Genomic DNA, 112,357 nt, shown 5'->3' with positions numbered 1-112,357 from the left:
AAGCGACACGGTAGTGATCTGCTCAAGATCTGCACGGTCCGAACCGGGAGCGCGATACTGCGCCAATCGGACCGCGAGTTGACGGCCCCGCCCGGCGCGATGATTCTCTACGACGTCGAGCATTCGTACGCGCTGCGTTTCGACGGTCACTGGTCGTGCACCGTCATGACCCTACCGCGCAGTGCGGTGAGTCTGACCGAGCGAGAACTGAATTGCGCGCTCGAGCGCACCCACGACGGTCGGCGTGGGTCCGGTGCATTGCTGGAAAATTTCATCTCGGGCGCTGTTGCATCCCAGGTCGACGGCAGCGCAGCCGGGCTTCTCGGAGATGCTGGAGTCAATCTCGCTTCGGCAGTTCTGATGCAAGGATCTGCGCCCGCGACATCCGGACGTTCGACGCGAGAGGAGATCTTGCGATATGCGCTTCGGAATCTCGACTCACCAGACCTCTCGGTCGCGTCGATCGCCGGTGCGTTGCACCTGTCGCCGCGAACCGTTCAGCGTCACTTCGGTGACGGGGATCTGACCCTCAGTGCGCTGATTCGCCGCGAACGGTTGATCCGCGTACGCCGCGATCTCACCGACGTCTCACTGCGGGGTCATTCGATCTCCATCCTGGCCGCACGATGGTGTTTCCATGACGCACCAGCGTTTTCGCGTGCGTTCAAAGCGGAATTCGGTGCGGCGCCGTCGGAAGTACGTAACTCGCCTGATCCGAACGCCCGCGAACGTCACTGATCTGTCGCATCCGAACAACAAACGTGTCCGATCACGACAACTGGGAGCCCGAATGCCGGGGCAGAGTGTGTTCCAGATCGCTTTTCAGGCTCGCGAAGAGCTCAGGTCCACGAACAGCGAGGACCGCAGCGAAAGCTACGAATCGAGGAACGCATGACGAATCTGCTCGCTCATCAGCAATGGCACGGAAAGATTTTCGACGGCCAATGGATCGACGGAGGCGGTGACACCGTCGAGTCGCTCGAACCGGCTACCGGCGAGGTGCTCGGGGTGATCGGCACGGCGACTGCTGCGGATATCGATCGAGCGGCACACATCGCGTCGGCCGCGCAGCCGGCGTGGGCGGCGACGATCGGGCAGGCTCGCGCTTCGGTGATCCGTAAGGCAGCGCAGATTTTGGAAGCCGAGCGAGCCGAGGTGGAGCGCTGGTTGATCCGTGAAGGTGGTTCCGTACCAGGGAAAGCCGCATTCGAAGTTGATCTTGTCATCTCCGAACTGTGGGAAGCCTCGGCACTGCCGACACAGCCGTTCGGGCACCTTCTGCCCGCCAGCCAGGAGGGGCGCACGAGCATCGGTCGCCGGGTGCCCCTGGGTGTGGTCGGCGTGATCAGCCCGTGGAATTTCCCGCTTCTCCTCGCCATGCGCGCTGTCGCCCCCGCCTTGGCGCTCGGAAATGGCGTCGTTCTCAAGCCGGATGTTCAAACCGCGATCAGCGGGGGTGCGGTCATCGCGGAATTGTTCACGTCCGCAGGTCTTCCCGAAGGCCTCCTGCATGTGCTCGCCGGTGACGCGGAACCTGGTCAGGCATTGTGCGAGAGCCCGAGCATCGCGATGGTGTCCTTCACGGGTTCGACCGCCGTCGGCCGTCAGGTCGGGGCAACTGCCGGTCGCACGCTCAAGCGTGTCTCGCTGGAACTGGGTGGGAACAATGCGCTGATTGTCCTCGACGACGCAGACCTGGATGCCGCGAGCTCGGCGGGCGCGTGGGGTTCGTTCCTGCATCAGGGGCAGGTCTGCATGACCGCAGGCCGCCACATCGTGTTGGAATCGGTCGCCGATCAGTACCTGGACCTGCTGGCCAAGCGCGCAGCGGTCCTGCCGGTCGGGGATCCCAATACAGGCGACGTCGCTCTCGGACCGCTCATCAACGCGCGGCAGATTGCGAACGTCGATCGAATCGTCCAGGGCACCAAGGCGGCCGGCGCCGAAATCCGCGCCGGTGGAACATACGAAGGGCTCTTCTATCAGCCGACCGTCCTGGCCGGAGTCACCTCGGACATGCCCGCGTTCCGTGAAGAAATCTTCGGGCCCGTGGCGCCCGTCGTGATCGTCAAGGACGAAGACGAGGCAGTCAGGTCGGCCAATGACAGCGAATACGGTCTGGTTGCTGCCATTCAAACAGGATCGGTTGAACGCGGCGAGCGGATCGCGGACCGACTGCGTACCGGCATCGTGCACATCAACGATCAGACTTTGAACAACGATGCCTATGCACCATTCGGTGGCACGGGTGCCTCCGGAAACGGCGCGAGATTCGGAACTCAAAGCAGTTGGGACGAATTCACCACCTGGCAGTGGCGAACCAGCCGGCCAGCGGCGCAGACCTTCCCCTTCTGAAGTCGAAAGGTACTCCTATGCGCACCATCTCGGCTCACGATCTTCCCATCGTGTTGCAGGACGGCGAATTCGAATTGCGGATGCGAGAAGAAGGCGACATGATCGTCAACTTCGTCAAAATTCCTGCTGGTGCAGACTTCGCCGAACCGTTCGCACAATTGGAAGGCGGGCGCTGTCAATGTCCGCACTACGGATACGTCTTGAAAGGAAGGATCTACACAGATTCCGAAGCAGGTCGGCAAACCTACGATGCCGGCGACGTGTTCTACTGGGCACCCGGTCACGTTCCCGGAGCGATCGACGACTCGGAGTATGTCGACTTTGCTCCCAAGGCTGAATTCCTCGAACTGATCGACGGAGTGCGTAAGGCGATGGGCGGCTGAGCTGTTCGGCTGCCACCGAGGTCAGCGTATTCCGTCGCGACGTAGTGCGACGGACACTGCGGCAGAGCGGTTATCGACACCGAGTTTGGCGTAGATGTGCCCGAGGTGTGTTTTCACCGTCGCTTCGCTGATGAAGAGCGCTTTACCCAGCTCGCGGTTGGTCATCCCCTCGGCGAGCAGGCTGAGCAGTTCGGACTCACGGGCGGTGAGCGCTTCCTGCGGGCGCTGCATCTGCTGGACGAGACGAGAGGCCACGGCGGGGGAGAGGACGCTGCGCCCGGCGAGCGCGCCGCGCACCGCGCCGAAGATCTCGTCAGGAGTCGAGTCCTTGAGTAGGTAACCGATGGCACCGGCGTCCACGGCCCGCACGACGTCGGCGTCGGTGTCATACGTCGTGAAAACCAGTACGGGAACATCGACACCGTCGCTTCGCAGGCGTTTGATCGCTTCTGCACCGTGCATGCCGGTGCCCATGTCCAGATCCATCATCACCAGATCCGGTGAGGCCGACGGTATCGCCGTGGCCGCCTCCTCGCCGGACGATGCTTCGCCTACTACTTCGACGTCCGGCTGAGTGTTCAGCAGCGCTCTCAGCCCGGCTCGCACGACCAGATGATCGTCGACGAGGAACACGCGAATGATGGTGGTCACCGGATCCTCCGTTCGAGAGGGAACTGGGCCGCGACGACGGTGCCGTCTCCCGGTGCACTTTCCACGGTGAACGATCCGCCGAGCTGTGCGACGCGGCTTCGCATCGCACGCAGGCCGTATCCACCGTACCGAGAATGGTCGGCGAGCTTTCCCGGATCGAAGCCGACGCCGTCGTCGAAGATGTCTACGGAGACGGAGTGGTCGAGATACGTGATCGTCACGCCCGCCGTTTCGGCGCGAGCGTGGCGGGCGATGTTGGAGGACGCGCTCGAGACCACTCGCACGACGGCATGAGCTACGTCCGAGGGCAAGATGACGGCTTCACCGACGGTGCGGATCCGAACGGCCGGGACGAACTGGCGGGCGGCGGCCACGACCAAGGCGTCGAAGTCGCCCGTACCGCCCTTGGTCGGCGCCAGATCGTGGACGAGGTCGCGACTCTGCATCAAGCTCGTTCGGATGTTCTCTGCTGCGGCATCGACATCGGCTCGAGACGGCGAACCCGTTGTATTCCACGTTTGTTCGGCTGCCTCGAGCCGTAGAAGGGCGCTCGCCAGTCCCTGGGTAACTGTGTCGTGGATTTCGCGCGCGAGGCGCTCTCGCTCAGCGGCAACGCCGGCAGCGCGTTCGGTATCTGCCAATGCAGATTGCGCTTCTGCTACCTGACGCAGAAGCCGAAGGCGTTCTCGGGCATCGCGTTCCATCTGCCCGTACGCGGCCGCGACCAGTGCCGCGGTGCACAGCGGCCCGAGAAGTGTCACCAATTCGGCACGACCGGTGACCCGGTAGAACGCGATACCGGCGAGGACGCCCAGGATCCCGACGAGGGGGTAGGCGATCTTGCTCGGATACAGACGAATGCAGAGGAAGAGAACGGGAAACGCACACCACGCGAAACTCGGGGCAAGCCAGACCAGCGCTGCCCATGCGCTCAGTACCGGCCACATCCACAGCCGTTGGCGAACGACATCTCGCGAGGACTCCGTGGCCATGACGGCGTAGAGCAGGGCGAGGACCACGGCCAGGACGAGTACAACCCCGAACCGACCGCTGGTCCCGTGGACTGTGACGTACCGAACTCCCGATGTAGACAGCAGTACGAAGAACGACGCGTGGATCGCATACGCCAACGGGCCGCGTAGGCCGCGTTCGGCGTCGGCGTTCATGGCTCCGTTACTCATCCCTCGAATGTTACGGAGGGCACCAGGCCGTCGTATCAACCATTCGGATGATATCCGGGTAGCCGTAGGGGGCACGGTTCGTCACCCGAGCGCCCGATGTGCGCACCCGCCCCCGGACGCGACGCTGTAGTGGACGGTTTCGAACCATTCGATTGAAAGTGTGCCCGACATGAACCACCGCATTTACACACGACTTCCCCGTACGCTCGCTGTCGCCGTTCCGGTTGTCGCAATCCTTGCCAGCGCCGCATGCTCGACCACCGACACACCGGTGGCGAACGCATCGAGCACGACGTCGATTACTGCCACGCAGCAGCCTGCCGCGACCGGTGATTCGGCGATTGTCACTCAGAATCGACTCAGTGCCGACGCAGCAGTGAAGGCTGCTGGTGCGGCCCTGGCGAAATGCCGCGCCGACGGTCTCGGCTTCGTCACCGTCTCCGTCGTAGACCGCGCGGGAAATGTCATCGCCATGGTGCGCGGCGACAACGCAGCCCAGCACACGGTGGAAGCCTCACGCGAGAAGGCATACACCTCTGCAGCTTTCGGAGCCGACACCAGTGACCTCTCGCAGCGTACCAAAGGCGAAGGATCAACCATCGCCGACCTTCCCGGCACTCTCTTCCTTGCAGGTGGAGTCACATTGAAGGCTGGAGCCGGGTCGATCGCCGGTATCGGTGTCGGTGGCGCTCCAGACGGAATGCAGGACCAAGCGTGTGCTGCCGCAGGTCGTGATGCGATCGCTTCGTCACTCGGCTGAGTGAGCGCATTCAGCGTGCTTCGTGAATTGTGCTTTTCGCCACCTGGATTCGCTCGGCACGACAGTTGTCCGATTGTTGCGATGACCTCGACTTTGTAACACCGGAGCCCCCGGAAAGGGACAAACACGTCGACAGTGGAACCGACGATGCACTTACCGAAGCGAGTTTCTTGATGCGCAGTTTCGGGGAAAGACACAACCTTGCAGAGAATCAGATTCACGTTGCCCGAACGCAATACACGGCGGGTGCGGGTGCTCGTAGCGGCGTTGTTGTCGATATTCCTGCTCGGCGGTATGTTCGGTCCGACCGCCGCGAGTGCTACTCCGGCGCGCTCGGCGCCATGGGGTGGGTACGACGAGTTGTGGGTCCCGTCTTCGATGGGAAACATCAAGGTTCAGGTGCAGTGGGCCGCGCGCGGTGGCAACGCCGCGTTGTACCTGCTCGACGGTCTTCGCGCGCAAAACGACAGAAATGCTTGGAGTTTCGAAACGAACGCACTCGATCAGTACCGCAATGACAACATCACGTTGGTGATGCCGGTCGGCGGTGAGTCGAGTTTCTACACGGATTGGTACGCGCCGTCCAATTTCAACGCTCAGCCGATAACGTACAGGTGGGAAACGTTCCTCACCCGCGAGCTTCCGGACTTCCTTGCAGGGTATGGCGTTTCACCAACCAACAATGCGATCATCGGGTTGTCGATGGGCGGCAGTGCCGCGTTGAACCTGGCGGGGCATCATCGGGATCAGTTCAAGTTCGCCGGCTCGCTGTCCGGCTACATCAATATCTCGGGTCCGGGTATGCGTGAAGCGATCCGCGTAGCCATGTTCGACGCCGGCCGGTACAACGTCGATTCGATGTGGGGTCCGCCGTGGTCATCCGGATGGCTTCGCAACGACCCGTTCGTCAACGCGGAATCGCTTCGCGGACTGTCGATGTACATTTCGTCGTCCAACGGCATCCCGGGACCGTACGATCATCCCTCTGCGCCGATCGATTACTTCCACACGGCGACGGGTATGGGGCTCGAGGCGCTCTCGTGGGTGCACGCGCGTGCATTCGAAATTCGCCTGAAATCCTTGGGAATCCCAGCGACGTACAGCTTTCCGCCCGCCGGAATTCACTCGTGGCCGTATTGGTCTGCTGAATTGTGGATGGCCAGAGGACAAATCCTCGACACCATGAACGCCTGGTGAAGCTGTAGTGAGGATCTCTCCGGACTTGCTCTCGATCGAAAGTCCGGAGAGAACTCGCTCAGAAGGTGATGATGCCACGGAGGTTGCGACCGGCATGCATGTCGGCGAAACCGTCGTTGATCTGGTCGAGGGTGTATCGGTTGGTGATCAGTCCGTCGAGTTCGAGCTTGCCGCTGGTGTAGAGATCGATCATCCAGGGAATGTCGGCGGTGGGATTGGATGCACCGAACAGGGATCCCTGAATTCTCTTCTGGTACAGCGTGAGTTCCATCAGGCTCACGGGAATTCCGACGTCCGTCATCTTCCCGAGGCCGGTGACGACGCAGGTTCCTGCCTTGCGGATCGACGAGAATGCCTGCGCGACATGTTCTCCGGTGGTCACGCCGACGGTGACGATGGCCGAATCCGCGCCCTGGCCGTTGGTGAACGAGCGCGCTATGTCGGTGGCTTCCTCCATGGTGGCCACGGCATGGGTGGCGCCCAACTTCAATGCACTGTCGCGCTTGAACGCAACCGGATCCACCGCGATCACGTGGGCGGCGCCGGCATGCGAGGCGCCCTGCACCGCGTTGATTCCGATTCCGCCGACGCCCATGACGATGACCGTCTGCCCGGGATACACCTGAGCGGAGTTGACCGCGGCGCCCCAACCGGTTCCGACGCCGCAGCCGAGCAGACACAAAGCGTTGAGTGGCAGGTGCTTGTCGACTTTCACAGCCGAGAGAGTGCTGACCGTGGTGTATTCACTGAAGGTGGACAGGCCGCAGGTTTGTGCGACGGGCTGACCGTCGAGAGACATTCTGTAACTCGAGGTTTCGCCGGGTCTGCTGCCGGTCATGATGGCGGCGCCGTTGTCGCAGAGGTTCTGGATTCCGCTTGCACACCAACGGCAACGGCCGCAGGCGGCGAGGAACGAGAACACGACATGATCGCCCTCGGACCATCCTTCCGTGTTCGGCCCGACCTCGACGACGATTCCGGCGCCTTCGTGTCCGCCGCAGATGGGGTAGCGGCCGACTCCGTGGTCGCCGCTGGCGATGTGATCGTCCGAGTGGCACAGGCCTGAGGCGACCATTTTGACAGTGAGTTCGCCGCTGCGGGGTGGATCGAGTTCGAGATCGACCACCTCGTATGTGCCTGGTGCTTGGCGAATGACGGCTCCACGAGTGCGCAAGGTATCTCCTGAGGTAAGAGTTGTTCTTCGGCTTCCTCAGTTGTCTACTCGAGAGTTCAGGACGGGCTCGAGGCCTATCTCACTGATCGGACGTTTCGTATCTTTCAGACTCGTCCGGGGTGCGTCCCAAGATGGCGAGTTGCAGTTCGGTGAGCAGTCGCGTATCCGGCTCGTCCAACGAAATGCCCATGATCTGTTCAGCGCGCCGAATGCGGTAGCGCAGCGTGTTCGGATGTACTTTCAGAGACGAGGCGGCCTTCTTCACATCCCCGAAAGCTGTCAGGTAGGCCGTGAGCGTGAACTGCATGTCAGAGGTGTTCTTGTCGTCGTAGGAGACGAGTCTGTCGATACGAGGGTCCCGCAATCGCTCGTGATCAGCAACGAGGTCGAGTATCTCGCCCAGCAACACCGCGGTGCGTGACGCCGCGAGTGTGGTGACCTTCGAGGTTTCGTGATCATCGGTGGTATCGAGCACGCGGTCCACTTCTCGACGCGCCTCGGGTACGCCGTGCAATCGCGCGATCGGGACCGCGACGGCGGCGCGCACGCTGATGCCCGCACGGGCCTCGACTACTCGCACGGTGTCGTAAGCCCAGTCGCTGATCGCGACCTCGTGTTCGGCCTGAGGAAACAGCACGTAGATCCGGTTGTCGATGATCGTTGTGACCGCGTCGCTGCGGAATGCGCTGGCGCGCAGGCGCAAGGCGTTGGTGATTCGATCGAGATTCGATCCGGGCGCGAGTGATGTCGCAAATCCGATGACCGCAGACGGTCCGTCGGTGTTGATGCCGAAGGAGCCGGCCAGCGAGTGCATGTCGACTCCGCCGGAGCGAACGCCGAACAGCCTTTGTAATTGGGCATTCTCGCGGCTGGAGGCGTCCAAGGTTCGCATGAGAATGCGTGCGGCGACTGCCGCTGCACCCCGCAATACCGCTTGGGCGTCGTCGGAAAGAGGTTCAGAGGCGCGCTGCACCCAGATGCTGCCGAGATTGTGTTGGTGTGCAACAGAACCCGTCGGCGCTGACAGGTCCGGGCGGGTGATGCTCACAGCCAACCTGTGCGCGGCTCCGATGCTCGGCTCGGACGGCAGACTGATGACCTCGTCCGATCGCCTGAGATGCTCGAACACGCCTCTGCGCTCTATCCATTCGGTGTATTCGATCGGCCACTCCCGGCCCAGTATGGAGAGCTGACGGAGTTCGTCTTCACCTTCGTGAGCAGCTGAATATGCGATGACATGGAGTGCCGTGTCGTCGATCGTCACGAGTCCGCCGGTCAATTCGGCGATCGTCTCCGAGAGCGCGAACAGATCCGAATCGCCACCGGCCACAGCTCCTGAGACGGCCCGCGAACGGTACATGCTCTGTGTCAGAAGTCGTTGTACGAGTGAATAGACGTGTCCGGAACTAGCCTGCGGATGTACCGCGGCCACTGCGATTCCGATGTTGCGTGCGGCGGTCAGAAGCGTCGTCGCCTCGCGCGCATTCTTGACGAGCAAGAGCTTCGGACGACGCCTCGCCGGCCTGCCTTCGAACTTTCGCAACCACTGCGTCAACGTCGATTCGGGAACCCCCACGGGGAGGTAGATGTCGGAGATCGCACCACGGCTGTCGGTGCCGTCGATATCGGAGGACTCGACGAGGGCGATCGAACGGATTTCGACATCGAGTCCGTCGGGGCTTTCCAGAAGCTCGATCACGGACTTGTCCGTGGAATGCATGAGGGCGCCGAGGGTGGTGCCGACACTCGGCCCGTTATTCCTCGGACCTGTCGACGCTTGCGGGAGGGCTACAGAAAGTGGCTGCACATTTGCTCCTCGGCCAGTGGGTCATTACAGGCTAACCCCGACAGACGAAATGCAGAATAAGGAAATAGGGGACAAATTTATTCGTCAGGCATGGTGATGCCGAGTTCCTGCACCTTTTCGGCGACTGCCTCTGGAAAAACGTTCTTGAACAGATAAAGGTCTTGTCCGATCACCCAACCAGGTGCCAACGCCGTCGCATATCGCTCGAAGTATCCGAGTTGTTTACCGAAAAGAACCAATTCCTCGGGACTCGCAACACCCCACTGCTTGCCCAACTGAATCAGTGCCATGATCAATTCACTGAGCTTGAGTTCACCGAGGTCACGGCCGAGAATTGGGGCCAGAGCCGTTGCGACCTGCATACCGAGCTGATCGTCGTCGACTTCGTAGTCGGTTGCATATCCCAAGGATCGAATTCCGCGGGCGACACGGGCGAAATCACCGTCGATGAGGGTGGCTCGGAACATGTCGGAAAGAATGGATCTCCAGGTCTCGGGAAGGACGCCGACGATGCCGAAGTCGAGCATCGCTATCCGGCCGTCGTCGAGGACCCACAAATTTCCCGCGTGTACATCTCCGTGGAACGGACCGTGAACGATGACTGATTCGAGCCAGACCTTCACTCCGCGTCGGATCAGCATGCGGGCTTCGTCGATGCCGTCCGGACCGGCGACGAACCGATCCAGTGGAACGCCGCGCATGCGTTCCATACAGATGACGCGGGGACCACAGTAGTCCCAGTACACCTCCGGTGTCGTGACTCCTTTGTTGTCACCGAATGCACTGATGTTGTTCCGGAAAGTGGTTTGCCGGTCGGCCTCGACCGCGCTGTTCAACTCCGTCATCGTTGCGTTGTGTAGATCGCGAATGATGGCGGTGGCATTGGCAATTCGAAGGAACTCGACAAACTTCTCGAGGATGTTCGCGCCCCAGTACGCCGCCCTCAGGTCGATCAGCATCCGCGCATAGATGTCCGGACGCTGGATCTTGATGACGGCCTCGCGGCCATCGTGCAGAACGCACGCGTGTACCTGCGCTACCGACGCGGCCGCGAGAGGTACGTCGTCGAATTTCGCGAACAGGTCGTCCACGGAGTATCCGAGGTCTTCGTGCACGACGCTTCTGGCCTGCTCGGCAGGAAATGACGGAACGTCGTCGAGGCAACGTAGGCATGCATTGGCGACGGGGGCGGGGAACAGGCCTGACGACGACGCGACCAGTTGCCCGAGCTTGACGAAGGTGGGACCCAGCGCGATGAAGCCGTCGACCATCCCGTCGGAGGCAGCGTCAGCCCACGTGCGTCCACGCTTGCGGAAAGGCCACACGATCAGTGCCAGCATGATCGACGTCGACAACACGACGGCGATGATCGCGGAACGCCACAACTGGGCGAGGCCGAAGCGTTCGAGGTCCGGCATGTGGACTTCGAGGGCAGTGGCGGGCACTCCTGACGAGTACGGCCCGACAGGTCGCGTTGGATCCAGCACAGCTCTCCCTCGTTCAACGAGCGCATCCAGCATTTTGCCGTGAGATCACTTACGCGACCCCTTCCGTTAGTCAGTATGCCAAGTCACACATAACTGCCGGAACCGCCTACGCGTTCAGCCTACGATCGGTGAATGCGTGAGCACTTGATCCCGATCGGCGAGGTTGCAAAATCGTTCGGAATTGCGGCGTCGACCTTGCGTTATTACGAGGACGAAGGACTGCTGTCCGCGCGGTCGCGAACTGGCGGCAAACGCTGGTACGGGCAGCGTGAGCTGCGCCGGCTGGCATTGATCCGGATGTACACCGAGACGGGAATGTCCTTGGAACAGGTGCGGTCCTTCATCGAAACCGACACCACGTCCGACCAGTTCTCGACGGTTCTCGCAGATCAAGTGTCGACACTCGAGGCACAGATCGCCGCTGCTACGCGAGCGAAGCTGATCCTCGAGCATCACCTGACGTGTCGGCAAGAGCGTCCGATGCAGTGCCCGTGGTTGCTCGAGCAGCTCGACATTCGTGTCGAAGCGGCGCTTGACTTCAAGTTGACTTGAACCTTCATAGTTAGGGCGCACTTACCGCCCTATCTGGAGGTTGACCATGTCGGCACGACGATGGCTGCCGCTCATCGCCGCATGCATCGGAACTTTCCTGTTACTGACGTACGCCACGATCACAACGATCGCGGTGCCGGCCATCGCAGTCGGTTTGGACGGCAGTACGGGCGCGATGTCATGGGTCGTCGACGCCTACACGCTGGCTCTTGCCGCGCTTCTGGTGGGCATGGGCGCACTCGGCGATGCGTGGGGACGCAAACGCCTCTACATCTGTGGACTGGTCGTGTTCCTGGTTGCAACGGCCGTGTGCGCGATTGCTCCGGACATCACGGTTCTGGTCGTTGCTCGCGGCGCGCAAGGAATTGCCGGTGCGGCGATGTTCGCGACACTCCTGCCGCTGCTTGGCGACGCTTATTCGGGCCGCGATCGGCACGTGGCTTTTGCCGCGTGGGGTGCCGTCGCTGGATTGGCGGCGGGAATCGGCAACGTTGCAGGAGGGCTGCTGACGCAGTTCTTCGACTGGCGTGCGGTCTTCTATTTCGGAATCCCCGTGGCCGCAGTGGCGCTCGCAATGGCTGTGTTCTGTTTCGCCGACAGTGAGCGCGGCGACGACAACATCGACTGGGCCGGAATCGTTTTGTTCACCCTCGCTGCCGTTGCCGCGGTTCTCGGCGTGACGTGGGGCGGCGACATCGGGTGGGCTTCGTCGTCGACAGCTCTTGCCTTCCTGATCGCAATCGGTGCGCTGACGGCGTTTGTGTGCTGGCAGCGTCGAGGCAGCAGTCCGATGCTCGATCCGGCATTGTTCCGATCCCTGAAATTCGACGGCGTCCTCGTCGCTGCTTTCGGGTACTACCTCGCGGCCTACGGCCCGCTCGTAGTCCTTTCACTGTGGCTGCAGAACGGGCTGGAACTGTCGGCATCGGCGGCCGCACTCGTGCTCTCGATTCAACCGCTCGCTTTTGTCTTCGTATCGGCCTTGTGTGGATCACGGCTTCAGCGCGTCGACCTTCGACTGTCGCTCGGATTCGGGACGATCCTTTGCGGAATCGGTTGCGTGGCCATGCTGTACGTTCTCGCCGAGCCGGTCTGGCCCGCACTGATCGCCGGGCTGATTCTGACCGGTGTCGGTTCGGCGATGGTGTCGCCGGTGCTGCCGGGTGCCGCGATGTCGGACGCCCCGGCAGAGCGCGCCGGGACGGCTTCGGCAACAGCCAACTCGTCGCGTCAACTCGGGCTTGCCGTCGGAATTGCGTTGTGCGGCTCGCTCTTCGTCGGTCCGGACGAGTTCGCCTTGCTGTGGCCGTTGGTCTTCTGTGCCGGCGTCGGAATGCTCACGGGTTTGGTGTCGATCCTTCTCTTTTCTCGTTCGTCAACTCCTGCAACAGTTCAACCAATCGCCGAAAGGGCACACACATGACCACGCTGTTCACTCCACGACCGCACCGGCGTATCGAGATGGACTGGAATCGCCGCAGGTTCCTCGGCGCTGCAGCAGGATTGGCTGCTGCGCTGGCAGCGGCCGGTTGCTCGCGTTCGGACGCAGACGCCGGGGGCGAAGGCGATGCAGGCTGGTCCTTCACCGATGATCGCGGCAATCTGATCGAATTGGATTCACCACCAAGGAGATTTGTCACCTACACCGGTATCGCGGGTGCTCTGTGGGATTACGGACTGGTGCCTGTCGGAGTTTTCGGGGCACTGACACGATCGCCGGGATCAAGGGACACCAGCATCTCCGGCAATTTGGATTTCTCGAAAACCGACATGGTCGGGCAGCTCTGGGGACAAGTGGAACTCGAGAAGATCGCTGCGCTGGAGCCGGACGTCGTCATAGTCCCTCAGCTGCGTGGTTCGGCACTACTCGACGAAGCGAACTTGGATGCGGTGAAAGGCTTGTCGACAGTACTGTTCGTGGAAACGGCAGCAGGAACCATCGACCGAGCCGTGCAAGAGATCGTGGAACTGGCCGTGGAACTCGGGGCGGACCAGGATGTGGAGGCTCAGCGAAAAGACTACGACGCTGCGCGTGCACGGATCTCCGAAGTTGCTTCTTCGCTGAATAATTCACAGGTTTTGTTCGCGTCCGCAGATCCGGACACGATTCGTGTCAGTCGTTCGGGCTTCCCGATCCTTGCAGATCTGGCGGGATTGGGCCTTGCCGTCGTCGATCCGGCCGAGGGATCGTCGGTCTACGTCGAGAAACTGGCTTGGGAGATGGCGGACCACTATCCGGCCGACATGATCTTCCTCGACGATCGCCCGTCCAGTTTGCAACTGGATACGCTCGGCGCCAATCCTGCGTGGTCCAACTTGTCCGCGGTGAAGGAGGGGAAGATCGGCACCTGGAATCCGGAACCCGTGCTCAGTTATGCCGGGATCGCCCGTACGTACAACAATCTGGCTGACCAGCTGCTGGCATTCTCACATTCCTGACCGCCGCGTCGTCTACGACGTATGGACCTCTTCACCGATCTGTCTGCTCGAGTTGATTCCCTCGATTGGCCTGCGCTGATCGAGGGAATCGACTCCAGTGGGTGTGCCCAGACGGCGCCGATACTCGACGAGTCGGAGTGTCGCGAAATTGCTTCCTGGTACTCGGAGGTCGACCGGTTCCGGAGCACCGTCGACATGGCTCGATACCGCTTCGGTCAAGGGGAGTACCGGTACTTCGGTGATCCCGTACCGGAGCCGATCACGGCTATGCGATCCGCCTTCTACCGACACCTCCTGCCCGTGGCGCGGGAGTGGGCGTTCAAGCTGGGTGAGGGTGCACCGTGGCCGGATTCTTTCGAAGAATGGATCGATCAGTGTCACGACGCCGGTCAGAATCGCCCTACCCCGATCCTTCTGTCCTACGGACCTGGTGACTGGAATGCATTGCATCGGGACTTGTACGGAGAGTTGGTGTTTCCCTTGCAAGTCGTGATCGGGCTCGACAGACCTCGCATCGACCACGTCGGCGGCGAGTTCTTGCTCGTGGAACAGCGGCCGCGCGCCCAGTCGAAAGGGACGGTGACAGTTCTCGAGCAAGGTCACGCGTTGATCTTCACCACGCGGGATCGACCGGTGCAGAGTTCTCGTGGGTGGTCGAGAGCCCCTGTGCGACATGGTGTCAGCGTGGTGCACTCGGGTACGCGTCGAACATTGGGATTGGTGCTTCACGATGCCGAGTAAGACGTACATTCTCCGCGACGCTCGCAACAAACCCTACGAGAGTTCGACGCCCGGTGTGCTTGGCGGGCACCGGAAAACGAAGATCTACGGGCGACTCGACTGTCGAGGGGCCGCGCAGGCAATCGCGCGTGGCGGGTATGTCGCCAGTCGGGTGTTCTTCGCGGACGAGCCGACCGCGATTGCGGCCGGCTATCGCCCCTGTGCCGTCTGCATGCCCGAAGGTTACGCAGCCTGGAAGGCAGTTGCTACGCGCCGAAGCGGTCGCGGTACTCCTTCGGAATGAGCGGCTTGTCGCCGCGGACCTTCAGCTGCTGGACAGCCCAGGTATTACCGTCCGGGTCGGCGAATCCGAAGAAGGTGCCCCCGTCACGCTCGTCGAAGACGGTGACCTCACTGGCATCGACGCCGCGGTCGATGAGCTCCTGGCGAGCCGCTGCAGCGTCGGCCACGACCAACTGCAATCCCTTCAACGAACCAGGGGTCATCTCGGTCTGCGACGGCAGGTTCCCGATGACGATCGAGCAGCCCGAACCACGCGGAGTGAGCTGGGCGACCGTCATGTGTTCGTTGACGGTGTGGTGGTCGAGATCGAAACCGACCTTGTCACGGTAGAACTCGATGGAGCGGTCGAGGTCACTGACGGGAACGATGACTACTTCGAGGGTCCAGTCCATGAAACTGCCTTTCGCTGAGGAGGTTCGGGCAAACAGGCGGTCAGAGTTGCGCGACGATCTTGTCCAGGCGTTCGTAACCTTCGGTGACGCCGAGCTCCATATTGCTCTCGATCATTCCGTCTCGCGCTTCGAGGCTCGGATATACGGAATGGCCGGAGAGGCGGGTGCGTCCGTTGCCCAGATCCTCGAACGTGATTGATTCGATGCTGACGACGTCGGGAAATCCCTCGTATTCGAAGGTCTGGATGGCAAAGTCGTTCTCGCGAACGACGTGAAATACACCGTTGAACCGGAACTCTTCGCCCTCGGGGTTGCGATGGACGTACTTGTATCGACCGCCGCTCACGAACTCGTATTCGTCGATCTCCATCTCGTATCCGTTGGGGCCGAGCCACTGCTTGACCAGATCGGGATTCGAATGAGCTGCGAAGACGGCACTGACGGGTGCGTCGAATTCGCGGGTGATGTCGATGTACGGCACGCCCTCAGGAGCCGTGATGGTGACGGGATTGGTGGTAGCCATGGCTAAGTCTCCTTCTGTGTGGTGCTGAGTAGGTGATCGAGCTTGCGGAACTGTTGTTCGTGGATCAGTCGATAGCGGTCGATCCAGGCGGTCAAAGCCTCGAGAGTTGCGGCGTTGAGATGTACCGGCCGCCTCTGGGCTTCGCGGCTGCGAGTGACCAAACCCGCGGCTTCGAGTACCTGAATATGTTTGGAGATGGCCTGTTTCGTGATCTCGAACGGCTCGGCCAACTCGTTGACCGTTTGGGGGCCGGTGCTCAGGCGGGCGATGATCCGCCGTCGTACCGGGTCGGCAAGCGCCATGAACGCTTTGTCGAGACGCTCGTCTGCCCCTGGATCCACGATCACTTGTCAACCATCTCCTTTATCAACCAACCTGTTGATTACGATACGAGCCCATGCCGAGGGTGTCAATGCTTCGAAACCGATTAGCGTGGAAACCATGAACGCTCTGATTCCTCGGCCACGATTGGAAGTGGCGCCGGGGGCGATCCTCGTTCCGGATTGGCTCAGCGTCGAACAGCAACGCTTCTTGGTGGCCGAGTGCCGACGGTGGGCGACCGCACCCGTACCGATGCGCTCCGCTGTTGTCCCTGGTGGGCACAAGATGTCGGTGCAAACAGTCTGTCTCGGTTGGCATTGGCAGCCGTACAAGTACACGCGCACCGCCGACGACGTGAACGGTGCGCCTGTCGCAGCGGTGCCTGACTGGCTCGTCGACCTCGGCCGGGCCGCAGTTGCCGCTGCCTATGATGATCCGACTGCGGGGGAGCGGTACACGCCGGACACCGCGCTGATCAATTTCTACGACGAGGGCGCTCGGATGGGCATGCACCAGGACAAGGACGAGCGCTGCGACGCTCCCGTCGTCTCACTGAGTGTCGGGCAGAGTTGTGTCTTTCGATTCGGGAATTCCGAGAACCGGAACAAGCCGTACACCGATGTCGAACTCCATTCGGGTGATCTCTTCGTCTTCGGTGGAGAGTCTCGGTTCGCATATCACGGAGTGCCGAAAGTTATTGCGGGAAGTGCAAGTCCCGACATAGGTCTGCCGTCCGGGCGGCTGAACATCACCCTGCGGGATACCGGAATGTCGTGACTGTCTCACCCCTGCTGTGTCACTGGTGCAGCAGGGTCGAAGTCTGCGCTCGAAGGTCCGTCCCCGACCATCTCGATCAACTCGGTCGACGGTGGAGTTGGCAGCGTGCGCCAGCGCTCTCGTTCGAGGTTGTGGGGTTGTGTCTCGTTCATGCCCTCATTATCGACTTTCGGCTCCGATCCACCAGTCGGGGATGGGCCGGGTGCAATTCGGTAGGCCGTTGAGCGCCCCGCTGTCTCGTCGACATCCTCGGACCTCAGCACGTCGACGACAGTTCGGGTCGCGGCACGGGTCTGGCGAGGTTGGTGGGTGGATTCGAGGCGACCGTGGTTCGCTTATCCCAGTGTCTTGTTGCGGCCGGCGAGGGAGCCGAAGACGAGTTGCACGGCCAGCAGCACCAGCAACGCGATCAGAGGAGTCGTCCAGGAATCGACGGCGTCGTGCAGTGCACCGAAAACGAGGGGACCGGTGGCGGCCAGAAGGTATCCGACGGACTGTGCCATACCCGAGAGTGCCGCTGCTTGACCGTGATTGACAGTGCGTATTGCGAAGAAGGACAAGGCAATGACAATCGATCCGCCGATGCCGATGCCGAGGAATGCATTCCACAGCAGGGCCCAGGAGGGGAGGAGGAGTTGGCCGAGAACTGCCACTGCGGCGACCGACACCAGCCCGAGGACGGCTCCTCTCTGATCCTTGGGCAGTTTGTGCAGGAGCACTGCTGTGAGGAGGCTGCCGATGATCGAGAATATTTGCATGATGCCTTGATGCAGTCCGGCGGTAGCCGCGGTAGTGCCGTGTGATTCTTCAATGGTGGGCCACCATGTCAGAACGGTGTAGAAGAAGAGAGATTGGACGCCCATGAATATTGTGATCTGCCACCCGAGTGCTGAGAGCCATGGGGAGCGATGGCCGCCTGGATGGGGATCCAAAGCCGCAGCGTGATCGTGTTTCGGAAGCGTGCGTCGGCGAAGTTGGGGAAGGAACACCCCAAATCCTATGAGAGCCATAGCGGCCCAGATTCCGAATGCGATCCGCCAACCGTGATCGGTGAGACCGGCGATCGGCACGGCAAGTCCGGATGCGGTTGCGGCGACGGCTGCAGAGACCGCCGAGAAGATGCCGGTCAAACGGCCGGCTTCGGTCGGGAAGTCTCGTTTGAGGAGCGCCGGCAGTAGAACGTTCATTGTTGCGATGGACATGCCGAGCGATACGGTACCGATCCACAGCGCAGGCATCCACGGAACAGAGCGGATCACGATCGCTAAGGCGAGCATGCCGAGTGCTGCTGCGAGTGTCCGTTCCATTCCCCACCGAGCTGCGATGACCGGGGCAACGGGGGAGAACACTGCGAAGCACAGCAGTGGAAGGCTGATCAGCGCTGATGCTGTTGTCGACGAGATATCGAGATCGGTGCGTACTTCACCGAGTAGCGGGCCGACGACTGTGATTGAGGCTCGAAGATTGGCTGCGATGAGAAGAATGCCAGCGATAACGAGTCCTCGGCGCATTATCGGTATCGCGCTCGGGGCAGACGCCACGTTTTCGGTGTCGGAGATGACGTTAGCCATAGGTGTGCCCTTCTGAGATTGTCTGTGCGCTGAACCTCTTGTGTGTCAGCTACTTCGGCATGTTTTGCAGAAAGAGGGATCGGCTGTGGTCCATCAGTCGGACCACTGCGGCGGCTGCGCCGTCCGGATCGCGGTCACGGATGGCCGCAAGCAGCTGCCGGTGTGGGTCGTCGTCGGTCCAAGGCCCGATGAATAGCTGTCGAGTCTCCTTGTCGGACTTACCTTGTGGGATGCTCATGGTGTCAGAGCGATCGAGACTGCGGTAGATGTCCGCTATCAGTTGGTTCCCGCTCGCTGCGAACATCTCCAGGTGGAAGTCGAGGTCGTACTCGACGGATTTGGCGACGTCGGGCTCAGCGTCTCGGCGATCCAAAGCCCGAGTCATGCGGTCGATGTCTTCGGGCAGGGCTCGTTCGGCAGCGAGTCGGGCGGCGTAGAGCTCCAAAGCTTCACGGGCTTCGAAGATTTCGAGCACGTTCTCCGCCGCTGCACGTCTTTGAAGTGCAATTTCGAGTTCTGAGCTCGCGCAGACGTAGGTTCCGTCTCCCGGGCGTGCTTCGAGGAGGCCGGCATGGACGAGGCCGCGAATGGCCTCCCGGACTGTATTGCGGCTCGCGCCGGTCATTTCGACAAGTTGATGCTCGCCGGGGATCTTCTCCCCTAATTCCCAGTTGCCAGAAGTGATCTGGGACCGCAGTTGTTCCGCGATCTGCACTGAAAGTGGGATGTTGCGTGCGGTGGGTGCGATACGGGAATCCGGCATGAGTCAAATGTAGGACATTTGGCGATTTGTGGATAGGTTTACCTTTGTGATCTAGGGCACTCGGGTTCGGATCGGCCTGAGCGGGGTACCGCCCTTCCGCATGTCTGCGTGCACGTGAGTGCTCCTGCCGACCGCGCACGGGGTAGTTGACTCGACTCGGAGGGCAACTGCGATCGATTCCTCACGGAAGCTCATGCCTAGCAGACCCTCACGTGCGGGTCATTGCTGCGATTCCAGCGTCCATGCGGGCTGGTCGGTCACTTCCGGGCCGTCGTGCAGCACCCAAGCACACGGCTCGGAAATGTAGGTGGCAGCATCGGTGAACCAGTATGTTTCGTCGGGTGCCCAGCCCGCGATGACGCTCGCCGTCTCGGTATCGACCTCGATCGCGGTTCCTGCTGCCGCGAGGTATCCCGTCACGGTAAGGTGCACTCCCTCAAATCTTTCCGCGACCTGCACCCAGTCGGGGATGACCCACCTGCCTGATCGGCCGGTAGTCCGATACCAAACCTGCCGCGTTTCTGCGGTGACCTCGAGCGGGAACCGTCTGCACAGCTCCGACCAGGCTTGCGCGCTGTCGATCTCGTAGATGCGTGCGCCAGTCGGTGGCCGCAATGCTCGGACGACGACCCGTTCCCATCCCATGCTGTCTTCGACGAACCACAAGCCCGCCGGAGTCCCGTCGAACAGCGCCCTCGTCGAACCCTGAGTGGGTGGATTCGACCACCAATAACCTGACCAGTTCGCCGCGGGGTCCACCGGGCGGTCACGTTCAGCTCTCGCTTCCGATTCCAGGGTGCTCGTGCGCCACTCGCTGAGGAGTTGTTGCGCAGCAGGCACTTCGTCTGTGTCCGGAGATTCCTCACCTCTGCTCAGAATCGACCATTGGTCGGATGAGGCGAGCGAGGTTGACCACCACCGCGCGCATTCGGAGCCGCGATGTGCTCGGCGACGCGTCGAAGCTCATCTCGCATAACTTCGGTGGCGACGAGGACGTCTTCTCCGTCGGGATCCTGCCAGTAACGCGCCGCATCGACCGCTTCTGCGAGGGCGGAGCGTAGATCGACGGCGGTGACGTCGGGGAGCGATATTTCCGTGAGGCTGCGCGCCACGCCCTCCGCGGTGACTATGGTCTGCCGGGCCTCTTCGGCGCCCGGGCCGAACAACACTCGGGAGGTTCCTTGTCCGACGTCGAGGTGATACGCCGCCCGGTGAGCGTTGATGCGGAACATGTCGTCGCCTGGCTCGGGACGCAGGGCGCGTTCGGCGTCGATCGCATACGCGAGCAGCATCCGGCGTCCGCGCGGGCCCGACAGCAAAATATCCGCAGTGAGCATCTGTTCTCCCGTTTTCTGGTTCAGATGACGGTAGCCGAGGTCAGCGAGATGGAGAGCCTTCTCCCGTGATGTCAGAGCTCCTGGCCCTTTAGTCGCGCACGACTTAGATCGTCACAAACTGCATTCGGCGGCGAAGGCGGACGGAAGGGAGCCCCAGGCTGCTGCCAGTCGCGTGAACGCCGCTTCTTTGGTGTGCGCGATCACTGCCGTCTTTGTGCAGCCGTGGTTTTCGTCGATCAGAGCTCTCTGTTCGCCTGTGGTGACTGCGAAATAGGTCGTATTGATTGCTGAGGCTGAACAATAGGGAGGGCTGAAAATGTTGGGAGACAGGTGTTTTGGCGAGAGTGATCTGTGTGCCATCAGTACAGTCTCGACCGGAACCAGTGATCGAGGCTGATCATGTCGATCTGGTGCATGTCGAGACTCAGCTGGGCAGCAGCTTTCACCGCGTCGGCGCGGGGGATAGAGTTCTGGGGCAGAGTCCAGTTGGTCTCCCGCGCATGTTGCTCGAGAAGGTCGATGACTGTCCGCGGGACAGGCTCGTTGACGTGAAGTGTTGAGCCGTAGCGAAATTGCTGTTCTACCGACAACTCGGAGATGGATCGGGCGAGTAGGTCTACGTCGACTACCGACAGGACAGCGCTACCGCCGTCGATGATCGAGTCGAGGCGAGAGACAATTCGCGTCAGTGTCGGAAGAAACCATCTGTCGCCGGGTCCGTACACGAGATGCGGCCGGACGACCAGGCCTCCGGCGTCGCGCACGAACTTCTCGGCGAGAGCGCGCGTGCGACTGGCAGGTGAGAAGGGGCTGAGAGGTGCGCCGTTGACCGGCAAGTCTCGAAACGGTCCCGGCCCGTACACGGCCGCGGTACTGACGTAGAGCAAGCGTTCGACGCCGACGGTGGCGGCCATCGACGCAACGTTCTGTACGCCGTGTTGGTTGACGTGAACGCACTGTTGTTCGTCGTCGCCCACGTACGACACGCAACAGATGACGGTCGACGCCTGACTCATTGCAACTCGTAGAGAAGCACTTTCGTTGATGTCGCCGATCACGGTGGCGATTCCTTCACGGCCGAACTGTTTGGCTGCGGTGGCCGTGCGAACGAAACCGATTGCAGCGTTTCCGTGGCGGGAAACCAGCTGTTTCATCACTGCCGAGCCGATGAAACCAGTGGCCCCGAGTACCAGAGTCGTCACGGTGTGTCCGTGTCGAGAGCGTTGCTGCGGGCTCTTTCGACGTATCGTTGAGATTCATTCCGTCGGCAACGAGAGCTGGGTAGATCATGCAGGAGCGTGCTGTCCTGACGCGCCAGGCCGTCATTTTGGGTGCTGCGAAGAGCTTCGAGAAGTTCGGGTACTCCGCCAGTTTGGGCACGATCTTGCAGCACGGGGGTGTGTCGAAGGGGGCGATGTATTTTCATTTCGCGTCCAAGGAGGAGCTTGCGCACGCGGTCATCGCAGCGCAGCACGGTATGGCGATGGAGGGTACCCGGCGGGTTGCTGCGCACTCCGACATCGCGGTCGAAACCCTGGTGCTCGTTTCGCAGGAGATGGCTCGGCAGCTTGTGACCGAGCCCATCGCGCGAGGTGGCATGCGGTTGACGATGGAGATCGGCAGTATTCAAGGCCCCATCGAACAGCCGTACCTCGATTGGATCGAGGCTATCAAGCAGGTGGCAACCCAAGCGGCCGAAGCCGGCGATATCGTCCCGGGCACCGATATAGACGCGTTGGCTCGATTTGTGGTGGGGTCGTTCACCGGAGTGCAGATTCTCTCGGAAATGCTGACGGGCAGAACCGATCTGTACGAGCGGTTGAGTCAGATGTGGAACCTGGTGCTGCCAACGATCGTCCGCGAGGACAAGTTGGCGCACGTCATGCAACTGGCGGCGCTTGCACCGAGAGAGTGGGAAGCACCGAGCGCTTGACGTGGTAGACGCGACGAGAAGAACGTGTTCGTTCGCTCTCATGATTGGTCCGCAACTGTAATTTCGAGTTCCGCGGTGGTTTCCAGTTCTTGAGTGAACCGAACTCGGTGCACATGGCCCGACGCGTCAAGGGGGATCGTTGACACCTCGCACGGCGTTTCCCATTCAGTGAACCTCGGAAAGACCGCCGAGAGTGAGGCGATCTTTGTTGCTGGGTTGCCGATGCGAAATCGGAGCGCTTGTCGGGCGGCCTCGAAAAGTATCATTCCTGGGATGTGGTCGACGGGGTGGTCGAAAAGGGAGTGGTTGCGTGGATCGGGAGCGCAGAACATCGCGTGCCGAGCAGGATCAGTGCTGATGAGCACATCTCCATCGGTTAGGCGTCCGACTCGCTCCGATCCGACCACCGCGGCTCCGGAAGGAAGGATACGCCGGCTCGGGCGGTGGTCTTCTCGTCCTTGCCGGATTCGACGGTATCCCTCGGGGCTGACTCCTCGCGCAACAGCGTTGCATCTGGCGACGTGCCGGTTGCCCTCGCTGAGGATCCCCGACACTTCGACCCCCGAAACCGCTCCGTCGCGATGAGTGAGGTTGTCCACTGTCGTCGAGAAACTCAACGGCTCCGCGACTGATTGCACGTCGAGCGCGTCCAGCATCTCGAAGCTGAACGTTTCCATGAGGAACTTGTAGTGCAGTGGAATCTCGTATCGGGTGTGGCACAGAAGCACCACTGCCTGTCGAAATGCTTCTGCCACCCCGAGCGGATCGTGTTGCTCGCTCGATACGTCGAATATCCGGTGCGAGACCGGGAGTTGCACAGCAACCTGGTACGCCGAGTCCGATTCGATCCGGTAGTCCGTCAAGAAAACCTCGGCAACAGCATGTCTGTGGACGAGATGCCGCGGCACTGTGCGTGTGTATTCCATTGATTGAATGCACCTTTCGATGTTCACTCGTGTCTTCGGTGTCGTGTAGGACCTAATATTCGACGTCCGGGCGCGTCATCGAATCGTCAAAATTGACGATCTTTTCGAAGGTCGAGTTCGATCAGGGGCGGCACCCCATCTCGGCGAGTGTGTCTGGGGCACTTCCTGCTAGAAGCGTCCGATCCGAAGTTCCAGTGGGTGTCTGCGTGCGTCGTGACCAGAGCGGCGGAGCATCGCGCATGCCTCCAGCTGGGAATGCACCCCCAGTTTTTGCAGGATGCTTCGGATGTGGGCGCGAACCGTGGTCGGTGCGATGTGGGCGGTTCGAGCAATCGAGTCGACATTCGAGCCTCCGTAGAGAAGGCCCACGATCTCGAACTCGCGATCGGTGAGACTGCTGATTCGTGCGAATTCTTCGGTGCGCAACCGGATGCGTTGTACGAGCGAGGACTTGTCGTGTGCAGACCGAGCGGAGTTGGGGTTGATCGCGGCCTGCAGCTCATCGAGCAGGGATGTGAATGGCAGTTGAGAGTTGAGCACGGCGTGGGCGCCCGCTGCGAGCCCCCGAATCATGGAGTTGCCGCTACTGAGATCGCCGACCAGGACCGATCCCTCGAGCGCGGAGAGCTCCTTCACCTGCCAATCGACGCCCCCGAGTGGTAGGAGAACGAGCGCTCTACCGTGATCGCTGGTGTGATGCCTTAACAGGCTCATGTCTGCGGTTTGTGGCTCGGAATAAGCCCTGGCGCTGATTCCGGCAGCGATTGCATTGGCGAACCCTCGATTGCTATGAGTGGTGTACACGGTGACTGTGCTGGAGAGTGTCATAGCGACTACATCTCCGGTGGAGGTCCGCTCCGCCCGCTCTCTTCGCTGCGGAACCAAAACCGTTGCTTTCAGCGTGGTTTCGTCAGCAGGTTAGCTATCGCAGTGACCTTTCCGCTGATGCGCACGAAGGTTACGGCGATATCGCAGTTGCCCGTCCTCCCATGGAAACTCGCGCGTTCGACACCTGATCGTGGACCTTCGAATTATGCTAGGGCGCTGAATATTTGGGCGATGAGTATCCCGCGTAGACGAGCCATTAGGCGTTCCGTCGACGACGTGAACGACTCCCCAATGGCTCGAGGCATTCAGGCGTCTCGATCGAGTTTCCGCGAGGCCGGTGCGTCGCGCCTCAATGTTCCGTACGCGGCCGGGTCGAGATATTGACTGTTACCGTCAGTTGCACATACCCTGTTCATTGGCGCTGACCTTAGGGAACCCGGCCTGAACCGGCCGATCGTTCTCGGTCACTGCCGACGCCAGAAGTAGCTTCGCGACGACCGACGAAACGAGTTTCCTCATGACACAGCATGTCGACGTACTGATCATCGGCGCTGGCTTGTCCGGAATCGGCGCGGCTTGCCACCTCATTCGTGAGCAGACCGGAAGCACTTACGCGATCCTCGAACGCCGCGAGAACATCGGTGGCACCTGGGACCTGTTCAAGTATCCCGGCATCCGTTCGGATTCCGACATGCTCACCTTCGGATTCGGTTTCCGTCCGTGGATCGGAACCAAAGTGCTCGCAGACGGCGCCAGTATCCGTGACTACGTCGAGGAAACCGCCAAGGAATACGGCGTCACCGACCACATCAACTTCGGCCGCAAGGTCGTGGCAATGGACTTCGATCGTGCGACTGCTCAGTGGTCCGTGACCGTCCTGGTCGAGGCGACGGGGGAGACCGAGACGTGGACCGCGAACGTCCTCGTCGGCGCCTGTGGTTATTACAACTACGACAAGGGATACCGCCCCGCCTTCCCCGGTGAGGACGACTTCCGCGGTCAGATCGTGCACCCGCAGCACTGGCCGGAGGATCTCGATTACACCGGAAAGAAGGTAGTGGTCATCGGTTCCGGTGCCACCGCGATCACGCTGATCCCGTCGATGGCCCCCACTGCCGGTCACGTCACCATGCTGCAGCGCTCGCCCACGTGGATCCAGGCGCTACCGTCCGAGGACCCTGTGGCCAAGGGTCTCAAGCTTGCACGCGTTCCCGATCAGATCGCTTACAAGATCGGTCGAGCCCGCAATATCGCACTGCAACGCGCCAGCTTTCAGCTCTCACGCACCAATCCGAAGCTGGCGAAGAAGCTGTTCCTCACCCAGATCCGCTTGCAACTCGGCAAGAACGTGGACCTGCGTCACTTCACCCCCAACTACAACCCGTGGGATCAGCGCCTGTGCGTGGTTCCCAACGGGGACCTGTTCAAGGTGCTCAAGAGTGGCAAGGCCGACATCGTCACCGACCGTATCGCCACGTTCACCGAGAAGGGCATCGTGACCGAGTCGGGCCGCGAAATCGAGGCCGACGTCATCGTCACGGCGACCGGCTTGAACGTACAGATCCTGGGCGGGGCGACCATGAGCATCGACGGCGAGCCCGTCAAGCTCAACGAGACGGTCGCCTACAAGAGCGTGCTCTACTCCGACATCCCGAACTTCCTGATGATCCTCGGCTACACCAACGCATCCTGGACGCTCAAGGCCGACCTGGCCGCGTCCTATCTGTGTCGCGTACTCAAGATCATGCGTAAGCGCGACTACACGACTTTCGAGGTTCACGCCGAACCTGAGGACTTCGCCGAAGAATCTCTCATGGGCGGAGCCCTGACCTCGGGCTACATCCAGCGCGGCGACGGAGAGATGCCGCGTCAGGGTGCCCGCGGTGCGTGGAAAGTGGTCAACAATTACTACCGCGACCGCAAGCTGATGCACGACGCCGAGATCGAAGACGGTGTGCTGCAGTTCAGCAAGGTCGATATTGCTGTCGTGCCTGATAGCAAGGTCGCCAGCGCATAGTCGGCTCCACCGGGGGATGGACCGGTCGTACCAGTGGGGACGTCGGAGAATGTGCTGGAGATGTTGCGTCGACGTACCCGCGTCACGGGGTTTGCGATCGGTGAGTTCGCTTCCGTAATCGTCGGTTGTGCACCACCACGGGAAGAACATAGGTAGCGACCATGATCACGGCGAGCAGTCCGAGATAGAGATATGGCCAGGTCCATCCCGCTGCTCGTATGGCCAGCAACGATCCGCCCATGATCAAGGGCATCCCGGCCCCGGCGAGCAGGTCGACGTCACGGGGCGAGACGGGTGGGGTTCCGAGCAGAGGTACGCGGCTGCACGAGTTTTCTCTGATCGTGCGCATCACTGACATGCAGTAGAGGGCGGCGCCGGCGATCGCGATCGCCGCGCCAAGTGCAACTTCGACGACGCCGGTTCTCGCGGACATCAATGCGTAGGCAAACACACCCACCGTTCCCAAAGTGACCGGTGCCGACTTCCAGATCGGCGTCGACTTATGGGTGTCGGCGGGAACACTGACCGGGCGCATCGGTTCGAGAGGCTCCATCAGCTCAGCGTGCCATGCGCCGCTCGGGAAACAAACTGCCTGTGCCGTTTCTGGCAGACTCCGACTGCCTGGCCTGGATGTCGGGACCCCTCACTACGATTCTCATCGTGACCGATTACGACGATCTCGACATGTTCGGTGGCCTCGACGCCTCCTCCCTGCCGCTCCGCCAGCAGCAGATTCTGATGATCATCCGGGATCTCGTGGCTGCCAACGGGTGCACGCCGAGCACACGGCAGATCGGAGACGCGGTTGGTCTGCGCTCGACGTCGACGGTGTCCAAGCACCTCAAGAGTCTCGAAGAGAAGGGCTTCCTCCGCCGAGGAGCGGCCATGGCTCGGCAGTTGGACGTGCGGCCGTTCCTCGTAGGCGCGAAGGAACAGTCGTCGTCGAATACGGTGACGGTTCCGGTCGTCGGTGACATCGCGGCCGGCGCGCCGATCCTCGCGGAGGAGCACGCCGACGAGGTGCTTGCGCTTCCTCGCGAGCTTGTCGGCTCCGGCACGGTGTTCGGACTTCGGGTGCGTGGTGAGTCGATGGTCGACGCAGCGATCTGTGACGGTGACGTCGTCGTGGTGCGCCGCCAGGACGAAGCTCATTCCGGTGAGATCGTCGCCGCGATGATCGACGGCGAGGCCACGGTGAAGGTGCTCCGGCGTCGCGACGGTCACGTGTACCTCGAGCCTCGCAATCCCGCGTACAGCGTCATCGACGGCGATCGCGCGGTCATCCTGGGCAAAGTTGTTTCCGTGATGCGCCGTATCTGAGAGGTGTCCGGTCTCAACGACGTCTGGCGCGGGGACCGCCGTATTCCTCATCGGTGACTTTGTCGCCCCATGTAGTTTCGGTGCCTCCGTCGCCGGGTCCTTCCCACAGTGCGAGGTGGCTCATGAAACGGTCGGGTGCCGCGCCGTGCCAGTGTTCCTCTCCCGCTGGGGTGTAGACGGTCTCACCCGGGTGGACTTCGACGATCTCGCCGCCGCGAGCTTGAACCAGCGCGGTCCCGGAGACGATGTGGAGGGTCTGTCCGAGGGCGTGGGAATGCCAGTCGGTTCGCGCGCACGGTGCAAAGCGAACCATGTTGGCGCGCATCCTCGACGGCTCCTGGCCGGCGTAGATGACGTCCCACCAGACGTCGCCGGTGAACCAGTCGCTGGGTGCTTTGCTGGTGGGCTGGGGCTTCAAGATTTCCATGAGGTCTCCTCGGAATCGAAAGGGGCGGTTCAGTTCTGCGTCAGCGGAACAAGTCGAATGGTGTTGGGTGCGGCGGCGCGGCCGGTGACGGAGCCGACGATCTGCGGGCCGTAGCGGTCGTACTTGGTGTGATAGGCGGAGTCGATCGACGAGTGGGCATCCGGTGCGGCGGACTCGAACGCCACGTCCCGCTCGATTCCTCCTGCTCGGATTCGGCCCGTTCCACTTGCCGTTGCTCGGACGAACCACGGGTTGTCGGTTCCGTAGGCCGAGCGAACGTACAGTTGGTTGTCGGTACGGACAACCCAAATCGTGACGTACGGCCTTGCGGTTCCGTCTCGGCGGTACGAGGAGACCTGCAACTCCTCGGCGTCGCCGATCTTGGTCAGTTCAGCCTCGGTCCACGAGTGCGACATCTCGGCTTCCTTTCTCCTGGTCGAATTGCTTTGCGGTACTTCGCGTTCTCGTAGCCGGGACGATCAGTGCGAGGACGATGACGAGACAAGCGGCGAGCAGGGCGGTGCCTGCGGTGAGAGCCGTTGATACGTGATCGGTGAGTGCCGTTGTAGCGTCGTCGGCAGAGGATCCGGCGCCCGCGGAGACTGCGACGAGGATGCCGAGTCCGAGAGCACTGCCCAGTTGATGTGCAGTGTTGACCAATCCTGATGCGGCACCGGCATCTTCGGCCTGTACCCCGGAGATGCCGGCAGAAGTCAGTGGGGCGAAAGCCAATTCCTGTCCGGCGCCGATCAAGATCATCGGAAGTGCTATCGCAGTGAGGTACGTCCTGCCAGGATGGACCAGACTGAGCCACGCCATCCCGGCTAGGGTGACGGCAATGCCAACCGACAGAATTGCGGAACTTCCGAATCGCGGTGTCAGTCGCGGAATAAGCATCGCCACAGAAAAATTGACGATCGTCATCGGGAAGAAGGCGATGCCTGCTTGGAACGCGCTGAAGCCCATGACGCCTTGGAGTAGCTGAGTCGTGAAGTAGAAGAATCCGATCATGGCACCCAGATAGAGCATTCGGGCGGCGTACGCCCCGCATCGCTCCCGGCTACGGAACAACCTCAGTGGCATGATCGGCTGCTCCGCTCTCGCTTCGTTGAGGAAGAGCAAGGTCAGTAGTATCGCCCCGGCCGCCAGTGTCGCAACGGTGATCGGTGAGGTCCACCCCGCTTCGGCCGAGTTGACGGTGCCGAAGACGAGTGCGGTCATGCCGAGTGTGGCGAGAACAGCGCCCGCCACATCGAAACGTCCGGAGTGGGGCTCGGTTTCCGGAATGAACCGGGGAGCGAGAGCGATCATCGCGATACCGATCGGAACGTTGATGAAAAAGCCTGCGCGCCAAGATACCCAGTCGGCAAGGGCGCCGCCGATCACGAGTCCGAGGCTGGCGCCTATTCCCGCAGCAGCGCCGTACCAGGCAACAGCGCGCGTTCGCTCCGGGCCGGGCGGGAAACTGGCGGTCAGCAGTGACAGCGACGCCGGGGCGACCACTGCTGCTCCGACGCCTTGGAGAGCGCGCGCTGCGATGAGCCACCAACCGTTCGGCGCGACCCCGACGAGAAACGACGCAATCGCGAAAATCGCGAGACCGGCCACGAATACGCGACGACGGCCGAAGATGTCCCCGAGACGAGCACCCAGCAGGAGAAGCCCGCCGAACACCAGGGTGTAGGCGTCCTGGACCCAGGACAGCCCGGTTGCCGAGTAACCCATGCTGCTTTGGATGCTGGGTAGCCCGGTGAAGATGATCGAATTGTCGAGCAGGATCATGAAATAGCTGATCAGAATGATCGCCAGGATCGCGGTGGGATTGATGCGACCGGCAACAGGACGGGTGGCAATGTGGGTCACGCGCATCTTCTTCGCAAGTGGTGGACTTTCGCAAGTGGTGAACTACGGGCGGACGAGGACCTTCAACGATTCACGGGAGTCCATGGCTCGGTAGCCTTCCGCTACGTCGTCGAGTCCGACGGTGTGGTCGAAGACCTTGCCCGGCTCGATCTTTCCATCGAGCACATCCGGCATCAGCTCTTCGATGTACGCGCGCACCGGGGCCGGTCCACCGGTGAGTGTGATGTTGGGTCCGAAGAGTGTCCCGAATCCGATTGGAGCTTCTTCGTATTGGGGTACCCCGACTCGGCTGATGACGCCGCCCGGTCGGACAACTCCGAGCGACTGCTCGTAGGCAGGCATGTGACCTACCGCTTCGAGGACGACATGAGTGCCGTCGCCTCCGGTCAGTTCGCGGACTTTCTCGATGCCCTCATCTCCACGTTCGGCAACCACGTCGGTGGCTCCGAACTCGAGACCGAGATCCGTGCGGGTCTTGTGGCGCCCCATGAGGATGATGCGCTCGGCGCCGAGGCGTTTGGCGGAGAGCACTGCCATCAGCCCCACGGCTCCATCGCCGATGACCGTGACCGTCGTGCGTTGGTTGACGCCACCCTTGACCGCCGCGTGATAGCCGGTGCCGAAGACGTCGGAGAGTGTGAGCAGTGACGGTAGGAGTTCGGAATCCTCACCGACCGGCGCCTTGACCAGGGTGCCGTCTGACAACGGCACTCGGATGGCCTCTGCCTGACCGCCTCCGATCCCGTTTCCGGCCCAGAATCCACCGTGTCGGCAAGACGTCTGCAAGCCTTCGCGGCAGAAGTCGCACGTCCCGTCGGACCAGGCGAAGGGGGCGATGACGAAGTCGCCCTTCTTCAACGTGGACACCTCGCGACCGGTCTCTTCGACCACTCCGACAAATTCGTGGCCCATCGGGGAACCACCGGGCGTGGCCGGCATGTTGTGGTAAGGGTGCAGGTCAGAGCCGCAAACGCACGCCCTGACGACCCGCACGATCGCGTCCGCCGGCTGCTGCAGTGCCGGATCGGGCACGGTCTCGACTCGAACGTCTCCGGCGCCGTACATGATGGTTGCTCGCATGGTGTCCCCTCTTGCTTCTGGTGTCGCGTGCTTCGAAGTCGACGTTTCGGCGTGGACCGGTCGACTGCAATCAGTCAACGCCGCGCCTCGCGGGCGCGGGAGTGTCTGTTGTTCCAGGTAACGGCAGTACCTCCCTCGGTCTTCTCCGCTCGCCGGTGTGAGCATCGACTACTACGTGCGCATGGAACGCGGAAATCTGGCGGGAGCGTCGGACTCGGTGCTCGAAAGCCTTTCCCGAGCACTGCAACTCGACGAAGCCGAAACTGCCCATTTGTACGACCTCGCGAAGGCCGCCAGTGCAGGCGCACCGAGTAGAAAGCGGCCCGCCCCCAAGGGCGTGAGCCCGGCGATTCAGCAGATACTCGACGCCATCACCGACGCGCCGGCGTGGGTACGTAATGCCAGGCACGACATGCTGGCGGCCAATCGTATGGCGCGCGCGTTGTATTCGCCGGTGTTGGCCGATCCACGTAGGCCGGCGAACTACGCCCGGTTCGTGTACCTGGACCCGGCATCGCAGGACTTCTTCGTGGATTGGGAGCGCGCGGCAGACGACATCGCCGCGATGCTCCGCTCGGAAGCGGGGCGCAATCCCCATGACAGGGCGCTGACCGAGCTCATCGGTGAACTTGCCACTCGCAGTGAGGTATTCCGCACCCGGTGGGCGAAACACAATGTGCGCTTTCATCGGACGGGATTCAAGAAGGTTCGTCACCCCGTCGTCGGCGACCTGGAGCTGAACTTCGAGGCGATGGAACTGCCGTCCAATCCCGGGCTGACACTGCTGGTCTACACCGCGGCGCCGGGGACGCCCACGGCTGACGCACTCAAACTCTTGGCGAGTTGGGCGGCAACCCAGGATCAGCTGGATCCGGCGAACGACAGCGAAGCGGCGCTTTGAATTCGATCGACAGGTAATCGTGTCGATTCAGCTCAGATGCGTTACTGCCCAAGCTACCTGGTCTCCACCTCGTCGTTTCGCCCGATACATCGCGTTGTCGGCGTCGGCAAGAATCCGATCGATGGTTCCCGAAGCGTCCGGGATTGTCGAGGACAGCCACACGCTGGCTCCGACGCTCACGGAAATCGACTGCCGGCCGGCGGGCCGCGATATCGAATTGTGAATGTCCACCACGGTTTGTTCGATGCGACGTGGCTCCACGGGCATGAGAATCACGAACTCGTCGCCGCCAGTCCGCGCAACCAGCCCGACCTCTCCGACCACCGAGTTCAGGCGCCGGCCGACTGTCACCAGCATCCGATCGCCTTCCGCGTGACCCAGTTTGTCGTTGACGCTCTTGAACGAATCGACATCGATCACCACCGCAAGGACTACGTGTCCTTGGAGTTCGCCGACACCGAACAACTGTTGCCAGACATTGTGCAGCCCACGTCGATTCAGGGCAGCGGTGAGTGGATCACGCCAAGAGTGTCGTGCGTCGTCGGTCAAATACAGGACGAGGAAATGCACGGTCATCGAAGCTGAAGCGATAACACACCCGATGACGAATCCAGTGGACACCGACAGCGAAGAGTCGGTATCCGGATCGGTTACAGCTCGAATTGTCAGTAGCGCAACGACGAACAGCGCGCCGGTGATCTGTGCGGTGACTATTCGAGGGCTGTGGAATACCGACGAATAGTTCGCGACGACCACGAACAGGACGGTGCCGGTCAATGCCAGGAAGCTCGAATGGATTCCGGCGAGAAGTATCAAGGACAAGCAGATATTGGTGAGCGAAACGAAACGAACGGATTGATGGTGACTCGGCCAAGACCGTCCGAGTGACCAGCGAATCATGCAGTAGAGCGCGATCATGCATGCTGCGCCCGCCGCGAGCCGTTCAGGGAGCTCGGTTGCGCCACCCTTCACGAATTGAGCCAGTACGGCGAGTGCCACGAACACAGCACACCAAAAGGTGACGACCACCCTGGCTGTCCCCAACATCGATCGAGCAGCCAGGAACCTCGGGAACCATTCGCCGTCGTACGCAAGAGACCACCAGCGACTCAACAGTCCCGTTGTTTGACGAATGTTCTGCCCCAACCCCGCAGCGCCACTGACTCCCATGAAACCCCCTCCGAGATCTTGCGAAAATTCCCGGAAGATTCTTCGTCAAGATTTGATCCCCGAACAAGGTACCCGATAGTTGAACGATGGATTGCCGTCTCGTGGGGTGTGGGCTGCTCTAGGGTGTGATCGGTGTGTTCAGGATCTTTCTGAGTGCCGGAAGGTCCAGGGTTGCAGCAAGATCTGCAATAGTGACCCCCGACAGTGATGCGCGCCAGGCTTTTTCGGCGTCGGCCATGACCTTGGCGATTCCGCAGGCGGAACGGCACTGTTCCGGTGGGGCGGCGAGGATTCCTTGCTGTCGAATCTCCGTGCACCGGAACGCAGGTTCGGTGCCGTCAACGGCTTGTACGACGTCGAGAACGGTGATCTTCTCGGGAGCCCGGGTGAGAACGTACCCGCCGTCTCGGCCCTCGGTCGGATTGACCAGACCGGCGTGCGCGAGCGCTCGCAGATGCTTCGCCAGGTATGTCTTCGACACCCCGTGAAGTTCGGCGAGTCTGGCTGTGGGTACCGGCCCTTCGGACTGGCTCAGAACCACGCAGCAGTGGAGTGACCACTCCACGCCTCCGGAAAGCTTCATGATTGGACTCTATCGACGCCGCGGAAAGCGGTGCGGGCCGGACGTCGCTCGAGTTGTCGACGTCAGGCCTTCTCGGCAAGCCACGCGTCGTATGTTGTCGGCGCGATCCATGCATCTGCACCGGGTGTCGGGGTCAGTGCCGAGTTGTCGAGTTTCGCGCCGAAGTAGCCGGCTTCGGGATCGGAGATAACCGAACGCTTGTCGCCGGTGACGAGGAACAAGCGCCGGACCAGTTCGTCGATGCCCAGCGGTTCGGGTCCGGCAATCTCGACCGTGCCGTTTTGCGGCGCGCCGGTCACTACCTCGGCGACGTGGGACACGACGTCTCGAGACGCGATGGGTTGCAGATGTCCCGGCGTTGCGTGGACGGCGCCGTCGGTGGTTCCCGCGTCGGCGATTCCGGCGACGAACTCGAAGAATTGGGTCGATCGGACGATCGTGTAGGGGGTCGGGCCCGCTTTGACCAGGTCTTCCTGGGCGACCTTGGCTCGCATGTACCCGGAATCGGGCAGTCGATCGGCACCCACGATGGACAGGATGACGTGGTGCCCGACGCCTGCCTTCTCCTCCGCGGCGAGGATGTGGCCGGTTCCGTCGCGGAAGAAGGCCAAGACGTCGTCGTCCGACCATGACGGGGAATTGGTCAGATCCACGACGACGTCGGCACCCTCGACTGCCTCGGCGATACCTGCGCCGGTGGTGATGTCGATCCCGTCGCCGCGACCGAGCGCCTTCACGTCGTGCCCGGCGTCAGCGAGCTTGGCGGCGACCTGGCTTCCGATGAGTCCGCTTCCGAAAATGACGATCTTCATGTTTTTCTCCTTTACTCGGATAAGTAGTGTCCAAGTATACTCGGACACTACTTATCCAAGTCAAGGGTTGCCCGGTCAGTCGAAGAGTTCGGCGGCCAGTGCTTCGTAGGTCGCGATCGGATCACCTTCGGCGGGAAGTGCTTGGATCGCAACGTGATCGGCACCCGCCGCGACATGCTCCCGAAGTCGATCCGCGATGGACTTCGCGGTACCCCGCGCAACCAGGGCGTCGATGACGCGATCGTTCCCCTCGTTGGCCAACTCTTCGGGCGCAAAACCGAGGCGCTCGAGATTGCTCGTGTAGTTGCGCAGATACAGATACGGGTTGGCGACGGCGGGGCGACCGATTGCTCTGGCCTTCTCCGGATCGGTTTCCAGGACAACCTTGTGCTCGGGGGCCAGGATCTTCGAAGGGCCGAGGATTTCGCGAGCTTCGGCCGTGTGTTCGGGGGTGGTCAGGTACGGATGCGCGCCGGCGGCGCGAGCGGCGGACAGTTTCAACACCTTCGGCCCCAGTGCGGCGAGGACGCGCCGCGCTTCCGGGACCTGGGCCGCGTCGAGTTCGTCGAGGTACGACACGAGCGAGGCGTACGGCTTGGTGTAGTCGCCGGTAGCCTCCGGATGTCCGACGCCTACGCCGAGCAGGAATCGACCCGGGTGCGCGGCTTCGAGTCGGTGATAGGACTCCGCCACCTCAGCCGCAGGTGAGGACCAGATGTTGACGATTCCGGTTGCCACGGTGATGTGCTCGGTCGCGTCGAGAAGTTTCTCGGCGATCCGTAGATCGGCGCGTGGGGAGCCGCCGATCCAGATGGTGCCGAAACCGAGTTTCTCGATCGCAGTTCCCAGCTCGGGCGGCAAACCAGCCGCTCCTCGCCAGATTCCGTAGGTTCCCAGGTCAGGTGTTTTCGTAGTCTCCGTCACAGCGGGTGCAACTCGGCTGCTGCCGGGATCTATTCCTTCCGTCGTCATTTGCCCGGCGCGCGGTAGTCGGTCGGTCGCTTGACTGCCTCGTCGATCTGCTCCGGCGTGAGCAGTGTGATCGACTCCGAGCGTGCTGCACCTGCCGCAGCCGTGCGAATGCTCAATGCGGCTGCCGCGACGTCGTCCGGCAGGTTGCCGATCACGAACATGTCGTGACCGCCCAGTGCGAAGTGGCAGGATTCGACAGTGCCACCGATGCTTTCGACCATTCGCGTTATCGCGTCGCGCCGCGCAGTGCCTCCCTCCTGCTGCAGACCGGCGGCGCCGGAGGGTGAGTACGTCACTTGCCAGAGGTATTTCGGCATTTCCACTCCTAGCTCGGGATGGGTACTTCGATCGTGTACCCGTAGGGCGCTCGGTGGCAATGGGTAGGGGACAATCACGGCATGGTTGGAACTCCGGTGATCGTGACTATCGTGTCCGTGTGTGTAGGTTTTGTGATCTTCATGCTCGCTGCCAGTGGTGCACGCGGAAAGTGGGACCGTCGCCTCGTGATCGCGTTGTTCATCGGTGCGGTGGTGTGCCTGACCGTCGTACCGGTATCCGTCGCGCTCAGCGCCGGAGTTTGAAACACGGAGTGCCAAAACGCTCGAGTGCCGCTTAGTCTGAATCGATGGCAGATATTCGGGTAGGTATCTCCGGGTGGACGTATCCCGCGTGGCGCGGAGATTTCTATCCGAAAGGTCTTGCTCACCGCAAAGAATTGTCTTATGCCGCAGAGAGATTGACGTCGATTGAGATCAACGGCTCGTTCTACGCGCTGCAGAAGCCGGAAAGCTACACCAAATGGCGCAGCGAAACTCCCGAAGATTTTGTGTTCGCGATCAAGGGCGGCCGGTACATCACACACATGAAACGGCTGCTCGACGCCCGTGACGGACTCGCCAACTTCTTTGCCGCCGGAACGCTCGCCCTCGGCCCCAAGCTCGGGCCGATTCTGTGGCAACTACCTCCGACGCTGCAGTTCGAATCGCAGCGATTGGCCGACTTCTTCGACGGTCTTCCCCGTACCACGCAGGCTGCAGCCGATCTGGCAGCACAGCACGACGACAAACTCACCGAAGACCGAGTGTTCGCCCAGACCGAGAGGGACGTGCCGATTCGCTACGCGGTGGAAGCGCGGCACGCCAGCTTCGAGACCGACGAAGCCGTGGACCTGATGCGCGAGCACTCCATCGGTTTTGTCGTCGCAGACACAGCCGGCAGGTATCCCCGCATCACCACTCCTACTGCCGATTTTGTCTATGTGCGGATGCACGGGGACAAGGAACTGTATGCGAGTGGGTACACCGACGAAGCTCTGGACAAGTGGTCCAAGCGCTTTCGGGATTGGATGGACGAGGGCCTCGACGTGTACGTCTACTTCGACAACGACATGAAAGGCTTTGCGCCGCACAACGCAATGTCCTTGTTGGAGCGGCTGCGCTGACGGATCGCCTGGCCTGTCGGTGGGATGTGGAAGGCTTCCGCATGAACACGAGGACCGAGGAGATACCACGATGACGCCAGAACAGCGGACGCCAGAACAGAGCTGGCCGACGCATTGGCCGAAGGTCGCCCGTGACATCGCCGATGCCACGGCCGACGCACTCGCCGCGGTGCGGGCGGCAAATCGTGACGGACTACTCGTGGCTGTCGAGGAACTGCGCGGGCTCTCTTTCGAGCAGGTCAGCTCGGTTCACGCGGCGATCGTGCGCGAATTGCTCGAGGACACGCATCCGGACGGCTTGTCCAGCGAGGACGTGCAGGATGCGCTCACCGCCTGCGCCAAGTCCACGATTGTGTGGCTGCCGGATCTGGACGTGCAGGCGCTCGCTGCGGTCTACACCGGGGCGCTCGGGATCTCGGATCTGGAAGACGATTCGTTCCGTATCGGGCACGGCGCGTACCTGCGTTCGGCGGTTCTGGTCATCGGGAGTTTGTCGACCGGAGTGAAGAAAGCTCAGAGCGCGTACATCATTCGTGCAATCGGCGAAATCGCACGTGCTCAGACCATCGAGATGCCCTGAGCGTCAGTTCGTAAATCGAATTAGGCTGAGGTCATGTCCAAGATCGCCAGCGCAGATCGTGTGTCGTTTGCCGAGCTCCTCGAATTCGTCAGGCCGCGCCATCGGGCCACGTTCGTCACGGTGAAGAAATCCGGCGAGTTGCAGATCTCTCCGGTGACGTGCGGGGTCGACGACGAGGGTCGGATCGTCATCTCCACGTACCCGGAACGGGCCAAGGCCGCGAATGTCCGCCGCACCCCGGCGGTGTCTCTGTGTATCCACTCCGACGAGTGGAACGGCCCGTACGTCCAGGTGAACGGAACCGCGGAGTTGATCGACCTCCCGGACTCGGTGGAACCGTTGGTCGACTACTACCGATCCATCGCCGGTGATCATCCCGACTGGGACGAGTACCGCGAAGCCATGCGCAAGCAGGGTAAGAGCCTGATCCGCGTCACCGTCGACTCCTGGGGTCCGATCGCAACAGGCGGGTTTCCGCCCGGACGCTGACGCTATCGAGCAGGCGGCGAGAGTTCGACTACATGCGCGTCTTTGGCGGCCAGCGGCTCTTTGCAGTGCGCGCACACAACTTGGGCGTGCAGGATCTCACCGCAACGGTGTTCGACGACGGTTGGCGGTGGACCCGTCGTCGCAAAGGTGTCTCCCCATTCCATGAGTGCCATCAGGATCGGGTAGAGCGCCTTCCCTGATTCGGTGGCGATGTATTCGTAGCGCGGTGGATGGTCTTCGTAGCGTCGCTTCGTAAGGACGTCGGCGTCGACAAGGGTGCGTAGACGCGCGGCGAGGATGTCGCGGCTGGCTCCCGTGCCCGCGGCGATCTCGTCGAACCGTCGTTGCCCGAGGACGATTTCTCGGAGCACCAACAGTGACCACTTCTCGCCGACGACCTCCAAGGCGTTGGCGATGGAGCAGTTGCGTCCTTTTGTCGCCGTCATCTCTGGGCCCCTGTTAGTTGGAAATGTTAGTTGGGAATTCCAACTTAGCACTTGACGGCATGTATTCGAGGGCGGAAGGTAGGTCGAGAAATCCAACGGAGCAGATGAGGGGTCGTCATGACGGAATTGAATCTCGAGGCAGCAAGCGGATTCGTCAGCGCTGCCGGATTGCAACTGGACGAGGTGTCCGGCACGAAGGTTGTCGGGCACATCGATCTGTCCGAGGCACACCACACTCCGTGGGGCGTTGTCCACGGCGGCGTTTACACGACTGCCGTCGAGTCGGCCGCGAGCATCGGGGCGAGTACCGCAGTGGCGGACCGTGGCGAATTTGCCGTCGGAGTGCACAACGGAACGGATTTCCTGCGGGCGCGTACGGGTGGGCGCGTGGACGTCGTGGCTGCGCCGATACAGCAGGGACGCGTTCAGCAGTTGTGGTCGGTGGTCATCACCGATCCGGAATCGGGGAAAGAGGTGGCGCGCGGTCAGGTGCGCTTGCAGAACGTGCCGCTGCCGAAGTAGGTCAGTCCCAGATCCCCGAGTCGATGTTGAGTGAGATGCGTTTGAGCAGTGCCGTCAGTTGGGCACGTTCGTCCTCGTCGAGTCCGGTGAGTACTTGACGGTCGCGCTCGACGCGTCGGGGAAACTCTGCCTCGACCAATGCGCGACCGGCATCGGTGAGTTGAAGCAGAACCACTCGTCCGTCGTGTTCGAAGCGCTGACGCTCGACAAAGCCCAGCTTGGCCAGGCGGTCTGCGTGTTTTGTGGTGGCGGCGCCGCTGACCATCGTGACGGCGGTGACTTCGCTCGCCCGCAGGGGACGGTCACTGCGAGCGAGTGCACTCATCACGTCGAATTCGGCGCGAGAGACCCCGCTGGACGCCAGTGCGCGGTCGAGCTGGTGAAGAGACTGCGCGTTGATGCGGGCGATCCGGCCCATCACTTCGACGGGGGCGGTGTCGAACTCCGGGTAGGCGCGCTTCCATTCGCGACGGACTTTGTCGATGAAGTCGTCTTCGGATCTGTTCGCCGCGCCCATGGCCCCATCTTAGCGACAGATTTCACATTACTTCACAAGTAATTTACTAGTGAAATAAATGTATGCTGGGTGGGTGAGCCGAACCGAAACCGCAGCCAGGACGCCCAGCCGTCTCACTCATTCGAGTGAAGCCATTGCACATACCGTCTCCGGGGCGACGTGGCGAGCGGCTTTTCGCGTCGGATCTGCCGACGCGACCATCGCCCCCGCGATCAGGGTCGGGCTCGCCACCGCCGTAGTCCTCGTGGTCGGCGGACTGCTCGGGCATCGGGAATTGGCCGGCTTCGCGGCCTTGGGCGCGCTGTGCGCCGCGTTCGGCAGGTACGAGCCGTATCCACGGTTGGCCGGCAAGCTGGCAATGGTGGGTGCTGCACTGGTGGTTTCGATTGCCTTCGGCGGCGCCATGGGTGTCGCGGGCGTTCCGATGTGGTTGCAGATCGGCATCCTCTCTTTGCTTGCGGGTGCGTCGTACTGCTTCATGTCGGGCTTCCGGATCACCGGACCAGGGCCCGTCATCCTCGTCTTCGCGGCGACCGGTGCAGCCGGATATGCCTCCAGCGTTGATGATTTGGCGCGGTTGGTCACTGCCGGTGCGCTCGGAGTTCTGGTCGGTTGGGCGGCCGCGATGCTCCCAGCGCTCGTACTGCCGATGGGACCTGCCCGCCTGGCAGTTGCCCGTGCAGTCTCTGCGGTGGGGCGTCTCGAACAGTCCGGAGCAGGCGGAGTGGAACCGGCGCTCGGATCGATTGCCAACGCCCGCTTGGTTATTGCGTCGAGTGGCCGGATCAAGTCGACCGTCGATCACGGACGCGAACTGGTGGCGGTGCTCGACGAAGCGGAAGCGGCAGTTCAGGAGTGGCAGTTGCACGGCGACGCCACCCTGATTCGCAGCATTGCTCGGCACGAGAAGGAGCTTCGGAAGCTCAAGCGTTCCAGCATGATCGAACACGATCTCGCACTGGCAAAGAACCTGGCCGCGCCCGAAGGCTATTTTCTCGAAGGATTGAATCGGCTGTATTCGCGCCCGGTGCGGATGAATGCTCTCCGCATCGTGGCAGCGTCGGCTCTGGCCGGTTGGCTCGCGGCGGGAGCCGGGTTGGAGCATCCGCTCTGGGCGTCGATGGGTGCCATCGCCGCGATGCAGGGGCTGAACTACAAGCAGACCGTCCAGCGTGGGATTCAGCGGTTGGTGGGAAATGTCGGTGGCGCCGTCGTCGCTGCTGCTCTCATCGCATTGACGCTCGGCTACTGGCAAGCGGTTGCCGTGGTCGTGATTCTGCAGACTGCTGCTGAGCTGCTCGTGATCAAGAACTATGCACTGACATCACTGGCCGTCACCCCGATGGCACTGCTCCTCATCGGTTTCAGTGCTCCGATCGGGACCGAAGCGGCAGTGGCTCGCGTCGCGGACACTCTCATCGGCGTGGTGATCGGAGTTGTCGTCGCCGCTGTGACGATCAGTCGATCGGATCGCCACCACGTCACCGTGTAACCGGTTCTGCCGTGTTTCCGGTACTGCCGTGTTTCCGGTACTGCTGTGTTTCCGGTACTGCGTAGGCTCCTGCAGGTGGAGGACAGCACGCCGGTCGACGGCCGGAAACTGCGTTACCAGCATCGCCGTGCCGAATTGCTCGAGCAGGTAACCGCGTACGTCACGGCGAACGGCGTCGGTGAACTGTCCATGCGGCCATTGGCCAAGGATCTGGGGATCAGTCATGCGACACTCATCCATCATTTCGGTTCGAAGGAACAACTGCTCACTGAAGTAGTTGCCACCCTGCGAGACAGCTCTTCTCTCGACATCTCTTCCAGGACCGACATCGTCGAGATGTTGACGAGTTACTGGAATGGGCGCACATCAGCGGAATCGTTGCCGAACTTTCGCTTGATGTTCGAGATCTACGGACAGGCGTTGTTGCATCCGGAGCGGTATCGCGAGTTTCTCGACCATGTGGTGGGGGACTGGTTGGGTGGTTTGGCGGAAGCTGCGCTCGCGCACGGATGTCCACCCGATCGCGCTGATCGCTACGCGACGATCGTGTTGGCGCAGATTCGCGGGTTGACGCTCGATCTGGTGACCACCGGTGACCGCGTCAGAATCGACGCGGCGTTCGCCGAATTCGCGGCCGCGATGGGCGCTCTGGCCAGCTCCTGGAAGGCGATCTGACGCTCCGAATGCCGTGACGCTTCAGGCGATCTGCTCGAACAGGGACACGATGATCCCTTCAGGCCCCCGGACGTAGGCCATGCGCACGCTGTTCTCGTACTCGCCGATCCCGCCGATGAGTCCGTAACCGTCCGCAGCCACCGCGTCGACCGCAACCTGGAGATCGCCCACCTCGAAAGACACGTTGCGTATCCCGATCTCGTTGGCCATCGGAGCGGGCGATCCGGGTACGTGCTCGGGCGTGACGAAGGACGAGAGCTCGAGCCGTGATCCTTCGCCCGGCGGGCGCAGCATGGCGATTTCGCACTTGGCTCCAGGGATACCGCAGACGGTTTCCACGAACTCACCCTCCACGGATCCGGTGCCCTCCACCTCGAGACCCAGACCGACGAAGAATGCCGTCGCTGATTCGAGGTCCGCGACGGTGATGCCAATGTGGTCGAAACGCTGTACGTGTGCCATGGACACATCCTCCTACTGTTTTTTCGTGCGGTTCGATGCTAGGTCGGAGTTGGGGCCGGAATCTCGACATATACGTTTCACGAAGCTGCAAGATTTTGCTTGACCGATCGGTTAAACAAAATCTACGATAACGTCCAACGAGGTCGCCCACCGCACGAACCGGAGTCGTCAGACGTGAAATTCCAGTCGAAGTCGTTTGCCCGCATATCCATCGCAGGCCTCTGTGCTGCAACGATCGGCTCCGCCGTTGCTGCGCCCATCGCGTCCGCACAGGCACCGAGCGCGTCGCAAGCCACCGGCACTGTGGTGTCGAGTGAGCCGCTACCGAAAGATCTGTGGATTCCGGGTACCGCCGATGCCAAGCGATTCACGTACTGGACCATCGGTTCCAACGGCGGGCCTGCGCTGAGCAGTGGCGCGTACTACGTCCCGGCCGGCCCGGCACCGGAAGGTGGTTGGCCCGTCATCGCGTGGGCGCACGGCACCACGGGACTCGACGATTCCTGTGCCCCTTCGCTGGTCGGGCCTGGCCTGCCCGAGCGCGACTACCCCTACCTGGGGCGTTGGCTCTCCGAGGGCTACGTCGTAGTCGCCACCGACTACGTCGGTCTGGGAACACCGGGGCTGATGCCGTATCTCGACGGAAAGGTGGAGGCGCACAGCGTCGTCGACTCGGTCAAGGCTGCTCGGGTGATCGACCCCACCATCTCGAATCGGTGGGCAGTGGTCGGACAGTCGCAGGGCGGCGGAGCGGCCATCACGACGGCGCGCTACGCCACTGAATACGGTGGGGATTCTCTCGACTATCGCGGCGGGGTGGGTACCGGAGTGCCGGCCAACATCGAGTTGACCCTCCTGCCTGCCGGTCCGGGCTTCCCTCCCATCGCCCTCGGCGGCGGATTGACGTCGTACGCGCTCTACATCCTCGCGGGCTTGCGGGAAGCGCACCCCGAGATCGACTTGAATTCCTACCTGAACGACTTGGGAAGGGAAAAGGTCGACTCGGCCGAAAAGCTCTGCGCCGCAGACCTGGACGAGGCTTCCAGGGATCTGGTCCTCGGTGACATCTTTTCCCGCCCGCTCAGTCAGATCCCGAACTTCCAGGGTCTGCTGAACGATTACATGGGTGTACCGACCAGTGGATACGATCGCCCCATCTTCATCGGCCAGGGCTTGCTCGACGTGGATGTCCCTGCACCGTCTGCACTTTCGCTGGTTGCAGCGTTGGTCGCCAACGGTGAACCGGTCACGTTCAAGACCTACAACACCGATCACAGCGGCGCTTTGGTCGAATCACAGGCTGACACGATTCCGTTCGTCGCGAACCTGTTCCGTTAGACATATCGAGAATCCAACTCATCCGAGGGTTGCTGTCGCACAACTGCGACAGCGACCCTCGGTCATTTCTGTGACTCCTTGATTGCGTTCAGCCGCGCCTCGAGGCCGTCGAGGACGCGGTCGAGTGTGTAGCGATAGTGTTCTGCCCGTGTTGCTTCCGCAGCATCCGGTGGACCGGCGAACTTCCCGATCAGTGTCTCCATCGATGAACGAGGATCTGAGGGTCCGTCGTTACTCAGTCGTTCCAGCATCGCGCTGTGATCGGGTGAGGGCTGTCCGCTGGGAATGCGCCTGGCGTCGTTCATGGCGATCAGTGTGATTGTCGAGGTGAAGGCGACGGTGTAAGCCTGAGCGGCTTCTTCCCCGAACCCGGCGTCGATCAGCGATGCCAATCCTGCCTCCATGAGTTCCCGGCTGCGCTGGGTGGCAACTCCGTTCATCAGCAGCCACTGCGCCGCACCTGGACACTCGATCAATGCCTCTCGCATCTGCAAGAGCAGATGTGTCAGCCATTGACGCCAATCTTCTTGTGCGGATGGAACGTTCACGGACGACACCGCACTGTCGACCACCGCAGCCGAGAGTGCGTCCCGATCTCCGACGAGTCGATAGACGACGGAGAACGACGTATCGAGTTCGCCGAGCAGCTGCCGCAGCGACCAGCCCTCGACTCCGTGCTCGCGACTGAGCCCGAACGCCACGGTCACCACTGCGTCCGCAGTGATCCCGGTGTTGTAACTCCGGCGGCGCTCTGATGTCGCGGCGGACTTCTTGTCAGGTGATGGCGCAGTCATGGTCCGACCGAGCTTAGCGGCGTCGGATCGGTGTGCGTAGTCGACGCAAGCGATTGACGGATGAACTTAGGTGAGGTTTACTTGCCAAATCCGAGCAGTGCTCGGATTTATGCGAACCCCACGATTTTTCGAAGCTGAAGGACACCATGAAGTTGAAAACGCGACCCGGTTACCTATCGAGGCTGGGTGCTTCGCTGCTGGTCAGTGTCGTTGCCCTGACTGCGGCCGCCTGTAGCTCGAGTGAGGCGGGACCGACGACGGAACCTGCCGAGGGAACGCGTGTTGTGTCCCATGAATTCGGTGAGACGTCGGTTCCGGGCGACCTCGGGCGAATTGTTTCCCTCGACGAATACGCCGCACTCGGTCTCCTTGCCGTCGGCATCACCCCTGACGTGGTCTTCACGTCGTGGGGATCGGAGATCGGCCAGGACATCTTGGCGTCAGCTGGTACCGAGGTGGTCACGGTGCCGCCGCTCGGTGCACCCCCGATCGAGCAGGTACTCGCACAGGATCCCGGACTGGTCATCTTCACGTCGATGGGCGATCGGAGCTACTACGACTCCCTTGCGTCGACCGTCCCCACAGTGCCGGTCCCGGCAGTCACCACTCCGTGGCGTGAGAATCTTGCCTTCTTCGGACGCGCTTTTGATCGTCAGTCGGTTGCCGACAAGCTGACTGTCGCTTTGGAGGGCAAGATCGCTGACGTCTCTGCTCGGTCCGGTGGTGAAGCGAACACCGTGTCGGTGCTGATGAGCAGTTCTGGAATCCTTGCCACCACCACCGAGCAGGCGCCGCCGTCCTTGTTGTTGGCGGAGAGCGGCTTCGGGCGTCCGGAATCCCAGCGATCGAATGCCGCTGGAGGACTGCCGTATGCGCCCCTGTCCGACGAGGCGATCCCGGCGCAGGATGCTCGGATCGTGGCCGTGTTCGACGAGGGCGTGTACGAGTTCGGCAAGGTTGCCGGTGTTCCCGGGTTCTCGAGTCTTTCAGCGGTGCAGGAGAACCGAGTGGCCAAGGTCAACGGAGACATGTGGCTCGCCACTCATCCCTTCGCCACTTTCTGGATGATCGAGGACATGGATGCCATGGCTGCCGGCAATCTGACCGGCACCGGAACCGAAGCTGTTGCCGCGACGCGCTATCAGGAATTCACGGCGCTGACGGCATGAGTTCGAGTGCGTTGAGTCGGCGCCTGGCTCTGCGATGGGGAGCGGTGACGCTCGGCTCTGCGGCTGTGGGTTCTGCGGCTTTGGGTTCTGTGGCATTGAGTGCGTGCAGCCGTGGCTCGGCGAACGAATCCAGTTCTGAGATTTCACCGTTCGACGACGAAGTTCGTGCTGCCGAACAGGCGAGATTTCATAGCGGGCGCACAGTCGAACGGAATCTGACAGCTGCACCGGCTCGGGTGAGTCTAGGCGCCAGAGAGGTCGACACATGGTCGTACGGTGCGGAAGCAGTTGGCCCGGAGCTTCGAATCTCCAAGGGAGACCGGCTCAACGTTCTTTTGCAGAACGACCTTCCGACGGAGACCTCGGTGCACTGGCACGGCATTGCGATCCGCAACGACATGGACGGCGTCCCGCCGGTCACCCAGGAACGAATCCAACCAGGTGCCGAGTTCACCTACGACTTCGTGGCCCCGGATCACGGAACATATTGGTACCACTCCCATTCAGGATTGCAGGCCGATCGAGGGTTATTCGGTGCACTCGTGGTCGAGGACCCGAACGACCGGACCGGAGCCGACGAGGACGTCGTCATCGTGATCGACGACTGGCTCGACGGGCTGGGAACAACCCCGGATGCAGTGCTTCGCGCATTGTCACCGGACGTGCAGGGAGGACACCACGGGCACGGCGGAGCTCCACCGGAAGTCGATGATGCAGAGATTGATTCTGCCGCAGAACTTCTCGCCAGCGGTCACGGCAATTCCGAGGCGCTCGGTGGAATGGCAACGCACATCACGTATCCACTGCACCTGATCAACGGACGGCCTGTGGAAGATCCCTTCGTCGTCAGTGCGACGGCCGGAACTCGGCTTCGATTGCGGGTGATCAATGCCGGGGCGGAGACTCCGTACCGTTTCTCGGTCGCCGGGCACGAGATGACCGTTGTCAGTGCTGACGGGCAGGACGTTGCCTACACAGCCGGAGACGAGATTCTGATCGCACCCGCGCAGCGATACGACGTATTGGTGACGGTGCAGTCCGGCTCGTGGCTCATCGCCGCGAAGGTGGAAGGGAAGTCAGGTGGCGTCGCGTGCCTGCTTCGGACGCCGGATTCGGTAGCGGTCGTCGACCTGACTTCGCCTGCAGTGCTGTCAGGTTCCGGCGGTCGGCTCGTTCTGGAATCGGAGCTTCGCCCGTCAGGAGCGCTGGAGCAGAGGGCACCGGATCGTGCGTATTCGGTGGATCTCATTCAGGCCGGCGATCGATACCTCTGGGGAATGGCGGGCGCCGATGCCGGTCGGTTGAGAATGAAGCAGGGCGAGCGAATACGAATCGTCATGAACAACGACACCGACATGTGGCACCCGATGCACACCCATGGGCACACGTTCTCGGTTCCCTCCTACGGCCGGCTTCGCCGAGACACCGTGATCGTACTTCCGCGTACACAAATGGCGATCGACTTCGACGCCGACAATCCAGGACGGTGGATGTTTCACTGTCACAACGCGTACCACTTCGAGGCCGGGATGACTGCCGACCTCCACTACGTTCGATGAGGAGAGCAGAATGTCAGTTCGCACCGGATTGACCACATTGATCGCTGTTGCAGTGGTATTCACACTGACGTCGTGCGGCAACGATTCGACGGGATCTACCGAGCAAGCGCCGGTCGAGATCTCGGTGAAAAACCTTGCGTACACACCGAACTCCGTCACCGTGCACACAGGACAGACCGTCACGTGGATTTTCGAGGACCAGGGAATGCCGCACGATGTCGTGTTCGCCGAGTTGGGGATCAAGAGCGATCTCCAAGGAAGCGGAACCTACAGTCAGACCTTCGACAAAGCCGGAACGTTCACCTACACGTGCACACCACATCCGAACATGACCGGCACGATCATCGTCGAAGAGTGAGTGCGGCAATGAAAGTGAATGAGGCCGCAGCCCCGGAAGACTCGCCTGGACTCGTCGACCGAGACGCTTTGGGCAGGATGATCGCGCCGGTGAGAAATCAACTCCTCCTAGGGGCGGGTCTGTCGGCACTGTCGGTGCCGTTGCGATTCCTGCCCTACGTTGCGGTGGTCGAGATCGCGCGGGTGCTCCTGACCGACTCGTCGTTGAACCTGGTCTGGCTGTGGGCCGCAATCGGTGCAGCGGGCACAATTCTCGGTTTTGTCGTCTACAACGCAGCGCTGACCGTGTGCCACACCGCCGACGCGCATTTCAAATACTCGATCCGCTCGCGTATCGCTCGGCATCTGTCCCGAGTTCCTCTGGGGTGGTTTGCAAATGGTGGCACCGGTGAAGTGAAGCAGGCGATGACGGACGACGTGAAGCGGATGCATCTTCTCGTCGCTCACCTTCCCGCCGACGTGGTGCCCGCGATCTTGTCGCCGATAGTGGCCCTGATCTATCTGGTGGCGATGGACTGGAAGTTCAGCCTGGTCCTGGTCGGCTACATCGGAGTGTGTCTCGCTCTCGCCGCGCCGTCGATGCGCAGAGCCTATCGAACGAACGTCGACTCCTGGAATCTTGCAATGTCGACATTGACCTCTGCGACAGTAGAACTGGGCGACGGTATCGAGGTTGTCAAGACGTACGGGAGTGGGAGTCGCGCATTCGCGCGCTACTCGAGCGCTGTCGATTCGATGGTTGCGGTGTGCGTGCGATGGATGTCGGGGATGGGAAGGCCGGTGGTCGCGATGTCGATCCTCCTCTCACCGGCGGTACTCATCGTGGTCATCACGGCGACGGGAACTGCAATGTTGTCCGGGGGTTGGATTACCCCGGTAGCTCTTGTTGCCTTTCTGGTCGTCGGAATCGGTGTTCCGTCGTCGGTTCTGCACATGGGAACGATGGCCAACCTCTACCGCGAAGGCCAACTGGGAGCGACTCACGTCGAGAGCATCCTCGGCGAACCAGAGTTGGCCGAACCTCAAAATGCAGTGCCTGCTCGCAGCACTTTGGTCGAATTCGACAGCGTCGGCTTCGAATACACCACTGGGCAGCGCGTCCTCGAGAACATCTCCTTCGAGATGCAACCGGGCACCGTGACCGCGATCGTTGGCCCCTCCGGCTCCGGAAAGACCACTTTGGCACGTCTACTTCCGCGGTTCTGGGACGTCACGGACGGGTCTATTCGACTGGGCGGAAGCGATTTACAAGATCAGTCCAGTCGCGAAGTCTTGAGATCAATGGCCATCGTGTTCCAAGATGTTGTGCTCCTGCGGGACAGCGTGCGCGAGAATATTCGGCTCGGTCGACCGGATGCAACGGATCTGGAAGTGGAGACAGCGGCGAGGCGGGCGCAGATTCACGACGTGATCATGCGACTGCCGGACGGGTATGACACCGAGATCGGTGGTGGTTCGGGCGGTGAGCTGTCGGGTGGGGAGAAGCAACGCCTGACGATCGCCCGCGCCATCCTTCAGAACCCGCCGATCGTCATCCTGGACGAGGCGACTTCGCAGGCCGATCCCCACAGTGAATCGGCCGTTCAACGCGCACTGGGCGAGATCAGTGCAGACGGCGGCACCCTGATGGTGATCGCTCATCGACTGCACACCGTCCGATACGCAGATCAGATACTCGTTCTCGACGCCGGACGGATCGTGGAAAAAGGTACGCACGAACAGTTGTCGGCGCTCGGCGGAACCTACGCGCGGATGTGGGCGCTCCAGAACCCCCTCGTCGAAGACATCTCTCCGCGAAAGGCGCCGCAATGATTCGAGACCTGGACGAAATCCTCGGGCGCGACAATGGGATGCGAGGTCAGATAGCAGGTTTCACGCTCGCCGGGATACTCGAGGGTGTCGTCTTTGCACTGATGATTCCGATCCTGAAAGCGGTGGTTCGCGGCGATTACGACGCCGCAGTTCCGTGGGTTGTCACTGCTGCTCTCGTGGCGGTGGCCTGTGGCGCCGTACGGTGGATCGCCGAGAATCGGGCGTACCGCATCGGAATCGAGGGTTTTGCCGGTGGAATCATGCATCGCCTCGGTGAGCACTTGGTGCAGGTTCCGCTCGGGTGGTTCAGCAAGGCAAACCGTGGAGCGTTCACTCGCCTGGTCACCGAGGGCACGGCTATCTTGATGAGCATCCCGGGAATGATCATCGCGCAACTCGCCACCGTCACGGTGACTCCAGCGACAGTGGCGATCGCTGTCTTGTTTGTGGACTGGCGACTGTCTCTCGCGATGGTCGTCTTCGTTCCACTGGGGATTCGGGCTTACCGCAACGTGCAGCGGGCGGTTGTTCCCGAATACGAGGCGATCGGCAAGAGCGAATCCGAGCTGGCATCACGCGTCGTCGAATATGCACAGGCGCAGCAAGTTCTACGTTCGGCCGGTAAGAGCGGCGAAGGCTGGACTCGGTTGGACGAAGCTCTTGTGTCCAACCGGGACGCACACCTGCAGGAAATCGGATCGGTCGACAAGTATCTGCTGCGGTTCATGATCGTCGTTCAGGTTGCCTTTCTCACCGTCCTGGTACTGGCGGCACTGCTGGTCACCACCGGGTCCATCGACACAGCAAGCGTGATCGTTGTTCTCGTGTTGGCCGTGAGGTTCGTGGAGCCGATGCAGATGCTCGCAGGATTCGGTGAAGGTATCTCACTGGCCCGGGTGTCGCTCGGATCTGTCCGAGAGATGATCGATGTACCGGTGCTGGCGGAGCCTGAGGTGCCGAAAGAGCCTACTTCGTATGATATTCGGTTCGATTCGGTTTCCTTCGGCTACGGCCCGGATCGCGTGATTCGTAACGTGAGCCTCGAGTTCCCGGACTGCTCGGTCACCGCTCTGGTCGGTCCTTCCGGTTCCGGAAAGACAACTCTGGTTCGGCTGATCTCCAGATTCTGGGACGTAGACGAAGGTGCGGTAACCATCGGGGGAGCCGATGTTCGCGAGATCGGAACGAGAGCATTGATGTCTCGGATATCGACTGTCTCACAGCAGGTTTACCTGTTCGACGGAACCATCCTGGAGAACGTTCGGTTGGCGAGACCGGATGCCACCGAGTCGGAGGTCCGTCAAGCAGTGGTGGATTCCAGGCTAGGCGAAGTGATCGACCGTTTGCCGAGCGGTGAGGAGACCAGGGTAGGTGAAGGCGGATCACTGCTGTCCGGCGGTGAACGTCAGCGGGTCTCGATTGCGCGGGCATTCCTCAAGGACACTCCGATTGTTCTTCTCGACGAAGCGACTTCCGCCCTCGACGGAGAGAACGAAGTCGCCATTACCGAGGCAATTCACCGATTGGCCCGTGGTCGAACGGTGGTGATCATCGCTCATCGCCTGTCGACTATTCAGGGAGCAGATCGCATCGTCTACCTCGAAGACGGTGGGGTGGAGGAGGTCGGCTCCCACGAAGACCTGATCGCGCGAGGTGGGAAGTACTCGGATTTGTGGGCCGAGCGCAGTGGCGCGGAGGGATGGAGGATCGACCGAGCGCCTAAGCGGTGAAGAAACCGTGTGGTTTGATCGACGAATGGACGAAGCCGCTGCAGATCCAGTGAAACCGCCGCGCAAGCGCCGGTGGCCTCGTTGGGTCGCAGGCATTGCGGTGCTCGGAGCGGTTGTCTACGCAGGCTCGATCGTGTGGATTTCCGTGGCGTCGGCCGGCCACACGTCGGACGCCGCCGATGCTCCGGTCGTGATCGTGCTGGGCGCGCAGATCAAGGACGGCAAGCCGATGGCTTTCCTGAAAGGGCGGCTGGACGCAGCAGTAGAACTGGTGGAAGCGGGAAAGGCTAAAGCGGTCCTGGTCTCCGGCGACGCGAACGGCGGCTCGGGTGACGAGATCGCCGCGATGACGAACTACCTGGTGGAGCAGGGAATCGATGAGCGTCGCATCGTGGGGGATCCGTACGGCCTCGACACCTACGACACCTGCTTCCGGGCCATACATACGTATGGGGTGACCAAGGCGTTGATCGTCACTCAGGGGTATCACGTGCCCCGCGCTGTTGCGTTGTGCCGAGACGTCGGCATCGACGCAGACGGTGTGAACAGCGATTGCGGGTGCGCAACTCCGACGCTGATCAAGAACGCCGCGCGGGAGTGGGTTCTTGCCAAGCCCAAGGCAGCGCTGGACATGCTCTGGAGTCGGGACGCAAAGGTGACGTCGCCGTCGGAGGACTCGGTCCAGGTGGCGCTGTCGATTCCCTGACGCGGGGTGAGTGCGCACGGTTTCTGTCGAGTGAACACACGCTCCGGAGAGTCGGAGCGTGTGTTCACTCGAGGTGAAGGGTGCTAGCTCGACAGTCAGATCAGTGCTGCGGCGGCAAATGCACCCAGCGCGATCAATGCCGCGCCGGTGACGCTCTGCACGCGACGGTCCACGACGCACATGATCGAGAGGAATCCCGGCATCGAGCCACCGCGCTTGGTGTGCACGATTGCCGCGAGGCTGGGCATGCAGCGGCCAAGGGATACGACCGTGAACAGCGCCGCCCCGAGAGCCGGTGAACCCGAAGCCATGACGCCGAGTGCCAGGAGGTAGTACGCACTCGAGCGGATGAAGATCAGAAATCCCGGACCGATGATCGCGCCGAAGATCAGCGAGACCTTCCAGGGCGCCATCGTGCGGCGCAGATGGCGCGGAAGCTGTTGGCGCCGCATCGGAGTCGGCATGCTCACCGCATCCAACTCGTGCAGCCCGTATGCAACCGCGACGACGGCCCAGACGCCCAGCGCCCAGCCGACCGGCACGTACCCGGACATCGCCGCACCGAGAGCGCCGATCAATGCCCCGGTGACGGCTCCCGTCGTGACCGAGCCCAGAGCGTGCCAGCCGAGTCGGCGGACGGGAGTCGAGGATCCCTTCCGATCGACTTGCTTCGGCGCCGCAACAACTCCGGCGACGGACATTCCGCAGGTCGACCAGTTCGCGGCCAGCGACGTAACCAGCCCGGCGCCGATAACAGCTGTGGTCAAAGCTGTTGTCGCAGATGGCGTGGCCACGAGTGCGAGGCCGGCACCCGCAGCGGCGCCCGCCGCGACGAGGCTGACACGGGTCGCGGTGCCGACCGATCCTTGAAGGGTCGGCCGGATGTCAGGGACGTCGGTCTGCAGTGGGCCGTGTGAGAGAACAGTAGTCATCAGATCCTCCGAAGTGTTTGTGGTTCAGGAAAAGTGTCGAGCCGAAGTCGCAGCGAAAAGTGATGAGCCAGAGTTCACAGCACTGTGATGACTCCGATCATGTACGGGTGCACGGAGCACGAATATTCGTAGACTCCGACGCTCTCGAACGTGTGCCGGAACGTTCCGTCTCCGGTGATACCGCTGTCGAACAGGCCGGGTGATTCCACGTGATGCAGGAGTCCGCCGTCGTCGAAGCGCCACTCGACGGTGCCGCCGTGTTCCACGGTGACGTCCATCGGGCTGAACTGAACATTGCTGATCTCGACCACCACATCGGGGACGGGATCTTCTGTGCCGCAAGCTGGGACACACGTCGCCGCGACAGCCAGGCCGAAGCCGATGATCCACCTCCTCACTATTGAACGATCACGGTGCCCACCATCATCGGGTGGGGCGTGCAGTGGTAGGTGAAGGTTCCGACGTCGTCGAACGTGTACGAGAAGGTTCCCTCGGTGAGCAACTCGCTCTTCAGTTTCCCATCGAGATCACCGTTGCCGACCACGTCGTGGGGGAGTCCGCTGTCGTCGAACTTCCATTCGACGGTCTGTCCCTTCTCGATGGTGACCGATGCCGGTGTGTACGCCATGTTCTTCACCTCGATCACGACTGCAGGTTCGTCCGACGACGCACCGGCATCACTACTGCAGGCGGTGAGGCTCAGGGCAGCGCACGCGGCCAGGAAAGCGGGAACGAGTTTCTTCATGAGGTGTTCTCTCCATTCTTCGACTTGTCAGCGGACGTAACGCAGATTTGCCGTCATGCCGGCCTCGAAGTGGTAGGCGTTGTGGCAGTGGAACATCCACTCGCCGGGATTGTCGGCGTCGAACTCGATGGCAAGCTCGGTGCCGGGTAGGACGTTGACGGTGTCGCGGCGAAGTCCGCCGTAATCCGGTACCGCAAACGTGTGGCCGTGGGTGTGCATGGGGTGCCACATCGTGGACGTGTTCTTCATCGTGATCCGGACCCGTTCGCCCTGTTTCATGACGAGCTTGCCCGCATCGGCTCCCGCCATTCCCCAGACGTACCGATCGCCGGCCTGGATCAACTCGATGCGGTAGTCGCGATCAGGCGATTTCGTCTCGAGCCGTGCGGATTCCGCGGGCCGGAGTTCGCTTTCGGTGACCAGTCGGCCGGCCAGTTCCGAGAGGTTTCCGCCCACATCCGGGTTCGCCAGGGCCAACGCGTCGGTGCTGCGTAGGACGGTCGACGCATAACCATCTCGGCCCTCGACCTTCGCCACCACCGGCCATGTTCCCGACTTCACCGTCACCAGTACGTCGTAGCGTTGGGCCATTCCGACGATGATGGTGTCAGCGGGAGTTGGTTCCACGTCGTAGCCATCGGTAGCGACGATTGTCATCTCGTGACCGGCCACAGCAAACCGGTACGGAGTTTCGGCCGCTGCGTTGATGATTCGCAGTCGCAGGGTCGAACCGGGCGCTGCAGTGACGACAGCAGGATCGTTGGGTGGCCGCCCGTTGATCAAGTGCAGTGGATACGCGATGTGTTGAGTCATCCCGCCGAGTGGTTCGGAAGAACCGTGTCCGCCGCTCACCAACTGTTGCGCGACGGACATGTCGGCTTCCGAGTGTTCCGCCGGAGTTGTTGCCCCACCGCCGTGTCCGCCGTGCCCGCCCGAAATTGCCGGGTTCAGGGCCATCAGGACGGAATCCGGTGTGGTACCCAATCCGTCGAGCCAGTCGTCGAGCACCAGAACGGCATCGATGTCGGCCCCGGTGATGTCGTTCGGGTTCTCGACGATCAAGGCGCCGAACAGCCCCCGATCGGCTTGTAATCCGCTGTGCGAGTGGTACCAGTACGTTCCCGGATCCGGTGCGATGAAGTTGTACTCGAAACTCGAACCGGCGCCGATGGGAGCCTGCGTGGTGGGTGCCGCGCCATCCATGTCGTTGCGGATTCGAATTCCGTGCCAATGCAGTGTTGTTTCGGCGTCGAGGCCGTTCTGGACGCTGACGTTCACCCGGTCACCGGACTTCAGGCGAAGTTCCGGAGCCACCGCAGCGCCTCCGTACGTCCACGTGTCCACGAGGCGTCCGCCAAGATCTACCGTCGAGAATCCGGCGGCAAGGGCAAACGCAGCGGTGGTCCCGTTCCAGGCTCGCGCCGATTCTGCGGCGGCAACTTCCGGGTCGGTGGGCAGGATGTAGTCGAGATCGGTCGTCGGCGTCGGAGATGCTGCAGTGGAACTGCATCCGGCAATCGTCCCCATTGCGCCGAGCCCGAGTGCTCCGGCGCCGAGTGCTCCCAAACTCAGGAAGCGGCGCCGGCCCACCACCACACCGGATCCGGGACGACTCATCGGAGTACTTCTGGTGTGATCAACCCGCTGACATCCCCGACGTTGCCCGAGACATCGACGGAACTGACCTGCTCGCCGGTGCTCGCGTTGTAACCCACGATCTTCTGCGGAGCGGAGCCTTCGACCTCAGGTCCGGTACCGAGCACGTAGAACGTGGCGCCGTCGACGGAAAAGGTCATGCTCTTGATGTCTGTCAGGCCGAGGTCTGCAAGCGTCAAGCTCTTCACCGGGGCGAAGGTCGTTGCATCGGACAAGTCGATCTTGACCAGTGAGCCTCCCCGAGCAGAGTCCGGATGAATAGCCGTGTCCGTGTACGCGATTGCGAGCCGGGTTGCGTCGGCGTTGATGACGTTCTCCGAGAATCGACCGGAGTCCTGCCCGGCGTTTCCGATCGGCTTGACACCTTCCTGAGGTAGTCCGTTGGAGAAGTCGAAGACGTACACATCGCCGTTCTCACTGACCAGCAAGGCTTTATTCGCTTTCGATGCCCACGTGACCTTGCGGGTGGAGACAAAATCCTCGGGTAGGACCTTGCTTCGGGCGGTTTCCTTCGGAACACCGTCGTCACCGATCGTGACGTGCAGCAGTTCCCGGGTGTCCTCGCAGACGCTGTACAGCTCGTGATCGACCATCCACGTGAACGGACCGCAGCCGACTATCTGGAGTGCACCGGTCGCTTCCTTCTTCTCGAGGTCGACCACCCTGATGCCGTACAAACCGTCGTCCCACGTGACGAAGAACTTACCGTCGGAGGTCACGGCGTTCGAGCCGGGACGGGAATGTACGCGTGCGACGTCCGGAAGCATGACCTCGGCTGGTTCCAGCAGGTTTCCGGAGTAAGTGCTGACCGTGAAATCTGCTGCGCCGCGGGAACCTCGGGGGCGCCACACCTCGGCAGCGAGTACCGCAGGATCCTCGGCGGAATCCCCGACGAATCCGTGAATGACCGGATCCCAGATACCCGGGCCGACGGTGATCCGGCTCTCGGCCACACCGGTTTTCGGATCGATGACGTTGACGCTGAGCTCGAGTTGGCCGAATCCACCTTCGACGCCCAGCAAGCGGTCAGCTGCGATCGGGGTGATCGAACCGACGTGCAACGGCTCGGGAATGGTGTCGCCGATTTCCTGGTCGTCGTGACCGAGGGAGATTCCCTCGCCCGGTGCAGTGAACGGAACTGTCGGATAGGTGACATCACCTGCGCTGGAGGGTTCGTCGTTGTCGGACGAACTGCAACCGGCCAGCGCGAGTACGACGGTGAGTGGGATGACGGCAACGGCGGGTCGCGCCAGTTTTCGGGTTCGCGGACTGCTCATGATCCGGCACCGACCTTGGGGCGCTCGGCCGGTCGAGTCTGGCAGTCCTCACCGATGATGGGCGCCATCGTGCAGGTGTATGCCTGGGACTCGTCGGAGACACACCAGATGATTTCCTGGTCGTAGCTTCCGGAGACCGGGTTGTACATCACGGCCTGCATGTCCGGTTCGCCGCAGAATGCGTTGGAACACGAAGGCGCACCGCAGCAGTCGTAGTAGGCGATCAGATAGGTCTTGCCGGTATCAGGGTTGGTGCAGCATCCGACCCAGAACTCTGCGCCGGGCTTGCTGCCGGGGGCACAGGTGGTGACACCGCCGCCGTTGCATGCGGCACAGGACGTTCCGTCCATGTTGCACCAGCGCCAGTACTCGCACTCGGCCGGATCTTTACCGTCGTAGACAGGGACAAGAGGTTCGGGGCCAGGTGCCGGCGCAGGAACCTCGGGCTCTTGGGCGAAGGCACTACGTGTCACGGGAAGTGTGCTGATCAGTGCCACTCCTGACACACCCATGGTCCACTTGCCGATCCGACTGATCATGGATCGCCGCGAAACTCGTTCGGAGAGTTTACGTCCGGTTCGGCTGGTAAGCGAACCGCCCTGGCCCGCCATCCATTCGGCCTGGGCCTGAACTGTCGCCTCGTCGACGGGATATCGATTCTCCGTCATGTTGTGCTGCGGGAATTCATTGTCGTCCAACGATTTTCTCCTGATTTGTGAAGAGGATCGAACTGTGCAGGAAGATCAGGCCGCGCTGCCGGATTTCGCCTGGGCATGAAGGTGCTGGAGTGAGGGGGTGCCGGATTCGAGCGCATTGAGGAGGCTTTCCACCTGAGCCATGTTATTGCACAGGCCCTTTCCTCGGATCTTGCCGTGCTCGTCGAGAATCACGCCGTACGGAGTGGTGCCCACCTGGTATGCGATACCGACGTCTCGAGCGTCGATGTAACTGAGCTCGGAACCGATCCCGCTGCCGGCCAGGAACTCGCGATGCTCTTCGGGTGTTCCGTCGGAGATGATGATCACGTCGAGATCCGATTCGGCTCGGGCCATTGCCCTTACGCCGGGAAGAAGGCTCTTGCACGTCGAGCAACTCGGTGCTGTGAACAGCAGGAGTTGAGGTTTGTCGCGGTGACCACCGACTCCGACGGTCCGTCCTTCCTGATCGATGAGACCGGCAAACGACGGGCCGGCCTGTTCGACCTTGGGCCCGGTATCCATCATCCGGGCACCGAGAGGTCCGAGACGTACTTGTACGCGGCCGATTTCACGAGCCAGAGCAAGAACCATCAAGAACAGTACGGCTACGGCGATCACCAGGATCACTGTCGCGACAAGGAGGAAAGTGGTCATCGTGGTAGTCCTGCCTTCGAGTTTTCAGTGGTGGGGATGTGAGTTCACGAGCCGTACCGGGACGCGGTTTCGGCGGTTCGGAGGCGGATGGAGGCGCTCGACAGATAGTCGTCGACTGGGCGTCGCCCGAGGTGGACCACCGAACGAATCTGTGCGAGAGCAACTACAGCCAGGACAAAGAGGAATCCGGAGGTCGCCGCCACGGCCTGGACGCCGATCTCACCCTGTCCGGAGGTGACCGACAGTGCCACAGCGATCACCGCGAGTGTTCCGGCGCGAACGGCGTGGAACCATCCGATACGCGGAATCTCGCCGACTCCGAATGCAAAACATCCGCAGTCCAGATCGCGTCGCCCACGCAGGAGGTTGATCGTGAGGCCCGTGAAGAACGACGCGAACATGACGGCAGCAACCAAGGCGGCCAGGCGATGGGCCACGCCGAGAACCAGGAGGATGCCTACGACGGTTTCCGCGACGGGAAGGATGCGAGCGATCGGTACTTCGAGTCGCACCGGCAACACTTTGTATCCGCGCACCGAACGAAGGACCCCGTCGTGGTCGTTCAGCTTGGGAATGCCGGCGAGCAGGAGAACAAATCCGATGATCGCCGAAGTGGTGGCGCTGACCAAGTCCATGCTTCCTCCGTTCCTCTCGGGTAGTGCCGGTGGTGTGTGGGACACATCCTGTACGGGCGATGCTGCGAACCCGCGTCGACCGCGCTACGCCTGGACGATGTGCAACTGAGAGAGCAGTTGTCGTGTGAGAATTGGAGAACTCGCAGGTCAAGGTGCTGCCGGAGGGGCCGGATACCGTCGGCCGCCCTTGATCCGGCATGACGCTGGGTGGGAAACAGAGTCGGATTCTCACTTGAAAGTTCTGTGCGCGCCATCGTGGAAACTGCGCGGAAACATAAGCGGACTAACTTGACCGAATTCTGACAATTCGCTCGTAGGTTCGGGCCTGGACGCGACGGACGGTGACTCATGGCCGTGAGTGCGGCACTGCGTGCGGCGATCACGCGAGCGCAGAATGCGGATCAACACAGTGAGCCCGTGTTCTCCCCGCTCCGTGGTCTCGGACGAGGACGTCTGACCCCGATCGACCTGTTGGGGCAATCACTTTCCACGATCGCTCCGGCAACGGGAATGGTGTTCATCGCCCTGTGGATGATCACCTACAGTCCCGGCTACGTCGGGTTGGCTGCGATTGCTGCGACAACTTCGGCGGTGTTTCTCGTTGCGTTCTGCATCACTCAGTTCACGCGGAGACTGGCCGCAGCAGGATCGTTGTACAGCTTCGTCTTCCAAGGCTCCGGTATCCGGGCGACACTGACGGCGGGTGCCGCACTGGTACTCGGGTATCTCGGAATCTCGGTTTCGGTTTTCTCGCAGGCAGTTCCGAGTCTGCTCGATACCATCGCCATTGTCGGCCCCGACGTGCGAGGGCCTGCCGCGACGGTGATCACGACGGTGGCGATTGCCCTGGCCGTCGCGTGGATTGCAGTGCGAGGCGTCCGGTTCGCCACCCGAGCGATCCTGGTCGTCGAAGCGTGCTCGTTGATTCTCATCGTCGTGGTCATGCTGGCGACGCACAGTGACACGACAACTGCTGTTGCCCTGCCGAATCCGTCGCTGAGTGCAGTTCCGTTTCTCGCGATGCTGACGGTGCTCAGCATGGCGGGCTTCGAAAGCTCGGCCTTCTTCGGCCCGGAAGCGAAACGACCACTCATCAGCGTCACACGCACGGTTCTCATTTCGCCGATCATCTGCGGGGTCCTCTTCGTTTTTGCGGCCTGGGCGGCGATGACCGGCCACGGCGCAACGATCGTCGGAGCGTACTTCGAAGGAACGGCATCCGGAGCCAGCGCGGAAGTGGTTCTGGCAGTCAAGATCGGAATGACGTGTTCCTGGTTCGCATCCACTCTCGGTTGTGCGCAGGCGGGTTCGCGGTTGTTGTACTCGATGGGGATCGAACGGGTACTGCCTGCGCCGCTCGCTCGCGTACACAGACGGTTCCGCACCCCGTACGTTGCGGTACTTGCGTTCGTCGCGGTAAGTGCGGCGGGCGTATTCATCTATTCGGATACGGTTCGCGACGATTCGGGATCCTTCGACGGCGTGGTGGAGACCGCGTTGGTCTGCGCTTACACGCTGGTGGCCTTTGCTTCGTGGAAGTTCTTGCGCCGAATCGGGGAACATACTTCGCTGACCCGGATATGCACTGTGTCCGTGAGCGTCGCCGGTGCCGGTCTATTGGTCTACATCGTTCTCGACGGTGCGGTTCACGGGATGTGGGCACTGCCGATCGCTGCTCTTGCTGTTGCTGTGTCGGGGACAGTGTGGAGTTCATTGCTTCGAAGAGCCAGACCGGAAAGCCTTCTGATGGTGGGCGCTTTCGACAGCGTCGAGACGGCGGACCTGTTGCCCGGTGCGGGCACTCTGCTGATCGACGGTGACGGGCGAAGGCGACTCGTTCCGGATCGTGGGACCGCCGAGGGTGACTCGCCGGAGCATGGGCGGTGACCGCGGACCGTGCAACCGCTGGTCCACGATCAGGCAAACAGATCGGCGACGAGACCCACTTCAGTGGACAACAACCGCGTGCGGTCCAGAAGGCGCTGGGGATGCTCGAGGCGGTGGCTCATCTGGGACCGGGAACAACCGCGAAGGAGATCGCCACTTTTGCAGGCGTTCCGTCGGCCACGGCGTACCGGATGCTGAATCTGCTGGTGGCGGAAGGCTTTCTCGTGCGGGTGCCGGACCTGTCAGGGTTCGCGTTGGGGCGTCGGACTGCCGAGCTCTCGCATGCGGCGTCGTCGAGTGGTCCGGCGCCGACGCTGCACGAGCGCGTCGAGGACATGCGGACACACACGAGGTTCGGATTGCACGTCGCCTCATTCGCTGGTGGGCGCTTGAGGTTCGTCGACAAGGATCCGGATCACGAGATCATCGGAATAGCGGCACTGGCCAAGAACCTTCACGCGAATGCGCTGGGGAAGGTTCTGTTGGCGCACGACGAGCGGCTGCTTTCGGGTTTGGAACTTCGCCGGGTCACGGAGTTCACCCTCGGTGATTTCGATGCGTTGTATGAGCAGTTGAGGTCTGTTCGCCTGCAGGGTTTTGCATTCGAGAACCAGGAATGTCGCCTGGGTCGATCCGCGGTCGCAGTACCGGTTCGAGATCACGCAGACCAGGTGGCCGGCGGGTTGTGTGTTCAGGGAGCGAGCGGACGAGTGACGGACGAGGATCGAGAGTTGGTCGGTTTCCTACTCGATTGCGCGCGTCAGCTCACCGGATTGCTCTGACGTCACACGCGCAGGCTCAGGGGGAGCCCGGCGGTCATCAGGACCACGGACTCCGATTCACTGGCGATGCGGCTGTTCACCAGACCGAGTAGATCGCGGAACAGTCTCCCGGACTTCGTGTCCGGGACGACGCCGCTTCCCACTTCGTTCGTGACGGCGACAATCGGAACCGGACAGGCGGTCCAGGCGTCGGCCAACCGGTCGATATCTGCGTGGACGTCGCTGAGATCTTCTGTCGCCCACGCCTGATGTCGGTCCAGACGTGCGGTCAGCCACGTGCCGAGGCAGTCGATCAGGATCGGTGTTGTTGCGGCCACGAGAATTTCGGCGACCTCGGAGGTCTCTACCGTCGTCCACGTCGGCGGCCTCCGCGCGCGATGCGACGCAATTCGTTCGATCCAGTCGGGATCGTCGTCCTGCGGATCCCCGGTGGCGATGTACGTGACGTTCCGGTAGCCGGCAAGCAGGCCCTCCGCGTAAGTGGACTTGCCCGAGCGGGCGCCACCGGTGACCAGAGTTTGATGGCTCTGTCCTACCCCGATCTCGAGCACAGCTCCATCTGGAACCGCTCGCGCCCCGGACACGCGAAGTGCTTCCGCGAGTTCGTTTTCGACCGGGTTGTGGTGTCCGAGGTGTACGGCGACCACGTCGGTTCGATCGGTGATCGCGTCGCAGTTGCGTAGTCGGCTCACCGTCTCCGCGAAACTCGGCAGATCATGGTGCCCGGTGCCGTGGTCAGTTTTGTAGCCGAAGGTCTCTTCGAGAAAGACGGCGTCGAAACGCGCGTCGGCAAGGGCGTCGACAGTGGATTCGGGCAGAGGCCCGGTGTCGGTGGCCCAGAAAATTCGGGTTCCGGATGCGTCGGTGATGTCGTAGAGAAGGGTGGGTACTTCGTGCGCGGCCTCGAGTGCGCGAACACGATAGGTGCCCAACATGATCGACTGGCCGGTCTCGAGCGGCGTGAAGGTCACCGGATCGGCGGGGCCTACCCAGTCTCGGCAGAGATCGAGCGCGTCCGGTGGCCCGAGAACCTGTAGTGGTTCGGTGCGCGAGGCCCAGGACCGGAACAGCAATGCCATCGGGCCGAGGTGATCGGGATGAGAATGCGTCAACAGGATGTGTTCCACGTGTGCCAGCGTGCGACCGAATCGCGACGCGGCACGCGGTACTTCCGGACCACAATCCAACAGGATTCTGTTGTCCACCAGGGCGGCAGTGTGCCCGCGAATGGTTTCACTCGACAGGGCAGCCAGGCAGGAAGGGCAAGTGCAGAACGGGTTCGGCCAACCGTCGGCAGCACCGGTGCCGAGCATCACCAATTCCATCAGCGGGTGCCTTCCTGCCGAATCGGAACAACGATGGGACCGCTGGGCCGGTCCAGGATTTCGACCCGGGCGCCGTACACGCGGCCGAGGAGGTCTGCCTCCAGCACCGCTGAGGGTGTACCGTCGGCAACCACGCTGCCCTTGTCCAGCAGCACAATTCGTCGACCGTATTGACCCGCGAGAGTGAGATCGTGCATCGCGGCGATGACCGTGATGTTGTCGGCTTCACGCAGTTCCTCCACCAAGTCGAGAACCTGCTGCTGGTGGCCGATGTCGAGGGCACTGGTGGGTTCGTCCAGGAGCAGTACCTGCGGTTCTTGAGCCAATGCCCGAGCCAGGACCACGCGCTGCAATTCGCCACCGGAAAGTTCGGTGGCTCGTCGATCTGCGAACTCGGTGAGGTCGAGCCTCTCGATCACCGAAGAGATCACCGAACGATCTGTGGCGGTTTCGGTTCCGAAGCGTCGTAGATACGGTGTACGGCCGAGCGCAACCAGTTCGGCAACCGTCGCGCCCTCGGGTACCACCGGGCGCTGAGGCATCAGCGCGACGACGGCGGACATGGCCTTGCGGCTCGAACTGCGTGGGTTGAGTCCCCCGACGGTGAGTTCACCGGTAAACGGAATCAATCCAGCGAGGGCATGCATCAAGGTCGTCTTGCCGGCGCCGTTCGGCCCGACCACGGCAACCCAATCGCCGGGTGTCACATCGAGATCGATGCCGTCGACGACGTCTTTGCCGCCGAGGCTGATTCGGAGGTCGCGGCATCGCACTGCGGTGTCGGTCATGCGGAAACTCGACTGCGGCGCAGAACCAGAAGGAAGAACGGAGCGCCGATCATCGCGGTCACAACTCCGATGGGGAGTTCGGCCGGTGCCATGACCGTGCGGGCGGCAACGTCGGTGAGGACGAGAAACGCCGCTCCGAGCATGAGTGACAGGGGGAGAAGCAGCCGATGAGACGGGCCGACGACCAGTCGAACCGCATGGGGAACAACGATTCCGACAAAGCCGATGAGTCCACTTGCACTCACGACCGCGGCCGTTCCCAGAGTTGCGGCGAGCACCAGCACCAGGCGTGATCTGGCCGGGTCGACGCCGAGGCTGGCGGCTTCGACGTCACCGACGGCCATCACGTCGAGTACGCGCCGGTGTACCAGGATGACGGCTGAGGCCAGCGCAACGTACGGCAGGACAACGAGAACTTCCGACCAACCGTCGGTGGACAGTCCGCCGAGTAGCCAGGAATAGACCTCGCGCAGTGAATCGTCGAACCGCTGCTGAACAAAAGTCTGCGCTGCATTCGTGAACGCTGCGACTGCGACACCGGCGAGGATGATGACTACCGCGTTCTGCGGCCCGCCAATGCTTCGGCCGAGCGAATAAGTTGCGAACACTGCCAGCACACCACCGACGAAGGCGGCCATGGGAATTCCGAACATGCCCAGCGCTCCACCCGAAACGATGGCGAGGGTTGCGCCCAGTCCGGCTCCGCTGGAAACTCCGAGGAGATACGGATCTGCCAAGGGATTTCGAAACACGCCCTGGTAGGCGGCGCCGGCTACGGCCAACATTGCTCCGACCAACGCGCCCAGGACTATTCGCGGAAGCCGGATCTGCCAGAGAATCGCCTGCTGTGTTGCGGTGAGGCCGGAATCTATATGGATGCCGGGTATTCCGTCCAGAAGTTCGAGAATGGTCCGATCAGGCGTCAAACCGGCCGGCCCCACCAGAACACCGATCAGCAAGGCAGCGCACAGAATCAGCGCGGCGCCGAGCAGAACGGCGGTCCGATGTTGGGAGATACCGGCTTTGATCATCGAGTGCTCAGGCCGCGGGAACTTGGGCAACGATGGCCGCGACGGCCTTCACCTGATCGGCGACACGAGGTCCCCAGCGGCTGGAGAGGTCTTCGTCGAGCACATGGATCTGGTTGCCGGTAACCGCTTTCATGCCGCTCCACCCGGGTCGAGCGGCGACGGATTCTGCTGTCACTCCGCAGCATTGGGAGTCTGCGAGAAAGATGAGATCGGGATTGGCCTGTACCACGAATTCGGCGGACAACTGCGGATAGTCACCCTGCCCCGCGGCGTCGGCGATGCTCTTCATTCCGAACAGCGAGTAGATCTGCCCGACGAAGCTCGAACTCGTGACGGTGTAGAGCGAGGAGTCGAGTTCGTGGAAGTACGTCAGCGGCTGTTGGCGCGCAGGAACACTGGCGACAGCGGCGTCGATGTCCGAGCGCATGGTGTCGACAACTTCGGTGCCCTTGTCCTCGTGGCCGGTGGCCTTCGCGACGCGCTCGATCTGGGCGTAGACGTCGTCGATGCTCGTCGCTGCCGGTAGTAGGAGTGTCGGCACCTTCGCCTTTTGCAGTCCGGAGACAAGATCGTTCATGTCATCCGATGCGATCACCAGATCCGGTGCGTAGCCGAGGATGGCTTCGACGTTCGGTTGAAAGCCCGAGAGATCGGTGACCGGGATACCGGCCGGGTAGTCGGACTGATTGTCGACGGCCTTCACCTGATCGCCCGCGCCGACGGCCCACAGGGTCTCGGTGGCGCTGGGACTGAGTGACACGATCGACTGCGGACGTGACTCGATGGTGATGTCCGTGCCGGAATCCGTGGGACCGGAAACAACAGTCACCGGGAACGAGCCGTCCGAGGCCGCTGTGGTTGCGGGTGCATCGGACGTCGAGCTACTGCACGCACCGGCAAGCAGTGCGGTGCTCACCGTCAGTGCTGCGAGTACAGATCTGAATTTACGTGTCGGCCGAGTACTCACAGCCACCCCTCCGCTAGTGGTGAAGGGTCGCGAGCAGCGCGGCCGCGAGGCGAAGCGCCACGAGCGGTCCTTCGTCCGAGAACCATCGTGTCGCCACGAGGCCGGTGACCTGACTCGTTCGCCTCGAGTAGTGACGGGCGAATTCACAGTTGCGTCGACAGTGCCGGGGTTTCACCGAACTTCACACGAGCAGCGTGGCACCCCGGTGAACCGGGGCATCTGCACTTTACAGGGGTCGTCTGGCTTGACCCGGGAGGTCAAGGCAGGGTAAATATCTATTCCACTAATGAACTAGTGAAAGGGTTCGGATGATCGACTTCCGTATCGACCGCCGATCCGGCATTCCCACTTACGTGCAATTGGTCCTTCAGGTGAAGCAGGCGCTCAGGCTCGGTGATCTCCAAGTCGGGGATCGGCTGCCCACAGCCAAGGACGTCGTGGGAGCGCTCGCGATCAACCCGAACACAGTCCTGAAGGCCTACAAGGAACTCGAGCGCGACGGACTTGTTGCTCCGCGGCCCGGATTGGGCACGTTCGTCGTCAAGTCCCTGGCCAAGCCCGGTATGGCGGAAAGCTCTGCGCTACGGCGCGAGTTGGCCCGCTGGGTGGCAGATGCCGTGGCCGCCGGACTTGAGCGCACGGACATCGAAGCGTTGGTGAGTTTGGAGCTCGAGAAGACGTTCATCGAATCGGATCCGTCCGGAAAGCAGGGGGAGACATCATGACTGCGCAAGAATTGGCACTGACGATGCAGGACGTGGACAAGCGCTTCGGCAAGAAGAAGGTGCTCGACGCCTGCACCTTCGAGGTCGCAACAGGAAGCATCACTGCCCTGGTCGGGGTGAACGGAGCGGGCAAGTCCACACTGATGTCCTTGGCGGTCGGGTTGACGATGCCTGACCATGGTTCGATCTCCGTCCTGGGCAGCACGCCGGATCAGGACGGCATCTGTCCAGGCCTGTCGTACCTCGCTCAGCACAAGCCGCTGTATCCCAAATTCACTGTTGCAGAACTTCTTCGATTCGGCGCATATACCAACGACGAGTGGGATGCGAAGTACGCTCTGGATCTGGTGGAGCGCGCTGGAATTGCTCTAGATGCGAAGGCGAAAGCCCTGTCGCCAGGTCAACGAACCAGGGTTGCACTGGCTTTGGCACTCGGGCGCAGGCCGCAGTTGCTTCTACTCGACGAGCCTCTGGCAGATCTCGATCCCGTGGCGCGGCGGTCTGTGGCGACCACTCTGCTCGAAGACGTTGCCGAGTACGGCACCACAGTTCTGTTGTCGTCACACATCGTTTCCGAATTGGCAGACGTCTCGGATCGACTTCTTCTGCTGGGCGGCGGAAACGCGAGATTGTCCGGTCCGTTGGATGAATTGATCGCTGCCCATTACGTATTGATCGGGGACGGCGATCCTTCGGACGTGGTCGGCGCCGGTGCGGTCATTCATACCGAGAAGGGGGTGCGGTCGAATTCTCACGTGGTGGAGGGCGTGCGTCAGAGCCCTCGGGACGGCTGGGTGATCGACGACGCAACTCTCGACGACGTGGTGCTCGGGCACCTGAGCGCAGAAACGATGGTGGCGGCATGATCTGGGTTACGTGGCGGCACCACCGGACATCGCTCGTTGTGTCGCTTGGATTCATCGCAGCTTTGGCTATGGCAGCGATAGTCGGCGGGATCGGAACTCGAAGTAGCTTGGGTACAGAGGGCCGAGGAACGTACTTCGGGTGTGTCGGGGTCGGATGGGACTGCTGGGCGGATACCGCCGTTACCGGCGTGAACACGATCGCCGCCGCCTTACCGGTACTACTCGGGGCGCTGGTGGGCGCGACGGTATTCTCCCGCGACATCGATCAGCAAACACATGTTCTCGGTCTGACGCAGTCGGTGAGTCGAGCACGATGGTTCTGGATGCGAGTCGTTGTTGTCTTTCTTCCGCTCACTGCCGCAGCCGCGATCCTCGGTTTCATTCTCGAAGCCGCTCGGGTTGGATTCGAGAGTTGGAGTTATGTGGTCAACGTCGGACCCGTTCAGTCGTACGGAATGAGTTCGATGCTCTTCCCTCTGTTCAATTCCAGCGGAATCGTCTTGGGTGCATACACTTTCATGGCGTTGGTCGCCGGAGCTGCGGTATCACTGCTGGTGCGATCACCCATCGCCGCGGTGGCCGTCACCTTGGTCGCCGTCGCAGGTTTGATGGTGGGATTTCAGAATCTGGCACGGCCGCACTATGCCGAGCCGACTGTGCTGACGCAAGGTATCGACCACGACACCTTCTACGCAACTTACGTCATGGACTCCTCGATGGCGTGGGTGATGCGGAGTGGATACACCGATGCCAACGGGAAGCCGGTCGAGATCGACTATCAGGCGTGCACTACCGATACAGCCGGCAATGAATACGATCAGCGATCCGACGAGAGTGACGTGGATTTCTATGTTCGCCAGAAAGCCTTCTTGGCCCAACTCGACGCCGAATATCGTGCGTGTGTGCTCGCGCAGGGAGTGGACCACTACGAAACCTGGTACCACTCGGTCGACCAGGTCAGACGATTCCAATTCACGGAAGCTGCACTCGTCCTGTTCCTTTCGGGATTGTTCCTCCTGCCGGCGCTCTGGGGTCTACGACGCCTCAAGCCGTGACTCAGCGGGCGACCGGCGCGACCGTCAGCTGATTGATGTTCGCGCCGGTCATCGAGCAACCCTTTGTGGGATAGGCAAGGAAGACCGAGTCGTAGCTGTTGGGCGGGTAAACCCTCAGTCCCGCAACGTCGGTCACGCCGCACTGATCTGCCGGGTAGTTCTCGACGTTCGTAGCTCGCACCAAAGACGTTGCGGCAGAGCCAGGGGCAAGGGAGACGAGTGAACCGGATCCGGAGCGGCCGGCTGCAGCACCCACTTCGCTTCCGGACGCTCCCGTGACATACGAGACGCCGGGGAAACCGTCGAGTGTGCACGTGCGGCCGCCCGTGTTGGTGAAGACCACCGGAAGCTCCACAGAACCGGCGGCGCCACTCGACTCGCCGAGGGTGACGTTCAGTTCCCCGATCGTGCAACCCTCGGGATTGGGTGCCGTCGAGGTTGTCGTTTGGGTGTGGTCGGTATGGGTCGTCGAAGGTGAAGCGGTGCCGGTCTGGGTCGTCGGCGCAGAGGCGGTCGTTGTTGAGGCGGGTGCCGGTGAACTCTCGGCCGTTCCCGTTTCATCCGAGCCGCAACCGCTGAGAAGGGCGAGAGCAGCAAGTGGAGCCGCCAACAAGCCGACGTTGCGCATGCGGTTCGAATTCATCGCTCTGTACTCCTCAGGCTGGTCGACAACTGTTTCCGAACATCCGTGTCCGGTATATCCGAATCCGAGGCCGGATGTGCAGAAACGAATCAGGCTCGCCGGTGATCAGGACCTACTTCCCGGATGGATTGCCGCTGCGGATCTAGCATGAGAAATGACCTGTCCGGATCGCGACCACCGGGAGTAGCGCATGTTCACCTTCACCAGCGACGACGGAGTGGTCATTCATGTCCACGAATGGCCCACCGAGCAGGAACCTCGAGGGGTTGTTCAACTCGCGCACGGTATGGGTGAGCACGCAAAACGCTACGCACACGTTGCCGAAGCCCTGAATGCTCGCGGTTTCCACGTCTACGCGGCGGACCACCGCGGCCACGGTGAGAGCATGCACGCCGGCCCAGGCAACATCGGCGACGACGGCTGGAACCGCTTGGTGGCAGACATGGTGACCCTCACGGGCATCATCCGCGACAAACACCCCGGCCTGCCCGTCGTACTGCTCAGCCACAGCCTCGGTTCGTTCGCTTCGCAGCAGTACATCCTCGATCATTCGCACCTGATCGACGCCGTCGCACTGTCGGGGACCACCGCGGTCGATCAACTGATCGAGAGCCTCGTCAACGACGGCCCGGACGTCCTCGCCCAGTTCAATGCGGAATTCGAACCGGCCCGTACTCCGCACGACTGGCTCAGCCGTGACGAAGCGCAGGTGGATTTGTACATCAACGATCCGCTGTGCGGTTTCAGCCTGGACGACGCCGGCATGGGTGGACTTATCGCAGCGGGACCGAGGTTCGTCGACGTCGAGGGCGTGCGACAAGACCTTCCGATCCTGGTCTTCGTCGGCACCTCGGATCCTCTCAACGCCGCACTGAGCCGTACCGACGTCGCAGTCGAACGGTACAACTCGGCGGGGATCGAAGACGTCACCTACTACACCTATCCGGGTGCCAGACACGAGATCTTCAACGAGACCAACCGCGACGACGTCATCAACGATCTGACGACGTGGATGGACCGCGTACTCGAAGCGTGACCGCCTCACCGGAAAGGGGAACACGATGTCCACAGTTCCGGCCGCACGACCCGATCCAGACCCGCGAGATGTCAAGCGCTGGAGACGATACCTCGCCGACGAACAAGCCGAGGCCGCCGTCTACCGAGACCTCGCGAGTAGGCGCAGCGGCGAGGAGCGCGAAATCCTTCTCGCACTGGCCGACGCGGAGGGGCGACACGAGGCGCACTGGCGAGCGCTACTCGGCGATCACGTCGGCAAACCACTTCGCGGCGATATCCGCACTCGGATACTGGGCTTTCTGGCCAGGCGCTTCGGTTCCGTCTTCGTGCTCGCTCTTGCGCAGCGCGCGGAGACGCGATCCCCGTATCCCAACGACGCCGACGCGACTGCATCGATGGGCGCGGACGAGAAGATCCACGAAGAAGTGGTGCGGGCCTTGGCCACTCGGGGTCGGAACAGACTTTCGGGGACGTTTCGTGCCGCCGTCTTCGGAGCCAACGACGGCCTCGTCAGCAACCTCGCTCTCGTGCTCGGCATCAGCGGTAGCGGCGTCTCCAATCAGATCGTTCTGATCACCGGCATGGCCGGGCTTCTGGCCGGCGCCCTGTCGATGGGCGCCGGCGAGTACGTTTCAGTCCGCTCGCAGCGAGAGTTGTTGGAAGCGTCCAATCCTGGTCCGGCTGCCAGCGAAGCTGTCGGCCTGCTTGACGTCGACGCGAACGAATTGGCCCTGGTCTACCGGGCCCGCGGTATGTCCGCCGAGGAAGCGGACCAGCGCGCCGCCGAGGTCCTCGCGAACAGCACCTTCGGCGCCGCGGACGTTGTCGACGACCATGAAGCCGTCGGAACCGGGTTGGGCGCAGCGGCGGCAAGTTTCTGCTTCTTCGCCTCGGGCGCAATCATTCCGGTGCTGCCGTATCTGTTCGGCCTGGAAGGCATGACGGCTCTGATCGTCGCATCTGTTCTCGTGGGGATCGCGTTGCTGACGACGGGCGTTGTGGTCGGGTTGCTCTCGGGCGGGCCGCCATTCAAGCGGGCGCTACGCCAACTTGCGATCGGCTACGGCGCTGCCGGCGCGACGTATCTGCTCGGCATGTTGTTCGGGACTTCGCTCTGAGCGTCGGCTTACGCGCGTAGGGCGGGATCGCGGTGAGCCGGATCGATCCGAACCGGAATCAAGACCTCGCTCCGATACACCGTCGCTGCCGATAGACGACGGCACCGACCAGCTCGACCGAGCGAGGGCTGAGTGGGACCGCACCTCAATGCCTTTAACACACAACAGGGCGAACTACGCACAAACGGACCAGGGCCCCGGCAAAGTCATGAGTGATACCCGCTGGACTGGGACTTCAGGGCGAGATAGCAACCCCGATAAGACACGTCGATCGGGCGGGCACGGCCGTCTCGGTGATCATTCAAGTTCCTACACAACCGTCACAACCAGGAACGAGTCGTGCCCGCAGCCCCATCCATGCCCGAGTGCTCGACACCGGGATACTCGACGCACTCGCCGAGGAAAGTTACGAGGCGCCACCGGGGTAGCTCCCCGGCGGCGAATGGCCATGCCCGCTTGACAGATTTTCCACATGTCAGCTGAGGCGGCTCATTCGTAGCGCAGTTCGGCGACGGACGGCGTCGTATCGGCGTCCCACACATGTTCGAAGGATTGTTCGACCAGCGGCCACAGGTGCTGTTCTCCGTCGTACACGGAGTTCACGACGTCAGCCCCGTCACCAAAGACCACGAACTCGTGGGGGATGACTCGTCCCGCTGCGTCTCGTCGCCCCTCCGGGTCCGGGAATCGCACTGCGACCACTTGTCCGTTTCGGCGCCACGCCGCGGGTTCGTCCGCGAGTTCGGCGAATGCACGCTCGTATTCTGGAAGCGGATCGCCCAGGCCTGCATCGAGCAAGAATCGAAAACCCCAGCTCCGGCCCCGAGTCGCCCAGATGAGGTGTGACCGAGACACTCCACTCACAGTCACTTCTGCTTCCTGAGCACGTTCTCGGTCACCGCTTGGTCGAGGTCAATCTTGAACTGCGTGAGCATGGCCCGCAGGTACAGATGCTTCGCGCGCGCGTCCTCGTTCATCTCCTTGAGTTTCGGGCCGACGATCTTGATCGCAGCAGCGAATGCTGCAGGGAGACCTTTGGCCACGAACGCGGCCTGCGCATCGTTCTTGGTGACCATTCGCAGGAGCTTCTCGAATCCTGTGAACTTGACACCAGCCATGGCTGCTGCGATCACGTCCGCCCCGTCAGCGAGCGTGTCAGCCACCTTCCACGGGAGCTTCATCCTCTCCTCCCACAGGACACGGCGCTCCAGCGGCAGAAGTGACGCGATGGGGAGCACCAGGTCAAGGCCGATGCGCTGTTTCAGGTCGATCTCGACCGGCTCTGCGCTGTCCGCCTTGAGTTCGAACTTGGCAGAGGAGAGGAGCATGAAATCTTCGCCGATGGATAGCGCGTCCGGCGTGACGATCATGCCCGCGATTGTCGAGCGAAGCTGCTCGATATCGTCAGCAGCCTTCAGGATGACGAGATCACGGAACGTATTCACGTCCCAGTCGGGTAACAGATCGGCCTTGGACAGCGACAGGATCCAGATTCGGGGGAACTCGATCAGCGGCCCGTCATCGCTAAGGAGAGGGCCCTTGAGCCGGACCAAGGTCTGGCGGAAGTTGTGAAAGAGGGACTTGAGGTATCGCTCTTCCTCGCCGCGGTGGTCAAGGAGTTTCTGCCCGTCCACGAGGAGGAGGGCAACATCCGAACGGAGAAGGGTCCTGAAGGTGTCGATCCGGCGCTGGCACTCTTCCTCGCTGCTGGGATCGTCCTCGAACCACTCACCTGGGTAGTCGTGCCATGCCAGACGCAACTCGTCGAATGGACGCTTCTCTTCCTCATCGCCTTCCCCCGCCTTGAGCTTGACTGAGAAGTCGTATGTGGTGTTTGCAAAATGGGTTTGCATGGGTGTCTGTGCGCTGTCTCGCATGCCGAGATAGTTCTTGTACAGGCGATTTCCCTGCCCGGCCTTGTCAGCGACGAGATCCCAGAGGTCGTTCTTGTGGGAGCCCGCCTGGGTGGGGCCGTAGAACGATGACACCAACACGGTCTTGCCCGACCCTGACTCACCAAAGACTGCGATGTTCTGTTGCCGAATTCGCGGATGCTTCGCCATGGCTGAAAACCTATCCCAGCCGTCCGACGCTTTCGGTAGAGACGGGTGTAACTCGGCCTGATGCCCAGGGACCAGGGCCCAGACAACGTGCATAGCCGCACGTCAAGCTGCATGAAGCAGGTCTACCGGCCGGTGCGGGTTGCGGCTGTGATGCCGTAGCGCGGCAGCGATGTTGTCGTGGCCGGCCAAGCGGGGGACGCTGACGATGGTGTTGCGGATCATGGCCATCAACTGCGGACCGGTGCCGGTGTGGACCGGATTGGTCCTCGTCGAACGTGACATCCCGAACCCAGTGCAGTCGGTTCTCGATTGCCGAATGACCCCGAACCCAGGCCGCGACCTGCAGCGGAGCGGCCGACACCATCGGCATCGAGGTGACCAGGTAGACCACCTCCAGGCTTCGCCGGCCGCCGCGGATGACGGTGCGACGGACCTGTAACACCTGCACCGCACGCGGGAAGCCGAGGTCGCCGGCGACTTCGGTGGCCTTGATCGTGCACCGTTCCCGCCGCCCGTGATCACGCCCGCCGATCGAAGACGAGACGGGAATTTCGTTCCAGGGCAACGCCTTCAACACATTTCGGAGAGCTTGTTGATTGTTCTTCACGGTGAACACGTAGTGCCCACTACTGCTCCGCCGTGGGCCAAGGACGCCCTAAACCACCCAGCGAGGGCCGGGAGGGGCCGGGAGGTCGACTTCGTCGGCGGTCTGGTGGTTACGAATATCCTCGAATGCCGGGTGTCTGAGCCCACCGCCGGTGTACCCTGCCGGTTTTCTCCATAACTCCGAATTTGAGCTTGCCCTTGCAGGTGTAGGGCTTGCCGGCTTTGGTGTTTTGCCGTGATCTCAATGACCTCACCAGCGACCACTGTGCCTACTTCGGCGTCGGCCCTCGTGGGTCGCGGTGCTGACCACCGGCGTTGTGGTCGGTCTGCCGCTTGGCGTGTTGTTCGGGACCTCACTCTGAGTGTCGGCTCATGCGCGTAGGGCGGGATCGCGGTGAGTCGGATCGATCCGAACCGGAATCTGGCACACCACGGCCTCGGTGTGTTTGCGCAGTGCATGAGCGATCTCATCGGTCCGTTGGCTCGGGAGGAATCGGTGCCATCTGGTGGCCGGGTCGATGGTGGCGACGACAACAAAGGTCTCTCGGTGGGGGAAGTGTGTGCGGATGTATCGAGCGAGGGTATTCCCCACGGAATTCTCGGTGTCCTCGATGACGATCAAACGCGAATTCGGGTGTCGGGCTTGCCATCGGCGTGTGAAGTCCGTCGTCGATTCGTGGGCCAGGCAGACTCGAATTGCGATGGGCTGTGACGACATCGCCGTTGCCGCGGCCATCGCGCGGGTGGAGAGCGACGTAATTTCGGACACGGGTACTAGGACCGCTGGTTTGTATCCGATAGACAGAGAATCGTTCTCACCCTGAACGGTTAACCGAGTACCGATATGTGTGTACGCACCGCGGATGCGTTCCATGCCGAGGACGAGCGCAGGGAGCGCGAGAGCGATCAACCAGGCGCCCTCGGTGAACTTCATGGCGGTTGTCACCACTGCTGCGATCGAAGTCAACGCAGCCCCGAAACCGTTGAGCGCTAGGCGCCACTTCCAGCCCGGCGTCTGTTCGGCGAGCCAGTGGCGCACCATGCCGAACTGCGCGAGCGTGAATCCGATGAACACACCGATGGCGAACAGCGGCACCAAGGTGTTCATGTTTCCGCGGGATCCGATGAGCAGGAGAGCACCGACGCCACCGAGCGACAAGACGCCGTACGTGAAGACGTCGCGCGTCGACTTCCGGCTGAAGCGGTGCGGGAGCACGTTGTCGTCGGCGAGGATTCGCATCAGATTGGGGAGTCCGCCGTACGAGGTATTCGCGGCCAACGCCAACAGAATCACGGTGGAGAATTGGACGACGTAGTAGCCCGGACCATTTCCGAGGGCAGCGGAAGTGAGTTGCGACAGGACCGTTGTTCCAGGGACTGGGGCCAGTGAGAACTTCTCGATCAACACGGCAAGGCCGATCAACATGGTGCCCAAAAGGATTCCCAGAGCTACTTCGGCGCGCTGAGCGCTACGCACGCGAGGCTTCTTGAAACTGGGTACGGCATTGGCGATGGCTTCGACTCCGGTCAATGCGGCGCAACCACTCGAAAATGCCTTGAGCAGAAGGAGAATGCCGATCGTGTGTGCATTGTCGACGATAAAGGGAGCCGTTGCGGCAGCAGGGTTTTCCCGAAGCAGTCCGGCACCGATCACCGTGAAGATGCTGACGACAAAGATCACGGTGGGCAACATGAATACCCGCGCGGAATCTGCGATACCCCGCAGATTCAGTGCCGTGATGCCGCCGAGTATCGCCAGTGCGATCCAGACCGTGTGGGGGAGAAGTGCGGGGAAGGCGGAGGTCAGAGCCGCGACACCGGCTGCGATCGATACCGCGACGTTGAGGGTGTAGTCGACGATCAACGACGCGGCGGCGGTCAAACTTGCCCGCGGGCTCAGATGCTTCTTTGCGACGGCGTAGGCGCCACCGCCTTCGGGAAATGCGGCGATCACTTGGCGGTACGACGCCACCAGGACCACAAGCAGCACTGCGATGGCGATTGTCACCGGCACGGTGAACCCGATCCCTGCGCCGCCGGCGAGGGCCAACACCAACACGATGGCTTCTGGCCCGTACGACACCGAGGCCATCGCGTCGAGCGAAAGCCCTGCCAGTCCGGTTGCGACGGAGAGCTTCTGATTCTCTGGCCCACGGGCCGGGCGGGTCGTCGACGATATGACTCCACGGTGTCCGAGTATCACTGCATGTCTCACCGAGTCAGTATCGTCATTTCCCGTAGCTCTGAGACTGATCTTGACGATGCTTTGACGCGATGGCCCGCAAATCTGTACGGGTTCACAACGGGGGTTCGAGTCGCGGGAAGCCTTGTGACAGCTGATCAATCCAGCGAGCGCGTTTGGCGAGAATATCGCGGTTCCGAGACTCCGATTGGGCGGCGACGTGCGAAAGTAGGTCGCGAAGTCGGCCCAGAACGAGTGGCGAGTTCGATGCCGAGGCTATGACGTCGTCCAGTCCGGTTCTGACGAAGCTCGTGAAGTCGGGCAGTGGAATCACCACACGCAGATCACCACGCTCGTCGACGGCCCGGATCGAATCTGCGCGTACGGAGGCCACCAGAGAGAGGAGGTCCTCGATCTCGTCCAGAGCCTGCACGGCCGTCGCAGGATCGTTGATAGCGGGTGAGAGCGCTCTGAGCGCGATGTCAGCCAACAACCGAATCGCGAGTAGGGGGTCCTGGGTGAAGGTCCGCTCACTCCCACTGACCAAGGCGTCAAGGATCGTGTTGGCGGGCATGGGTCCGCCGTAGACGTCGGCGAGCGGCAATCCGTCTCGCAGCGTGCTACCCGGCGACACTCGGAGGACCACCATGGATCGGCAGTTCCGAGCGTTCTGCAGCAGATCTTCGACGAGGATCTGCTGCAGAACGGCCGGCGGTCGATGCCACTCGATTGTCGTGATCACCGGAAGTGTTGGTAGAGGAAGCAACTCCAGATCAGTGGTGGGGTACACGGCGGCGAAGACTGCTCGGCCACGACTCGAGATCGTGGTCAGTACAGGAGCCAACTGGATGGCCGAGAATGCGCGCAGCTGGAGCAGCCTGATCAGCGTCAGCGTCGCCAAGAGCGCCAGCACTGCGAGGCTGGGCACGATCACCGACACGTCCGTTTCGTTGCTGATGGCGAGCGCCGCCGTGATGTCGAAAACCGACTGGCCTATCGCGAAGGCAAACGTCCGCCACACGATGGGGTCGTCGCGGAACAACAACAAGCGAGGAGTGAAGGTGGTCGCGGCCCACTGGACGACGAGGAACAGCAGCGAGAAGATCACTGCCACTACACCCAGTAACCCCAGTCCGAGGGCAACGAGCATCTCGCTGACCTGACGGGCGGGAATCATCGGGCCGCTCCGGACATACGGCATCCCCAGTCCGGCAGCCAGTCCCACGACGACGCACAGGATCTGGGTCAGGCCTGCACGTACACGGCGCCGGGGGACGAGGAAGGCATGCCCGATCGGGGTGGGAGCGAAACGTCCGGGCTGATCCACACTTCAAGCCTCCACGCTGCGGCAATGGTGCGCCTTCACCCGAAACGGATGATGTCGACGTCGTCGTGATCCTGAAACGCTTGAAAGAGCCATGTGAGAGACAGAAGGCGAGACGTCATGACGGATCCGACAGACCAGAGCCGCGCCGTACTACCGATTCCGGATCGACAACATCTTGGTCTGGTGACGTACGACGCGAAGGATCCGGACACCGAGTTTCCGCCGATCACTCCGCTACTACCGCCGGCCGGCGCACCCAATGTTCTGGTGGTCCTGTTGGACGACGTGGGATATGGCGCGAGCAGTGCCTTCGGAGGACCAGCGGACACACCGACTGCTGAGCGATTGCAAAGTAATGGGCTCACGTACACGCGGTTTCACACGACGGCACTGTGTGCTCCGACCCGCGCCGCTCTTCTGAGCGGGCGCAACCATCATTCGGTCGGCATGGGATCGATCACCGAAACCGCTACCTCGGCTCCTGGTCTTTCCGGCCTGCGGCCGAATACCAAAGCCGCACTGCCGATGACGTTGAAACTCAACGGATACTCGACGGCGCAGTTCGGCAAGTGTCACGAGGTTCCGCCGTGGCAAACATCCCCGGTGGGACCGTTCACATCGTGGCCGACGGGAGAAGGCGGGTTCGAGCACTTCTACGGATTCATCGGCGGGGAGAACAACCAGTATTACCCGGCTCTGTACGAGGGCGTCGCGCCTGTCGAGCCGGACAAGACACCGGAGGAGGGTTATCACCTCACCGAAGACCTTGCCGATCACGCGATCGACTGGGTTCGCATGCAGAAGTCCTTGGCTCCGGACAAGCCGTTCTTCGTCTATTTCGCTCCCGGCGCTACCCATGCGCCGCACCATGTTCCGAAGGAGTGGGCCGACAAGTACGAGGGGCGGTTCGCAGGAGGTTGGGATGCTCAACGCGAGTCGATTCTCGAGCAGCAGAAGCAGCGGGGAGTCGTTCCCGCGGATGCGGTTCTCACCCCGCGCCCTGAGGCCATTCCGGCGTGGGAGGACATGAGTGAGGAATTGAAGCCTGTCCTCGAACGCCAAATGGAAGTCTATGCAGGATTTCTCGAACACACCGACTTTCATGTCGGCCGGCTTGTCGATGCGATCGAAGAATTCGGGGCTCTCGACAACACCCTCGTGTACTACATCATCGGCGACAACGGAGCATCCGCAGAGGGGACTATCAACGGGGCCTTCAACGAGATGGCCAACTTCAACGGACTCGCCGCCATCGAGACGCCGGAGTTCATGGCGGAAGTGAAAGACAAGTTCGGCACCAAGGACGCGTACAACCACTATTCCGTGGGGTGGGCGTGGGCAATGTGTACGCCGTATCAGTGGACGAAACAGGTTGCGTCACACTGGGGTGGCACCCGTAACGGGACGATCGTGCACTGGCCTGCAGGGATTCGGACCAAGGGGGAGACGCGGTCGCAGTTCACCCACGTCATCGACGTTGCACCGACGATCCTCGAAGCCGCGAAACTACCGGAACCGACTTTTGTCAACGGCGTCCAGCAATCGCCCGTCGAGGGGACCAGCATGGTCTACACCTTCGACGACGCCGAAGCCCCGGAACGCCACGATCTGCAGTACTTCGAGATGGCCGGCAATCGCGGTATCTATTACAAGGGTTGGAGTGCGGTCACCAGGCACAGCACTCCGTGGCTGTTCGCGGAGGTACTCCCCGCTCTCGACGACGACGTCTGGGAACTCTACGACGGGTCACAGGATTGGACGCAGTCCAAAGATTTGGCGGCCCAGATGCCGGAGAAACTCGCTGCACTGCAACGTTTGTGGTTGATCGAAGCGGTCAAGTACAACGTGCTCCCCATCGACGACCGAAGATTCGAGAGGTTCAACCCTCACATCGCGGGGCGCCCGCAGTTGGTGTCGGGGAACAGACAGGTTCTGTTTCCCGGAATGAAGCGACTGAGCGAGCACAGCGTGCTGAGCATCAAGAACCGATCGTTCAGTGTGACAGCAGCTGTCGACGTCGCGGATGGCATCACAGCAAACGGTGTGATGATCGCGCAGGGAGGCAGGTTCGGGGGCTGGGCACTCTACGCGCGGGAAGGTCGCGCCAAATTCGTCTACAACTTACTGGGCATGACCGAGTTCGTCATCGGCTCTGACGAAGACATTCCGGCAGGATCCCACCAGATCAGGGCTGAGTTCGCCTACGACGGAGGTGGTCTCGCGAGAGGTGGCGGGGTCACGATCTATCACGACGGTCGCGAAGTGGGCTCGGGTCGCGTCGAGCAGACTCAACCGATGGTGTTCTCCGCGGACGAGACCACCGATATCGGTGACGACTACGGCATGCCTGTCAGTGTTGATTACAGTGGCGCAACCACATTCAACTGCCGTATCGACGTCGTGCAGATCGATGTCGGTGACGACGACCATACCCACCTGATCGATCCGGAGGAGGTGGCGCGAGTGGCGGTGTCCAGACAGTGATTTCACCGACAACAGCAGTCGCCATCTCCTGAGGGAGGGTCGCAATGCCGACCGTCATCCGAACTGTTCACGATCTGGTCCGCCACGCGCGCGGGCCGACGCACCATCACCACCATCAATCCGTGCACGAGGCGCGGCGAATGCGTGCCCACCACATTCTGGTCACGCATTCGCTCGCCTGATTTCGGGGCTACAGGTCGCGCGCCAATGCTCGTCCGGCTGCGCGGCCCGAGAAGATGCAGCCGCCGAGGAAGGTCCCCTCGAGTGCGCTGTAACCGTGGACTCCGCCGCCGCCGAAGCCCGCGACTTCACCGGCTGCGTACAGGCCGTCGAAGACACTGCCGTCGGCCTTGATGACCTGCGAATCCAGGTTGGTTTCCAAGCCGCCGAGAGTCTTGCGTGTGAGCAGGTGCAACCGGACCGCGATCAGTGGGCCGTTCTTGGGGTCCAGGATCTTGTGCGGTGCAACGACGCGCACGATCTTGTCTGCCAACAGATTACGGGCACCGTGGATGGCGGTGACCTGGAAGTCTTTGCTGTACTTGTTGTCGACTTCGCGGTCGCGGGCGATCATCTCGCGCTCGATGTCCTCGTAGTCGAGGAGCGGTTCGTCAGTGAGGGCGTTCATGCCGTCGACCAGATCACGAAGGTTGTTGCGCACAACGAAGTCGGCGCCCTTCTGCTTGAACGCCTCGACCGGTCCCGGCGCGCCCTTCTTGATTCGTTCGAGGAGGAGCTTGAAGTCGCGGTTGGTGAAGTCCGGGTTCTGTTCCGATCCCGAGAGTGCGAACTCCTTCTCGATGATCTTCTGGTCGAGGATGAACCACGTGTACTCGTGGCCGCTGTCCAGGATGTACTTGAAGGTTCCCATCGTGTCGAAGCCCGGGAAGTTGGGGACCGGCAGACGCTTGCCGGTGGCGTCGAACCACATCGAGGACGGTCCGGGAATGATTCGGATTCCGTGGTTCGGCCAGATGGGATTCCAGTTCTGGATGCCTTCGGTGTAGTGCCACATGCGGTCGCGGTTCACGATGTTTCCGCCCGCGGATTCGGTGATTTCAAGCATGCGCCCGTCGACGTGCGCCGGTACTCCCGTCAGCATGTGCTTGGGTGCCTTGCCGAGTCGCTCGGGCCAGTTCTTCTTCACCAGTTCGTAGTTGCCGCCGATTCCACCGGAGGTGACCACGACGGCCTGTGCGGCGAACTCGAACTCGCCGACGGGAGTGCGTGAGCTCTTCACGCCGCGCAGATCACTGGAAGGTTCGAGGACGGTTCCTCGTACACCGGTGACCGCGCCGTCGGTGACCACCAACTGATCCACCTGGTGGCGGTGCTTGAACGTGACCAGTCCGCGCTTCTGGGCCGCAATCACCTTGGTCAGAAAGACATCGACCACGCCGGGGCCGGTTCCCCAGGTGAGGTGGAAGCGCGGCACCGAATTGCCGTGTCCAAGAGCCATTCCGCGGCCGCGTTCGGCCCAGCCGACATTCGGCATCAGGCGAAGCCCCAGATCGTGCAGGTACTGACGCTTGTCGCCGGCCGCGAACTCGACGTACGCCTTGGCCCACTGACGCGGCCAGTGATCTTCGCGGTCGCGGTCGAATCCCGCTGTGCCCATCCAGTCCTGCATCGCCAACTCGAGGGAGTCCTTGATGCCGAGTCGGCGTTGTTCGGGGCTGTTCACGAGGAAGAGTCCGCCGAGAGACCAAAATGCCTGCGCGCCGAGGTTGGCAGCGTTCTCCTGTTCCACGACAAGGACTTTGCGGCCCGCGCGCGTCAGTTCGTAGGTGGCGACCAGTCCCGCCAGCCCTGCCCCGACAACGATGACGTCAGCTTGTTCGCTCACGACAACTCCTCTTCCGATTGGTTGTTCTGGATTATTTCGCTGTAGGACAGCAGAATTCGAGTGAAGATATCGCGGCGCAGTGCAAAGGCGGCGTTGGTGTCGGTATCGACGAGGCACTGCACGCTGGTGCCGTCGTGCACTGCAACCAATGCCCGTCCCAACGCCGTCGGGTCGCCGACGATTGTTCGCCCGACATCGCTGAGTGCGGACTCCACGATGGGCAACAGGGTGCGAAGGATCGCGTCTTCACGGTCGGCAAGGGCTTTGCGAAGTGCCGGGTTACGGAGCGCGTGGGCTGTGAATTCCGCGTTGATCCGGTACCACTGGGGGTCGACCGGAACCACCGCCACGATCCGGGCGACAGCGGCATGGATGTCGACGGTGTTGCCGGCGGTGATCGACTCCGTCGCCAGCCGTAGATCGGCGAGCATTGATGCAGATCGCTGCTCCCACATCGCGAAGAACAATTCGTCGAGTGAATCGAAGTTGGAGTAGAACGCGCCTCGGGAGTATCCGGCGCGTTCGCAGATCTGCTCGACCGTGGCGTGCCCGAACCCGGATTCGGAGAAGACATCTGCAGCCGCGTCGAGCAGGCGCTGCCGGGTCTGACCACGGCGTTTGGTGACACGCTTGGCCGGAGAGTTGTCCGTTCCAGTCGTCATCGGCGCCTCCGTCAGGGTGGGACCCCAAACGATACACCGATGTATCCGATGCGCAGGCGTATCTCGATCTGTTCTTCTTCGCAGGTATTTCTATGCATATCTAGTAAATGTGCAAGAGAGGTGAATATTCAGATGTGATCGCTACAGATGCAGATCACGCTTCCTGATCGCCGCAGTGGCGACGACGCTGATCGCCGAGGTAGCCACCAGATATCCACAGGCCAGCCACGGTGAACCGCCGGTGGCGCCGATCAGTGCAGTAAGGATCAGAGGTGTGACGCCGGAGGCGTAGATACCAGAGAACTGGTAGACGACCGACAACCCGGTGTACCGGATTTCTGTGGGGTAGAGGCTCGCATACAGCGTTCCCTGGGCGCCGTAGAACAAGGCATGAATCACTCCGAAGACCACGACCATCGCGACTCCGAAGAGCAGGAGATTCTCGGTACCGAACAGTGCGAAGGCGGGGAAGATCGCGAGGCCGTACGCGGCGATGCCCACGATGTAGACCCGTTGCGGGCCGAACCGATCAGCGAGTGAACCGGAAAACGGCAGCAAGATCGCCATCACTACTGCGGCCACGGTGACCACAAGAAGTACCGGAACCTTTTCGAAATGCAGAGTCTTGGTTGCATACGTGATTGCAAAGACGCCCCAGGTGTTGAACGCGGCGCCCTCGCCCCAGCGAGACAGCATGCCCAGTACGGTGTTTCGCGCGACTCTTCCTTGAAAGACTTCCCTGAGCGGGGCGGATGAGCGCTGTTCGAGGTCGCGAACGGCCTGAAATGCCGGCGTCTCGTCGACCTTCAAACGGACCACCAACCCCACGATCACGAGTACCAAGCTCAGAACAAAGGCTATGCGCCAGCCGAAACGGAGAAACTGTTCGTCGTCGAAGACCGTTTGAAGTAGTGCGAACATTCCTGTGCCCAAAGCCAAGCCGAGAGCCAGTCCGATCTGCGGGATGCTGCCGAACAGCCCGCGCTTCTTCTCCGGACTGTGTTCGACCGCCAGAAGAACGGCTCCGGCCCACTCACCACCGAGAGCAAATCCCTGCAGGATACGAAGCAGCAGAAGCAGAATCGGTGCAACGACCCCGATTTGAGCTGCGGTCGGAAGGACACCCATGAGCGCCGTCGCGATACCCATGATGAACATCGTGAGGGCAAGCGTTTTCTTGCGCCCGATGCGATCGCCGATGTGACCGAACACCACTCCGCCGATGGGGCGAACGAGAAAGCCGACCGCGAAGGTCGCAAAAGAAAGCATGGTCCCGACAAAGGAACTCTGGTTGGGGAAGAACAGTTGGTTGAAGACGAGGCTCGCGGCCGTCGCGTAGAGGAAGAAGTCGTACCACTCGACCGTCGTGCCGAGCAGGCTCGCGGCGACGACGGTTCTCAGTCTGGATCGCCGCTCGTCGTCGGTCTCGTTCGAGAACGGTGAATTGTGCTCGACTTCGGCAAACGTGGTCATCGGAGCCCCCGGGTCGCGGTGCAAATTCACGAAGGTATCGCCGGAGCCGAAAGTGGGCACCCGTAGCGATCAGGGTGATTTCAACCCTGTTCTTCGAGGTGGACTGTGGTTGTAATGACAGAAGAGTTCTGCCTGTTCGTCGACGAAAGGAATCACCGTGTCACTGCGCTTCCACTGGTTCTTGCCTACTTACGGTGATTCCCGGAATCTGATGGCGGGTGGGCACGGCAGCTCGATGTCCGGTGATCGTCCGGCGACGCTGAAATACCTGAATCAGATCGGCGCGGCCGCCGAGACGAACGGCTTCGAGGCCGTCCTCACGCCGACCGGCGCGTGGTGCGAAGACGCATGGCTGACGACTGCGATGATGCTCGAGACCACCGAGACGCTCAAGTTTCTGGTTGCTCTGCGACCGGGATTGCTCAGCCCGACGCTGGCCGCCCAGATGGCCGCAACCTTCCAATGGCAGTCGGGCGGTCGTCTGCTGCTCAACGTCGTGACCGGCGGGGAGGACCACGAGCAGCGCACGTTCGGTGACTTCCTCGACAAGAACCAACGGTACGCACGATGCGGCGAGTTCCTCGACGTGATCCGCCAGTTGTGGTCCGGTAACGGTCCGGTTGATTTCTCCGGCGAGTACGTCAACGTGGAAAAGGCTACGCTGCAGCGTATTCCGGATCCGGTACCGCCCATCTTCTTCGGCGGATCGTCGCCGGCGGCCGGAACCGTCGCATCGCGTTACGCGGATACGTATCTCACGTGGGGTGAGACGCCGTCCGCTGTTGCCGCCAAGATCGCCTGGATCCGCGACCTCGCGGAAGTCCAAGGTCGTCACCTCGACTACGGAATCCGTCTGCATGTCATCAGCCGGGACACCTCGGAACAGGCATGGGCAGAAGCGGATCGGCTGCTCAGTGCGCTCGATCCGGCGACCGTCGAGCAGGCTCAGGCGAGTCTTGCGCGATCCGGCTCCGAAGGTCAGCGTCGAATGCTCGAATTGCACGGCGGCGGTTCGGCTTACAAGGAGGGCGTCGGAGCGAGGTCGCTGGAGATTGCGCCGAACCTGTGGACCGTCGTCGGATTGGTGCGAGGGGGTGCAGGCACCGCATTGGTCGGTTCGCACCAAGAAGTGGCTGATCGGATTGCCGAGTACGCGGCGATCGGTCTGGATCACTTCGTATTGTCGGGCTATCCCCATCTCGAAGAGGCGTATCAGTTCGGTGAGGGCGTGCGTCCGATCCTCGAAAAGCGTGGAATGGTAGCACCGCACGGTTCGGTCGGCGGACCGGTGCGAACGCCCTTCGTCTCCAGTGGGAACTGAGTCGAACAGCGAGCTCTTCGAGAAGGGGACGTTTGTCCCGATCTTTCGGGCACGGCCTCCCTCCGGGACTATTCACGCAATTCGGTCAGTAGATCCGTTCTAGGCTGCGCACTGTTGCCGAACTCAAGGCGCAGTACGAAAGGATCCTCGATGAAGCTGGGCACGAGTGGAGTACGTCGCGTCGTGGGAACCGTGGCAGTCGCCGCTGCAACCGCGGCAGGCGTCGCGATGGTCAATCCTGCAACTGCGTCGGCCGAGGTGGTCCCGCCGGTCGTCTCGTACAAGGTGACCGGAAACGATCTGGCACTGACGATCACGAACAACAACACGGGCATTGCCCCGTTGTGCCAGGCGTTTGTCGTCAACGCCGCGGATTCTGCTGCCGTGCTTGATGATCCGCTCAAGCTGCTCGATCCGAACCTTGTGGTGTACCCCAAGATCACCGACCCGTCCTCACTGTTCGCCGTCGGTAAGGGGCAGACGGTCACCAACACCGTGACCGATGTTCCGGACGGAACCTACGCCGTGCTCGGTGCCTGCTCCGATCTTCTCGATCTGGAGACGTTGGGTAAGCCTGTTCCTGGCGTGCCGAGCCTCGTTGTCATCGGTGGACCGTTCAGCGGCATCAATACCGGAAGCCTGAGCGACCTGTTTGGCAGCGGCAGCCTCGAAGGACTTTTCGGGTAGCTCACCGTCTGTCTCCCCAATTTTCCGACTGAGCGGTCTATTCTTCAGGCATCTGGTGATCTGACCGACTTGCCTGGAGGTTCGGAAATGCGAAGTCGTGGATTCAAACGCGCTCTCGGAAGCATTGTCGCGGCGTCGGCCGCCGTCGTGGGACTGGTTGTCATGACTCCGGCGACGGCGTCGGCAGCACCGGCGATTCTCCCGCCTCCGGTGTCGGTGAGCGCAGCGGACAATGCGATCACCTTCACCATCACCAATCCGAACCCGCGGTTCAGCTTCATCAACTGCACAGTGGCGATCCTCAACGCCAGGGATGTCCCCGACGTGATCCGCGATCCGGCAAAGCTGCTCCAGCCCGGCGTGTTGGTGTATCCGACCGTCAGCAACATCCTCGATCTGTTTGCCGTTTCGCCTGGGCAGACGATCACGCGGACCGTCGGGAATCTGCCGGCCGGGGTGTACGCCGTTGCGGGAGCGTGCGTTCGACTGCTCGATCCGACCAACCCCACTATCGCGATTCCGCAGGCCGTTGTGGTCGGCGGCTGGTTCGAGGGCGCCGGAACCGGAAGTCTCTCAGGTTCTTTGCAGGACCTGGGATACAACACGGTCCAGGACTTGATCGACGCGTGGAATCGAATCAGCTCGGGAAGCAGCGGCGGCAGCTTCCAGTTCGACTACCAAGGTGGCTCGGACTTCGAGGTAGTGGGTCCCACGTCGTAGTCGGTCCGGCTCACTTGCGCGCGCGGTGGCGTCGCACCGCGTCGCGATTTGCACACGTGGGGGAGCAGTACCGCTGATTGCCGTTGCGTGAGGTGTCCGCGTAGATGTTGGTGCACTCGTCCAGGGTGCACCGACCTAATCTGTGCATTCCGCGGCCGACGAGGTGCAGCGCCGTGCCTACCGAGAAGAGTGCCTTGAGGACCTCGGCGAGCGACTGTTGGGGATCGCGGTAGTGCAGATGCCACCCGTCGTTGGCGTGGTTGGTCATTCGCGGATACGCCGACGCTTGCTCGAGCATGACGTTCACCAACTCGGCGCGGGCAGCCTCCTCCGTGACGTCGACGATTTTCGACCACTCGATCAGAAGGTCGAGGGTCTCGTCGAGGTCCTTCTCGGCGATGGGGAAATCGAGAATGATGCCTGCGTCGACGCAGCGTTCGACGAGTTCGGCCAAGGTCTCGGGATTTCGATTGGCCAGGTCGGCGGCCAGCGTCACCGCATATTCGCCGTAAGGGTTGAGATGCACAATGCCATTACATCATGCTCGTCGTATGAAGAAAACAGATTTCGCGCCGATAAGTTGCATCCACCGCTGGGAGATCGAATCTCGGCATCGGACCAGCGAGGGGACGGTCACCTACCTGCGCTGCCATTGCGGGTCGTGGCAGACCTTGCTCGCCGAATGGGTGTCGGGCGGTGCGGGCTCGGCCGTCGCTGCGCCGATCAAGGTCAGGTCCAGGTAATGGTCAGCTAATCGCTCCGTTTTGCCTCGGGTGACATGGAACGTGTTCTAGATTCAGGGTTGTATGCCTCGGTATCGCGGCGCAGACTCTGAAAGGGAAGACGATGCAGTTCAACCTCGCTGATGTATTCGAAACCGTCGCCAGCTCGGTGCCTGATCGCGTCGCCTTGACTTACGAGGGAGAGAACTTCTCCTACGCTGAGCTGGACGCGGAAGCCAACCGAACGGCCAACCTGCTCGCGCAAGCCGGCATCTCGCGCGGCGATCATGTAGCCCTGTTCCTGAAGAACAGCGTCGAACATGTCACGTCGATCCTCGGGTTGATCAAGATCCGTGCGGTCCCGATCAACGTGAACTACCGGTACACGCCCGCCGAGCTCGAGTACATCTTCACCAACTCCGACTCGGTCGCAGTGGTCGTGGAACTCCTCGAGCATCAGCGTGTCCTTGCTTCCCTTTTCGGTGCATGCCCGAAGGTGAAGACGGTGATCGTGATCGGCGAGGTCGAGGCCGAACTGGTCGCTGCCGCGAAAGCGCATGAAGTGTCGGTGGTTTCCTTCGACGACGCTCGCGAGATGTCACCGGTAGGGGAGTTCGATTCTCGTTCGGGCGACGACGTGTACCTGCTCTACACCGGCGGGACGACCGGATACCCGAAGGGTGTCATGTGGCGTCACGACGACTTCTTCCGTAAGCCGCTCTCCGGCGGAAATCCGTACGGCGAGGAAGCTCGACAGGACCTCGCCGAGATAGCCAGCGCTGCAAAGGAATTTCCGGAACTCTCGTTCCTCATTGCCGCCCCCCTCATGCACGGCGCAGCGTTGTATTCGCTGTTCACCTTCCTCACCCTCGGTGCCCGCGTGGTTCTACGACGAGAATTCGTTGCGGAGAAGGTCGTCGAAGCGATCGAGAAGGATTCGGTACAGGTGATCCTGATCGTCGGTGACGGCATGGGACTGCCGTTGGTCGACGAGATGGAACGACGCAAAGACGAGGTCGATTTCAGCAGTCTCTTCTCGATCACGTCAGGTGGTGCGATCTGGTCCACCAGCGTTCGAGACCGCATGCTGGCGGTGAAGCCGGACCTGCTGTTGCGGGACAACTTCGGAGCCTCGGAGTCCGGTAATGACGGCGCCTTCTCCATCGATGAGGCGGGAAATCTGCGAATGCCACCCTCGCCGAACATGATCCTGGTCGACGAGCGGCTCGAAGAGATCCCCGCCGGCTCCGACGACGTGGGCTACATCGCGCGTATCGGAAACGTCCCGCTCGGGTACTACAAGGACGAAGAGAAGACCGCCCGCACGTTCCCGACCCGCGCTGACGGCACCCGTCTTTCGGTGCTCGGCGACATGGGCAAGGTCGAAGCGGACGGCACGATTGCCTTCCTGGGCCGCGGCTCACAGTGCATTAACACCGGCGGCGAGAAGGTTTTCGCCGAAGAGGTCGAGGCTGCCCTTCACGCGCATCCGGCGATCTCCGACGCGCTTGTCGTCCCCGCACCCGACGCGCGCATGGGGCAGCAGGTCGCAGCGGTGATCGCGACCTACCCCGGATCCGACGAGCTGACTCTCGAAGCGGTTCAGGAACATTGCCGTAAGACGTTGGCCGGTTACAAGGTGCCGCGCACGATCGTGCTGGTCGATGAAGTCAAGAGGACCCCGGCCGGTAAGGCGGACTACCGCTGGGCGACGACACTGGCGTCGTCCTAGCAGTGTGGAGTGGGTGGCGACAACCTTTCACACGGATTTCACCACGACATAAGAGACATACCGGAAAGATGGCGCAGAGTAAGTCGTTCGCGCCTTGCGTCGTCACTCCACGAAAGGGTCTCAGCTCATGCTCATCATCGGAATAATCCTGTTCGGGATCGTCATCGGAGCGGGAGCCCAGCTGATTCTGGGGAAAACGACCGCACGAGTGGACTGGACCTTCGCGTTCATCGCGGGAATCGGTGGTTCGCTGGTCGGCGGATTGCTCGTGAGTTTGATTGCAGGCGACGGATTATCATTGCGCCCGAGCGGCATCCTCGGGTCCCTTGCCGGCGCTGTCATCATCACCGCGGGGTGGCAGTGGTACCGCGGGAGGAACGCAACTACAACTACGCGTCCGTCTGATCGCTGATTTCCACAGTTCCGTCAGGGGACGGAGAGCGTCGACATATGACCGAACTACTCGATGAAGTCCTCACCGCACATGGCGGAGTCGAACGTTGGCAGTCTGTTTCAGCGATCACGGCACGGGGACGTTTGGGCGGTCTGCTGCCTCAGCGCTTCCCCGGCAACAAGCTGGCGAAGTTCACGGTCGAGGTTGAAGTCGCCGAGCAACGCACTGTCCTCCAAGACTTTCCGCGTGTCGGCGAGTGCGCTGTGTTCGACAAGGGCGTCGTGCGGATCGAAACTCGTGACGGCGAAGAACTCGGGAGGCGAACCGACCCACGTCCAGAGTTTTTCGGGTTGAGTGGAGTCCGGCGCAACCTCCACTGGGACGCGCTCGACTCCGCTTACTTTGCCGGCTACGCCTTTTGGAACTATCTGAACGCACCGCCGCTGCTCGCCCGCGACGACATCACTGTCACCGAAGCCGAACCTTGGCAGGAATCCGGGCAGCAATGGCGACGAGTACAAGCAACATTTGCGCCAGAAATCGACACCCATTGCCGGCAGCAGACCTTCTATGTCGACAACGGTGGCCTCATCCGCCGTCACGACTTCGTCGCCGAACCGGTAGGCAGCTGGGCGAAAGCTGCTCTCTACTGTGACCATCACCGTCAGTTCGACGGTCTCACCTTTCCCACTCGACGGCGCGTTCTCCCGCGGGGCCCAGGCAGTCGCGTTCTCTCGCGGCCGACCCTCCTGGCGCTCGACTTCGACGACATCGAGATCAAGCGATGAAAATCAGTTCTCGGTTACCTGTTGTCGAGTGTGAACAAACGGAACACGGTCCGCATGCACAGAACGACGCCGACGAAGCCCAGTACCGCACTCGCGAGTGCATAGCCCGACAGCTGAGGTGTGAGTTGTGGTCCGCCAGGTACGAACAGCAGGATCGCCGCGACGATCAGCGCGGTCACTCCCGCCGCCATACCCAGGGCGTTGTTCGCCGACCGTCGTAGCCATCGCCTGTCGTCGGGGTGTGCAACCGAGCGAGTGCGAAGTGTGAAGCTTCCCGACGCGATCGAGGTCGCGATCTGATCGAGCTGACCAGGCAGGCGCCGGACCACCGCGGTTGTGACCGCCGTCGTCGACAGGATTGCCTGCGCGGCTGCAGTCGGGCTGGCGACATGGGTCAACAGTCGGGGTACTTCGGCCCGAACAGCAGCGACGAGGTCGATCTGCGGATCCAGGAGCCGCAGGGCGCGCTCCAAGGACGCGAGCGAACGGAAAGCGGCGGCGACGTCTCCCGGCACTCCGATTCGGTGTTCGCGAAGCACAGTGAACATTCGCGCGAACGATGCCATGGAAACATTGGGTTGGACACTGAGCAGGGTGATCTCTCGGCCCACCTGGTGACGTAGTGCTCCGCGATCAACTTCGGGCGGCACGTCGAATGCCATCAGCATCGCGTCGACTGTCGCCACCGGATCACCTGCGAGGGCAGCGTTGAGGAGCACGGCGAACAAGATCCGTGTCTCGCCGTCCAGAACCCCTACTGCGCCGAAGTCGAGGAGCCCGACCCGGCCGTCATCGAGGATCATGATGTTGCCGGGGTGCAGGTCCGCGTGAAACACGCCGTGGACAAAGATCCCGTCGAGCAACGACGCAAGAAGTTCGTTGGCGATGCTGCTGCGGGTGTCGCGGTCGAGGCCGGTGAGCGCCGACTCACCGTCGGAGAGCGGTGTGCCGTGAAGACGTTCCATCACGAGCACCCGTCCGCTACTGAGGTTGGGGTAGATGTGCGGAACGACGATATCCGGGCGGTTCGACATGGTGGAAGCAATCGCGCCGGTATTCGCTGCTTCGGTGCGGTAGTCGAGTTCCTCGAGCAGTGACGTGACGAGGCCCCCGGCGAGTCGGTGAACGCCGATATCGCGTGCCCAGGGAAAACGGGTCTCCGCGCGGGATGACACGCGAAGGAAGATATCGCAATCCACGCTCACTTGTGCGCTCGCCTCGGGCCGTTGAACCTTCACCACAACGTCGACGCCTTCAACGGTGCGCGCGGAATGTACCTGTGCGACAGAGGCGGCGGCGAACGGCTCCACATCGAACCATGCGAACACCGACTCTGGTGCGTCGCCGAGTTCCGATGCCAGTAGCTCCGCAATGCGGACTGGATCAGCCGGTCGTGCCGAACTTTGCAGAGACGAGAGAGTGCGAGCCAACTCGGGTGGTATGAGGTCGTCTCGCGTGCCGAGGATCTGTCCCAGCTTGACGAAAGTGACACCGCACCGGTTGATTACTTCCACCAGCGCGTCCCCGAACTGAGGCGCTGATGGCCCAGCACGGAGAGCGGGCCCGCCTCCCGCTCGCACGACGATGCCCATGATCTGGACGTATCGCTTGGTTCGTCGCCACGATTTGCGGCTGCGCTGCAATGCTTCTGGCGGTCCGGGGATGGACCCTGTTGGAAGGACAACTTCGAGGAAAACCAATGCGGCCAGGCATGCTGCGAACACCCAGAGCGCGACAACTCCGAAGAATATGAGCGCTGTTCCTACGCTCACCAGAAGTTGATCGTCCTGGCTGGCAATTCCTGCAAGTGTTGCGACGTATCCCGACAGTGGAACCCCCACCGAGAGTGCTATCACCGCGACCGCAAGGGTTCGCGGCCATCCGACTCTCGTCCCCAGCGTTCGTCGCATCACGCCCGCCAGTGCTGCTGCAAGAAATGGCGTCGTGACGATCCAGACCATCAAGTCCATTGCGATAGCGTACGGGTTTGCAATCTGCGATTCATCCAGGAAAACCCTGAGCCCACCCCGACTGACGGGTAACAAAGTCCGACAGTGCCCAAGCGTCGAACGTGCTCGGGCACTTTGGAGTTCATTCGCTCCGATGTCGACCCGTCCTGATCGAACGTCCAAAAAGAAGATAGTGCACCGCAGCAAAGAAACAATCACAGCGCACGGTGCGCTCAACCCTCGATCGCAGTGGATTATCGTCGAGGAGTTGCGCGATCGGCAGCCCTGAAATCGAACCAGTCGGGCGACCGTTGCGGTACACGATGCGGTTTCGCTGGTACCGTCGATGTCATGACTCTGCAGAAAGGCGCATGAGCGCCCACCTCCGGCGTAGGTTCCTGCGCCCTCGATATGTCTTCTTCGCCGCTGCTCACCTGTGGGTGGTCGACGAGCGTCAACCCGTTGCGGCACTGATTGATCCGCACACAGAATCGTTGGCGGGGTTGGTGGCGTGGACCGATCTTCCTCCGACCCCTCCGGGATTCGGCCCAGCACAGATCTCTGCCGACGAGTCCGGTTTGTGGATACAGAATCACCGCGACGGCCCTTTGGTTCACGTCGGTACCGACGGCATCGACCGGTCCGAATACACCGAAGGGCACCATCTGATCGGCGCGGGACGCGCCGGCGCCTGGTGTATGACGACTACACGCAGGCACAACGACATCTCACCCTCGCCGGATATTCCGCCACGGACGCTGAGGCGCAAACCGGCGCTGCTGGTGACCAAGCCGGGTGGTGGGATGCGTCTGGTCGAAGTGGATGCCGCGGCGATCGTGTCGGCCGAGTTCGACGAATCCTCGCTCTATCTCGGTGTCGAGCACGATCCGTGGGAACGGGTGCCGCGCGTGGACGGCACGGGAGGAAAGCGGGCCGGGTTCGAGTTGCGTTACAGCTCATCGGTATTGCAGATACCTCTGCATGATCCGGCCCCGCTGCGCATCGACCGCAACACCTACCTGTGCGCGGAAAATCGGCAGGTCGGGTACGCCAGCGAGTATGCGGATGTGTCGTACAACGAAAACCATCGCCGCAAGCGCGCATTCGATGGCAACGTGCGCTGGTACTGGGGCAAAGACCCCATTGCGCGTGGCGCCACAACTGTACGGGCCTACCGTGGTGAGGTTCCGTCGCCGGTGACGACTTTGATGCTGCCCGGGATGGATGTCGCCCACGGGGTCGCAGGGGCCAGGAGGCTGTGGTTGGTCGCGAGGACCGCTACCCGTCCTGCCGGCGGTCGGTCGGTACTTTCCACCGGGGTCGATGGCGGCATCCATTCGCTGATCACCGGCGGCATCGACATCACCGATCGGTGCTGGCCTGTCGGGCCTGAGCCACTCGATCATCACGGGTACGTGCAGTACTGCCTGCGCGGTCTCGACCGAATGCGGTTCTCGGACAAAGTCGATCAGGTGAGCGCCACGTACGTCGGCCACTGGCCGAGCGGCCGGATCCATGTCCGATTCCGGCATCGTGACTACCCGGGACTGATGTTGACAGCTCGGCTGAATCTGTACGACGAGCTTGGTGTTCGTCTCGACAATCTCCTGTCCTACGCCTCGGCAGAGTTGAGGGAACAAGCCGACACCCGCGCCTACCCCGCGGCTTCCGAAGCGATCGCGGGAGTCCTGCATGTCTGAGCTGAGCGGCGCAGGCGATCGGGCCGGAAAGCTCACCGAAACCAGGGGGAGGCGCGTTGACCTCGGCCGCAGACGACCGATACCCGAATGCATAACGGAGGCAGTGATGACCGAATGGGTGCAGATGTTGGTGACCTTGGCCGACGGACCGCGGCAACCGGTCCACGGGGTCGTGGTCCCGTACCGCAATTCCGACGAACCGTTTCACTATTACTTCGGCAGCTACGGTGAAGAACCTGTGTTTCTTCCCGTTCGCCTCCCCGGCGTGCATCTGTATCGGTGGGGGCGCCGATCGAGGATCGAGTCACTCGACGGGCAGGTGATGTTCGTCAGCGACGGCACCACCGCTTGGGACTTCACCGCCGACCCAGACCAACCGCGCTGCACCGAACTCCATCACGTGCACTCGCCCGGCGCGGGCCGATACCTTGCGATCACCCCGCGCGTTGAGCATTGGGTCGGCAACGATCATTCACGCCCGACAGGGCCGGTGACAGACGTCGAGTTCCTCGGCCGTCGATGCTGGTCGGTGGATCTCGCCCCACGCGAGAGCCGGAATCTGCCGAAGCCGTCGCTGCGGCTTGTCGTCGACGCCGAAACCGGTGCGGTACTTGCCCAACACTCCGGCGACGGTATCGACGGCGCCGCATACACCGACCTCAGAGTGGGGGAGCACCTCGAACTCTCCCTGTTCACCTGGGACGGTCCGGTCACCACCGATGCAGAATCGAGGAGCCTCACCGGTCGCGGCGGGCCACCAGTAACGCCGGCGCAGGAGTCGATGAGCTGGTTTCATGAGGAGATCGCCGCCGAACCCATCAGGGTGCCCATGCTGACGGACCTGACCCCACGCTTCGTTCACTCGATCGAACCCGAAACCGGCGCATTCGCCGCAGAACTCGGTGATAAAGCGGGATGGATCGCCCGGAGGCCACGATCGAACCAGCCGTGGAAAACCAAGACTTACGGATATCAGATCGCCTGGTCTACAGAAGATTTCGACTGGGTCTGCCAGATTCACCACGGAACACTCGACACCGCCGGGATCGAGTCCCTACAGCAGCAACTACACCCCGGCCTATCGGTAGTGGGCACGCCTGAACTTGTATTCGGCGGTTCGAACGGCGACTGAGACTGAGGGCGATAGGCACTCTTCAAGGAGAACGGGCATCTGGCAGCGTCATCGAACATGGCCGGAAACTTGCTGCACTGCCCACCGCGGCGACGAACGCACCTCCGCCGGTCCCGGTGTTCGACAACGATTCGGTGTGGATCGGCCCTGATTCAGTGTGAATTGTGATGGTGCCGAACGGTATACCCTTGATCGCTGCGCGAACGATTGCCGATTCACCATTGGTGGTCAACTTGCAGCCAATCTGCGCGCACTGTTTGTCAGCGGTTGCCGCCAGTGACAGTTCGATTGCGGGTGCCGCATCGGAGCTTTGCAAAGTCTCGACTGCCGTCAAAAATGCCGGGGATAGCGACCCCAGCTTGCTCGAGCCGATCGCCGGGTGGGCGTAAACCCAGCCACTTTTCGACCACTGCGTGTGGCTCTGCCGCCGGTTTCCCTCTCGTTCCCCGATGTTGCCTGACTGGCGAGACAATGAGAGCCTATACGTACTTGGGGGAGTCGGATCCAGGAGTATCGTATGCAGATCCACGCTTTGCTTCCCGCCATGATCCCGCCGGACGATGGCCGTTTCGTCGAACTATCCGATGTCCACGTGCGCGCTTCTGCTGCAATGAGAGTCCTGCGTGATTCGATTCCATGGGACGGATACGCATTGACGGCATGGGATGCGGGTTCAGGAAGTCACAGGCACGTCACGTTGGCGAGCGAAGGCTACACGCGGGAGCTCGACGAACATATGAACGACGCGTTCGTCGACGGGAATCCGGGCTTTCATTTGTTGCATACCCAGGTTCCGCACGCCCTCCGTTGGCTGGACTTGCAGAGGGATTGGCACATCCCGTTCGCGCAGACTCAGTCCGCCGAGGGATTCTTGATTCCCGCTGGGTTCAAGGAGGGCGCGACCATGTGTCTGAGGTTGCCTGGTGGGCGATATACCGGTGCTCTGCACGTGAGTTGGGCGCGCCCCAAAGACGCCAGTAACGAGGCTCTTAGCGTGATCGAGAGGTTCCGTCCTGTACTCGCTGACGTCTGTGATCTCTTCCGGAGCGCTCATGGTGCCGTGCAACGGGCTGGGGTGGCAGCGCACGCCGTCATAGTCACCGATACAGGCGCAATTTCGGAGCTGCCAGGTCATACGGCGGGTCCGGTTCTTGGAGAGTCTGCGCGCAGGTGGTTGGCGTCAGCGATCCGGGATTGGGCTGGCCGACCGGCGCAGTACTTGTGGGCCGAGTCGGATGGTTCGTGCCATCGGATCGAGTTGTCGGCGGGTCCCGGAACGTCCCTCGTGGTCGTTGAACGTCGGATTCCGTGGCCGTTCGGGTTGAGCTGCCGGGAAGTGCAAATTCTTCATTGGGTCACCCGAGGCTGTTCCAATCCCCAGATCGCGAAGAAGCTGTTCATCAGTCCTAGAACCGTTTCGACCCACGTCGAGCATCTTCTCGTCAAACTCGGGAGCCAATCTCGTGTGCAGCTCGCCGCGCTTGCTGTGGAAGCAGGACTGTTGCTCGCGAGCGAGATGTGAGGACCCGGAGTGCGACCGTCGTCAGGGTGACCGCAACGACCAGCGAGTCGGGGGAGTCGGAACGGGCGTAAACCAAAGCCCTACGGTAGCGCCAAAGGCGCTGTGAGGGGAGATGAATCTCCGTTGATGATGCAGCAGCCGCGTCTTTAGTGGCGGATTCTCACCCGTTCAGTTCCGGTTATGAAATTCTCGATGCCCCAGTACATTTCGCCCGTTCGGTTTGTCGTGTCCGCATGCGATGTCCGACCGGAGGTATGCGGAAAATACGTCAACTGACCGATGGTCGAGGAATGTGATTGTTCATACGCTTTTCATCTGGCTATACGCCGCCCAGCCGGCCCTGTTGACGGCCTGCAGAGACGAAAAGAGTATCAATGAAACGCACTGGCTTATTCAGTCGTTCCCCAGCGAGGAACATCGCCTTCGGCGCACTATTCGCGCTGATCAATATGATCGCGCTCTGGCCACCTTTGTACATCGCAATGTCCCACCAGCACGGTCTGGTCATCGGCGTACCGATTTCGGTCTGGTACCTGATACTCGTGTCCGCAGCTGCGATCGCAGCAGTCACCGGTCTCTGGGTCACCGAGTGTCGTCAGGGAGCGGTGGACTGATGATCGTCACTTTTGGCGCCTTAGGCGTCTTCTTCGTCGTCATCGTTGTTGTCCTTCACATCTCCAAGAACCGGCAAAGCGTCGCGACGTTCAGCAACTACGCCGTCGGTGAGCGCTCGTTTTCGAGCTGGTTCGTGTCGATGGCGTACACGAATTCGTGGTGGCCCGGTTCGACTTTTACCGCGGTTTTCGGTCTGACCGTTGCTAGTGGCGTGATCGGGTTGTACTTTCTCGTCTACTCCGTCCTTGGTGTTCTCGCGATGTATTTCATCGCCCGGCCAGTATGGAAGTGGGGTAAGAAGTTCGACCTGCGGACCCAGGCGGATCTACTGGACCTGCGGTACAACAGCCGCGGCCTGAAGTTGATCGGAAGCGCCATCAGTGTCGTCGCCCTCGTGCCCTGGCTCGTTCTCGGGCTCATTGCAATGGGCGCGGTAGTTCAGTGGGCATCGCTGGGTAAACTCTCTGACGCCGACTCCATCCTGATCGGGATTGCAGTATTGGTCGTGCGTCAGTTCTGGACCGTCCAGATGGGTATGAGGGGTCTCATCCTCACCGATATGGTCCAGGGGATTGTTGCCTACATCGGATCGGCCATTTTGTGCCTGGGCCTGTTGTTCTTCTACTTCGGTGGCATCTCGAACATGAGCAAGCTTACCGACGCTCAACTGAGCCTGCCCGGCTTCGGATCCGATGAAGGCGGACTCTACTACTTCGGCATCGTTGCCGCCGGAATCATTGGGAGTCTTTGCTGGCCTATGATATTCACGCGAATCTACACTGCGGCCAGCGTGCGTGAAGTGAAAAAGGGCTCGCTGCAAACAATGGCGATCGGCTTCGTGTTCTGCGTTCTACTCATGTTTGTCGCGCTGTGCGCGGCGCCGATCCCTTTCGCCGCTGCCAATCCAGTATCGTCGTTCTTCGCGATCGCGCAGGACGCCGGTGGTACCTGGTTGTTGGCGATCGCGCTTGTCATAGTTTTCGCGGCGGGAATGGGCTTCGTCGACGGCGTCACCCAAGCGATCGGCACTCAAGTTGCGAACGACATCGTTGCTGTCGTTCACCCACTGCGGGACAAGCAGGAGCTCTACCTCGCCAAGGCTGCGATGGCAGTTACCGCAATAGTTGCCGCGATCATCGCGTACCGCATCTACGATTCACCCAACTTGGCCGGCGTCACGCAGTTGGCGTATCAAGCCATCATCCAACTTGCCGTACCGATCTTCGGCGGACTCATGTGGCGCAAAGGTAACAGGGACGGCGCAATCGCCGGGCTGCTCGTCGGTGCGGTAATCGCTCTGGCGCTGACGGTTCCGTACATGGACCAAGGCGGGGCAGTGCCGTGGCTTGAGGGGTTAGGTTCCGGACTGGTCGGCCTCGTAGCCAATCTTGTCGTCTTCGTCGCGGTCAGCCTCCTTCGAGCCAGTGACCGGGAAGAGTTGGAACGAGTTGATCAGCTCTTCGAGTCGGCCCGAGAGCCGTCCCGCAGCCCAGGCCAGACAACACCCATACCGAGTGCCGGCCAGATAGCGCCCGCACCTTTACCGTGACCCGATCTCGGGACTGCCCCACAAAGAAGAGGAATTGAGTTCATGAGCACGTTCGATCAAACCATCACCATCCCCCACCTCGGCGGCTCGGTCATAGGGGCCACGTTCGGGCGACCTTACAACCCCGAATTGCCGACCCTGGTCATGATCAACTCGTACACCACCTCTGCGGAGTTGTACCGCGACCAGTTCGCGGATACTGCGCTGACCGACAGGGCCAACCTACTGGCCCTCGAGCCGTACGGTCATGGCCGAACCCGTTCGACATACAAGCATTTCACCTACTGGGACAGCGCAGTTGCGAACCTGCAGGCTCTTGCGGCACTGGACATTCCGAACGCATTCGTCTTGGGGACTTCGCAAGGGGGGTGGATTGCCACCCGAATGGGCTTGCTGGCACCAGAGGTAGTCAAAGGCCTGATTCCGTTGGGTACCTCGCTGGACGTCGAGAGTCAACGCAGCCGCGACCTCGGGTGCTGGGACGGGCCGGGATTCTGCACCCCCTACATCGAGGCCTTCGGCGAGCCGGTCGACGACGACTGGGTTGTTCCCGATGATTTCGTCGATGCCACCTTCGACGCTGCGCTGGGAGGCTTGAGCCCGGAAGACCGAGTGAGGTGGCTCGAGATCTACCGCACGAACTACTCCGGCGACGCCGGCCGGCACCGACTGCGGCTCGCCACGATCAATCTCCGTGATCGCGACGGGTTGTTCGGGCGATTGGACGAAGTGACTCAGCCGGTTCTGTGGCTCCACGGCACGGCAGACCAGGTTTATTCAGTGGCCAACGCCGAGGACGAAATCAAACTGTTCACCCGTGCGGCCGAAGTGCGCCTCGAGACGATCCCGAACGGGCATCACTTCCTGAGTGCGTCCAAACCCGCTGAAGTCAATGCTGCTGTGATCGATTTCCTCGGTCGGTGGGCATGACCGACACACAGCTCGAGCAAAAGGAAGAAGCTATGCAAGACATATTGTCGGACAGGCGAATTCATGCAAATGCGGTCGCAGTGAATGCGATGCTGCAAGCGGACCCCGTCTTGATCGATGTCACCCCGGCACTCGATGCGCTGCCCGGCATGACCCGCCACACCATCCTCACCTCGGGAGCCCCGTTGCCCTGGCCTGCATACGAAGGAGGCCAGCGCCGAGCGATACTGGGAGCAGCACTTTTCGAGGGGCTTGCGAACTCGGTGGAAGAGGCCGACGCTCTACTGCATGCGGGAGACATCCTCGTCCGGCCGTGCCATGACTACGGGTGCGTAGGCTCGCTGACCGGGGTGACGACGGCGTCGATGCCTGTCCTCGTTGTCGAAGATTCGATGTCGGGTTCGCGCGGACACTGCGTTCTCTACGAGGGAAGTGCCCGCGAACGCCTCACCTACGGGGTATGGGACGAGGCTGTACATCAACAATTGACCTGGATCAAGGACGTGCTCGGCCCAGCCCTCTCAGCGGCACTACGACACAACGGCGGTCTACACACCAGTCCCATCATTCGGCGTGCCCTCGGTATGGGCGATGACTTGCACAGCCGTAATACAGCGGCAACAGCGGTGTTCTTTGAGCAGATCTACGAGTCTGTTCTCGAGGCCAACGGCTTCACCGCAGCAACCCGCGACGTTCTGAACTTTCTCAGTCGGAACGATCTGTTCTTTCTCCATGTCGCGATGGCGACGGGTAAGAGCATCGCGACAACCGCCAGCAATACACCGCATAGCAGCATCGTCACCGCTATGGCGTTGAGCGGGAAGGAGTTCGCGATTCGTACAGCTGGCACCGGCCAGCGATGGTTTCGCGCGCCGATTCCCACGTTGCAGGCGAAATATTTCGACGGGATCACCGCTGAGGATACTGCGTACATGGGCGGGGAGAGCCTGATCACCGAGACGGTGGGACTCGGCGGCCTTTCGGCGGCGGCTGCTTTTTCGCTCCAGGATTACAGCGGCGGATCGGCTCAGAACATGGTCGAAACGACGGAGGCAATGTACGGCATTACTCACACTGAGCACCCCCGGTGGAAGATTCCGTATCTAGGGTTTCGTGGCGTTCCGTTCGGAATCGACGCGGCACGTGTGGTTTCCACCGCGATCACTCCACGTATCCACATGGGTGCCGCCCTGCGTGAAGGCGGACACGCGGGCGCCGGTCTGCTCATCGCCCCGATCGAACCCTTCCGCGAGGCCATCGCGGCGCTCACCGTGTCGGCGGCATGACGGAGAATCCCCCTTCGGCCGTCCACGTATCCGCGACTGGCGGCTACTTCAGCCGAAGAACCATCACGGACCTGGCTGCGGACCTTCGGGCACGTCGGGTCACGTCAGCGGACTTGATCGGGATTGCCATCGAGGATGCCGAGAGCTCGCAATCGACAATCAACGCGTTCGTCACCATCGACGTGGCCGGAGCTCGTGCGGCCGCAGCCGCCGCCGATCGAGAATTGGCCGCAGGTGCTGACCGGGGTCCGCTGCACGGGGTGCCGATAGCGGTGAAGGACATGATCGATGTACGAGGTCTGCCGACGACCGCCAGTTCGCGTCATTTCGTGAATCGGATCGCCGCTCGCGATGCAGATTGCGTCGAGCGGCTCAGACGAGCAGGTGCGATAGTGATCGGGAAGACGACGACGCATGAATTCGCGAACGGTCCGACGGGGGATCGTGCTGCTACTGGACCCACTCGTAACCCACATGCATTAGGGCACATGTCCGGAGGGTCTAGTAGCGGTTCGGCGGCCGCCGTCGCTGCCGGTATCGTTCCAGTTGCACTCGGCACCGATACCGGTGGTTCCGTGCGTATCCCCGCAGCATGCTGCGGCGTCGTCGGTGTTCGCCCCACACAAGGGGCGATCAGCACGCACGGAGTACTTCCTCTGGCCAGTTCGATGGACACTGTGGGCGTTCTGGCTCGCTGTGCAGCTGATGCACACGTCGTACTGTCGGCGTTGATCGACGATTTCTCACCACCGGCCGAGGGCACTTCCGTCGCCGGTGTGCGCGTTCGCTGGATATCGCCGAGATCAATTCATGCCACTCAACCATCGATTGCCCGTTCTGCCCGCGATCTGGTCGCACCATTTCTCGCCGACGAAATAGATATCCACGGCGCGGAGGCACTTCGCTTCTCCTATCGTGTCATCCAAGGGCGTGAAGCTCACGCGGTCCACGCCGAAAGGCTCAGTCTCGCAACCGATCTCTACGACCCAGAGGTGCGTGAGCGTCTCGAGATGGGCGGCACGTACACCGATTCGCAGTTCTTGCAGGCGATCGCAATTCGTGAACAGTTCCGTGCAGGTGTTGCTCAGCTACTCAGTGCGGTCGATTTCATTGCGCTGCCTACGATTCCCTTTTCGGCACCGCCGCTGTTCAGCCGTCGGGTGAGTGTCGAGGATCAGCCGGTCGACGTTCCAAGTGGTCTGCTCTCACTCACCGCGCCGTGGAGTCTCATCGGACTGCCCGCAGTGTCCATTCCAGCAGCCGACGTCGACGGTCTACCTGTCGGTGTACAGCTCGTCGGACGCTCACACACCGAGGCTGGTCTTCTGTCGTTCGCGGCGAAGCTTGAGGCGCGGAAGCTGTTCGAGAGTTGAGCGGGCCAGATCACGCTGCTCGCGCACCGATCAGCTGACCTCGCTGATTCGTAGTCCCAGTCTGCCGCCGCATGCAGGTAACCGGTGTCACGCAAGGTGATCGAGGTTCTTCACGGACAATGTGATGAACAATGCTGACGCAATCAGCACGACTCCGAAAACCGAAAACACCGCCATGGCACCCCCGGCTCCGAACATCGCACCGCCTGCTGCGGCACCTGCAGCGATTCCGGACTGGACACCGACCACCACGATCCCGCCTGCACTTTCCGCCTTGTCGGGCACGGTCCTGGTCGCCCACGTCGACCACGCCACCGAAACTCCGCCGAATGCCAAGCCCCACAACACCACCAAGGCTGCGCTTACGCTCTGAGTTGCAGGCACCAGTGCCAGACCTAGAGCAGCTGTCCCGATCAGTAAGGGCATCAGCGCCAATGTCAGACGCAGGCTGAGTTGGAGGAGCCATCCGGCGACAAGTGTGCCTGCCAAGTTCGCCACTCCGAAGGCGAACAATAGAACAGTCAAGGTGGAGGCGCCGACATCGACCATGGTTTCGAGCGCCGGTCGAATGTAGGTGAACAGTGCATAGTGCCCGATATGGACGAGCAACATGCCGACGATGCCGATCCCGAAGCGTGGATGTACCAACACCGACCACAAAGTTCTCAACCGTGCCTCGTGCCGCGGTGCCATCGGGGGCAACGCGAACAGTTGGAAGGCAAGCGTCACGACCCCGAGGGCCGCGGTGACCCAAAAGGCACTGCGCCAACCGGACAGTTCACCGAGGTAACTACCGAGCGGCACGGCCACGATGGTTGCCACGGCGATACCGCTGAAAATGATGGATACAGCGCGAGGTACCGACGATTCCGGTACCAGGCGCATCGCCGTGGCAGCCGCCATGCTCCAGAAACCACCTAACGCAATACCGAGCAGGATCCGCATCGCCAACAGCACCAACATGTTCGGGGCCAGGGCCACGAGCGAGTTCGACGCGATCATCAGCACAGTGAAGCTGAGCAGAACAATCCGCCGGTCCATCCGTCGTGTCAGGCTTGCCGTCAGTAGTCCAGAGAGGATTGCTGCTCCAGCCGTGACGGTGACTGCTTGGCCCACCAGTGCTTCCGGCACGCCCAAATCATCGGCAATCGGAGTCAACAGACTAGCCGGAAGATACTCGGCCGTAAGCAGTCCGGATACGCCCAGAGCCAGTGACATCACCGCCATCCACTTCGGTGTTACCGGCAGCGGTGGCGGGTCGACAAATGCGGCTGCTCGGACGGGTCGGGTATCGGGCGCGGTGCTGCACACATCACTGGACAACGGCTGTACTTCTCCTGGATCGCATGAAAGGCTTTGAGTCAACACTAGATACGACTTTCAGGATGATCTATGACCGAGGATCCGGCCGTTTTGATCAAGAGTCCGGCCGAGTCGGCTGCCGGGACGTTCGCCTCGTCCTCCGACCTCATCAGCGAACTGTTGACGAGTATGCGGTTGCGTGGAGTGCAGTACCGTCGCGTCCATGCCGGTCCGCGATTCGGCATCGGCTTCGATGCGAAACCGGGCCGTGCCTATTTCCACTTCCTCGCAGTCGGTCACGCGTTTCTGCGTGCCGAGAACGGCACCGTCCACGAACTGTCAGCGGGCAACGCTGTGTTCATCCCGCACGGTCGACCCCATCAGTGGCTGTCCGGGCCGGGCGTAGTGGTTCAGGGCATCGACAGCTACGACTCCGAACCCCTCGGCGATGCGGTGGGGGACGTGAACGTCGGCCTCGCCGCCGACCTGTCTCCCAGCGCCGTATTGTTCACCGGTTACATGGAATTCGATCTCGGCGGGATGCAAGGCCTGAGTCGTATCATGCCCGAGATCATGATCGCCGACGCCCAGGGGGAGCGATATCCCGGACTTTTACCGATCCTTGCTGCGATGAGGCGTGAGACCTGTTCGGCGCGTGTCGGTTTTGCTGGTGTTTCAGCGCGTCTCGCCGAAGTCGTGGCTGCGATGATCGTGCGAGGGTGGGTTGAATGTGGCTGCGACAATGCCTCTGGACTGGTGGCGGCGCTGCGCGATCCGCGACTGGCGGGAGCCATCTTGGCTGTCCACCGGGATCCCGGACATCATTGGACGGTAGCGGAATTGGCATCGCAGTGCCATGTTTCCCGATCGGTGTTCGCGGAGCGCTTCCATGCGATGATCGGCGTACCGCCTCTGCGGTACGCGACGGAACTGAGAATGCTTCTTGCCAGCCAGTGGCTGGCCCAGGACACGATGTCGGTGGAAGCCATGGCTCGAAATCTTGGTTACACCTCTCAAGCTGCGTTCAGCCGCGCTTTCAAACGCGTTACCGGGCAACCTCCCAGCGCACGCAGAGCTACCTCGCCCATACAGTTCGTTGCGTGACGCTTCCGACGGCGATCGCCCCGAGAAGGTAAAGGGGAAGGCGTTCGAGTGCTTCTAGGCCCAACCCACGACGAGTCTCGCCGATTGTTCAGGAATCGTGGGGTCCAAACCGGTGAGTTTCGCAAATCGATGAAGACGATTGGAAACGGTGTTGCGGTGACAGAACAGCTCGTTGGCCGATTCCCCGATACTGCCTGTTTTCATATAGCTGCGCACGCATTCTTCGAGACGGACCCGCTCCGCGTCTCCGCAGGTCACCAAAGCATCGTCGACATCGGTGAGTAGCCCGCTACCTGATTCTTGTAGGCCTAGTTTGGCCAGTCTTGCCCACCCTCGGTCCCAGGTGAGAGCCGCGTGGTCTTCGCTGGTGATTGTTCGTGTGAGAGCTCGTGCGGTATTGGCCGCCGCGCGAAGGGCTGACAGACCGGTGTCGGCGTTGACAATTCCGACTCGAAGCTTGAGGAGGTTCCGGCCGACATCGGTAGCTTGCGGTCCGTCGAGGTCGAATCTGCGCGTGAAGGCAATCAGGACGTCGCCGAGGTAGTGGGTGTACACCGTTCGTCCGGAGCGCTCGGTTTCGGAGATGAACACTCGTAGCGCCGGGATGTCGTCACCGGCAGCTCCGATGACCAGAAGGGGGGCGCGTTGTGGGATTCGGAGTTCGGCTGCAATAGCATCCAGTTGATCTGTGTCTGTGGATCGGGGATCCTGGAACAGGTTTGCGATGCGTCCTTGCAGTGCAGACGATTCCTCTCTCAGCATGCGTTCTCGTTCGGCCATGTAGGCCCCTTGTGTCTGTGCGGCGTACTCGTCGACGGTGCGAAGCACGATCCACGTGTGTCGAACCAACAGTTCGGCATCCCTCGGTGACGACGCGGAGGTGAGGGCCTCCCACAGCACGTTGTAGTCCAATCGGATCGCGGTCATCAATGAGGTGATGGGGATCCCTGCCCGTGCACGAGAGATGCCGACATCGTTCGCGACGGGGACGAAATCGGGCAGACCTCCCGCGCGCAGACCTTGGAGCATGGCGGAGAAGGCCATCCGGCCTGTGCGTTCGATCTCGGACGTCGGTAGCGGCGACGAGTCGTAGCCCGCGATCGAGGCGACACGTTTGACGAAGGTGTCGGTCAGTTCGGCGACGTCGAGGCTGTCGAGCAGCTCTTGCCATCTTCCTGAGTCGCGGGCGTCCGGCTCGTTGCCCGGTCGTGAAGGGGCGAAATGGTTCACCAAGTCAGAATAGGGCATATGCACAAATTCGCAGCGCTAATCGGCGGGGAATGCCTAGGGACAGTGAGCGAATAACCTGAAATGCTTGCGGCAGGCCGAAATCCCCTGGGGACAGAAGCAGACCGAATCCCTCATCCCTGATGGAGAGTTATGACGTACACACAATCGACGTCGATCGAGTTCGGAGCCGTTCATGAGCTCGACGAGAAGAGCGCAAACAAGGTCGCACTCGGCGCTCTGGTCGGTTCCGTGCTCGAGTATTACGACTTCTTCCTGTTCAGTGCCGCGGCCGCTCTCGTGTTCAATGTTCAGTACTTCACCAGCGGCAACGCAACCTTGGCCGCACTTGCCTCGTTCGCCACTTTCGGAGTAGGGGTAGCGGCCCGACCGATCGGCGGCATTGTCTTCGGTGCAATGGGCGATCGGATCGGCCGCCGAAAGACGCTGATGATCACCATCGTCGGTATCGGCATCATTACCGCGTTGATCGGCATACTGCCCACCTACGCAGCGATCGGCATCGCAGCGCCGGTGCTGCTCGTGCTGCTGAGAATCGTGCAGGGCCTCTTCGTAGGAGGGGAATGGTCAGGTGCCTTGACCCTGGTGGTGGAGAACGCGCCACTGCATATGCGGGCGCGATACGCAGTGATTCCCCTCATCGGATCTCCGATCGGAACAATTCTGTCTTCTGGTGGATTTTTTCTGGTCACCATTGCAATTTCGCAGCAGAACTTCGAATCCTGGGGTTGGCGCATTCCCTTCCTTCTCTCGTTACCGTTACTTCTTGTCGCGGTTTACATTCGGCGCAAACTCGAAGAATCCCCTGTCTTCCGTCAGCTCGAGGAAGCTGGGGAGTTGGCGACCAATCCCGTGAGCACAGCCTTCAAACACAGCTGGCGTCAGATTTTGATCGGAATGGCGGCTTCACTTCTCGGAATGGGCGGGTTCTACCTCGTCACGACATTCTGTGTGTGGTACGGAGTGAACGTACTCGGATACAGCCGATCGTTGATGCTGCTCGGAACTATCGTCGCGGCCGTAGTCGAGATCTTCGTGATCTTGTTGAGCGGGCGGTTGGGCGCGCGATTCGGTTCGAGTCGAGTGATCTTTTGGGGCGGGATCGCCTCTGCCGTAGTCGCTTTGCCGGCCTTTCTGCTACTGACTTCGGGCGTTCCCGTGCTCATCGTTCTGTCGATGACGTTGGCAGTGGCGACGTTGTCGTTTCCCTACGCAGGTACAGGAGCTGTTCTGACCGGACTCTTTCCGGCGCGAACTCGATTCACAGGTGTTGCCGTCGCGAACAACACCGCCGCGATGATTGCAGGATTCGTTCCACTTCTGGTTACCAGCCTCGTGGCTGCAGCTCATGATCACTGGTGGCCAGCTGCGTTGGTTCTCGCGCTGATTTCGTTGATCACCGCATCGGCAGGAGCGATCGCGCCGAAATTCAGCGTGGACCTCCCCGGCTTCAAGCACTGAGAAACGTAGCGCGGCTGGTGTTCGAAACATCGCACCTCGTACCGCTGGATCAGACGCGGCTCGATTACTGGACAAGGACATTTCTCTTATGCAACTCGACCTCATTGTGCGGGCGCGCGAAATCATCACCATGGATCCTCATCGGCCGATCGCGTCGGTTGTCGGGGTAATCGGTGACCGGATCGTCGGGTTCGACGACGAGGTCGCCGGTATCGAGGCGATACGAACCCTGGACTTCGCAGACGCCTGTGTGACGCCCGGTCTGATCGACGCTCATTGTCACACCGTCTGGTGGGGACTTGGATTGGCGTCGATAGACCTCAGCCGCGCCGCCACTCTCGAAGATCTCTACAGGCTGATCGAGGCCGAAGTAGAGCGTATCGGTGATGACGCCGATGCCTGGGTCCACGGCACAGGTTTCAACCAGGGGCACTATGGCGGCGAATTCCCTGCTATCGATCGGCTCGACGCCGTGACGGGAGACCGCCCACTGTACTTACGGCACACCTCCGGTCACGCAGCGATTGCGAACACGGCTACGTTGCGTCTCATCGGTGCGCTTGACGACGGGTTCGAAGTTCCCGTCGGAGGTGTCGTCGTGCGGGATGACGAGGGCCGCCCTACCGGTGTAGTCGAAGAGTCGGCGCAAGGGTTGGTGCAGGCGTTGCTGTTGCCCTACTCCACCGAGCGGCTCGCCGAGGCAATCGACGAAGCAACCAAACGCTTTGCTGCACAGGGGATAACAAGCTTCACAGAAGCCGGTGTCGGTGGCGGTTGGATCGGCCACAGCTCCATCGAAATCGCGGCCTATCAATCGGCCGCAGATCGCAATCATCTGCACGCCCGTGCACAGTTGATGCCGGCAATCGACGCCCTTCATCCCCTTGCCGCGAACGCTTCGGACTTCTGCGGCGAGGGGACAGGAGTGGGCTTGGACCTCGGGATTCGTTACGGCTTCGGCGATTCCCACCTTCAGCTGGGGCACGTCAAGGTCTTTCTCGACGGTTCTTTGCTCGGGGCGACCGCCGCTGTGACAGAAGACTTCTGCGGCCATGAACATAATCGGGGATACCTCCTCGACACGCCGGAACTGTATCGAGAGCGTGCACTCGCGGCATATCGATCGGGGTGGCCGCTTGCATTGCATGCGATCGGAGACGCAGCAATAGACCTGGCCCTGGATCTGATCGAGGAGGCGCAGAAGAGCTACGGCCGCCACACAGCTCCGTGCCGTATCGAACATTTCGGCATCGCTCGACCGGATCAAGTGCGTCGTGCCGGCGATCTCGCCATTGCTGTGACCCCCCAGGCAGGTTTCATCGGGCCGCTCGGCGATCAGATCCTCGATCTTGTCGGGACCGACCGTGAACCGTGGCTCTACCGTGGGCGATCGGTCATCGATGCGGGAGCAATACTCGCAGGCTCATCAGACCTTCCTGTCGCCGACAACAATCTTCGTAGAGGTATGCAGTCGGCCGTCGATCGTCGTACCGACACCGGATTCGTCCTGGCCTCGAACGAGGCGATCACACCGGAGGAAGCCCTTCGAACGCACACGGAATGGGCTGCGCGCGCGACCGGTCAGATCGACGACAAAGGCACCCTCGAACGGGGAAAACTTGCGGACTTCGCCGTGTTCTCGTCGTCGCCGCTCACTGCGCCGAACATATCGGAGCTCGACGTCGTCGCAACAATACTCGGAGGAAACCTCACCCATGATGCCCGACCGACTCGCTGAAGAATTACTCGTGATCTTGTGAAGGAGAATGCCGTGAACGTGATGCGAGAGCCGGCTGACGAACTCGCCGTCGATCTCGGCTACGTGAAAGCCGGACAAACGCACTTCGACCGGACGTTGCGCGAACTCGGTGACAACGAACTGCGTGGACCCTCGTTGCTTCCAGGATGGACTCGCGCGCACGTGATCGCGCACGTCGGTTTCAACGCCCGCGCCATCGGCCGCCTGGTGGATTGGGCGACGACAGGCATCGAGAAACCGATGTACGAGTCTGCCCATGCGCGGAGCCGGGAAATCGACAGTGCAGCACCACTGTCGAATGTCGAACTCCGTGAACTCAGCGACAGGGAGGCGAGAGCGCTCGAAATCGCCTGGAGCGCAGTCCCCGACAATCGTTGGTCTACCGAGGTAAACAACGCTCAAGGTGTGCGGATACCGGTCGTCGATACAGTGTGGATGCGATCTCGCGAATTGTGGTTACACGCAATCGATCTCAACTATTCGGCGAGTGCAGCGGACATACCGCCAGCGGTGCAGCGACGAATAATTCACAATGTCCTGGATACGTGGGCCACCCGAGACGACTATCGCGTGCACATGACAGTCGCGGACACCGGTGAAGAGTTCGAACCGGTATCGAGTCACATCACCACCGCCGATTCGACCACGGCACGCACGGCGGTGTCCGGGTCGCTTCCGAATCTGCTGATGTGGGTGACCGGCCGCAGAAACATCGCAGTGTCCGCGGTCGACACGTCGGGCCGCGAGATCGGCACAGCCCCGACAGCTCCGCGCTGGCTCTGACGCTCACTATCGACAACACGAAAATGAGGAACGAATTGTCAGTCTCGTCAGTAACGGGCGGCCCGCTGGTGTCGCAACATAGAGAACTCGTAACCGCAATTCCAGGACCGCAATCGCAGGTGCTTATGCGTCGAAAAGAGGCGGCCGTTGCGGCCGGTGTAGGGCACGTTGTACCCATATCGATCGTCGCAGCCGGAGGCGGGATCTTGATCGATGCCGACGGCAATTCTCTGATCGATCTCGGTTCGGGCATTGCCGTCACCGGCGTTGGCAATTCAGCTCCAGCCGTTGTCGAAGCCATAACTCGCCAAGCGAAACTGTTCACTCACACCTGCTTCACCGTCACCCCATACGACGGCTACGTTGCGGTCGCCGAGAAGCTCAACTCGATCACCCCCGGTGACCACGAGAAGCGCACAGCACTGTTCAACACCGGTTCCGAAGCCGTCGAGAACGCGATCAAGATCGCACGCTCCTTCACCAACAAACATGCGGTTGTGGTCTTCGATCACGCGTTCCACGGCAGAACCAACCTCACCTTGGGCATGACTGCGAAGAACACCCCTTACAAAAACGGCTTCGGTCCGTTCACACCCGAGATCTACCGTGTTCCAACCTCGTACCCATATCGCGATGGGCTGAGCGGGGTGGAGGCGGCAGAAATTGCGCTCCTGCAAATCGAAAGACAGGTCGGCGCTTCCAATCTCGCAGCAATCGTCATCGAGCCCATCCAGGGCGAGGGTGGATTCATCGAACCCGCGACCGGTTTTCTGCCTGCTCTAGCCGAATGGGCAACTGCCAACGGCGTCGTGTTCATCCTCGACGAAGTCCAAACCGGGTTCGCCCGTACCGGTGATCTCTTCGCTGCGAACCACGAGCGAGTCGTACCTGATCTCATCGCAACAGGAAAAGGTATCGCGGGTGGATTGCCACTGGCCGCGGTCACTGGCCGCGCAGAGATCATGGATTCACCACAATCCGGCGCTCTCGGGGGCACCTACGCCGGAAACCCAATCTCCTGCGCCGCGGCGCTCTCCACAATCGAAACGTACGAAAAGAACAACCTGGTTGTTCGTGCACGTGAAATCGCGGCGATCATCGATGAGGTCTTCACCGAACTGGGCGCCTCGGACGACCGTATTGGTGACATCCGAGGCCGCGGCGCGATGAAGGCCATCGAAGTAGTACACCCCGACAGCACAGATCCGAACCCGGCGCTGACCGATTCCGTCGCAAAATTCGCCGCGGATCATGGCGTAGTGGTTCTTACTTGCGGCACCTACGGAAACGTCATCCGATTTCTCCCTCCGCTCGCAATTTCGGACGAACTGCTACGCGAAGGTCTACGCGTCGTGGCCGACGGATTCCGTACGAACGCCCCGACCTCAGCCACAAAGGAAAGCCAGTCATGACATTGAAGCCACATGAACAGGACCTACTCAACCGTGTCGAAACCGGTATCGGCGTCGGCGGAACATGGGCGACATCGAGTTCGGGCGCGACCTTCACCGTCGAAGACCCCGCAACCGGGCATGTGATCAAGACGATTGCCGACGCAACGGTCGACGACGCCATTCGCGCCCTCGATTCAGCCGTTGCAGCACAACAAGAGTGGGCCGAAACACCTAGCCGCCTACGTTCGGACATCCTCCGCAGAGCATTCGACTTGCTGATGGATCGCAAAGAAGAGTTTGCTCTGCTCATCGCCCTGGAAATGGGGAAGCCGATCGCCGAAGCGCGCGGTGAGGTCGTTTACGGTGGAGAGTTCCTTCGGTGGTACTCCGAGGAAGCCGTACGCGTCAGCGGAGACTATCGCCGAAACCCCGAGGGGTCAGGCAACATCACAGTGTCGCACCTCCCTGTGGGGCCCTGCTACTTCATCACACCATGGAACTTCCCACTCGCGATGGCAACCCGCAAGATTGCTCCGGCACTCGCCGCCGGTTGCACCACCATCATCAAGCCGGCGGAACTCACTCCGCTGACCACGATCTACCTGGTGCAGCTGCTGGAAGAGGCAGGACTTCCGCCGGGTGTGGTGAACGTAGTGCCCACGTCGAATCCCAGCGCTCAGTCCAGTGCCCTGCTATCGGATCCACGCCTTCGCAAGCTGAGCTTCACAGGCTCGACGGCGGTTGGCGTCAAACTCCTCGAAGCTGCTGCGCAGAACGTATTGCGTACTTCGATGGAGCTCGGCGGCAACGCACCCTTCCTGGTTTTTGAGGACGCAGATATCGACCGAGCGGTCGACGGCGTGATGCTCGCAAAATTCCGCAACATCGGTCAGGCATGTACCGCCGCAAACCGCATATTGGTACACGATTCCGTGGCCGACGAATTCGTTCGTCGAGTAAGTGAAAGGGTTGCTGCGTTGAAAATTGGTCGTGGGGCCGACGAAGGTTACGACATCGGTGCACTGGTCGACAAGAAAGCCATCGCGAAGACAGAAGGTCTCGTCGCTGACGCGGTGGACACCGGCGCGGAGATTGTCACCGGCGGTCAGGCCATCGTCGGCCCAGGGAACTTCTTTCAACCGACCGTGATCGACAAGATCGGGCCTGAAGCTCGGATGGTGAACGAGGAGATCTTCGGACCAGTGCTGGCGATAACTCGCTTTTCGTCCGAGGACGAGGCCGTGCACATTGCCAACAACACTGAGTACGGCTTGGTCAGCTATGTCTACACAGAGAACGTCGGCCGAAGCCAGCGAATGATAGAAAAACTTCAAACCGGGATGATGGGCCTCAACACCGGTCTCGTCTCGAATGCAGCAGCGCCTTTCGGCGGCATCAAGCATTCGGGGATCGGAAGAGAAGGCGGCTTCGAAGGAATTCGCGAGTTTTTGTCCACGAAGTACACGTTGACCCCCCGATGACACTTGAATCGACCGCACGAAAAGCGTCAGTAGGCGTCAGGACCCCGTGCCGAACGTAGTCGTCGTTGATTTGCAGTCCGGCACTGTGTTCTGCTCGTAATCTACTACTAGAGAGTAAGTTTCGTGACCGACAACACGCAGCGTGCTACGTCGAACTTTCGAGTAGTCGCCGAATACTGGCTGGACGAGGAAACCGCGGACGAGGTGCTCGGTCATCTGGCCCAACTCGCTGAGGCAAGCCGAAAGGAGCCGGCCAATCTCGGCTACGAGTACTTCCGCAACGTCGAGAATCCGCTATACGTAGCCATCCTCGAGACGTATATCGACGAAGTCGGCTTCGAAGCGCA

The 112,357-nt window shown here is 61.5% G+C and carries 114 protein-coding genes and 1 pseudogene (2 of these 115 cut by a window edge); 60 read left to right on the top strand and 55 right to left on the bottom strand.

Annotated elements, in window-relative coordinates; genetic code table 11:
* The 3 genes from G9U53_RS18230 to G9U53_RS18220 all read left to right on the top strand — a co-directional run.
* Positions 1-738, top strand: partial view of a helix-turn-helix domain-containing protein gene (locus G9U53_RS18230; protein ID WP_165639014.1) — the 3' portion only. 210 nt of this gene lie to the left of the window's left edge; the window shows 738 of its 948 coding nt (coding positions 211-948); its start codon lies off the left edge, out of view; its stop codon occupies positions 736-738.
* Positions 739-891: 153 nt separating this feature from the next.
* Positions 892-2,355, top strand: a complete 1,464-nt coding sequence (locus G9U53_RS18225; protein ID WP_065351504.1) for a benzaldehyde dehydrogenase — start codon at positions 892-894, stop codon at positions 2,353-2,355.
* 17 nt (positions 2,356-2,372) lie between these two features.
* Positions 2,373-2,738, top strand: coding sequence for a hypothetical protein (locus tag G9U53_RS18220; RefSeq protein WP_065351503.1), 366 nt, complete (start codon positions 2,373-2,375; stop codon positions 2,736-2,738).
* A 21-nt stretch (positions 2,739-2,759) separates the two neighbouring features.
* On the opposite strand, the gene G9U53_RS18215 is transcribed toward G9U53_RS18220, so the two are convergent.
* Both G9U53_RS18215 and G9U53_RS18210 read right to left on the bottom strand, forming a co-directional pair.
* Positions 2,760-3,389, bottom strand: coding sequence for a response regulator transcription factor (locus G9U53_RS18215; RefSeq protein WP_082845721.1), 630 nt, complete (start codon positions 3,387-3,389; stop codon positions 2,760-2,762).
* The gene (locus tag G9U53_RS18210) at positions 3,386-4,555 is read right to left on the bottom strand and encodes a histidine kinase (protein WP_165639027.1); all 1,170 of its coding nucleotides are present in this window, start codon (positions 4,553-4,555) and stop codon (positions 3,386-3,388) included. Before G9U53_RS18210 ends, G9U53_RS18215 begins: the two co-directional genes overlap by 4 nt.
* Before the next feature lie 184 nt (positions 4,556-4,739).
* On the opposite strand from G9U53_RS18210, the gene G9U53_RS18205 reads away from it, so the two are divergent.
* Together G9U53_RS18205 and G9U53_RS18200 are read left to right on the top strand one after the other, a co-directional pair.
* The gene (locus G9U53_RS18205; RefSeq protein WP_003940245.1) at positions 4,740-5,330 is read left to right on the top strand and encodes a heme-binding protein; all 591 of its coding nucleotides are present in this window, start codon (positions 4,740-4,742) and stop codon (positions 5,328-5,330) included.
* 270 nt (positions 5,331-5,600) lie between these two features.
* The gene (locus G9U53_RS18200; RefSeq protein ID WP_306671697.1) at positions 5,601-6,527 is read left to right on the top strand and encodes an alpha/beta hydrolase family protein; all 927 of its coding nucleotides are present in this window, start codon (positions 5,601-5,603) and stop codon (positions 6,525-6,527) included.
* A 58-nt stretch (positions 6,528-6,585) separates the two neighbouring features.
* Here the strand turns inward: G9U53_RS18200 and G9U53_RS18195 are convergent, their stop codons facing one another.
* The 3 genes from G9U53_RS18195 to G9U53_RS18185 form a co-directional block, all read right to left on the bottom strand.
* Positions 6,586-7,701, bottom strand: coding sequence for an NDMA-dependent alcohol dehydrogenase (locus G9U53_RS18195; RefSeq protein WP_165639013.1), 1,116 nt, complete (start codon positions 7,699-7,701; stop codon positions 6,586-6,588).
* A gap of 79 nt (positions 7,702-7,780) precedes the next feature.
* On the bottom strand, positions 7,781-9,421 hold the full coding sequence (locus G9U53_RS18190) for a helix-turn-helix domain-containing protein (protein WP_075834571.1): 1,641 nt from the start codon (positions 9,419-9,421) through the stop codon (positions 7,781-7,783).
* A gap of 164 nt (positions 9,422-9,585) precedes the next feature.
* On the bottom strand, positions 9,586-10,995 hold the full coding sequence (locus G9U53_RS18185; RefSeq protein ID WP_019745620.1) for an AarF/UbiB family protein: 1,410 nt from the start codon (positions 10,993-10,995) through the stop codon (positions 9,586-9,588).
* Between the two features lie 132 nt (positions 10,996-11,127).
* Here G9U53_RS18185 and G9U53_RS18180 point away from each other — a divergent pair, with 132 nt between their 5' ends.
* Genes G9U53_RS18180 through G9U53_RS18160 form a run of 5 tightly spaced genes read left to right on the top strand, consistent with a single transcriptional unit; the run spans position 11,128 to position 15,010 of the window.
* The gene (locus G9U53_RS18180) at positions 11,128-11,547 is read left to right on the top strand and encodes a MerR family transcriptional regulator (RefSeq protein WP_007729752.1); all 420 of its coding nucleotides are present in this window, start codon (positions 11,128-11,130) and stop codon (positions 11,545-11,547) included.
* A 46-nt stretch (positions 11,548-11,593) separates the two neighbouring features.
* Positions 11,594-12,970: an MFS transporter gene (locus G9U53_RS18175; RefSeq protein WP_165639012.1), complete on the top strand. Its 1,377-nt coding sequence runs from the start codon at positions 11,594-11,596 to the stop codon at positions 12,968-12,970.
* The gene (locus tag G9U53_RS18170) at positions 12,967-13,986 is read left to right on the top strand and encodes an ABC transporter substrate-binding protein (protein ID WP_165639011.1); all 1,020 of its coding nucleotides are present in this window, start codon (positions 12,967-12,969) and stop codon (positions 13,984-13,986) included. The genes G9U53_RS18175 and G9U53_RS18170 overlap by 4 nt, the downstream gene beginning before the upstream one ends.
* Before the next feature lie 21 nt (positions 13,987-14,007).
* Positions 14,008-14,727: a 2OG-Fe(II) oxygenase gene (locus G9U53_RS18165; protein ID WP_165639010.1), complete on the top strand. Its 720-nt coding sequence runs from the start codon at positions 14,008-14,010 to the stop codon at positions 14,725-14,727.
* Complete coding sequence (locus G9U53_RS18160; RefSeq protein ID WP_007729748.1) at positions 14,717-15,010, top strand: Ada metal-binding domain-containing protein; 294 nt, start codon at positions 14,717-14,719, stop codon at positions 15,008-15,010. The genes G9U53_RS18165 and G9U53_RS18160 overlap by 11 nt, the downstream gene beginning before the upstream one ends.
* Here the strand turns inward: G9U53_RS18160 and G9U53_RS18155 are convergent.
* The 3 genes from G9U53_RS18155 to G9U53_RS18145 are packed head-to-tail and all read right to left on the bottom strand — an operon-like array spanning position 14,973 to position 16,271.
* Positions 14,973-15,401, bottom strand: coding sequence for a VOC family protein (locus tag G9U53_RS18155; RefSeq protein WP_118607011.1), 429 nt, complete (start codon positions 15,399-15,401; stop codon positions 14,973-14,975). The genes G9U53_RS18160 and G9U53_RS18155 overlap by 38 nt on opposite strands.
* A 40-nt stretch (positions 15,402-15,441) precedes the next feature.
* Positions 15,442-15,924, bottom strand: coding sequence for an SRPBCC family protein (locus G9U53_RS18150; protein WP_003940319.1), 483 nt, complete (start codon positions 15,922-15,924; stop codon positions 15,442-15,444).
* Positions 15,925-15,926: 2 nt separating this feature from the next.
* Positions 15,927-16,271 (bottom strand): metalloregulator ArsR/SmtB family transcription factor, encoded by a 345-nt coding sequence (locus G9U53_RS18145; RefSeq protein WP_003939956.1) that lies wholly within the window; start codon positions 16,269-16,271, stop codon positions 15,927-15,929.
* A gap of 94 nt (positions 16,272-16,365) precedes the next feature.
* Between G9U53_RS18145 and G9U53_RS18140 the strand changes: the two genes are divergently transcribed.
* The gene (locus tag G9U53_RS18140) at positions 16,366-17,022 is read left to right on the top strand and encodes an alpha-ketoglutarate-dependent dioxygenase AlkB (protein WP_037128920.1); all 657 of its coding nucleotides are present in this window, start codon (positions 16,366-16,368) and stop codon (positions 17,020-17,022) included.
* Between the two features lie 5 nt (positions 17,023-17,027).
* Here the strand turns inward: G9U53_RS18140 and G9U53_RS18135 are convergent, their stop codons facing one another.
* The 6 genes from G9U53_RS18135 to G9U53_RS18115 all read right to left on the bottom strand — a co-directional run bounded on the left by G9U53_RS18135 (position 17,028) and on the right by G9U53_RS18115 (position 21,895).
* Positions 17,028-17,174 carry a hypothetical protein gene (locus G9U53_RS18135; protein WP_165639009.1) on the bottom strand — a complete coding sequence of 49 codons (147 nt, stop codon included), beginning with the start codon at positions 17,172-17,174 and terminating at the stop codon, positions 17,028-17,030.
* 183 nt (positions 17,175-17,357) lie between these two features.
* On the bottom strand, positions 17,358-18,593 hold the full coding sequence (locus G9U53_RS18130) for an MFS transporter (protein ID WP_165639008.1): 1,236 nt from the start codon (positions 18,591-18,593) through the stop codon (positions 17,358-17,360).
* Between the two features lie 49 nt (positions 18,594-18,642).
* Positions 18,643-19,356, bottom strand: a complete 714-nt coding sequence (locus G9U53_RS18125) for an FCD domain-containing protein (RefSeq protein WP_063315600.1) — start codon at positions 19,354-19,356, stop codon at positions 18,643-18,645.
* A 219-nt stretch (positions 19,357-19,575) separates the two neighbouring features.
* Positions 19,576-20,196: a hypothetical protein gene (locus tag G9U53_RS33555; RefSeq protein WP_242692585.1), complete on the bottom strand. Its 621-nt coding sequence runs from the start codon at positions 20,194-20,196 to the stop codon at positions 19,576-19,578.
* 32 nt (positions 20,197-20,228) lie between these two features.
* The gene (locus tag G9U53_RS33550; protein WP_242692584.1) at positions 20,229-20,693 is read right to left on the bottom strand and encodes a hypothetical protein; all 465 of its coding nucleotides are present in this window, start codon (positions 20,691-20,693) and stop codon (positions 20,229-20,231) included.
* 359 nt (positions 20,694-21,052) lie between these two features.
* Positions 21,053-21,895, bottom strand: coding sequence for an NAD-dependent epimerase/dehydratase family protein (locus G9U53_RS18115; protein WP_165639007.1), 843 nt, complete (start codon positions 21,893-21,895; stop codon positions 21,053-21,055).
* Between the two features lie 86 nt (positions 21,896-21,981).
* On the opposite strand from G9U53_RS18115, the gene G9U53_RS18110 reads away from it, so the two are divergent.
* Complete coding sequence (locus tag G9U53_RS18110; protein WP_003940238.1) at positions 21,982-22,626, top strand: ScbR family autoregulator-binding transcription factor; 645 nt, start codon at positions 21,982-21,984, stop codon at positions 22,624-22,626.
* A gap of 38 nt (positions 22,627-22,664) precedes the next feature.
* Here G9U53_RS18110 and G9U53_RS18105 read toward each other — a convergent pair whose 3' ends face one another.
* Both G9U53_RS18105 and G9U53_RS18100 read right to left on the bottom strand, forming a co-directional pair.
* The gene (locus G9U53_RS18105) at positions 22,665-23,552 is read right to left on the bottom strand and encodes a ScbA/BarX family gamma-butyrolactone biosynthesis protein (protein WP_165639006.1); all 888 of its coding nucleotides are present in this window, start codon (positions 23,550-23,552) and stop codon (positions 22,665-22,667) included.
* A gap of 168 nt (positions 23,553-23,720) precedes the next feature.
* The gene (locus G9U53_RS18100; protein WP_047271918.1) at positions 23,721-24,380 is read right to left on the bottom strand and encodes a LuxR C-terminal-related transcriptional regulator; all 660 of its coding nucleotides are present in this window, start codon (positions 24,378-24,380) and stop codon (positions 23,721-23,723) included.
* 517 nt (positions 24,381-24,897) lie between these two features.
* On the opposite strand from G9U53_RS18100, the gene G9U53_RS18095 reads away from it, so the two are divergent.
* On the top strand, positions 24,898-26,397 hold the full coding sequence (locus G9U53_RS18095) for an NAD(P)/FAD-dependent oxidoreductase (RefSeq protein ID WP_003940522.1): 1,500 nt from the start codon (positions 24,898-24,900) through the stop codon (positions 26,395-26,397).
* 82 nt (positions 26,398-26,479) lie between these two features.
* Here the strand turns inward: G9U53_RS18095 and G9U53_RS18090 are convergent, their stop codons facing one another.
* Entirely contained in the window at positions 26,480-26,950 is a 471-nt protein-coding gene (locus tag G9U53_RS18090; protein ID WP_054781331.1) for a hypothetical protein, read from the bottom strand.
* A 77-nt stretch (positions 26,951-27,027) separates the two neighbouring features.
* On the opposite strand from G9U53_RS18090, the gene lexA reads away from it, so the two are divergent.
* A complete protein-coding gene (gene lexA / locus G9U53_RS18085; RefSeq protein WP_207624404.1) occupies positions 27,028-27,717 on the top strand; it encodes a transcriptional repressor LexA in 690 nt (229 codons plus the stop codon).
* A gap of 13 nt (positions 27,718-27,730) precedes the next feature.
* Here the strand turns inward: lexA and G9U53_RS18080 are convergent, their stop codons facing one another.
* Genes G9U53_RS18080 through G9U53_RS18065 form a run of 4 tightly spaced genes read right to left on the bottom strand, consistent with a single transcriptional unit; the run spans position 27,731 to position 31,087 of the window.
* The gene (locus G9U53_RS18080) at positions 27,731-28,144 is read right to left on the bottom strand and encodes a cupin domain-containing protein (protein WP_050656052.1); all 414 of its coding nucleotides are present in this window, start codon (positions 28,142-28,144) and stop codon (positions 27,731-27,733) included.
* Positions 28,145-28,173: 29 nt separating this feature from the next.
* Positions 28,174-28,560, bottom strand: a complete 387-nt coding sequence (locus tag G9U53_RS18075) for a DUF2255 family protein (protein WP_007729735.1) — start codon at positions 28,558-28,560, stop codon at positions 28,174-28,176.
* Positions 28,535-30,013: an MFS transporter gene (locus tag G9U53_RS18070; RefSeq protein WP_207624353.1), complete on the bottom strand. Its 1,479-nt coding sequence runs from the start codon at positions 30,011-30,013 to the stop codon at positions 28,535-28,537. The genes G9U53_RS18075 and G9U53_RS18070 overlap by 26 nt, the downstream gene beginning before the upstream one ends.
* Before the next feature lie 36 nt (positions 30,014-30,049).
* A complete protein-coding gene (locus G9U53_RS18065) occupies positions 30,050-31,087 on the bottom strand; it encodes a zinc-dependent alcohol dehydrogenase family protein (RefSeq protein ID WP_165639003.1) in 1,038 nt (345 codons plus the stop codon).
* Positions 31,088-31,229: 142 nt separating this feature from the next.
* Between G9U53_RS18065 and G9U53_RS18060 the strand changes: the two are divergent.
* Positions 31,230-31,988 (top strand): annotated as a pseudogene (locus tag G9U53_RS18060) (helix-turn-helix transcriptional regulator); the annotation flags it as partial.
* 27 nt (positions 31,989-32,015) lie between these two features.
* Here the strand turns inward: G9U53_RS18060 and G9U53_RS18055 are convergent.
* The 5 genes from G9U53_RS18055 to G9U53_RS18035 all read right to left on the bottom strand — a co-directional run bounded on the left by G9U53_RS18055 (position 32,016) and on the right by G9U53_RS18035 (position 35,842).
* On the bottom strand, positions 32,016-33,158 hold the full coding sequence (locus G9U53_RS18055) for a GGDEF domain-containing protein (protein ID WP_007729732.1): 1,143 nt from the start codon (positions 33,156-33,158) through the stop codon (positions 32,016-32,018).
* 118 nt (positions 33,159-33,276) lie between these two features.
* Positions 33,277-33,741, bottom strand: a complete 465-nt coding sequence (locus tag G9U53_RS18050; protein ID WP_165639002.1) for an Rrf2 family transcriptional regulator — start codon at positions 33,739-33,741, stop codon at positions 33,277-33,279.
* 62 nt (positions 33,742-33,803) lie between these two features.
* Entirely contained in the window at positions 33,804-34,553 is a 750-nt protein-coding gene (locus tag G9U53_RS18045; RefSeq protein WP_047271926.1) for an SDR family oxidoreductase, read from the bottom strand.
* A 75-nt stretch (positions 34,554-34,628) separates the two neighbouring features.
* Positions 34,629-35,477, bottom strand: a complete 849-nt coding sequence (locus tag G9U53_RS18040; RefSeq protein WP_039973116.1) for an LLM class F420-dependent oxidoreductase — start codon at positions 35,475-35,477, stop codon at positions 34,629-34,631.
* A 44-nt stretch (positions 35,478-35,521) separates the two neighbouring features.
* A complete protein-coding gene (locus tag G9U53_RS18035) occupies positions 35,522-35,842 on the bottom strand; it encodes a GYD domain-containing protein (RefSeq protein ID WP_007729728.1) in 321 nt (106 codons plus the stop codon).
* 81 nt (positions 35,843-35,923) lie between these two features.
* On the opposite strand from G9U53_RS18035, the gene G9U53_RS18030 reads away from it, so the two are divergent.
* From G9U53_RS18030 to G9U53_RS18015, 4 genes are all read left to right on the top strand, one after another.
* The gene (locus G9U53_RS18030) at positions 35,924-36,106 is read left to right on the top strand and encodes a hypothetical protein (protein ID WP_003940600.1); all 183 of its coding nucleotides are present in this window, start codon (positions 35,924-35,926) and stop codon (positions 36,104-36,106) included.
* Between the two features lie 44 nt (positions 36,107-36,150).
* Positions 36,151-36,966, top strand: a complete 816-nt coding sequence (locus G9U53_RS18025; RefSeq protein ID WP_030536491.1) for a DUF72 domain-containing protein — start codon at positions 36,151-36,153, stop codon at positions 36,964-36,966.
* A 70-nt stretch (positions 36,967-37,036) separates the two neighbouring features.
* The gene (locus G9U53_RS18020) at positions 37,037-37,546 is read left to right on the top strand and encodes a hypothetical protein (RefSeq protein WP_030536492.1); all 510 of its coding nucleotides are present in this window, start codon (positions 37,037-37,039) and stop codon (positions 37,544-37,546) included.
* 33 nt (positions 37,547-37,579) lie between these two features.
* Positions 37,580-38,035, top strand: a complete 456-nt coding sequence (locus G9U53_RS18015) for a PPOX class F420-dependent oxidoreductase (RefSeq protein ID WP_030536493.1) — start codon at positions 37,580-37,582, stop codon at positions 38,033-38,035.
* Between the two features lie 2 nt (positions 38,036-38,037).
* Here the strand turns inward: G9U53_RS18015 and G9U53_RS18010 are convergent, their stop codons facing one another.
* On the bottom strand, positions 38,038-38,481 hold the full coding sequence (locus tag G9U53_RS18010) for a helix-turn-helix domain-containing protein (RefSeq protein ID WP_165639001.1): 444 nt from the start codon (positions 38,479-38,481) through the stop codon (positions 38,038-38,040).
* Positions 38,482-38,598: 117 nt separating this feature from the next.
* Between G9U53_RS18010 and G9U53_RS18005 the strand changes: the two genes are divergently transcribed.
* Positions 38,599-39,003 carry a PaaI family thioesterase gene (locus G9U53_RS18005; protein WP_165639000.1) on the top strand — a complete coding sequence of 135 codons (405 nt, stop codon included), beginning with the start codon at positions 38,599-38,601 and terminating at the stop codon, positions 39,001-39,003.
* A 1-nt stretch (position 39,004) separates the two neighbouring features.
* On the opposite strand, the gene G9U53_RS18000 is transcribed toward G9U53_RS18005, so the two are convergent.
* Positions 39,005-39,520: a MarR family transcriptional regulator gene (locus tag G9U53_RS18000; RefSeq protein ID WP_003940222.1), complete on the bottom strand. Its 516-nt coding sequence runs from the start codon at positions 39,518-39,520 to the stop codon at positions 39,005-39,007.
* Positions 39,521-39,578: 58 nt separating this feature from the next.
* Here G9U53_RS18000 and G9U53_RS17995 point away from each other — a divergent pair, with 58 nt between their 5' ends.
* Entirely contained in the window at positions 39,579-41,012 is a 1,434-nt protein-coding gene (locus G9U53_RS17995; protein WP_165638999.1) for an FUSC family protein, read from the top strand.
* Between the two features lie 75 nt (positions 41,013-41,087).
* Positions 41,088-41,687: a TetR/AcrR family transcriptional regulator gene (locus G9U53_RS17990; protein WP_165638998.1), complete on the top strand. Its 600-nt coding sequence runs from the start codon at positions 41,088-41,090 to the stop codon at positions 41,685-41,687.
* 21 nt (positions 41,688-41,708) lie between these two features.
* Here G9U53_RS17990 and G9U53_RS17985 read toward each other — a convergent pair whose 3' ends face one another.
* Positions 41,709-42,149 carry a VOC family protein gene (locus G9U53_RS17985; RefSeq protein ID WP_007729713.1) on the bottom strand — a complete coding sequence of 147 codons (441 nt, stop codon included), beginning with the start codon at positions 42,147-42,149 and terminating at the stop codon, positions 41,709-41,711.
* Between the two features lie 174 nt (positions 42,150-42,323).
* On the opposite strand from G9U53_RS17985, the gene G9U53_RS17980 reads away from it, so the two are divergent.
* A complete protein-coding gene (locus tag G9U53_RS17980) occupies positions 42,324-43,487 on the top strand; it encodes a lipase family protein (protein WP_165638997.1) in 1,164 nt (387 codons plus the stop codon).
* A gap of 62 nt (positions 43,488-43,549) precedes the next feature.
* Here the strand turns inward: G9U53_RS17980 and G9U53_RS17975 are convergent, their stop codons facing one another.
* A complete protein-coding gene (locus G9U53_RS17975; RefSeq protein WP_050656043.1) occupies positions 43,550-44,281 on the bottom strand; it encodes a TetR/AcrR family transcriptional regulator C-terminal domain-containing protein in 732 nt (243 codons plus the stop codon).
* 146 nt (positions 44,282-44,427) lie between these two features.
* Between G9U53_RS17975 and G9U53_RS17970 the strand changes: the two genes are divergently transcribed.
* From G9U53_RS17970 to G9U53_RS17945, 6 genes are read left to right on the top strand one after another with little or no spacing between them, the layout of a single operon-like run.
* Positions 44,428-45,450, top strand: coding sequence for an ABC transporter substrate-binding protein (locus G9U53_RS17970; RefSeq protein ID WP_050656042.1), 1,023 nt, complete (start codon positions 44,428-44,430; stop codon positions 45,448-45,450).
* Entirely contained in the window at positions 45,447-47,009 is a 1,563-nt protein-coding gene (locus G9U53_RS17965; protein ID WP_165638996.1) for a multicopper oxidase family protein, read from the top strand. Before G9U53_RS17970 ends, G9U53_RS17965 begins: the two co-directional genes overlap by 4 nt.
* A 10-nt stretch (positions 47,010-47,019) precedes the next feature.
* Positions 47,020-47,367, top strand: a complete 348-nt coding sequence (locus G9U53_RS17960; RefSeq protein ID WP_050656040.1) for a cupredoxin domain-containing protein — start codon at positions 47,020-47,022, stop codon at positions 47,365-47,367.
* A gap of 8 nt (positions 47,368-47,375) precedes the next feature.
* Positions 47,376-49,178, top strand: a complete 1,803-nt coding sequence (locus G9U53_RS17955) for an ABC transporter ATP-binding protein (RefSeq protein WP_165638995.1) — start codon at positions 47,376-47,378, stop codon at positions 49,176-49,178.
* Positions 49,175-50,908, top strand: a complete 1,734-nt coding sequence (locus G9U53_RS17950; RefSeq protein WP_165638994.1) for an ABC transporter ATP-binding protein — start codon at positions 49,175-49,177, stop codon at positions 50,906-50,908. Before G9U53_RS17955 ends, G9U53_RS17950 begins: the two co-directional genes overlap by 4 nt.
* A 25-nt stretch (positions 50,909-50,933) precedes the next feature.
* On the top strand, positions 50,934-51,614 hold the full coding sequence (locus G9U53_RS17945; protein ID WP_165638993.1) for a YdcF family protein: 681 nt from the start codon (positions 50,934-50,936) through the stop codon (positions 51,612-51,614).
* A gap of 95 nt (positions 51,615-51,709) precedes the next feature.
* Here G9U53_RS17945 and G9U53_RS17940 read toward each other — a convergent pair whose 3' ends face one another.
* The 8 genes from G9U53_RS17940 to G9U53_RS17905 all read right to left on the bottom strand — a co-directional run bounded on the left by G9U53_RS17940 (position 51,710) and on the right by G9U53_RS17905 (position 58,211).
* Positions 51,710-52,546: a methylamine utilization protein gene (locus tag G9U53_RS17940; protein ID WP_165638992.1), complete on the bottom strand. Its 837-nt coding sequence runs from the start codon at positions 52,544-52,546 to the stop codon at positions 51,710-51,712.
* 74 nt (positions 52,547-52,620) lie between these two features.
* Positions 52,621-52,944, bottom strand: a complete 324-nt coding sequence (locus G9U53_RS17935; protein WP_054780973.1) for a cupredoxin domain-containing protein — start codon at positions 52,942-52,944, stop codon at positions 52,621-52,623.
* Positions 52,944-53,291: a plastocyanin/azurin family copper-binding protein gene (locus G9U53_RS17930; protein ID WP_165638991.1), complete on the bottom strand. Its 348-nt coding sequence runs from the start codon at positions 53,289-53,291 to the stop codon at positions 52,944-52,946. Before G9U53_RS17930 ends, G9U53_RS17935 begins: the two co-directional genes overlap by 1 nt.
* 27 nt (positions 53,292-53,318) lie before the next feature.
* Complete coding sequence (locus G9U53_RS17925) at positions 53,319-54,908, bottom strand: multicopper oxidase family protein (RefSeq protein WP_165638990.1); 1,590 nt, start codon at positions 54,906-54,908, stop codon at positions 53,319-53,321.
* A complete protein-coding gene (locus tag G9U53_RS17920) occupies positions 54,905-56,224 on the bottom strand; it encodes a hypothetical protein (protein WP_007729697.1) in 1,320 nt (439 codons plus the stop codon). Before G9U53_RS17920 ends, G9U53_RS17925 begins: the two co-directional genes overlap by 4 nt.
* Complete coding sequence (locus tag G9U53_RS17915; RefSeq protein ID WP_029256402.1) at positions 56,221-56,892, bottom strand: methylamine dehydrogenase light chain; 672 nt, start codon at positions 56,890-56,892, stop codon at positions 56,221-56,223. The genes G9U53_RS17920 and G9U53_RS17915 overlap by 4 nt, the downstream gene beginning before the upstream one ends.
* Positions 56,893-56,967: 75 nt before the next feature.
* Entirely contained in the window at positions 56,968-57,576 is a 609-nt protein-coding gene (locus G9U53_RS17910) for a redoxin domain-containing protein (protein WP_165638989.1), read from the bottom strand.
* Between the two features lie 44 nt (positions 57,577-57,620).
* Complete coding sequence (locus G9U53_RS17905) at positions 57,621-58,211, bottom strand: MauE/DoxX family redox-associated membrane protein (RefSeq protein ID WP_165638988.1); 591 nt, start codon at positions 58,209-58,211, stop codon at positions 57,621-57,623.
* Between the two features lie 348 nt (positions 58,212-58,559).
* Between G9U53_RS17905 and G9U53_RS17900 the strand changes: the two genes are divergently transcribed.
* Both G9U53_RS17900 and G9U53_RS17895 read left to right on the top strand, forming a co-directional pair.
* Positions 58,560-60,098: an APC family permease gene (locus G9U53_RS17900; protein WP_047271947.1), complete on the top strand. Its 1,539-nt coding sequence runs from the start codon at positions 58,560-58,562 to the stop codon at positions 60,096-60,098.
* On the top strand, positions 60,095-60,880 hold the full coding sequence (locus tag G9U53_RS17895) for an IclR family transcriptional regulator (RefSeq protein WP_020909339.1): 786 nt from the start codon (positions 60,095-60,097) through the stop codon (positions 60,878-60,880). The genes G9U53_RS17900 and G9U53_RS17895 overlap by 4 nt, the downstream gene beginning before the upstream one ends.
* A gap of 2 nt (positions 60,881-60,882) precedes the next feature.
* Here the strand turns inward: G9U53_RS17895 and cobU are convergent, their stop codons facing one another.
* The 4 genes from cobU to G9U53_RS17875 are packed head-to-tail and all read right to left on the bottom strand — an operon-like array spanning position 60,883 to position 64,991.
* A complete protein-coding gene (cobU, locus tag G9U53_RS17890) occupies positions 60,883-62,205 on the bottom strand; it encodes a bifunctional adenosylcobinamide kinase/adenosylcobinamide-phosphate guanylyltransferase (protein ID WP_165638987.1) in 1,323 nt (440 codons plus the stop codon).
* The gene (locus G9U53_RS17885) at positions 62,205-62,993 is read right to left on the bottom strand and encodes an ABC transporter ATP-binding protein (RefSeq protein ID WP_165638986.1); all 789 of its coding nucleotides are present in this window, start codon (positions 62,991-62,993) and stop codon (positions 62,205-62,207) included. Before G9U53_RS17885 ends, cobU begins: the two co-directional genes overlap by 1 nt.
* Positions 62,990-64,024 carry an iron ABC transporter permease gene (locus tag G9U53_RS17880; protein ID WP_165638985.1) on the bottom strand — a complete coding sequence of 345 codons (1,035 nt, stop codon included), beginning with the start codon at positions 64,022-64,024 and terminating at the stop codon, positions 62,990-62,992. The genes G9U53_RS17885 and G9U53_RS17880 overlap by 4 nt, the downstream gene beginning before the upstream one ends.
* Positions 64,025-64,031: 7 nt before the next feature.
* Positions 64,032-64,991, bottom strand: coding sequence for an ABC transporter substrate-binding protein (locus G9U53_RS17875; RefSeq protein ID WP_003940083.1), 960 nt, complete (start codon positions 64,989-64,991; stop codon positions 64,032-64,034).
* Between the two features lie 308 nt (positions 64,992-65,299).
* Between G9U53_RS17875 and G9U53_RS17870 the strand changes: the two genes are divergently transcribed.
* From G9U53_RS17870 to G9U53_RS17860, 3 genes are read left to right on the top strand one after another with little or no spacing between them, the layout of a single operon-like run.
* Positions 65,300-65,716, top strand: a complete 417-nt coding sequence (locus G9U53_RS17870) for a GntR family transcriptional regulator (protein ID WP_007729675.1) — start codon at positions 65,300-65,302, stop codon at positions 65,714-65,716.
* Complete coding sequence (locus tag G9U53_RS17865) at positions 65,713-66,582, top strand: ABC transporter ATP-binding protein (RefSeq protein WP_165638984.1); 870 nt, start codon at positions 65,713-65,715, stop codon at positions 66,580-66,582. Before G9U53_RS17870 ends, G9U53_RS17865 begins: the two co-directional genes overlap by 4 nt.
* The gene (locus G9U53_RS17860; protein ID WP_207624352.1) at positions 66,579-67,637 is read left to right on the top strand and encodes an ABC transporter permease; all 1,059 of its coding nucleotides are present in this window, start codon (positions 66,579-66,581) and stop codon (positions 67,635-67,637) included. Before G9U53_RS17865 ends, G9U53_RS17860 begins: the two co-directional genes overlap by 4 nt.
* Position 67,638: 1 nt before the next feature.
* Here the strand turns inward: G9U53_RS17860 and G9U53_RS17855 are convergent, their stop codons facing one another.
* Positions 67,639-68,280 carry a DUF4232 domain-containing protein gene (locus G9U53_RS17855; RefSeq protein WP_037126450.1) on the bottom strand — a complete coding sequence of 214 codons (642 nt, stop codon included), beginning with the start codon at positions 68,278-68,280 and terminating at the stop codon, positions 67,639-67,641.
* Positions 68,281-68,470: 190 nt separating this feature from the next.
* Here G9U53_RS17855 and G9U53_RS17850 point away from each other — a divergent pair, with 190 nt between their 5' ends.
* Positions 68,471-69,316: an alpha/beta hydrolase gene (locus G9U53_RS17850; protein ID WP_003939910.1), complete on the top strand. Its 846-nt coding sequence runs from the start codon at positions 68,471-68,473 to the stop codon at positions 69,314-69,316.
* Positions 69,317-69,341: 25 nt separating this feature from the next.
* Positions 69,342-70,415, top strand: coding sequence for a VIT1/CCC1 family protein (locus G9U53_RS17845; protein ID WP_007729922.1), 1,074 nt, complete (start codon positions 69,342-69,344; stop codon positions 70,413-70,415).
* Between the two features lie 489 nt (positions 70,416-70,904).
* Here G9U53_RS17845 and G9U53_RS17840 read toward each other — a convergent pair whose 3' ends face one another.
* From G9U53_RS17840 to G9U53_RS17820, 5 genes are all read right to left on the bottom strand, one after another.
* Entirely contained in the window at positions 70,905-71,270 is a 366-nt protein-coding gene (locus G9U53_RS17840) for a hypothetical protein (RefSeq protein WP_165639025.1), read from the bottom strand.
* Between the two features lie 11 nt (positions 71,271-71,281).
* Positions 71,282-72,478, bottom strand: a complete 1,197-nt coding sequence (locus G9U53_RS17835; protein ID WP_165638983.1) for an ATP/GTP-binding protein — start codon at positions 72,476-72,478, stop codon at positions 71,282-71,284.
* A 102-nt stretch (positions 72,479-72,580) separates the two neighbouring features.
* On the bottom strand, positions 72,581-72,760 hold the full coding sequence (locus tag G9U53_RS17830; protein WP_165638982.1) for a hypothetical protein: 180 nt from the start codon (positions 72,758-72,760) through the stop codon (positions 72,581-72,583).
* A gap of 694 nt (positions 72,761-73,454) precedes the next feature.
* Positions 73,455-75,287 (bottom strand): APC family permease, encoded by a 1,833-nt coding sequence (locus G9U53_RS17825; protein ID WP_165639024.1) that lies wholly within the window; start codon positions 75,285-75,287, stop codon positions 73,455-73,457.
* A gap of 94 nt (positions 75,288-75,381) precedes the next feature.
* Positions 75,382-76,593: a DUF2254 family protein gene (locus tag G9U53_RS17820; RefSeq protein ID WP_165638981.1), complete on the bottom strand. Its 1,212-nt coding sequence runs from the start codon at positions 76,591-76,593 to the stop codon at positions 75,382-75,384.
* Between the two features lie 117 nt (positions 76,594-76,710).
* On the opposite strand from G9U53_RS17820, the gene G9U53_RS17815 reads away from it, so the two are divergent.
* Entirely contained in the window at positions 76,711-79,077 is a 2,367-nt protein-coding gene (locus tag G9U53_RS17815; protein WP_165638980.1) for an arylsulfatase, read from the top strand.
* Positions 79,078-79,121: 44 nt separating this feature from the next.
* Positions 79,122-79,259, top strand: coding sequence for a hypothetical protein (locus tag G9U53_RS17810; RefSeq protein WP_153211511.1), 138 nt, complete (start codon positions 79,122-79,124; stop codon positions 79,257-79,259).
* 8 nt (positions 79,260-79,267) lie between these two features.
* Here G9U53_RS17810 and G9U53_RS17805 read toward each other — a convergent pair whose 3' ends face one another.
* The 3 genes from G9U53_RS17805 to G9U53_RS17795 form a co-directional block, all read right to left on the bottom strand.
* The gene (locus G9U53_RS17805; RefSeq protein WP_007729934.1) at positions 79,268-80,923 is read right to left on the bottom strand and encodes an FAD-binding dehydrogenase; all 1,656 of its coding nucleotides are present in this window, start codon (positions 80,921-80,923) and stop codon (positions 79,268-79,270) included.
* Positions 80,920-81,585 (bottom strand): TetR/AcrR family transcriptional regulator, encoded by a 666-nt coding sequence (locus G9U53_RS17800; RefSeq protein WP_065454946.1) that lies wholly within the window; start codon positions 81,583-81,585, stop codon positions 80,920-80,922. The genes G9U53_RS17805 and G9U53_RS17800 overlap by 4 nt, the downstream gene beginning before the upstream one ends.
* A gap of 141 nt (positions 81,586-81,726) precedes the next feature.
* Positions 81,727-83,058, bottom strand: coding sequence for an MFS transporter (locus G9U53_RS17795; RefSeq protein ID WP_064444197.1), 1,332 nt, complete (start codon positions 83,056-83,058; stop codon positions 81,727-81,729).
* A gap of 157 nt (positions 83,059-83,215) precedes the next feature.
* On the opposite strand from G9U53_RS17795, the gene G9U53_RS17790 reads away from it, so the two are divergent.
* From G9U53_RS17790 to G9U53_RS17780, 3 genes are all read left to right on the top strand, one after another.
* Positions 83,216-84,379 carry an LLM class flavin-dependent oxidoreductase gene (locus G9U53_RS17790; RefSeq protein WP_165638979.1) on the top strand — a complete coding sequence of 388 codons (1,164 nt, stop codon included), beginning with the start codon at positions 83,216-83,218 and terminating at the stop codon, positions 84,377-84,379.
* A 150-nt stretch (positions 84,380-84,529) separates the two neighbouring features.
* On the top strand, positions 84,530-85,066 hold the full coding sequence (locus tag G9U53_RS17785; RefSeq protein ID WP_007729952.1) for a hypothetical protein: 537 nt from the start codon (positions 84,530-84,532) through the stop codon (positions 85,064-85,066).
* Positions 85,067-85,153: 87 nt separating this feature from the next.
* Entirely contained in the window at positions 85,154-85,786 is a 633-nt protein-coding gene (locus G9U53_RS17780; RefSeq protein ID WP_165638978.1) for a hypothetical protein, read from the top strand.
* A 10-nt stretch (positions 85,787-85,796) separates the two neighbouring features.
* On the opposite strand, the gene G9U53_RS17775 is transcribed toward G9U53_RS17780, so the two are convergent.
* Positions 85,797-86,312 carry a CGNR zinc finger domain-containing protein gene (locus G9U53_RS17775; protein ID WP_003940315.1) on the bottom strand — a complete coding sequence of 172 codons (516 nt, stop codon included), beginning with the start codon at positions 86,310-86,312 and terminating at the stop codon, positions 85,797-85,799.
* Between the two features lie 25 nt (positions 86,313-86,337).
* Between G9U53_RS17775 and G9U53_RS17770 the strand changes: the two genes are divergently transcribed.
* The 4 genes from G9U53_RS17770 (at position 86,338) to G9U53_RS17755 (ending at position 89,422) form a co-directional block, all read left to right on the top strand.
* On the top strand, positions 86,338-86,529 hold the full coding sequence (locus G9U53_RS17770) for a hypothetical protein (RefSeq protein WP_039973125.1): 192 nt from the start codon (positions 86,338-86,340) through the stop codon (positions 86,527-86,529).
* Positions 86,530-86,632: 103 nt separating this feature from the next.
* Positions 86,633-88,240, top strand: a complete 1,608-nt coding sequence (locus G9U53_RS17765; protein WP_165638977.1) for an AMP-binding protein — start codon at positions 86,633-86,635, stop codon at positions 88,238-88,240.
* A gap of 127 nt (positions 88,241-88,367) precedes the next feature.
* Positions 88,368-88,652: a hypothetical protein gene (locus tag G9U53_RS17760; RefSeq protein ID WP_165638976.1), complete on the top strand. Its 285-nt coding sequence runs from the start codon at positions 88,368-88,370 to the stop codon at positions 88,650-88,652.
* Between the two features lie 38 nt (positions 88,653-88,690).
* On the top strand, positions 88,691-89,422 hold the full coding sequence (locus tag G9U53_RS17755) for a hypothetical protein (RefSeq protein ID WP_165638975.1): 732 nt from the start codon (positions 88,691-88,693) through the stop codon (positions 89,420-89,422).
* Between the two features lie 14 nt (positions 89,423-89,436).
* On the opposite strand, the gene G9U53_RS17750 is transcribed toward G9U53_RS17755, so the two are convergent.
* Entirely contained in the window at positions 89,437-91,392 is a 1,956-nt protein-coding gene (locus G9U53_RS17750) for an AarF/UbiB family protein (protein WP_223304585.1), read from the bottom strand.
* Positions 91,393-91,742: 350 nt separating this feature from the next.
* Here G9U53_RS17750 and G9U53_RS17745 point away from each other — a divergent pair, with 350 nt between their 5' ends.
* From G9U53_RS17745 to G9U53_RS17710, 8 genes are all read left to right on the top strand, one after another.
* Positions 91,743-93,071, top strand: coding sequence for a hypothetical protein (locus G9U53_RS17745; RefSeq protein WP_139799808.1), 1,329 nt, complete (start codon positions 91,743-91,745; stop codon positions 93,069-93,071).
* Positions 93,064-94,203, top strand: a complete 1,140-nt coding sequence (locus G9U53_RS17740; RefSeq protein ID WP_242692583.1) for a hypothetical protein — start codon at positions 93,064-93,066, stop codon at positions 94,201-94,203. The genes G9U53_RS17745 and G9U53_RS17740 overlap by 8 nt, the downstream gene beginning before the upstream one ends.
* A gap of 517 nt (positions 94,204-94,720) precedes the next feature.
* Entirely contained in the window at positions 94,721-95,725 is a 1,005-nt protein-coding gene (locus G9U53_RS17735) for a LuxR C-terminal-related transcriptional regulator (RefSeq protein ID WP_065351475.1), read from the top strand.
* Between the two features lie 482 nt (positions 95,726-96,207).
* Positions 96,208-96,339 (top strand): hypothetical protein, encoded by a 132-nt coding sequence (locus G9U53_RS33960; protein WP_257233137.1) that lies wholly within the window; start codon positions 96,208-96,210, stop codon positions 96,337-96,339.
* Complete coding sequence (locus G9U53_RS17725) at positions 96,339-97,889, top strand: sodium:solute symporter family protein (protein WP_047271997.1); 1,551 nt, start codon at positions 96,339-96,341, stop codon at positions 97,887-97,889. The genes G9U53_RS33960 and G9U53_RS17725 overlap by 1 nt, the downstream gene beginning before the upstream one ends.
* Positions 97,890-97,931: 42 nt before the next feature.
* The gene (locus G9U53_RS17720) at positions 97,932-98,819 is read left to right on the top strand and encodes an alpha/beta hydrolase (protein WP_047271999.1); all 888 of its coding nucleotides are present in this window, start codon (positions 97,932-97,934) and stop codon (positions 98,817-98,819) included.
* A gap of 32 nt (positions 98,820-98,851) precedes the next feature.
* Positions 98,852-100,105, top strand: coding sequence for a DUF1116 domain-containing protein (locus tag G9U53_RS17715; RefSeq protein WP_165638974.1), 1,254 nt, complete (start codon positions 98,852-98,854; stop codon positions 100,103-100,105).
* The gene (locus tag G9U53_RS17710) at positions 100,102-101,478 is read left to right on the top strand and encodes an amidase (protein ID WP_165638973.1); all 1,377 of its coding nucleotides are present in this window, start codon (positions 100,102-100,104) and stop codon (positions 101,476-101,478) included. Before G9U53_RS17715 ends, G9U53_RS17710 begins: the two co-directional genes overlap by 4 nt.
* An 87-nt stretch (positions 101,479-101,565) precedes the next feature.
* Here the strand turns inward: G9U53_RS17710 and G9U53_RS17705 are convergent, their stop codons facing one another.
* Complete coding sequence (locus G9U53_RS17705; protein WP_207624350.1) at positions 101,566-102,801, bottom strand: MFS transporter; 1,236 nt, start codon at positions 102,799-102,801, stop codon at positions 101,566-101,568.
* A 69-nt stretch (positions 102,802-102,870) separates the two neighbouring features.
* Here G9U53_RS17705 and G9U53_RS17700 point away from each other — a divergent pair, with 69 nt between their 5' ends.
* Positions 102,871-103,884, top strand: a complete 1,014-nt coding sequence (locus G9U53_RS17700; RefSeq protein ID WP_099698376.1) for an AraC family transcriptional regulator — start codon at positions 102,871-102,873, stop codon at positions 103,882-103,884.
* Between the two features lie 54 nt (positions 103,885-103,938).
* Here the strand turns inward: G9U53_RS17700 and G9U53_RS34190 are convergent, their stop codons facing one another.
* Positions 103,939-105,114: a helix-turn-helix domain-containing protein gene (locus G9U53_RS34190; RefSeq protein ID WP_207624349.1), complete on the bottom strand. Its 1,176-nt coding sequence runs from the start codon at positions 105,112-105,114 to the stop codon at positions 103,939-103,941.
* Positions 105,115-105,264: 150 nt separating this feature from the next.
* Here G9U53_RS34190 and G9U53_RS17690 point away from each other — a divergent pair, with 150 nt between their 5' ends.
* From G9U53_RS17690 to G9U53_RS17665, 6 genes are all read left to right on the top strand, one after another.
* Complete coding sequence (locus tag G9U53_RS17690; protein ID WP_165638972.1) at positions 105,265-106,593, top strand: MFS transporter; 1,329 nt, start codon at positions 105,265-105,267, stop codon at positions 106,591-106,593.
* A gap of 88 nt (positions 106,594-106,681) precedes the next feature.
* Entirely contained in the window at positions 106,682-108,331 is a 1,650-nt protein-coding gene (locus G9U53_RS17685) for an amidohydrolase (RefSeq protein WP_165638971.1), read from the top strand.
* A gap of 42 nt (positions 108,332-108,373) precedes the next feature.
* A complete protein-coding gene (locus G9U53_RS17680; RefSeq protein ID WP_242692594.1) occupies positions 108,374-109,135 on the top strand; it encodes a maleylpyruvate isomerase family mycothiol-dependent enzyme in 762 nt (253 codons plus the stop codon).
* A gap of 23 nt (positions 109,136-109,158) precedes the next feature.
* Positions 109,159-110,547 carry a 4-aminobutyrate--2-oxoglutarate transaminase gene (gabT, locus tag G9U53_RS17675; protein ID WP_165638969.1) on the top strand — a complete coding sequence of 463 codons (1,389 nt, stop codon included), beginning with the start codon at positions 109,159-109,161 and terminating at the stop codon, positions 110,545-110,547.
* Positions 110,544-112,010: an NAD-dependent succinate-semialdehyde dehydrogenase gene (locus G9U53_RS17670; protein ID WP_165638968.1), complete on the top strand. Its 1,467-nt coding sequence runs from the start codon at positions 110,544-110,546 to the stop codon at positions 112,008-112,010. The genes gabT and G9U53_RS17670 overlap by 4 nt, the downstream gene beginning before the upstream one ends.
* A gap of 123 nt (positions 112,011-112,133) precedes the next feature.
* Positions 112,134-112,357, top strand: the 5' portion of a protein-coding gene (locus G9U53_RS17665; protein WP_165638967.1) for a putative quinol monooxygenase. The gene runs 100 nt beyond the window's last position; 224 of the gene's 324 nt are visible here — the first part of the coding sequence; it begins with the start codon at positions 112,134-112,136; its stop codon lies beyond the right edge, outside the window.

The organism is Rhodococcus sp. D-46 (assembly GCF_011290655.1).
GTDB classification, from domain to species: domain Bacteria; phylum Actinomycetota; class Actinomycetes; order Mycobacteriales; family Mycobacteriaceae; genus Rhodococcus_F; species Rhodococcus_F qingshengii.
The sequence above is the reverse complement of the archived record's forward strand: the minus strand, read 5'-3'. Positions and strand labels throughout refer to the sequence as shown.

What these genes read in the sequence shown, in the direction of transcription:
- G9U53_RS18225 (WP_065351504.1), top strand. Translation starts at nt 892, where the DNA reads ATGACGAATCTGCTCGCTCATCAGCAATGGCACGGAAAGATTTTCGAC.
- G9U53_RS18220 (WP_065351503.1), top strand. Translation starts at nt 2,373, where the DNA reads ATGCGCACCATCTCGGCTCACGATCTTCCCATCGTGTTGCAGGACGGC.
- G9U53_RS18210 (WP_165639027.1), bottom strand. Translation starts at nt 4,555, where the DNA reads ATGAACGCCGACGCCGAACGCGGCCTACGCGGCCCGTTGGCGTATGCG.
- G9U53_RS18205 (WP_003940245.1), top strand. Translation starts at nt 4,740, where the DNA reads ATGAACCACCGCATTTACACACGACTTCCCCGTACGCTCGCTGTCGCC.
- G9U53_RS18190 (WP_075834571.1), bottom strand. Translation starts at nt 9,421, where the DNA reads ATGCATTCCACGGACAAGTCCGTGATCGAGCTTCTGGAAAGCCCCGAC.
- G9U53_RS18180 (WP_007729752.1), top strand. Translation starts at nt 11,128, where the DNA reads ATGCGTGAGCACTTGATCCCGATCGGCGAGGTTGCAAAATCGTTCGGA.
- G9U53_RS18175 (WP_165639012.1), top strand. Translation starts at nt 11,594, where the DNA reads ATGTCGGCACGACGATGGCTGCCGCTCATCGCCGCATGCATCGGAACT.
- G9U53_RS18170 (WP_165639011.1), top strand. Translation starts at nt 12,967, where the DNA reads ATGACCACGCTGTTCACTCCACGACCGCACCGGCGTATCGAGATGGAC.
- G9U53_RS18165 (WP_165639010.1), top strand. Translation starts at nt 14,008, where the DNA reads ATGGACCTCTTCACCGATCTGTCTGCTCGAGTTGATTCCCTCGATTGG.
- G9U53_RS18160 (WP_007729748.1), top strand. Translation starts at nt 14,717, where the DNA reads ATGCCGAGTAAGACGTACATTCTCCGCGACGCTCGCAACAAACCCTAC.
- G9U53_RS18155 (WP_118607011.1), bottom strand. Translation starts at nt 15,401, where the DNA reads ATGGACTGGACCCTCGAAGTAGTCATCGTTCCCGTCAGTGACCTCGAC.
- G9U53_RS18150 (WP_003940319.1), bottom strand. Translation starts at nt 15,924, where the DNA reads ATGGCTACCACCAATCCCGTCACCATCACGGCTCCTGAGGGCGTGCCG.
- G9U53_RS18140 (WP_037128920.1), top strand. Translation starts at nt 16,366, where the DNA reads ATGAACGCTCTGATTCCTCGGCCACGATTGGAAGTGGCGCCGGGGGCG.
- G9U53_RS18135 (WP_165639009.1), bottom strand. Translation starts at nt 17,174, where the DNA reads ATGAACGAGACACAACCCCACAACCTCGAACGAGAGCGCTGGCGCACG.
- G9U53_RS18130 (WP_165639008.1), bottom strand. Translation starts at nt 18,593, where the DNA reads ATGGCTAACGTCATCTCCGACACCGAAAACGTGGCGTCTGCCCCGAGC.
- G9U53_RS18125 (WP_063315600.1), bottom strand. Translation starts at nt 19,356, where the DNA reads ATGCCGGATTCCCGTATCGCACCCACCGCACGCAACATCCCACTTTCA.
- G9U53_RS33550 (WP_242692584.1), bottom strand. Translation starts at nt 20,693, where the DNA reads ATGCTCACTGCGGATATTTTGCTGTCGGGCCCGCGCGGACGCCGGATG.
- G9U53_RS18110 (WP_003940238.1), top strand. Translation starts at nt 21,982, where the DNA reads ATGCAGGAGCGTGCTGTCCTGACGCGCCAGGCCGTCATTTTGGGTGCT.
- G9U53_RS18105 (WP_165639006.1), bottom strand. Translation starts at nt 23,552, where the DNA reads ATGGAATACACACGCACAGTGCCGCGGCATCTCGTCCACAGACATGCT.
- G9U53_RS18100 (WP_047271918.1), bottom strand. Translation starts at nt 24,380, where the DNA reads ATGACACTCTCCAGCACAGTCACCGTGTACACCACTCATAGCAATCGA.
- G9U53_RS18095 (WP_003940522.1), top strand. Translation starts at nt 24,898, where the DNA reads ATGACACAGCATGTCGACGTACTGATCATCGGCGCTGGCTTGTCCGGA.
- G9U53_RS18090 (WP_054781331.1), bottom strand. Translation starts at nt 26,950, where the DNA reads ATGGAGCCTCTCGAACCGATGCGCCCGGTCAGTGTTCCCGCCGACACC.
- lexA (WP_207624404.1), top strand. Translation starts at nt 27,028, where the DNA reads ATGTCGGGACCCCTCACTACGATTCTCATCGTGACCGATTACGACGAT.
- G9U53_RS18080 (WP_050656052.1), bottom strand. Translation starts at nt 28,144, where the DNA reads ATGGAAATCTTGAAGCCCCAGCCCACCAGCAAAGCACCCAGCGACTGG.
- G9U53_RS18075 (WP_007729735.1), bottom strand. Translation starts at nt 28,560, where the DNA reads ATGTCGCACTCGTGGACCGAGGCTGAACTGACCAAGATCGGCGACGCC.
- G9U53_RS18070 (WP_207624353.1), bottom strand. Translation starts at nt 30,013, where the DNA reads ATGCGCGTGACCCACATTGCCACCCGTCCTGTTGCCGGTCGCATCAAT.
- G9U53_RS18065 (WP_165639003.1), bottom strand. Translation starts at nt 31,087, where the DNA reads ATGCGAGCAACCATCATGTACGGCGCCGGAGACGTTCGAGTCGAGACC.
- G9U53_RS18055 (WP_007729732.1), bottom strand. Translation starts at nt 33,158, where the DNA reads ATGGGAGTCAGTGGCGCTGCGGGGTTGGGGCAGAACATTCGTCAAACA.
- G9U53_RS18050 (WP_165639002.1), bottom strand. Translation starts at nt 33,741, where the DNA reads ATGAAGCTTTCCGGAGGCGTGGAGTGGTCACTCCACTGCTGCGTGGTT.
- G9U53_RS18045 (WP_047271926.1), bottom strand. Translation starts at nt 34,553, where the DNA reads ATGAAGATCGTCATTTTCGGAAGCGGACTCATCGGAAGCCAGGTCGCC.
- G9U53_RS18035 (WP_007729728.1), bottom strand. Translation starts at nt 35,842, where the DNA reads ATGCCGAAATACCTCTGGCAAGTGACGTACTCACCCTCCGGCGCCGCC.
- G9U53_RS18030 (WP_003940600.1), top strand. Translation starts at nt 35,924, where the DNA reads ATGGTTGGAACTCCGGTGATCGTGACTATCGTGTCCGTGTGTGTAGGT.
- G9U53_RS18025 (WP_030536491.1), top strand. Translation starts at nt 36,151, where the DNA reads ATGGCAGATATTCGGGTAGGTATCTCCGGGTGGACGTATCCCGCGTGG.
- G9U53_RS18020 (WP_030536492.1), top strand. Translation starts at nt 37,037, where the DNA reads ATGACGCCAGAACAGCGGACGCCAGAACAGAGCTGGCCGACGCATTGG.
- G9U53_RS18015 (WP_030536493.1), top strand. Translation starts at nt 37,580, where the DNA reads ATGTCCAAGATCGCCAGCGCAGATCGTGTGTCGTTTGCCGAGCTCCTC.
- G9U53_RS18010 (WP_165639001.1), bottom strand. Translation starts at nt 38,481, where the DNA reads ATGACGGCGACAAAAGGACGCAACTGCTCCATCGCCAACGCCTTGGAG.
- G9U53_RS18005 (WP_165639000.1), top strand. Translation starts at nt 38,599, where the DNA reads ATGACGGAATTGAATCTCGAGGCAGCAAGCGGATTCGTCAGCGCTGCC.
- G9U53_RS18000 (WP_003940222.1), bottom strand. Translation starts at nt 39,520, where the DNA reads ATGGGCGCGGCGAACAGATCCGAAGACGACTTCATCGACAAAGTCCGT.
- G9U53_RS17995 (WP_165638999.1), top strand. Translation starts at nt 39,579, where the DNA reads ATGTATGCTGGGTGGGTGAGCCGAACCGAAACCGCAGCCAGGACGCCC.
- G9U53_RS17985 (WP_007729713.1), bottom strand. Translation starts at nt 42,149, where the DNA reads ATGGCACACGTACAGCGTTTCGACCACATTGGCATCACCGTCGCGGAC.
- G9U53_RS17975 (WP_050656043.1), bottom strand. Translation starts at nt 44,281, where the DNA reads ATGACTGCGCCATCACCTGACAAGAAGTCCGCCGCGACATCAGAGCGC.
- G9U53_RS17970 (WP_050656042.1), top strand. Translation starts at nt 44,428, where the DNA reads ATGAAGTTGAAAACGCGACCCGGTTACCTATCGAGGCTGGGTGCTTCG.
- G9U53_RS17965 (WP_165638996.1), top strand. Translation starts at nt 45,447, where the DNA reads ATGAGTTCGAGTGCGTTGAGTCGGCGCCTGGCTCTGCGATGGGGAGCG.
- G9U53_RS17960 (WP_050656040.1), top strand. Translation starts at nt 47,020, where the DNA reads ATGTCAGTTCGCACCGGATTGACCACATTGATCGCTGTTGCAGTGGTA.
- G9U53_RS17955 (WP_165638995.1), top strand. Translation starts at nt 47,376, where the DNA reads ATGAAAGTGAATGAGGCCGCAGCCCCGGAAGACTCGCCTGGACTCGTC.
- G9U53_RS17950 (WP_165638994.1), top strand. Translation starts at nt 49,175, where the DNA reads ATGATTCGAGACCTGGACGAAATCCTCGGGCGCGACAATGGGATGCGA.
- G9U53_RS17945 (WP_165638993.1), top strand. Translation starts at nt 50,934, where the DNA reads ATGGACGAAGCCGCTGCAGATCCAGTGAAACCGCCGCGCAAGCGCCGG.
- G9U53_RS17940 (WP_165638992.1), bottom strand. Translation starts at nt 52,546, where the DNA reads ATGACTACTGTTCTCTCACACGGCCCACTGCAGACCGACGTCCCTGAC.
- G9U53_RS17930 (WP_165638991.1), bottom strand. Translation starts at nt 53,291, where the DNA reads ATGAAGAAACTCGTTCCCGCTTTCCTGGCCGCGTGCGCTGCCCTGAGC.
- G9U53_RS17925 (WP_165638990.1), bottom strand. Translation starts at nt 54,908, where the DNA reads ATGAGTCGTCCCGGATCCGGTGTGGTGGTGGGCCGGCGCCGCTTCCTG.
- G9U53_RS17920 (WP_007729697.1), bottom strand. Translation starts at nt 56,224, where the DNA reads ATGAGCAGTCCGCGAACCCGAAAACTGGCGCGACCCGCCGTTGCCGTC.
- G9U53_RS17915 (WP_029256402.1), bottom strand. Translation starts at nt 56,892, where the DNA reads ATGACGGAGAATCGATATCCCGTCGACGAGGCGACAGTTCAGGCCCAG.
- G9U53_RS17910 (WP_165638989.1), bottom strand. Translation starts at nt 57,576, where the DNA reads ATGACCACTTTCCTCCTTGTCGCGACAGTGATCCTGGTGATCGCCGTA.
- G9U53_RS17905 (WP_165638988.1), bottom strand. Translation starts at nt 58,211, where the DNA reads ATGGACTTGGTCAGCGCCACCACTTCGGCGATCATCGGATTTGTTCTC.
- G9U53_RS17900 (WP_047271947.1), top strand. Translation starts at nt 58,560, where the DNA reads ATGGCCGTGAGTGCGGCACTGCGTGCGGCGATCACGCGAGCGCAGAAT.
- cobU (WP_165638987.1), bottom strand. Translation starts at nt 62,205, where the DNA reads ATGGAATTGGTGATGCTCGGCACCGGTGCTGCCGACGGTTGGCCGAAC.
- G9U53_RS17885 (WP_165638986.1), bottom strand. Translation starts at nt 62,993, where the DNA reads ATGACCGACACCGCAGTGCGATGCCGCGACCTCCGAATCAGCCTCGGC.
- G9U53_RS17880 (WP_165638985.1), bottom strand. Translation starts at nt 64,024, where the DNA reads ATGATCAAAGCCGGTATCTCCCAACATCGGACCGCCGTTCTGCTCGGC.
- G9U53_RS17870 (WP_007729675.1), top strand. Translation starts at nt 65,300, where the DNA reads ATGATCGACTTCCGTATCGACCGCCGATCCGGCATTCCCACTTACGTG.
- G9U53_RS17865 (WP_165638984.1), top strand. Translation starts at nt 65,713, where the DNA reads ATGACTGCGCAAGAATTGGCACTGACGATGCAGGACGTGGACAAGCGC.
- G9U53_RS17860 (WP_207624352.1), top strand. Translation starts at nt 66,579, where the DNA reads ATGATCTGGGTTACGTGGCGGCACCACCGGACATCGCTCGTTGTGTCG.
- G9U53_RS17855 (WP_037126450.1), bottom strand. Translation starts at nt 68,280, where the DNA reads ATGAATTCGAACCGCATGCGCAACGTCGGCTTGTTGGCGGCTCCACTT.
- G9U53_RS17850 (WP_003939910.1), top strand. Translation starts at nt 68,471, where the DNA reads ATGTTCACCTTCACCAGCGACGACGGAGTGGTCATTCATGTCCACGAA.
- G9U53_RS17845 (WP_007729922.1), top strand. Translation starts at nt 69,342, where the DNA reads ATGTCCACAGTTCCGGCCGCACGACCCGATCCAGACCCGCGAGATGTC.
- G9U53_RS17835 (WP_165638983.1), bottom strand. Translation starts at nt 72,478, where the DNA reads ATGGCGAAGCATCCGCGAATTCGGCAACAGAACATCGCAGTCTTTGGT.
- G9U53_RS17830 (WP_165638982.1), bottom strand. Translation starts at nt 72,760, where the DNA reads ATGTCACGTTCGACGAGGACCAATCCGGTCCACACCGGCACCGGTCCG.
- G9U53_RS17815 (WP_165638980.1), top strand. Translation starts at nt 76,711, where the DNA reads ATGACGGATCCGACAGACCAGAGCCGCGCCGTACTACCGATTCCGGAT.
- G9U53_RS17810 (WP_153211511.1), top strand. Translation starts at nt 79,122, where the DNA reads ATGCCGACCGTCATCCGAACTGTTCACGATCTGGTCCGCCACGCGCGC.
- G9U53_RS17800 (WP_065454946.1), bottom strand. Translation starts at nt 81,585, where the DNA reads ATGACGACTGGAACGGACAACTCTCCGGCCAAGCGTGTCACCAAACGC.
- G9U53_RS17795 (WP_064444197.1), bottom strand. Translation starts at nt 83,058, where the DNA reads ATGACCACGTTTGCCGAAGTCGAGCACAATTCACCGTTCTCGAACGAG.
- G9U53_RS17785 (WP_007729952.1), top strand. Translation starts at nt 84,530, where the DNA reads ATGAAGCTGGGCACGAGTGGAGTACGTCGCGTCGTGGGAACCGTGGCA.
- G9U53_RS17780 (WP_165638978.1), top strand. Translation starts at nt 85,154, where the DNA reads ATGCGAAGTCGTGGATTCAAACGCGCTCTCGGAAGCATTGTCGCGGCG.
- G9U53_RS17770 (WP_039973125.1), top strand. Translation starts at nt 86,338, where the DNA reads ATGAAGAAAACAGATTTCGCGCCGATAAGTTGCATCCACCGCTGGGAG.
- G9U53_RS17765 (WP_165638977.1), top strand. Translation starts at nt 86,633, where the DNA reads ATGCAGTTCAACCTCGCTGATGTATTCGAAACCGTCGCCAGCTCGGTG.
- G9U53_RS17760 (WP_165638976.1), top strand. Translation starts at nt 88,368, where the DNA reads ATGCTCATCATCGGAATAATCCTGTTCGGGATCGTCATCGGAGCGGGA.
- G9U53_RS17755 (WP_165638975.1), top strand. Translation starts at nt 88,691, where the DNA reads ATGACCGAACTACTCGATGAAGTCCTCACCGCACATGGCGGAGTCGAA.
- G9U53_RS17750 (WP_223304585.1), bottom strand. Translation starts at nt 91,392, where the DNA reads ATGGACTTGATGGTCTGGATCGTCACGACGCCATTTCTTGCAGCAGCA.
- G9U53_RS17745 (WP_139799808.1), top strand. Translation starts at nt 91,743, where the DNA reads ATGAGCGCCCACCTCCGGCGTAGGTTCCTGCGCCCTCGATATGTCTTC.
- G9U53_RS17740 (WP_242692583.1), top strand. Translation starts at nt 93,064, where the DNA reads ATGTCTGAGCTGAGCGGCGCAGGCGATCGGGCCGGAAAGCTCACCGAA.
- G9U53_RS17735 (WP_065351475.1), top strand. Translation starts at nt 94,721, where the DNA reads ATGCAGATCCACGCTTTGCTTCCCGCCATGATCCCGCCGGACGATGGC.
- G9U53_RS33960 (WP_257233137.1), top strand. Translation starts at nt 96,208, where the DNA reads ATGTCCCACCAGCACGGTCTGGTCATCGGCGTACCGATTTCGGTCTGG.
- G9U53_RS17725 (WP_047271997.1), top strand. Translation starts at nt 96,339, where the DNA reads ATGATCGTCACTTTTGGCGCCTTAGGCGTCTTCTTCGTCGTCATCGTT.
- G9U53_RS17720 (WP_047271999.1), top strand. Translation starts at nt 97,932, where the DNA reads ATGAGCACGTTCGATCAAACCATCACCATCCCCCACCTCGGCGGCTCG.
- G9U53_RS17715 (WP_165638974.1), top strand. Translation starts at nt 98,852, where the DNA reads ATGCAAGACATATTGTCGGACAGGCGAATTCATGCAAATGCGGTCGCA.
- G9U53_RS17710 (WP_165638973.1), top strand. Translation starts at nt 100,102, where the DNA reads ATGACGGAGAATCCCCCTTCGGCCGTCCACGTATCCGCGACTGGCGGC.
- G9U53_RS17700 (WP_099698376.1), top strand. Translation starts at nt 102,871, where the DNA reads ATGACCGAGGATCCGGCCGTTTTGATCAAGAGTCCGGCCGAGTCGGCT.
- G9U53_RS17690 (WP_165638972.1), top strand. Translation starts at nt 105,265, where the DNA reads ATGACGTACACACAATCGACGTCGATCGAGTTCGGAGCCGTTCATGAG.
- G9U53_RS17685 (WP_165638971.1), top strand. Translation starts at nt 106,682, where the DNA reads ATGCAACTCGACCTCATTGTGCGGGCGCGCGAAATCATCACCATGGAT.
- G9U53_RS17680 (WP_242692594.1), top strand. Translation starts at nt 108,374, where the DNA reads ATGCGAGAGCCGGCTGACGAACTCGCCGTCGATCTCGGCTACGTGAAA.
- gabT (WP_165638969.1), top strand. Translation starts at nt 109,159, where the DNA reads ATGAGGAACGAATTGTCAGTCTCGTCAGTAACGGGCGGCCCGCTGGTG.
- G9U53_RS17670 (WP_165638968.1), top strand. Translation starts at nt 110,544, where the DNA reads ATGACATTGAAGCCACATGAACAGGACCTACTCAACCGTGTCGAAACC.